Annotated in this window: 116 protein-coding genes and 3 tRNA genes (2 of these 119 only partly in view); 58 read left to right on the forward strand and 61 right to left on the reverse strand. The window is 67.9% G+C overall.

Annotated features, from left to right (window positions below):
* Nucleotides 1-1,148: the 5' portion of a carbamoyltransferase family protein gene (locus FB475_RS25400; RefSeq protein WP_141859063.1), read on the reverse strand. The gene continues 490 nt to the left of window position 1, outside the view; only the first 1,148 of its 1,638 coding nucleotides appear in the window; it begins with the start codon at nucleotides 1,146-1,148; the stop codon falls past the left edge of the window.
* 164 nt (nucleotides 1,149-1,312) lie between these two features.
* On the opposite strand from FB475_RS25400, the gene FB475_RS25405 reads away from it, so the two are divergent.
* Nucleotides 1,313-1,594 (forward strand): hypothetical protein, encoded by a 282-nt coding sequence (locus FB475_RS25405; RefSeq protein WP_141859064.1) that lies wholly within the window; start codon nucleotides 1,313-1,315, stop codon nucleotides 1,592-1,594.
* A gap of 133 nt (nucleotides 1,595-1,727) precedes the next feature.
* On the opposite strand, the gene FB475_RS25410 is transcribed toward FB475_RS25405, so the two are convergent.
* From FB475_RS25410 to FB475_RS25435, 6 genes are all read right to left on the reverse strand, one after another.
* Nucleotides 1,728-2,720 carry an ATP-dependent DNA ligase gene (locus tag FB475_RS25410; protein ID WP_141859065.1) on the reverse strand — a complete coding sequence of 331 codons (993 nt, stop codon included), beginning with the start codon at nucleotides 2,718-2,720 and terminating at the stop codon, nucleotides 1,728-1,730.
* A 16-nt stretch (nucleotides 2,721-2,736) separates the two neighbouring features.
* Nucleotides 2,737-3,276 carry a vitamin K epoxide reductase family protein gene (locus FB475_RS25415; RefSeq protein WP_141859066.1) on the reverse strand — a complete coding sequence of 180 codons (540 nt, stop codon included), beginning with the start codon at nucleotides 3,274-3,276 and terminating at the stop codon, nucleotides 2,737-2,739.
* A complete protein-coding gene (locus tag FB475_RS25420) occupies nucleotides 3,273-5,084 on the reverse strand; it encodes a glycoside hydrolase family 15 protein (RefSeq protein WP_141859067.1) in 1,812 nt (603 codons plus the stop codon). The genes FB475_RS25415 and FB475_RS25420 overlap by 4 nt, the downstream gene beginning before the upstream one ends.
* Nucleotide 5,085: 1 nt before the next feature.
* The gene (locus tag FB475_RS25425; RefSeq protein ID WP_141859068.1) at nucleotides 5,086-6,096 is read right to left on the reverse strand and encodes an SDR family oxidoreductase; all 1,011 of its coding nucleotides are present in this window, start codon (nucleotides 6,094-6,096) and stop codon (nucleotides 5,086-5,088) included.
* Nucleotides 6,097-6,345: 249 nt separating this feature from the next.
* Nucleotides 6,346-7,842, reverse strand: coding sequence for an FAD-dependent oxidoreductase (locus FB475_RS25430; protein ID WP_141859069.1), 1,497 nt, complete (start codon nucleotides 7,840-7,842; stop codon nucleotides 6,346-6,348).
* Nucleotides 7,843-7,950: 108 nt separating this feature from the next.
* Nucleotides 7,951-10,590: a right-handed parallel beta-helix repeat-containing protein gene (locus tag FB475_RS25435; RefSeq protein ID WP_141859070.1), complete on the reverse strand. Its 2,640-nt coding sequence runs from the start codon at nucleotides 10,588-10,590 to the stop codon at nucleotides 7,951-7,953.
* A 188-nt stretch (nucleotides 10,591-10,778) separates the two neighbouring features.
* Between FB475_RS25435 and FB475_RS25440 the strand changes: the two genes are divergently transcribed.
* Genes FB475_RS25440 through FB475_RS25465 form a run of 6 tightly spaced genes read left to right on the forward strand, consistent with a single transcriptional unit; the run spans nucleotide 10,779 to nucleotide 16,348 of the window.
* Nucleotides 10,779-12,149: an ABC transporter substrate-binding protein gene (locus FB475_RS25440; protein ID WP_141859071.1), complete on the forward strand. Its 1,371-nt coding sequence runs from the start codon at nucleotides 10,779-10,781 to the stop codon at nucleotides 12,147-12,149.
* Between the two features lies 1 nt (nucleotide 12,150).
* Nucleotides 12,151-13,092: a carbohydrate ABC transporter permease gene (locus FB475_RS25445; protein ID WP_141859072.1), complete on the forward strand. Its 942-nt coding sequence runs from the start codon at nucleotides 12,151-12,153 to the stop codon at nucleotides 13,090-13,092.
* Between the two features lie 2 nt (nucleotides 13,093-13,094).
* The gene (locus tag FB475_RS25450; protein WP_202878497.1) at nucleotides 13,095-13,967 is read left to right on the forward strand and encodes a carbohydrate ABC transporter permease; all 873 of its coding nucleotides are present in this window, start codon (nucleotides 13,095-13,097) and stop codon (nucleotides 13,965-13,967) included.
* Between the two features lie 31 nt (nucleotides 13,968-13,998).
* Nucleotides 13,999-15,180 (forward strand): mandelate racemase/muconate lactonizing enzyme family protein, encoded by a 1,182-nt coding sequence (locus FB475_RS25455; protein WP_141859074.1) that lies wholly within the window; start codon nucleotides 13,999-14,001, stop codon nucleotides 15,178-15,180.
* Nucleotides 15,177-15,515, forward strand: coding sequence for an L-rhamnose mutarotase (locus tag FB475_RS25460; RefSeq protein ID WP_141859075.1), 339 nt, complete (start codon nucleotides 15,177-15,179; stop codon nucleotides 15,513-15,515). The genes FB475_RS25455 and FB475_RS25460 overlap by 4 nt, the downstream gene beginning before the upstream one ends.
* Nucleotides 15,512-16,348, forward strand: a complete 837-nt coding sequence (locus FB475_RS25465) for an amidohydrolase family protein (protein ID WP_185759427.1) — start codon at nucleotides 15,512-15,514, stop codon at nucleotides 16,346-16,348. Before FB475_RS25460 ends, FB475_RS25465 begins: the two co-directional genes overlap by 4 nt.
* On the opposite strand, the gene FB475_RS25470 is transcribed toward FB475_RS25465, so the two are convergent.
* Complete coding sequence (locus tag FB475_RS25470; RefSeq protein ID WP_141859077.1) at nucleotides 16,333-17,115, reverse strand: FadR/GntR family transcriptional regulator; 783 nt, start codon at nucleotides 17,113-17,115, stop codon at nucleotides 16,333-16,335. The two genes, FB475_RS25465 and FB475_RS25470, sit on opposite strands and share 16 nt — an antisense overlap.
* A gap of 10 nt (nucleotides 17,116-17,125) precedes the next feature.
* Nucleotides 17,126-18,160, reverse strand: coding sequence for a LacI family DNA-binding transcriptional regulator (locus FB475_RS25475; protein ID WP_185759428.1), 1,035 nt, complete (start codon nucleotides 18,158-18,160; stop codon nucleotides 17,126-17,128).
* A gap of 165 nt (nucleotides 18,161-18,325) precedes the next feature.
* Between FB475_RS25475 and FB475_RS25480 the strand changes: the two genes are divergently transcribed.
* Genes FB475_RS25480 through FB475_RS25490 form a run of 3 tightly spaced genes read left to right on the forward strand, consistent with a single transcriptional unit; the run spans nucleotide 18,326 to nucleotide 21,397 of the window.
* The gene (locus FB475_RS25480) at nucleotides 18,326-19,585 is read left to right on the forward strand and encodes an ABC transporter substrate-binding protein (protein WP_202878498.1); all 1,260 of its coding nucleotides are present in this window, start codon (nucleotides 18,326-18,328) and stop codon (nucleotides 19,583-19,585) included.
* A 1-nt stretch (nucleotide 19,586) separates the two neighbouring features.
* Nucleotides 19,587-20,546, forward strand: coding sequence for a carbohydrate ABC transporter permease (locus tag FB475_RS25485; RefSeq protein WP_141859079.1), 960 nt, complete (start codon nucleotides 19,587-19,589; stop codon nucleotides 20,544-20,546).
* Nucleotides 20,543-21,397: a carbohydrate ABC transporter permease gene (locus FB475_RS25490; RefSeq protein WP_141859080.1), complete on the forward strand. Its 855-nt coding sequence runs from the start codon at nucleotides 20,543-20,545 to the stop codon at nucleotides 21,395-21,397. Before FB475_RS25485 ends, FB475_RS25490 begins: the two co-directional genes overlap by 4 nt.
* A gap of 16 nt (nucleotides 21,398-21,413) precedes the next feature.
* Here FB475_RS25490 and FB475_RS25495 read toward each other — a convergent pair whose 3' ends face one another.
* Genes FB475_RS25495 through FB475_RS25515 form a run of 5 tightly spaced genes read right to left on the reverse strand, consistent with a single transcriptional unit; the run spans nucleotide 21,414 to nucleotide 26,779 of the window.
* A complete protein-coding gene (locus tag FB475_RS25495; protein ID WP_141859081.1) occupies nucleotides 21,414-22,487 on the reverse strand; it encodes a LacI family DNA-binding transcriptional regulator in 1,074 nt (357 codons plus the stop codon).
* A 45-nt stretch (nucleotides 22,488-22,532) separates the two neighbouring features.
* The gene (locus tag FB475_RS25500; protein WP_141859082.1) at nucleotides 22,533-23,540 is read right to left on the reverse strand and encodes a hydroxyacid dehydrogenase; all 1,008 of its coding nucleotides are present in this window, start codon (nucleotides 23,538-23,540) and stop codon (nucleotides 22,533-22,535) included.
* Between the two features lie 26 nt (nucleotides 23,541-23,566).
* Nucleotides 23,567-24,463, reverse strand: a complete 897-nt coding sequence (locus FB475_RS25505) for a carbohydrate ABC transporter permease (protein WP_141859083.1) — start codon at nucleotides 24,461-24,463, stop codon at nucleotides 23,567-23,569.
* Nucleotides 24,460-25,425, reverse strand: coding sequence for a carbohydrate ABC transporter permease (locus tag FB475_RS25510; protein ID WP_141859084.1), 966 nt, complete (start codon nucleotides 25,423-25,425; stop codon nucleotides 24,460-24,462). The genes FB475_RS25505 and FB475_RS25510 overlap by 4 nt, the downstream gene beginning before the upstream one ends.
* 28 nt (nucleotides 25,426-25,453) lie before the next feature.
* A complete protein-coding gene (locus FB475_RS25515) occupies nucleotides 25,454-26,779 on the reverse strand; it encodes an ABC transporter substrate-binding protein (protein ID WP_141859085.1) in 1,326 nt (441 codons plus the stop codon).
* A gap of 263 nt (nucleotides 26,780-27,042) precedes the next feature.
* Here FB475_RS25515 and FB475_RS25520 point away from each other — a divergent pair, with 263 nt between their 5' ends.
* Nucleotides 27,043-30,423 carry a putative Ig domain-containing protein gene (locus FB475_RS25520; protein WP_185759429.1) on the forward strand — a complete coding sequence of 1,127 codons (3,381 nt, stop codon included), beginning with the start codon at nucleotides 27,043-27,045 and terminating at the stop codon, nucleotides 30,421-30,423.
* A gap of 101 nt (nucleotides 30,424-30,524) precedes the next feature.
* Complete coding sequence (locus tag FB475_RS25525; RefSeq protein WP_141859087.1) at nucleotides 30,525-31,631, forward strand: epoxide hydrolase family protein; 1,107 nt, start codon at nucleotides 30,525-30,527, stop codon at nucleotides 31,629-31,631.
* On the opposite strand, the gene FB475_RS25530 is transcribed toward FB475_RS25525, so the two are convergent.
* On the reverse strand, nucleotides 31,628-32,404 hold the full coding sequence (locus FB475_RS25530) for a helix-turn-helix domain-containing protein (protein ID WP_141859088.1): 777 nt from the start codon (nucleotides 32,402-32,404) through the stop codon (nucleotides 31,628-31,630). The genes FB475_RS25525 and FB475_RS25530 overlap by 4 nt on opposite strands.
* Nucleotides 32,405-32,474: 70 nt before the next feature.
* Between FB475_RS25530 and FB475_RS25535 the strand changes: the two genes are divergently transcribed.
* Nucleotides 32,475-33,275, forward strand: coding sequence for an SDR family oxidoreductase (locus FB475_RS25535; protein WP_141859089.1), 801 nt, complete (start codon nucleotides 32,475-32,477; stop codon nucleotides 33,273-33,275).
* 5 nt (nucleotides 33,276-33,280) lie between these two features.
* Here FB475_RS25535 and FB475_RS25540 read toward each other — a convergent pair whose 3' ends face one another.
* From FB475_RS25540 to FB475_RS25555, 4 genes are all read right to left on the reverse strand, one after another.
* Nucleotides 33,281-34,078, reverse strand: coding sequence for an endonuclease/exonuclease/phosphatase family protein (locus tag FB475_RS25540; protein ID WP_141859090.1), 798 nt, complete (start codon nucleotides 34,076-34,078; stop codon nucleotides 33,281-33,283).
* Nucleotides 34,075-34,878 (reverse strand): endonuclease/exonuclease/phosphatase family protein, encoded by an 804-nt coding sequence (locus FB475_RS25545; RefSeq protein WP_238332468.1) that lies wholly within the window; start codon nucleotides 34,876-34,878, stop codon nucleotides 34,075-34,077. The genes FB475_RS25540 and FB475_RS25545 overlap by 4 nt, the downstream gene beginning before the upstream one ends.
* 76 nt (nucleotides 34,879-34,954) lie before the next feature.
* On the reverse strand, nucleotides 34,955-35,278 hold the full coding sequence (locus FB475_RS25550; protein ID WP_141859092.1) for an antibiotic biosynthesis monooxygenase family protein: 324 nt from the start codon (nucleotides 35,276-35,278) through the stop codon (nucleotides 34,955-34,957).
* The gene (locus FB475_RS25555; RefSeq protein WP_141859093.1) at nucleotides 35,275-35,646 is read right to left on the reverse strand and encodes a nuclear transport factor 2 family protein; all 372 of its coding nucleotides are present in this window, start codon (nucleotides 35,644-35,646) and stop codon (nucleotides 35,275-35,277) included. Before FB475_RS25555 ends, FB475_RS25550 begins: the two co-directional genes overlap by 4 nt.
* A 78-nt stretch (nucleotides 35,647-35,724) precedes the next feature.
* Here FB475_RS25555 and merB point away from each other — a divergent pair, with 78 nt between their 5' ends.
* From merB to msrA, 3 genes are all read left to right on the forward strand, one after another.
* On the forward strand, nucleotides 35,725-36,387 hold the full coding sequence (gene merB / locus FB475_RS25560; RefSeq protein WP_141859094.1) for an organomercurial lyase: 663 nt from the start codon (nucleotides 35,725-35,727) through the stop codon (nucleotides 36,385-36,387).
* A 103-nt stretch (nucleotides 36,388-36,490) separates the two neighbouring features.
* The gene (gene msrB / locus FB475_RS25565; protein WP_141859095.1) at nucleotides 36,491-36,961 is read left to right on the forward strand and encodes a peptide-methionine (R)-S-oxide reductase MsrB; all 471 of its coding nucleotides are present in this window, start codon (nucleotides 36,491-36,493) and stop codon (nucleotides 36,959-36,961) included.
* Complete coding sequence (gene msrA / locus FB475_RS25570; protein ID WP_141859096.1) at nucleotides 36,958-37,509, forward strand: peptide-methionine (S)-S-oxide reductase MsrA; 552 nt, start codon at nucleotides 36,958-36,960, stop codon at nucleotides 37,507-37,509. Before msrB ends, msrA begins: the two co-directional genes overlap by 4 nt.
* 44 nt (nucleotides 37,510-37,553) lie before the next feature.
* Here msrA and FB475_RS25575 read toward each other — a convergent pair whose 3' ends face one another.
* The gene (locus tag FB475_RS25575; protein WP_141859097.1) at nucleotides 37,554-38,840 is read right to left on the reverse strand and encodes an MFS transporter; all 1,287 of its coding nucleotides are present in this window, start codon (nucleotides 38,838-38,840) and stop codon (nucleotides 37,554-37,556) included.
* 171 nt (nucleotides 38,841-39,011) lie between these two features.
* Between FB475_RS25575 and FB475_RS25580 the strand changes: the two genes are divergently transcribed.
* Entirely contained in the window at nucleotides 39,012-40,019 is a 1,008-nt protein-coding gene (locus FB475_RS25580; protein WP_141859098.1) for an RNA polymerase subunit sigma-70, read from the forward strand.
* Nucleotides 40,020-40,030: 11 nt separating this feature from the next.
* On the opposite strand, the gene FB475_RS25585 is transcribed toward FB475_RS25580, so the two are convergent.
* Nucleotides 40,031-40,708, reverse strand: coding sequence for an alpha/beta fold hydrolase (locus FB475_RS25585; protein ID WP_185759431.1), 678 nt, complete (start codon nucleotides 40,706-40,708; stop codon nucleotides 40,031-40,033).
* A gap of 177 nt (nucleotides 40,709-40,885) precedes the next feature.
* Here FB475_RS25585 and FB475_RS25590 point away from each other — a divergent pair, with 177 nt between their 5' ends.
* The 6 genes from FB475_RS25590 (at nucleotide 40,886) to FB475_RS25615 (ending at nucleotide 43,965) form a co-directional block, all read left to right on the forward strand.
* Nucleotides 40,886-41,272, forward strand: coding sequence for an ANTAR domain-containing protein (locus FB475_RS25590; protein WP_141859100.1), 387 nt, complete (start codon nucleotides 40,886-40,888; stop codon nucleotides 41,270-41,272).
* 102 nt (nucleotides 41,273-41,374) lie between these two features.
* Entirely contained in the window at nucleotides 41,375-41,776 is a 402-nt protein-coding gene (locus tag FB475_RS25595) for a hypothetical protein (RefSeq protein WP_141859101.1), read from the forward strand.
* Nucleotides 41,764-42,417, forward strand: a complete 654-nt coding sequence (locus FB475_RS25600) for a hypothetical protein (RefSeq protein ID WP_238332405.1) — start codon at nucleotides 41,764-41,766, stop codon at nucleotides 42,415-42,417. Before FB475_RS25595 ends, FB475_RS25600 begins: the two co-directional genes overlap by 13 nt.
* Entirely contained in the window at nucleotides 42,407-43,483 is a 1,077-nt protein-coding gene (locus FB475_RS25605; protein ID WP_141859103.1) for a M48 family metalloprotease, read from the forward strand. The genes FB475_RS25600 and FB475_RS25605 overlap by 11 nt, the downstream gene beginning before the upstream one ends.
* A gap of 117 nt (nucleotides 43,484-43,600) precedes the next feature.
* Complete coding sequence (locus FB475_RS38195) at nucleotides 43,601-43,723, forward strand: hypothetical protein (protein WP_272952097.1); 123 nt, start codon at nucleotides 43,601-43,603, stop codon at nucleotides 43,721-43,723.
* Between the two features lie 11 nt (nucleotides 43,724-43,734).
* Entirely contained in the window at nucleotides 43,735-43,965 is a 231-nt protein-coding gene (locus FB475_RS25615; protein WP_202878499.1) for an alpha/beta fold hydrolase, read from the forward strand.
* Nucleotides 43,966-44,146: 181 nt separating this feature from the next.
* Here FB475_RS25615 and FB475_RS25620 read toward each other — a convergent pair whose 3' ends face one another.
* On the reverse strand, nucleotides 44,147-45,121 hold the full coding sequence (locus FB475_RS25620) for an NYN domain-containing protein (RefSeq protein WP_141859104.1): 975 nt from the start codon (nucleotides 45,119-45,121) through the stop codon (nucleotides 44,147-44,149).
* Nucleotides 45,122-45,309: 188 nt separating this feature from the next.
* Nucleotides 45,310-45,627: an antibiotic biosynthesis monooxygenase gene (locus FB475_RS25625; RefSeq protein ID WP_141859105.1), complete on the reverse strand. Its 318-nt coding sequence runs from the start codon at nucleotides 45,625-45,627 to the stop codon at nucleotides 45,310-45,312.
* Between the two features lie 126 nt (nucleotides 45,628-45,753).
* Between FB475_RS25625 and FB475_RS25630 the strand changes: the two genes are divergently transcribed.
* On the forward strand, nucleotides 45,754-46,050 hold the full coding sequence (locus FB475_RS25630) for a helix-turn-helix transcriptional regulator (protein WP_141859106.1): 297 nt from the start codon (nucleotides 45,754-45,756) through the stop codon (nucleotides 46,048-46,050).
* 286 nt (nucleotides 46,051-46,336) lie between these two features.
* Here FB475_RS25630 and FB475_RS25635 read toward each other — a convergent pair whose 3' ends face one another.
* Nucleotides 46,337-46,918 (reverse strand): NAD(P)H-dependent oxidoreductase, encoded by a 582-nt coding sequence (locus tag FB475_RS25635; RefSeq protein WP_202878500.1) that lies wholly within the window; start codon nucleotides 46,916-46,918, stop codon nucleotides 46,337-46,339.
* Nucleotides 46,915-47,109, reverse strand: a complete 195-nt coding sequence (locus tag FB475_RS25640; protein ID WP_141859107.1) for an imine reductase family protein — start codon at nucleotides 47,107-47,109, stop codon at nucleotides 46,915-46,917. The genes FB475_RS25635 and FB475_RS25640 overlap by 4 nt, the downstream gene beginning before the upstream one ends.
* Nucleotides 47,110-47,162: 53 nt before the next feature.
* Here FB475_RS25640 and FB475_RS25645 point away from each other — a divergent pair, with 53 nt between their 5' ends.
* Nucleotides 47,163-47,480: a putative quinol monooxygenase gene (locus FB475_RS25645; RefSeq protein WP_141859108.1), complete on the forward strand. Its 318-nt coding sequence runs from the start codon at nucleotides 47,163-47,165 to the stop codon at nucleotides 47,478-47,480.
* Between the two features lie 70 nt (nucleotides 47,481-47,550).
* Nucleotides 47,551-47,838 (forward strand): hypothetical protein, encoded by a 288-nt coding sequence (locus tag FB475_RS25650; protein ID WP_141859109.1) that lies wholly within the window; start codon nucleotides 47,551-47,553, stop codon nucleotides 47,836-47,838.
* On the opposite strand, the gene FB475_RS38430 is transcribed toward FB475_RS25650, so the two are convergent.
* The 5 genes from FB475_RS38430 to FB475_RS25670 all read right to left on the reverse strand — a co-directional run bounded on the left by FB475_RS38430 (nucleotide 47,823) and on the right by FB475_RS25670 (nucleotide 50,277).
* The gene (locus FB475_RS38430; RefSeq protein WP_202878550.1) at nucleotides 47,823-47,969 is read right to left on the reverse strand and encodes a winged helix-turn-helix domain-containing protein; all 147 of its coding nucleotides are present in this window, start codon (nucleotides 47,967-47,969) and stop codon (nucleotides 47,823-47,825) included. The genes FB475_RS25650 and FB475_RS38430 overlap by 16 nt on opposite strands.
* Before the next feature lie 253 nt (nucleotides 47,970-48,222).
* Nucleotides 48,223-48,474 (reverse strand): response regulator, encoded by a 252-nt coding sequence (locus FB475_RS38435; protein ID WP_202878501.1) that lies wholly within the window; start codon nucleotides 48,472-48,474, stop codon nucleotides 48,223-48,225.
* Between the two features lie 224 nt (nucleotides 48,475-48,698).
* On the reverse strand, nucleotides 48,699-49,100 hold the full coding sequence (locus FB475_RS25660) for an Asp23/Gls24 family envelope stress response protein (protein WP_141859110.1): 402 nt from the start codon (nucleotides 49,098-49,100) through the stop codon (nucleotides 48,699-48,701).
* Complete coding sequence (locus FB475_RS25665) at nucleotides 49,097-49,729, reverse strand: Asp23/Gls24 family envelope stress response protein (RefSeq protein WP_141859111.1); 633 nt, start codon at nucleotides 49,727-49,729, stop codon at nucleotides 49,097-49,099. Before FB475_RS25665 ends, FB475_RS25660 begins: the two co-directional genes overlap by 4 nt.
* Entirely contained in the window at nucleotides 49,720-50,277 is a 558-nt protein-coding gene (locus FB475_RS25670) for an RNA polymerase sigma factor (protein WP_141859112.1), read from the reverse strand. The genes FB475_RS25665 and FB475_RS25670 overlap by 10 nt, the downstream gene beginning before the upstream one ends.
* A 238-nt stretch (nucleotides 50,278-50,515) precedes the next feature.
* Here FB475_RS25670 and FB475_RS25675 point away from each other — a divergent pair, with 238 nt between their 5' ends.
* The 7 genes from FB475_RS25675 (at nucleotide 50,516) to FB475_RS38440 (ending at nucleotide 53,905) form a co-directional block, all read left to right on the forward strand.
* Nucleotides 50,516-51,004, forward strand: coding sequence for an Asp23/Gls24 family envelope stress response protein (locus FB475_RS25675; RefSeq protein WP_141859113.1), 489 nt, complete (start codon nucleotides 50,516-50,518; stop codon nucleotides 51,002-51,004).
* Nucleotides 51,001-51,183, forward strand: coding sequence for a hypothetical protein (locus FB475_RS25680; RefSeq protein ID WP_141859114.1), 183 nt, complete (start codon nucleotides 51,001-51,003; stop codon nucleotides 51,181-51,183). The genes FB475_RS25675 and FB475_RS25680 overlap by 4 nt, the downstream gene beginning before the upstream one ends.
* Entirely contained in the window at nucleotides 51,176-52,135 is a 960-nt protein-coding gene (locus FB475_RS25685; RefSeq protein ID WP_141859115.1) for a DUF6286 domain-containing Asp23/Gls24 family envelope stress response protein, read from the forward strand. The genes FB475_RS25680 and FB475_RS25685 overlap by 8 nt, the downstream gene beginning before the upstream one ends.
* A gap of 1 nt (nucleotide 52,136) precedes the next feature.
* Nucleotides 52,137-52,709 (forward strand): hypothetical protein, encoded by a 573-nt coding sequence (locus FB475_RS25690; protein WP_141859116.1) that lies wholly within the window; start codon nucleotides 52,137-52,139, stop codon nucleotides 52,707-52,709.
* Nucleotides 52,710-52,743: 34 nt separating this feature from the next.
* Nucleotides 52,744-52,983, forward strand: a complete 240-nt coding sequence (locus FB475_RS36925) for a hypothetical protein (RefSeq protein WP_185759432.1) — start codon at nucleotides 52,744-52,746, stop codon at nucleotides 52,981-52,983.
* 83 nt (nucleotides 52,984-53,066) lie between these two features.
* Nucleotides 53,067-53,315, forward strand: coding sequence for a hypothetical protein (locus FB475_RS36930; protein ID WP_185759433.1), 249 nt, complete (start codon nucleotides 53,067-53,069; stop codon nucleotides 53,313-53,315).
* A 278-nt stretch (nucleotides 53,316-53,593) separates the two neighbouring features.
* Nucleotides 53,594-53,905 carry an S-4TM family putative pore-forming effector gene (locus FB475_RS38440; protein ID WP_202878502.1) on the forward strand — a complete coding sequence of 104 codons (312 nt, stop codon included), beginning with the start codon at nucleotides 53,594-53,596 and terminating at the stop codon, nucleotides 53,903-53,905.
* A gap of 345 nt (nucleotides 53,906-54,250) precedes the next feature.
* Here the strand turns inward: FB475_RS38440 and FB475_RS25705 are convergent, their stop codons facing one another.
* On the reverse strand, nucleotides 54,251-54,805 hold the full coding sequence (locus tag FB475_RS25705) for a helix-turn-helix transcriptional regulator (RefSeq protein ID WP_202878503.1): 555 nt from the start codon (nucleotides 54,803-54,805) through the stop codon (nucleotides 54,251-54,253).
* Between FB475_RS25705 and FB475_RS25710 the strand changes: the two genes are divergently transcribed.
* Nucleotides 54,798-55,475 carry a CocE/NonD family hydrolase gene (locus tag FB475_RS25710; RefSeq protein WP_141859117.1) on the forward strand — a complete coding sequence of 226 codons (678 nt, stop codon included), beginning with the start codon at nucleotides 54,798-54,800 and terminating at the stop codon, nucleotides 55,473-55,475. The two genes, FB475_RS25705 and FB475_RS25710, sit on opposite strands and share 8 nt — an antisense overlap.
* A gap of 129 nt (nucleotides 55,476-55,604) precedes the next feature.
* Here FB475_RS25710 and FB475_RS25715 read toward each other — a convergent pair.
* From FB475_RS25715 to tenA, 3 genes are all read right to left on the reverse strand, one after another.
* A tRNA-Lys gene (locus FB475_RS25715) sits at nucleotides 55,605-55,677 on the reverse strand.
* A gap of 48 nt (nucleotides 55,678-55,725) precedes the next feature.
* Nucleotides 55,726-57,273 carry a phytoene desaturase family protein gene (locus FB475_RS25720; protein ID WP_141859118.1) on the reverse strand — a complete coding sequence of 516 codons (1,548 nt, stop codon included), beginning with the start codon at nucleotides 57,271-57,273 and terminating at the stop codon, nucleotides 55,726-55,728.
* The gene (tenA, locus tag FB475_RS25725; RefSeq protein ID WP_141859119.1) at nucleotides 57,270-57,932 is read right to left on the reverse strand and encodes a thiaminase II; all 663 of its coding nucleotides are present in this window, start codon (nucleotides 57,930-57,932) and stop codon (nucleotides 57,270-57,272) included. The genes FB475_RS25720 and tenA overlap by 4 nt, the downstream gene beginning before the upstream one ends.
* 92 nt (nucleotides 57,933-58,024) lie before the next feature.
* Here tenA and FB475_RS25730 point away from each other — a divergent pair, with 92 nt between their 5' ends.
* The 3 genes from FB475_RS25730 (at nucleotide 58,025) to FB475_RS25740 (ending at nucleotide 61,469) form a co-directional block, all read left to right on the forward strand.
* A complete protein-coding gene (locus FB475_RS25730) occupies nucleotides 58,025-59,737 on the forward strand; it encodes an aminotransferase class V-fold PLP-dependent enzyme (RefSeq protein ID WP_141859120.1) in 1,713 nt (570 codons plus the stop codon).
* 48 nt (nucleotides 59,738-59,785) lie between these two features.
* Nucleotides 59,786-60,778 (forward strand): cation diffusion facilitator family transporter, encoded by a 993-nt coding sequence (locus tag FB475_RS25735; RefSeq protein ID WP_202878504.1) that lies wholly within the window; start codon nucleotides 59,786-59,788, stop codon nucleotides 60,776-60,778.
* Between the two features lie 76 nt (nucleotides 60,779-60,854).
* Nucleotides 60,855-61,469: a MarC family protein gene (locus tag FB475_RS25740; protein WP_141859121.1), complete on the forward strand. Its 615-nt coding sequence runs from the start codon at nucleotides 60,855-60,857 to the stop codon at nucleotides 61,467-61,469.
* Between the two features lie 55 nt (nucleotides 61,470-61,524).
* Here FB475_RS25740 and FB475_RS25745 read toward each other — a convergent pair whose 3' ends face one another.
* From FB475_RS25745 to FB475_RS25765, 5 genes are all read right to left on the reverse strand, one after another.
* Nucleotides 61,525-62,307: a hypothetical protein gene (locus FB475_RS25745; protein WP_141859122.1), complete on the reverse strand. Its 783-nt coding sequence runs from the start codon at nucleotides 62,305-62,307 to the stop codon at nucleotides 61,525-61,527.
* A 14-nt stretch (nucleotides 62,308-62,321) separates the two neighbouring features.
* A complete protein-coding gene (locus tag FB475_RS25750) occupies nucleotides 62,322-62,810 on the reverse strand; it encodes a SigE family RNA polymerase sigma factor (RefSeq protein WP_141859123.1) in 489 nt (162 codons plus the stop codon).
* Nucleotides 62,811-63,174: 364 nt separating this feature from the next.
* Nucleotides 63,175-63,247 (reverse strand) — tRNA-His (locus FB475_RS25755).
* 68 nt (nucleotides 63,248-63,315) lie between these two features.
* Nucleotides 63,316-63,936: an oligoribonuclease gene (gene orn / locus FB475_RS25760; protein WP_141859124.1), complete on the reverse strand. Its 621-nt coding sequence runs from the start codon at nucleotides 63,934-63,936 to the stop codon at nucleotides 63,316-63,318.
* A gap of 51 nt (nucleotides 63,937-63,987) precedes the next feature.
* Nucleotides 63,988-64,869 (reverse strand): class I SAM-dependent methyltransferase, encoded by an 882-nt coding sequence (locus FB475_RS25765; protein ID WP_141859125.1) that lies wholly within the window; start codon nucleotides 64,867-64,869, stop codon nucleotides 63,988-63,990.
* 48 nt (nucleotides 64,870-64,917) lie between these two features.
* Between FB475_RS25765 and FB475_RS25770 the strand changes: the two genes are divergently transcribed.
* The gene (locus FB475_RS25770) at nucleotides 64,918-65,397 is read left to right on the forward strand and encodes a GNAT family N-acetyltransferase (protein ID WP_238332407.1); all 480 of its coding nucleotides are present in this window, start codon (nucleotides 64,918-64,920) and stop codon (nucleotides 65,395-65,397) included.
* A gap of 45 nt (nucleotides 65,398-65,442) precedes the next feature.
* On the opposite strand, the gene FB475_RS25775 is transcribed toward FB475_RS25770, so the two are convergent.
* Nucleotides 65,443-65,646 (reverse strand): cold-shock protein, encoded by a 204-nt coding sequence (locus FB475_RS25775; RefSeq protein ID WP_130381366.1) that lies wholly within the window; start codon nucleotides 65,644-65,646, stop codon nucleotides 65,443-65,445.
* 216 nt (nucleotides 65,647-65,862) lie between these two features.
* Complete coding sequence (locus FB475_RS25780) at nucleotides 65,863-66,417, reverse strand: dihydrofolate reductase family protein (RefSeq protein ID WP_141859126.1); 555 nt, start codon at nucleotides 66,415-66,417, stop codon at nucleotides 65,863-65,865.
* Between the two features lie 151 nt (nucleotides 66,418-66,568).
* Between FB475_RS25780 and FB475_RS25785 the strand changes: the two genes are divergently transcribed.
* Both FB475_RS25785 and FB475_RS25790 read left to right on the forward strand, forming a co-directional pair.
* Nucleotides 66,569-67,540: a 2-dehydropantoate 2-reductase gene (locus FB475_RS25785; protein ID WP_141859127.1), complete on the forward strand. Its 972-nt coding sequence runs from the start codon at nucleotides 66,569-66,571 to the stop codon at nucleotides 67,538-67,540.
* 118 nt (nucleotides 67,541-67,658) lie between these two features.
* Nucleotides 67,659-68,633: a LacI family DNA-binding transcriptional regulator gene (locus FB475_RS25790; RefSeq protein ID WP_141859128.1), complete on the forward strand. Its 975-nt coding sequence runs from the start codon at nucleotides 67,659-67,661 to the stop codon at nucleotides 68,631-68,633.
* On the opposite strand, the gene sucD is transcribed toward FB475_RS25790, so the two are convergent.
* Both sucD and sucC read right to left on the reverse strand, forming a co-directional pair.
* The gene (gene sucD / locus FB475_RS25795) at nucleotides 68,630-69,508 is read right to left on the reverse strand and encodes a succinate--CoA ligase subunit alpha (protein ID WP_141859129.1); all 879 of its coding nucleotides are present in this window, start codon (nucleotides 69,506-69,508) and stop codon (nucleotides 68,630-68,632) included. The two genes, FB475_RS25790 and sucD, sit on opposite strands and share 4 nt — an antisense overlap.
* Before the next feature lies 1 nt (nucleotide 69,509).
* Nucleotides 69,510-70,658: an ADP-forming succinate--CoA ligase subunit beta gene (sucC, locus tag FB475_RS25800; RefSeq protein WP_141859130.1), complete on the reverse strand. Its 1,149-nt coding sequence runs from the start codon at nucleotides 70,656-70,658 to the stop codon at nucleotides 69,510-69,512.
* A 135-nt stretch (nucleotides 70,659-70,793) separates the two neighbouring features.
* Here sucC and FB475_RS25805 point away from each other — a divergent pair, with 135 nt between their 5' ends.
* Nucleotides 70,794-72,134, forward strand: coding sequence for an OFA family MFS transporter (locus FB475_RS25805; RefSeq protein WP_141859131.1), 1,341 nt, complete (start codon nucleotides 70,794-70,796; stop codon nucleotides 72,132-72,134).
* Between the two features lie 520 nt (nucleotides 72,135-72,654).
* On the opposite strand, the gene FB475_RS25810 is transcribed toward FB475_RS25805, so the two are convergent.
* Nucleotides 72,655-72,924: a hypothetical protein gene (locus tag FB475_RS25810; protein WP_141859132.1), complete on the reverse strand. Its 270-nt coding sequence runs from the start codon at nucleotides 72,922-72,924 to the stop codon at nucleotides 72,655-72,657.
* Nucleotides 72,925-73,046: 122 nt separating this feature from the next.
* Between FB475_RS25810 and FB475_RS25815 the strand changes: the two genes are divergently transcribed.
* The 5 genes from FB475_RS25815 (at nucleotide 73,047) to FB475_RS25835 (ending at nucleotide 80,187) form a co-directional block, all read left to right on the forward strand.
* Complete coding sequence (locus FB475_RS25815; RefSeq protein ID WP_202878506.1) at nucleotides 73,047-74,765, forward strand: thiamine pyrophosphate-binding protein; 1,719 nt, start codon at nucleotides 73,047-73,049, stop codon at nucleotides 74,763-74,765.
* A 13-nt stretch (nucleotides 74,766-74,778) separates the two neighbouring features.
* Nucleotides 74,779-76,005 (forward strand): formyl-CoA transferase, encoded by a 1,227-nt coding sequence (frc, locus tag FB475_RS25820; RefSeq protein ID WP_141859133.1) that lies wholly within the window; start codon nucleotides 74,779-74,781, stop codon nucleotides 76,003-76,005.
* Nucleotides 76,006-76,018: 13 nt separating this feature from the next.
* Nucleotides 76,019-78,166, forward strand: a complete 2,148-nt coding sequence (locus tag FB475_RS25825; RefSeq protein WP_141859134.1) for an acetate--CoA ligase family protein — start codon at nucleotides 76,019-76,021, stop codon at nucleotides 78,164-78,166.
* 73 nt (nucleotides 78,167-78,239) lie between these two features.
* The gene (locus tag FB475_RS25830) at nucleotides 78,240-79,742 is read left to right on the forward strand and encodes an Nramp family divalent metal transporter (protein ID WP_141859135.1); all 1,503 of its coding nucleotides are present in this window, start codon (nucleotides 78,240-78,242) and stop codon (nucleotides 79,740-79,742) included.
* 1 nt (nucleotide 79,743) lies between these two features.
* On the forward strand, nucleotides 79,744-80,187 hold the full coding sequence (locus FB475_RS25835; protein WP_185759434.1) for a hypothetical protein: 444 nt from the start codon (nucleotides 79,744-79,746) through the stop codon (nucleotides 80,185-80,187).
* A 1,099-nt stretch (nucleotides 80,188-81,286) separates the two neighbouring features.
* Here FB475_RS25835 and FB475_RS25840 read toward each other — a convergent pair.
* The 3 genes from FB475_RS25840 to FB475_RS25845 form a co-directional block, all read right to left on the reverse strand.
* Entirely contained in the window at nucleotides 81,287-82,036 is a 750-nt protein-coding gene (locus FB475_RS25840) for a GntR family transcriptional regulator (protein WP_141859136.1), read from the reverse strand.
* Between the two features lie 73 nt (nucleotides 82,037-82,109).
* A complete protein-coding gene (locus tag FB475_RS36935) occupies nucleotides 82,110-82,259 on the reverse strand; it encodes a hypothetical protein (RefSeq protein WP_185759435.1) in 150 nt (49 codons plus the stop codon).
* 133 nt (nucleotides 82,260-82,392) lie between these two features.
* Nucleotides 82,393-83,364 carry a LysR family transcriptional regulator gene (locus tag FB475_RS25845; RefSeq protein ID WP_141859137.1) on the reverse strand — a complete coding sequence of 324 codons (972 nt, stop codon included), beginning with the start codon at nucleotides 83,362-83,364 and terminating at the stop codon, nucleotides 82,393-82,395.
* A 154-nt stretch (nucleotides 83,365-83,518) separates the two neighbouring features.
* On the opposite strand from FB475_RS25845, the gene FB475_RS25850 reads away from it, so the two are divergent.
* Complete coding sequence (locus FB475_RS25850; protein ID WP_141859138.1) at nucleotides 83,519-84,286, forward strand: alpha/beta fold hydrolase; 768 nt, start codon at nucleotides 83,519-83,521, stop codon at nucleotides 84,284-84,286.
* Here the strand turns inward: FB475_RS25850 and FB475_RS25855 are convergent.
* The 7 genes from FB475_RS25855 to FB475_RS25885 all read right to left on the reverse strand — a co-directional run bounded on the left by FB475_RS25855 (nucleotide 84,268) and on the right by FB475_RS25885 (nucleotide 91,361).
* A complete protein-coding gene (locus FB475_RS25855) occupies nucleotides 84,268-85,323 on the reverse strand; it encodes an acyltransferase family protein (protein ID WP_141859139.1) in 1,056 nt (351 codons plus the stop codon). The genes FB475_RS25850 and FB475_RS25855 overlap by 19 nt on opposite strands.
* Nucleotides 85,324-85,404: 81 nt before the next feature.
* The gene (locus FB475_RS25860; RefSeq protein ID WP_238332408.1) at nucleotides 85,405-86,085 is read right to left on the reverse strand and encodes a YdcF family protein; all 681 of its coding nucleotides are present in this window, start codon (nucleotides 86,083-86,085) and stop codon (nucleotides 85,405-85,407) included.
* A gap of 4 nt (nucleotides 86,086-86,089) precedes the next feature.
* On the reverse strand, nucleotides 86,090-86,863 hold the full coding sequence (locus tag FB475_RS25865) for a maleylpyruvate isomerase family mycothiol-dependent enzyme (protein WP_141859140.1): 774 nt from the start codon (nucleotides 86,861-86,863) through the stop codon (nucleotides 86,090-86,092).
* A 52-nt stretch (nucleotides 86,864-86,915) separates the two neighbouring features.
* Nucleotides 86,916-88,049, reverse strand: coding sequence for a DNA polymerase III subunit beta (gene dnaN, locus FB475_RS25870; protein ID WP_141859141.1), 1,134 nt, complete (start codon nucleotides 88,047-88,049; stop codon nucleotides 86,916-86,918).
* Nucleotides 88,050-88,116: 67 nt separating this feature from the next.
* On the reverse strand, nucleotides 88,117-88,959 hold the full coding sequence (locus FB475_RS25875) for a S1 family peptidase (RefSeq protein WP_238332409.1): 843 nt from the start codon (nucleotides 88,957-88,959) through the stop codon (nucleotides 88,117-88,119).
* 130 nt (nucleotides 88,960-89,089) lie between these two features.
* Nucleotides 89,090-89,668: an AAA family ATPase gene (locus FB475_RS25880; protein ID WP_141859142.1), complete on the reverse strand. Its 579-nt coding sequence runs from the start codon at nucleotides 89,666-89,668 to the stop codon at nucleotides 89,090-89,092.
* A 76-nt stretch (nucleotides 89,669-89,744) separates the two neighbouring features.
* Nucleotides 89,745-91,361: an ABC-F family ATP-binding cassette domain-containing protein gene (locus FB475_RS25885; protein ID WP_141859143.1), complete on the reverse strand. Its 1,617-nt coding sequence runs from the start codon at nucleotides 91,359-91,361 to the stop codon at nucleotides 89,745-89,747.
* Nucleotides 91,362-91,670: 309 nt separating this feature from the next.
* Between FB475_RS25885 and FB475_RS25890 the strand changes: the two genes are divergently transcribed.
* From FB475_RS25890 to FB475_RS25900, 3 genes are all read left to right on the forward strand, one after another.
* Complete coding sequence (locus FB475_RS25890) at nucleotides 91,671-94,007, forward strand: molybdopterin-containing oxidoreductase family protein (RefSeq protein WP_202878507.1); 2,337 nt, start codon at nucleotides 91,671-91,673, stop codon at nucleotides 94,005-94,007.
* Nucleotides 94,008-94,068: 61 nt separating this feature from the next.
* A complete protein-coding gene (locus tag FB475_RS25895) occupies nucleotides 94,069-95,307 on the forward strand; it encodes a VOC family protein (protein WP_141859145.1) in 1,239 nt (412 codons plus the stop codon).
* Nucleotides 95,308-95,502: 195 nt separating this feature from the next.
* Nucleotides 95,503-96,714: an IS481 family transposase gene (locus FB475_RS25900; RefSeq protein WP_141854184.1), complete on the forward strand. Its 1,212-nt coding sequence runs from the start codon at nucleotides 95,503-95,505 to the stop codon at nucleotides 96,712-96,714.
* A 49-nt stretch (nucleotides 96,715-96,763) separates the two neighbouring features.
* Here the strand turns inward: FB475_RS25900 and FB475_RS25905 are convergent.
* Nucleotides 96,764-96,840 (reverse strand) — tRNA-Arg (locus FB475_RS25905).
* 160 nt (nucleotides 96,841-97,000) lie between these two features.
* Here FB475_RS25905 and FB475_RS38200 point away from each other — a divergent pair.
* Nucleotides 97,001-99,223: a PrsW family intramembrane metalloprotease gene (locus tag FB475_RS38200; RefSeq protein ID WP_141859146.1), complete on the forward strand. Its 2,223-nt coding sequence runs from the start codon at nucleotides 97,001-97,003 to the stop codon at nucleotides 99,221-99,223.
* A gap of 188 nt (nucleotides 99,224-99,411) precedes the next feature.
* Here the strand turns inward: FB475_RS38200 and FB475_RS25915 are convergent, their stop codons facing one another.
* Nucleotides 99,412-99,924: a hypothetical protein gene (locus tag FB475_RS25915; RefSeq protein WP_141859147.1), complete on the reverse strand. Its 513-nt coding sequence runs from the start codon at nucleotides 99,922-99,924 to the stop codon at nucleotides 99,412-99,414.
* A 298-nt stretch (nucleotides 99,925-100,222) separates the two neighbouring features.
* The gene (locus tag FB475_RS36940) at nucleotides 100,223-101,119 is read right to left on the reverse strand and encodes a hypothetical protein (RefSeq protein WP_185759473.1); all 897 of its coding nucleotides are present in this window, start codon (nucleotides 101,117-101,119) and stop codon (nucleotides 100,223-100,225) included.
* A 223-nt stretch (nucleotides 101,120-101,342) separates the two neighbouring features.
* Between FB475_RS36940 and FB475_RS36945 the strand changes: the two genes are divergently transcribed.
* The 3 genes from FB475_RS36945 to FB475_RS25925 all read left to right on the forward strand — a co-directional run bounded on the left by FB475_RS36945 (nucleotide 101,343) and on the right by FB475_RS25925 (nucleotide 105,147).
* Nucleotides 101,343-101,678: a hypothetical protein gene (locus FB475_RS36945; protein WP_185759474.1), complete on the forward strand. Its 336-nt coding sequence runs from the start codon at nucleotides 101,343-101,345 to the stop codon at nucleotides 101,676-101,678.
* Between the two features lie 380 nt (nucleotides 101,679-102,058).
* Entirely contained in the window at nucleotides 102,059-103,471 is a 1,413-nt protein-coding gene (locus tag FB475_RS25920; RefSeq protein ID WP_238332410.1) for a P-loop NTPase family protein, read from the forward strand.
* Nucleotides 103,468-105,147 (forward strand): GTPase, encoded by a 1,680-nt coding sequence (locus FB475_RS25925; protein WP_141859148.1) that lies wholly within the window; start codon nucleotides 103,468-103,470, stop codon nucleotides 105,145-105,147. Before FB475_RS25920 ends, FB475_RS25925 begins: the two co-directional genes overlap by 4 nt.
* Nucleotides 105,148-105,778: 631 nt before the next feature.
* On the opposite strand, the gene FB475_RS25930 is transcribed toward FB475_RS25925, so the two are convergent.
* Entirely contained in the window at nucleotides 105,779-106,396 is a 618-nt protein-coding gene (locus FB475_RS25930; RefSeq protein WP_238332411.1) for an SRPBCC family protein, read from the reverse strand.
* Between the two features lie 81 nt (nucleotides 106,397-106,477).
* The gene (locus FB475_RS25935; RefSeq protein ID WP_185759436.1) at nucleotides 106,478-106,969 is read right to left on the reverse strand and encodes a single-stranded DNA-binding protein; all 492 of its coding nucleotides are present in this window, start codon (nucleotides 106,967-106,969) and stop codon (nucleotides 106,478-106,480) included.
* A 139-nt stretch (nucleotides 106,970-107,108) separates the two neighbouring features.
* Here FB475_RS25935 and ettA point away from each other — a divergent pair, with 139 nt between their 5' ends.
* The 4 genes from ettA (at nucleotide 107,109) to FB475_RS25955 (ending at nucleotide 110,324) form a co-directional block, all read left to right on the forward strand.
* Nucleotides 107,109-108,791, forward strand: a complete 1,683-nt coding sequence (ettA, locus tag FB475_RS25940; RefSeq protein ID WP_141859150.1) for an energy-dependent translational throttle protein EttA — start codon at nucleotides 107,109-107,111, stop codon at nucleotides 108,789-108,791.
* Between the two features lie 104 nt (nucleotides 108,792-108,895).
* Nucleotides 108,896-109,225, forward strand: a complete 330-nt coding sequence (locus FB475_RS25945; RefSeq protein WP_141859151.1) for an ArsR/SmtB family transcription factor — start codon at nucleotides 108,896-108,898, stop codon at nucleotides 109,223-109,225.
* A complete protein-coding gene (locus FB475_RS25950) occupies nucleotides 109,222-109,707 on the forward strand; it encodes an SRPBCC domain-containing protein (RefSeq protein ID WP_141859152.1) in 486 nt (161 codons plus the stop codon). The genes FB475_RS25945 and FB475_RS25950 overlap by 4 nt, the downstream gene beginning before the upstream one ends.
* Nucleotides 109,704-110,324, forward strand: a complete 621-nt coding sequence (locus FB475_RS25955) for a dihydrofolate reductase family protein (RefSeq protein WP_141859153.1) — start codon at nucleotides 109,704-109,706, stop codon at nucleotides 110,322-110,324. The genes FB475_RS25950 and FB475_RS25955 overlap by 4 nt, the downstream gene beginning before the upstream one ends.
* On the opposite strand, the gene FB475_RS25960 is transcribed toward FB475_RS25955, so the two are convergent.
* Together FB475_RS25960 and FB475_RS25965 are read right to left on the reverse strand one after the other, a co-directional pair.
* Nucleotides 110,308-111,177, reverse strand: a complete 870-nt coding sequence (locus tag FB475_RS25960; protein ID WP_141859154.1) for an aminoglycoside phosphotransferase family protein — start codon at nucleotides 111,175-111,177, stop codon at nucleotides 110,308-110,310. The genes FB475_RS25955 and FB475_RS25960 overlap by 17 nt on opposite strands.
* A 40-nt stretch (nucleotides 111,178-111,217) precedes the next feature.
* Nucleotides 111,218-111,534, reverse strand: partial view of a MarR family winged helix-turn-helix transcriptional regulator gene (locus FB475_RS25965; RefSeq protein ID WP_238332412.1) — the 3' portion only. It continues 130 nt past the right edge of the window; 317 of the gene's 447 nt are visible here — the last part of the coding sequence; its start codon lies off the right edge, out of view; the stop codon is at nucleotides 111,218-111,220.

A 111,534-nucleotide genomic window follows, 5' to 3' on the forward strand; every position in this document is an offset into this window, starting at 1 on the left:
CAGGCGACCACGGCGTTCGAGGCCAGCGCCTCGGCGACGACCGCCGCCAGATCGGAAGGTGTCTCGAACGGCAGCGCGGCGCGCTCGAGCCGGGCACGCAGTTCGTCGCCGGTCCACCCGCGGCCGAGCGCGGCGGTGGTCATCGGTTCCGGACGGAGTCCGCTCGCCGCGGTCAGCTGCAGCGCCGCGCCCAAGGACGTGCCGGCGTCACCCGCGGCCGGCTGGACCCAGACGTTGTCGTACGGGCCGCGGCGCGCGAGGACCGAGTTCGCGACGCAGTTCAGCGCCGTACCGCCGGCCATCGTCAGGTTGCGGGAGCCGCACTGTTCGTACAGCCAGGTGGCGAGTTCGAGGAGCACTTCCTCCAGGCGGCGTTGCACACTGCAGGCGAGGTCGGCGTGCGCCTCGGTCAGTTCCTCGCCCTTCGCCAGCCGCGGCGCGTACGCCGACCAGTCGACCGGCTGGGTGCGGAAACCACCCTCGGACGTGGTTCGGACCAGTTCGCGGAAGTCGTCGAGATGCCTGGGCTTTCCGTACGACGCCAGCGCCATCACCTTGTACTCGTCGCTGGACCGCAAGAAGCCGAGGTGATCGGTGAGGTCCTCGTAGAGCAATCCCAGCGAGTGCGGGAGTTGCTGCGCCCCGAACACCTCGAGGTCACCGTCCCGGTAGTGCCCGGCCAGGTGGGACGCCCGCTCGCCCCGGCCGTCCAGGACCAGGCAGGCGTTGTCGGTGTACGGCGCTGCGAGTCCGGCCGACGCGGCATGGGCGACATGGTGTGGGACGAAGACGACCTTCTGCGGATCGAGCCCGGGAAGCGTTGTGCTCAGGAACCTGGGCGCGCGCCGGGCGTAGTCGGTGCGCATCGCGTCACCCGGATCGCTGACACCGAGCTCGGCCAGGTCCACGCAAAGAGACGGATCGAAGGAGTAGCCGACCCGGTCGAGATCCTCCGGACCGATCCCGGCCTCGTCCAGGCACCAGCGGATCGCCTGCTCCGGAAGTTCCCAGGCCGACCAGGGAACCGGGCGCTTGCCGTGCTTGCGCCGGCAGAACCGTTCCTCCTCGGCCGCGGCCACTGTCCGGCCGTCGATGACCAGCGCCGCCGACGGGTCGTGGAAGATCGCGTTGACTCCGAGCACCTTCATACCTGCCTGCCCTCCCGTGGAAGCCGCGGCGGTACCCGGCGCGAACCGCTCCTACACGCAGTAGCGCTGCTCGTCCGGAATGCGGCTGATTTGCCCGGATGCGCTACCGGCGGTGCGGATCTGGGTACCGCCGGGCGCCGACGAAGAGAGGCAGGTGGCAGCCGATGTGCAGCTCGGGATTGGCGGCACCAACGACCGGTGACCGTTTCCGGCAGGCCGTGCTGGATCTGGACTCGGTACGGCACTTTCTCGAGGCGCCGTACGAGCTGACCGCCAGGGACTGGCAGGAGGCGTACGACGGACTCGCGCACGTCGTCGTGGCCGCGGATCGGTTGGCGGAGACGCTGGCGACACGCTGCTCGAGCATCGAGCACACCGCCGACATCGCGGCCGCCCACGACCTGCTGGCCCAGACCAACCGCCGCCTCTCCGGCCTCGGCGAGTGACCAGAAGGTCCGTGTCAGCAGGCGGCGGGTGAGGTCCTGGACCTCCACCCGCGGACCGGCAGCAGCTCAGCCGACCCAGGTGGAGGCACACCGCCGGTGCCGTCCCGACGGGCGCGCGAAACCGACACGCGACTCAGTCGGACCGCAGGGTTTCGACGTCGTACGGATCCAGGTCGGTACGGTGGCGGAGGAGCCGCAGCGGGTGCCGGTAGTGCCCTGCTTGGAGGGCCTGGTCGGCGGCGACCTCGACGACGATCTTCGGCTGCACCTTGATCAGCGGCGTCTTGCTGCCGCGTGCCCAATGCGTGCTGAGCTGGTCCGGCCAGGGATGGCGCGTGCCGGCGGGCTTGAGGAGTTCGCCGATCGTTGCGGCCTGGTCGTCGGTCAGGGTGGTGGTGCGTCCGACCACCTCGAGATCGTCACCGCGATAGCGGCCGACCACGAGCAGGTCGGGGTGCCGCAATGATCCGGTCACGGCGCCGATGATCGCCTCGACGCTGTCCCTGGTCTTCCACTTGGTCCAGTCACGTCGGCCGGGTTGGTAACGGGTCGTAGCGCCTTTCACGACGAGGCCTTCCACACCGGTGGGTTTGAAGGCGTTCAGCCACTCGCGGGCTTCGCTCAGGTCGGCGGTGACAGGGGAGAGCTGCACGGGCGGCTGCCACCGCTTGGCTAGGTCTTCCAGGCGCTTGCGGCGGGCGGTCCAGCGCATCGGCCTGATGTCCACGCCGCCGATGGCGAGCAGGTCGAACACCACCAGAGAGGCCGGCTGCTGCGGCGCGAGGTGCTTGCGTACGGTCGCGACGGTGTTGACCATCCGTTGCTGCAGCGCATCGAAGTCGAGCCGGTCCCCGGTCCACACCACGAGCTCGCCGTCGAGTACACAATCGACGTCGAGCTGGGCCTGCAGCGCGGCCTGTACGTCGGGGAACTTGGCGGTGAAGTCCTTGCCGTTGCGCGACCACAACAGCACCTCGCCGTTCGTACAGACCACACCGGCGCGGAAGCCGTCCCATTTCAGCTCGTACCGCGATCCGCCCGGCATAGCGCGTTCGCCCGGCACCTGATCGACCGCCCGGGCCAACTCCAGCCCGACGGGTCCCCGTAAGTCCGCGGCAAGCACCATTTGCGCTACCGAACGGTCAGCCGGGTGGTGGTTTGTGGGATCGGTGTCCGAGGCCCGGCGAGCCGTCGGCTCGAAGGGTGGCATGGCGGCGTTGGCTGAGGACCTTGGTGGCGGCGATGGCCTCGGGTGCGGCCAGGGCGGCGACGGTGAGGGAGATGGCGGCCGAGCACAGGCACAGGGTGCAGAAGGCGCCGACGATCAGGGCTTGGGTGGCGATCAGGCCGAGGGCGGCCAGGCCGAGGCCGGCGGCGACCGCTCCGGCGGCGGCCACGATCCAGGGGTGGTCTCGCCAGCGGCTGGTGCCGCCAAGGGATTCGAGGATCGCCTCGAGCAGGTAGGCGGCGGCGCCGAGTGAGGCGTCGGGGATCGGTAGGGCCTGTGAGACCGAGGAGGTGAGCACTTTCCGGCTGCCGTCGCCGAAGAACGGGTCCCAGATCGAGTCCAGTACGCCGACCTGGAACAGCGTCAGGGTCAGCGCGACAGCGAAACCTGCCAGCGACAGCACGATCACCGGCGCCCGCCGACGCCACGAGGAGAGCGACGCGTCGGTGCTCATCTGGTCCGTCCGGTGTGGGATCGGCGCTGGGTCGGACCCCGGCTGGAGTGCAGGTCGAGCGCGGTGTTGATGATGCCGAGGTGGGTGAGGGCCTGCGGGAAGTTCCCGACGAGGCGGTGCTGTTCGGTGTCGTACTCCTCGGACAGCAACCCGAGATCGTTGCTCAGACCAAGGACTCGTTCGAATACCTCGCGCCCTTGGTCCTTGCGCCCGGTCAGCAGGTAACTGTCGGCCAGCCAGAGCGTGCACGGCAGGAACGACGCCTCGCCCGGTGGCAGCCCGTCGACCTGCTCGGACTTCTTGGTCGTGCTGTAGCGGGAGACGAACCCGTCGTGGGTGAGCTCGCCGGCGATCGCGTCGATCGTGCCGCGGTACCGCTTGTCGGAGCCGGGCAGGAACCCGACCGATCCCATCAGCAGCACGGATGCGTCCAGCGCCCGCGAACCGAAGTACTGCGTGAAGGTGTTCCGATCGGCGTCGTACCCCTTCTCGCAGACCTCGGTGTGGATCTCTTCCCGCAGCCGTTTCCAGTCGTCGACCGGACCGGGCAGGCCGAACTCCTCGATGCCGCGGACGGCGCGATCGACGGCGGCCCAGGCCATGATCTTGGAGTGCACGAAGTGCCGGCGTTCGCCGCGCATCTCCCAGATGCCGTCGTCCGGGTCGTTCCAGTGCCCTTCGAGGAAGTCCAGCAGCTTCTGCTGCACGGCCCAGGCGGTCTCGTCGGGCGGGATGCCGTGGGTGCGGGACTGGTGCAGCGCGTCCATCAGTTCGCCGAACACGTCGAGCTGGAACTGCTCCGACGCGGCGTTGCCGACGCGGACCGGCCGGGAGTTCGCGTATCCGGGCAGCCAGTCGAGCTCGTACTCGGTGAGCCGCCGTTCGCCCTCGACGCCGTACATCAGCTGCATCTGCTCCGGCTTGCCGGCCAGGGCGCGGAGCAGCCACTCGCGCCAGGCCTCGGCCTCGGACTCGTAGCCGGCACCGAGCAGCGCGAGCAGCGTGAAGGTGGCGTCCCGGATCCAGCAGAACCGGTAGTCCCAGTTCCGTACGCCGCCGAGCTGCTCGGGCAGCGAGGTGGTGGGCGCGGCGACGATTCCGCCGCTGGGTTGATACGTCATCGCCTTCAAGGTGATCAGCGACCGTACGACGGGATCGCGGTAGCGTCCGTCGTACTGGCACCGCGACGCCCAGCCCTGCCACCAGCGCTCGGTGCGCTGGATCGCCTTGCCGACGTCGACGTGCTTCGGCGGCTGGGCGCGCGGTTCGGACCAGGTCAGGCGGAAGTCCGCATGGTCGCCGGCGGCGAGCTCGAACTCGCCGATCAGGTCGCTGTCGCGCCGGTGGTGCTCGACATCGGAGTCGAGCGTCAGCGTGTCGGGGCCTGCAAGGGCAGTACTGCGGCGGCCGGTGTCGCGGATCCACGGCGTCACGTGGCCGTAGTCGAGCCGGGGTGAAAGCTCGCTGCGCATCGCGACCCGGCCGGACAGGCACTCCACCCGCCGGTACACCTCGAGCCGGTCGTCGCGGATCGGCATGCAGTCGATGACCCGTACGGTGCCGTCGGCGGTGGTGAAGTCGGTCTCGAGGACGAGCGAGTCGCGGCGGTACCGGCGATCGGTGGCCCGGTGACCGCCGGCCGGCGCGAGCAACCATCGCCCGTGCCGCTCGTCTCCCAGCAGCGCGGCGAAACATGCCCCGGAGTCGAACCGCGGCACGCACAGCCAGTCGATCGAGCCGTCGTAGCCGACCAGCGCCGCGGTCTGGGTGTCGCCGATCAGCCCGTAGTCCTCGAGTTGCAGGGGCATCTCAGTTGTTCCGGGAACGAGCAGCCACGACTCCCGCGGCAACAGCGGCGCCGGCGCCCAGCAGGCCCAGTACGCGGTGCTGCGACGCCCACAGCTGGTAGCTGCGCGTGGTGGCGCGGTCGTCGAAGACGCCGTGCGCGCCGTAGTCGTACCCGTCCTCGGCGTCGGCCGGCTTCCACAGATTCGCGGCCTTGTGCGGATCGAACTGGTCGACCTGCTGCGACTTGTAGCCGGTCCGCGCCAGGTAGCGGTCCAGGAGTCCCGGGATGAACTTGTTCGCCAGGATCGTCGCGGCGGTAGGGCCGCCGACCCAGTACTCACGGCGCTTGGGGTGATCCGCGGCGTACACGACCGCGTCGGCGGCGACCTCGGGCTGGAAGATCGGCGGCACCGGCTGGGGGTGCTTGGGCAGCTTGGACAGCACCCAGGAGAACTGCGGGGTGTTCACGGCGGGCATCTGCACCATCGTGACGTGCACGTTGGACTTGTCGTGCAGCAGTTCGCAGCGCAGCGAGTCGTGGAAGCCCTGGATGGCGTGCTTGGCGCCGCAGTACGCCGACTGCAACGGGATTCCGCGGTACGCCAGCGCGGACCCGACCTGCACGATCGAGCCGTGGTCGCGGGGCTTCATCCGGTCCAGTGCCGCGCGGGTGCCGTACACGTACCCGAGGTACGTCACCTCGGTGGCCCGCTTGTACTCCTTCGGGTCGATCTCGGTGAACGGCGCGAAGACGCTGGTGAAGGCAACGTTCGCCCAGACGTCGATCGGACCCAGTTCGTCCTCGACCCGCTGGGCGGCGCGTTCGACCTGGTCGTAGTCGGCCAGGTCCAGCGGGACCGTGAGCGCCGTACCGCCGGCCGCCTCGACCTCCTCGGCCGCGCCGGCCAGGCCCTTCTCGCCACGGGCCAGCAGCGCGACCTTGGCGCCGCGCTTGGCGAACGCGATCGCGCTCGCCCGTCCGATCCCGCCGCTCGCACCGGTCACCACAACTGTCTGCCGCTGTCCCGCCACTGTTTCACCCCTCCTGGGTTCGTCGATTGGTTGCCTTCAGCCCGATATCCGCGGCCCTGGTATGACGTTCCCCGGCCGGCCGCGGGGGCACCTCCCCGGTGCCCTCGTAGCTGCCGAATATGCCCGAAGTTGGGTCGGCCGCCCGTGCTGGCTGCTCAACACGCACGGCCTGGGCGGGTTCCCCGTCTCGAGCCGGGACTGCGCCTGCGCGTGTAGTGCCCGGCAACGAAACTCTGCACACCTCCCGTCTCACGGTGTGTCGAGCTGCTCCAGCGGTTCGCCGGCCGGGCCGTCGAGGATCGCGCCGTCGACGGCGAAGCGGGAGCCGTGGCAGTTGCAGTCCCAACTGGTCTCCGCGGAGTTCCAGTGCAGGGGGCAACCGAGGTGGGTGCAGGTCGGTTCGACGGCGTACAGGGTGCCGTCCTGGTCGCGGTAGGCGCCGACCCGATGACCGTCGTACTCGACGATGCCGCCGGTCCCGGGTGCCAGCTGCTCGACAGGGTGGTCGAACCGCCCGCCGACGAACTCCTTGCCGACCTTCAGGTTGTCCTTGATCAGCTTCGCGACGGCCTGGGCATCGCCGATCCGGGTGGCGTCGAACACCGGCAGCCAGGCGTTGTCGCGGTCGGCGAGCAGGTCGGTGAGGACCATGGCCGCCGCGGTGCCGTTGCTCAGTCCCCACTTCTGGAATCCGGTCGCGACCCACACCATGTGGTGCAGCGGCGCGCGTCCGACGTACGGAATGCGGTCCGGGGTCGTGTAGTCCTGGCTCGACCAGCGGTGGTCGACCGACTCGACGTCGAAGGTCACGCGGGTCCAGTCCTCCAGCTCGCGGTACTGCTGCTGGGTGTCGACGTCGGCGGCGCCGGTCTCGTGGTCGTTGCCGACGACGATCAGGCCGCCCGGGCCGGGGGTGAGCCAGGGGCGGGTCGAGCGGGTCGGGGTGTCGATCGAGATCGCCATGCTTCGGGGTGCGTCGCCGCGCAGCCGGCAGGCCAGTCCGTACGAGCGGGTCGGTCTGGTCTTCGCGAAGTACCCGCCGAGCGTGCCCGGCGGCAGCAGTGTCGCGACCACGATTTGGTTGGCCTGCACGGTCGCGGTACCAGCCGTGAGCTGTACGGTCCGGTCGCGCTGCTCCTCGATGTCGAGGACCCTGGTCTGCTCGTAGATGGAACCGCCGGCGGCCGTGAACGCGGCGGCCAGGCCGGCGAGGTAGCGGGCGGGGTGAAAGTGCAGCTGCCGCTCGAACCGGACGGCGGCCTCGACAGCGAACGGCAGATCGAGCTCGGTCGTCAGTTCCGCGGGCAGCCCCAGTTTCACGGCAGCTGCCGCCTCTTCCTCGAGCTTGTCGCGTTGACCGGCGTCGAGGGTGTAGACGTAGGCCGGGGCACGCGTGAGATCGCAGTCGATACCAACCTGCTCGGCCAACTCGGCGACTCGCTCGACCGCGGCCTGATTGGCCTCGGCGTACAACCGGGCCTTCTCCTCGCCCTGCCGAGCGACCAGCTCCGCGTAGCTGAGACTGTGCTGAGAGGTCACCTTCCCGGTCGTGTAGCCGGTGGTCCCCGAGCCCACCCGGTCCGCCTCCAGCACCACAACCCGAGCCCCGTCACGCTGCGCGAGGAGCGCGGTCGTCAGCCCAACCACCCCACCACCGACGACCACCACATCGGCCACAAGATCCTGCCCGAGCGCCGGGTATTGCTGCTGCTCACTCGTCGCCAACCACACGCTGCCAGTACTCATGCACCCTCCAAGCTCGCCTGGCCCGTCCGGTGCCCCCGCAGCTCACGTCCAACCTGCCCTGACGTGATCAGCGGAGCCGGGACGTGGGGTCCCGGCTCCGCGAGTGGGTCAGTTGGTGAAGGCGACGTTGTCGAACTGGTTGATGGCGGACTGGGTGGTGTCGTGTGAGGTGGAGAAGATGCCTGCGTCCTGTTGTGCCGCGGCCGAGGGCAGGGTCACGGGGGCGCCGATCGGCACATAGTTCTGGCCGTCGTAGGAGTACGAGGCGCTGAACGACGTACCGGATCTGGTGAGTTTGACCCAGACGGGGCGGTAGCTGTCCACCGTCGCGCGGGCGTCGGTGTCCAGGTAGCCGTCGCCGTTGGAGTCCCACTCGAAGGTCACGCCGTTACGTGCGGTGGCCGCGACGACGGCGTACCCGGCCGATGATCCCGGCTTGGTCAGGTCGTTGCGGACCATGACTCCGGACTTGGCCCACACGTTCGCGTCGTTGATGGAGACGACCCGGGTGGAAACGCTCGACTGCGACGTGAACGAGCCGGCCTTGTAGATCGCGCCGAACTGGTCGTCGTGCTGACCGCCGGCGCCCCAGACGTCCGCACCCGCGGCGGCGATCCCGAAGGCGTCCCCGGCCTGACCGAAGTACGAGCTGACGTTGGACGTCGTGGCGAACCCGGTGACCGGAGCGTCGGCCGAACAGCCGGTGAAGCCGAACTGGTTCGCGTTGAGCGACGTGCGGTACTGCGGTGCGACACCCGCGGAGCAGATCACGTCCCGGGCCCCGGCCGGCCAGTTGGCGCCGCTGACCTTCACGTTGTTGATCAGCTTGTTGTTGTGGGCGGCGGCATTCGGTGCCGAGATCCCGCCGGAGTTGTACCAGTTGTTCTGGATGACGTTGTCGCTGGTGTTGTTGCGCAGGCTGCCCGCGTTGGTGAACACGAACGAACCGCCCTGGACCACGTTGTTCTCGTACGTCATCGAGCGCGAGCCCTCGTCGAGGTACAGCCCGACGCCCGAGATGTTGAACAGGTAGTTGCTGCTGACCACCGCGCCCGGGTTCGCCGAGAGGTTGTACACCGAACCGCCGTCGGCGAAGCGCGCCTTGGTGTTGTGCACGAGGTTGCCCTCGACCTGGGTGTCCTTGAGCGTGGTCGGCGTCGTGTACTTGGTGTTCCAGTTGTAGTACCCGCGGTCGACGTAGTCGTTCGAGCCGCCGGCGTCGTTGATGCCCCAGCCGTAGCCGGTGTCGATGCCGTCGTACGGGACGTTGGAGACCTCGTTGTGCAGGATCCTGGCGCCGGTGACGTAGGTGCTGAGGATCCCGCTGTTGTCCTTGTAGTCGACCCCGACCCGGTTGATCGTGTTGTTCTCGATCAGGATGTCCTGGTTCGTCATCCGCGGGTCGCTGGGGTGGTGGGCATCCGGCAGTACGCCGCCGACCGCGACGCCGTGGCCGCTGTTCTCGACGAACCGGTTGCCGACCACATCGATGTCGCTCGCGCCCAGCCCGATGCCCGTCACCGTGGCGTTCGCGTCGTTACCGATGCCCAGCGCGGACTGGCCGAGATCGGTGAAGGTGTTGCCGGTGAACGAGATCCGGCTCGCTGCCGACACCTGCACGGCGGCCGGCTCCTGGTACCAGCTGGTCCGGGCCCGTTCGAACATCTCGCAGCCGCGGGAGCAACTCGTGAACGCGTCGGCGGGACGGTAGTCGTACGCACCCTTGATGAACAGCCCGTTCTGCTGGTCGGCGTACCCGTCGGTCGAGGGGCCGAGCCAGGACGTCCCGGAGAACTGGATGCCTTCGAATGCGAGGCCGGTGACCGGCTGATCGTAGGTGCCGCCAATGCTGATCAGCGACTGCAGCCGGGGGAGTTCGACGTCCAGCTGGTTCGGGTCGACACCGTCGGCCGGCTTGTAGTAGAGCTTCCCGGCCGATGGATCGATATACCACTGACCGGCTTGGGTGAGGAAGCTCAACGAGTTGTCGAGGTACCAGGACGGTCCGGCCAGGAACGACCGCTGGACCGTGTCCCAGCCCCAGGTGTTGTTGTCCCAGGCAGGCTGGGCCATCGTGATCGCGGTCGGGCTGATGCTCTGGACCGGTGAGTACCGGTTGGTGAAGTCGCCCAGCGACTCGAACTCGATCCGGCCCTGGTCCGGAAGCGTCGCGAGGTAGCTCAGCGCGGAGTTGTTGATGGTGAGGCCGGTCGCCGTCGGTGTCACGTCGGCGTTGGCCAGCCGGATGGACGCCCGCGGGGCGATCAATCCGTTCACGTACAGCTGACGGGTGTCGAGGCCGCTCGGGGTGTCGGCTTCCCAGATGCCGCGGCCCACGTCGGACCTGGACCAGCCACCCACCTTCGACGCGCCGGTGATGACGGGGTGAGCGCCGGGCGCGGCGGCCCAGCGGACGGTGTGGTCGCCGCCGTCGTCGTCCGCGCCGAACCGGAGCGGTGCGCTCAGCCGATAGGTGCCATCGGCAAGTTGTACGGTCACGTCGCCGTACTTCGCGGCCGGGCGGACGATCTTCTGCGCACGCTCCGGCGTGCACGGCATCGCCTGGCTGCAGTGCCCGGTGTCCTTGCCGTCGGGCGCCACGTAGTAGACCGTCGCGGGGGCGGCCTGCGCACTCGCCGCGGTGAGCACCGAGGCAATGACCGCGCCGGCGCCGAGCAACGCGAGGACGGCCGGTCCGCGGCGTGCGGACCTGTTCCTCGAGCGTCGCGATTCAGACGTCAATGTCATGTTCGATCGCTTCCTGTGTGTGGGCGTCGCACTCGCCCGGAAACACAGAGTTAACATACGTATGATGTTTCCGACAAGACCTCGGGATCCAGCAGATCGAAGCGTTGTCAAACATCATACGTATCTCCTATAGTCGGCGCCAAGCTCCGCTCCGGGTCGTGCCCGGAGGCGACAGACAAGGAACTCTCATGGTCGGAATCCACACAGCGGTTCGGGCACGCCGCAGGCCGGCGTCGGTCCTCGCCGGGCTCTGCGCCGCAACCGCGCTGCTGGCCCTCGCCGGCTGCGGCGGCGGTACCAGCACGGCGAACGGGTCGTACGGCTTTCCCCAGGTCAAACAGGAAAGTTCGGCGATCACGGTCTGGGTCGACGCGGACCGGCAGGCCGCCGCGAAGGCCTTCCAGAAGGCGAATCCGGACACCAAGATCAACGTCGTCGCCTACGACGGGTCGGCGAACGGGTCGAACTCGTTCCGTACCAAGATGCAGCTCTTCGACCGGGCCGGCAGCGGGTGGCCGGACGTCGTGTTCTCCACCCAGAACAACGACGCCGCCTGGGCCAGCCAGAAGAGCAACGGCAAGCAGGCGTTCGCGGCCGTGCTGGACAAAGGTCTGGTTCCTGGTGACACGCTCGCGAAGTTCACTCCGGGTTCGCTCAACCCGTGCAAGGTCGACGGCCAGTTGTACTGCCTGCGGAACGACCTCGCGCAGACCGTGCTCTGGTACAACAAGAAGCTGATGGACCAGTTCGGCTACGCACTGCCGACGACCTGGGAGGACTACCAGGCCCTCGGCGAGAAGGTGGCCAAGCAGCATCCCGGGTACATCATCGGGGCGGCCGGCGACGGGTTCGCGCCGGAGATCTACATGTGGGCCGGCAAGTGCCAGGCCAACGGCGTCACCGGTCCCAAGTCGGTCACGGTGAAGGTCGACACGCCCGAGTGCAAGCGGGTGGCATCGATGCTGGACACGCTCCGTGGCAACGGGACCGTGCCGGTCGTCAGCGTCTTCACTCCGGAGTTCGTGAAGAAGTACACGGGCAAGGTGCTGATGATGCCCGGGCCGGCCTGGTACGCCGGGGCGATCTTCAACAACCCGCAGTCGCTGAACGTTCCGGCCGGACAGCTCGGCGTTGCAGCGCCGCTGCCGTGGAAGGGCGACGACAAGGCGGTCACCGGCAACGTGGGTGGCGGCACGTGGTTCGTCTCGAGCCACTCGAAGAATCTTGCGGCGGCCGAGAAGTTCGTCCAGTTCGTCACCACTGCCGACGACTACCAGGTGAACGTCGCGCCGGGTTACCCCGCTTACGCACCGGCCGCGGACAAGTGGATCGCGAAGCAGGAGTCCAGCAAGTACTTCGCGACCTCGCTGCAGCCGGTGGTCACCGCCGCCTCGGACGTCTGGGACGGCTGGGGGTACGGCGTGTTCAGCCAGGAAGCGATCTGGGCGAAGACGATGACCACGGGAGTCACGGGCGGCAAGTCGCTCGTCGCCCTGTTGCCGGACTGGCAGCAGGCGATCGAGAACCAGGCCAAGGTCAACGGATATTCGGTGAACTGAGATGACGATCGCTCCCCCGAGCGACCAGTTGGCCGCCGGCGCCTTCGAGCGCCGGCGACCGGCCCGGCCGAACGGCCGGGCACCTGGTCGCACGCCGATCGGCTACGTGTTCGTCTCGCTCTACGCGCTGCTCGCACTGGCCTTCGGCGTCTTTCCTTCGCTGTACGCGGTCGTGCTGGCGTTCACGAATGCCGACGGCGGATTCGCCGGTGCCGGCAACTTCACGAAGGTGGTCGGCGACTTCCGGTTCTGGCCGGCCGTGCTGCACGTGACGCTCTACCTGGTCATCTGGCTCGTGGCTCTGGTCGTCTTCGTCGTGGGACTGGCGCTGCTCGTGCACGCCGTACGGGTCCGCTGGGCGGGTACCGCCCTGCGCTTCGTCTACTACCTGCCGGGCGCGCTGGCCGGAGCGTCCAGCGTTCTGCTCTGGCTGTTCGTTCTCGATCCCACCGCCAGCCCGGTCAGTGGCCTGCTGCATGCGTTCGGGTTCGACAGCTTCGTGGCGGTCATCCAGCCCGGGCACCTGCCGGCGATCTTCGCGATCATCGCGTTCTGGACCGGAGCCGGCGGGTGGATCGTGATCATGTACGGCGCGTTGAACAACATCAGCACCGAGATGCTCGAAGCGGCCCAGGTCGACGGCGCGAACGCCGTACAGATCGCACTGCGGATCCAGCTACCGCTGCTCCGTAAGTGGATCGCGTACATGGGCGTGATGTCCCTTGCCGCGGGCACCCAATTGTTCGTCGAACCGCAACTGCTCAGTCAGGCCAGCAACGCCGTGGTCCCGAACGACTACTCGCTGAACCAGCTCGCCTACCAGTACGCGTTCCAGCAGAACGACTTCAACGGTGCCGCCGCGATCTCGCTGATCCTGCTCGTCGTCGCGCTCCTGCTGTCCTGGGTGTTCGTGACCCGCGGCGGCCTGTTCGAGAAGGAATGACTATGAACCTCCGAGGCTGGAGTGGCCGGTCGCTCGCGGGCGTCGTGATGATTCTCTTCGTGTTCTTCTTCGCGGTCCCGATCGTCTGGCTGTTGTTGTCGGTGACCAAGTCCGCGAAGGCACTGACCGTCGCGAACCCGTTCTCCGTCGGGTCCTGGCACGACTTCGTGGCCAACTGGAACCAGTTGTTCGGCTTCCAGGACGGCGCGGTGACAACCTGGATCGGGAACTCGGCGGTGTACGCCGGTGGCGCGTTGGTGCTCACGCTCCTGGTGAGCATCCCGGCCGGTTACGCCCTCGCGCTGACCGAGTTCAAGCTTCGCCGAGCACTGCTGGTACTGACCCTGGTCGTGATGCTGATCCCGAGCACCGCCCTGGTGCTGCCGATCTTCCTGGAGCTGAACAGCGCCGGCCTGATCGGGAGCCCGCTGTCGGTGATCCTGCCGATGTCGTTCTTCCCGTTCGGCGTGTACCTGACCTACATCTACTTCTCGACGAGCATCCCGAGGGACCTGCTGGCCGCGGCCCGGATCGACGGCTGTACCGAGGTCCAGGTCTTCACCCGGATCGCCCTTCCGTTGGGCGCGCCAATCGTCGCGCTGGTCGCGTTCTTCAGCTTCGTGCAGAACTGGAACAACTTCTTCCTGCCGTTCGTGATGCTGCCCTCCAGCGACGGTTACCCCATCCAGGTCGGCCTGACCTCACTGCTCGCTTCGACTCCCGCGTTCAACCCGTCCTCGGCCGGATCGGACTCCGTCCAGTTGCCGACCTTGGCTTTGGCTACGGTGGTGTCGGTTCTGCCCGTCCTGATCGTCTTCCTGTTCTCCCAACGATTCCTGGTCAGCGGCATGACCGCGGGAGGAACGAAGGAATGACCGACCTGGCTCCCAAGGAGAACGAGAAGATATGAAGATCACCGGATACCGCAGTCTCAGTACCGTGCACGACTGGGGGAGACTGACGGGCGACGTCAACGGTGTGCAGAGCGTGGAGACCACACCTGTCCCCGTCCTGATCCTGGAGACCGACGTCGGTCTCGAAGGCGTCGGCCTGGGTGCTCACGGCGACGTCGCGCGGGTGTTTCCCGCCGTCGACGGCGAGGATCCCCGATCGGTCGTCGCGCTCTACGACCGGATGCTCGCCTGGGTGTTCAAGACCGGCCACTCCGGCTCCGTGTTCGGGACGATCGGCGCCATCGACATGGCCTTGTGGGACCTCAAGGCGAAGGCCGCGGGGGAGCCGCTGTGGCGGATGCTCGGGGCCCGCGAACGTTTCGTTCCGGGGTACGCGTCCGGTCTGGAGTACGGCCTGACCGATCAGGAGCTCGCCGACCTGTACGGGCGCTTCGCCGACCGCGGGTTCAAGGCCGGCAAGCTGAAGGGCGGCCGCGACCTGGATCGGGACCTGCCCCGGCTGGAGATCGTCCGGGACGTGCTCAGCCGCAACTCGCGCCGTCCGGCGATCATGTTCGACGCCAACGAGTCGTGGAACCACGCGCAGGCGGCGCGCTACGTGGCCGCCATCGAGGCGCGCCTGGATCTCACCTGGGTGGAAGAGCCGCTGCGCAGATGGGACGCGGCCGGACTGGCCGCGTTGCGCGGGAAGGTCCGCGCGGCGATCGCCAGCGGTGAGAACCTGACCGGGCTCGAGCAGTACCGCCCGCTGCTCGATGCCGGAGCCCTCGACATCGTCCAGGTCGGCAACGTCTGGGGTATCACCCACTTCCTCAGGGTGGCGACGCTGGCGCACGGCCACGACCTCCCGGTGAGTCCGGTCGCGTTCAACGCGAATCCGATCGCGCACGCGGCCGCCGCGGTACCGAACCTGCTGACCCACGAGGTGCAGGACCTGCACTTCCCCGTCGGGCTGGACGTCGACCAGGAGTTCGACGACGGCGGGATCATCCTCGGCGACCGGCCGGGGATCGGCATCCTGGTCGACGAGTCGCGGATGTCGGCGGGCGGCACCGATGCGGTCGTTGCCGCCGCGAACGGACCACACGTGCGGCCCGGTCGAGCCGCGTTGCGGCTGGTGGCCGAGCCGGACGTGATCGACGTTCCCGCCGTACCGTTGCGGCCGGTCTCGTGACGCGCGCACCGGAGCGCCGGGCCTTCGTGGTCGGCGTACGGCCCGAGAAGCGCGAGGAATACCTGCGGCTGCACAGCGCGGTCTGGCCGGGCGTCGAGCAGAAGCTCGTCGAGTGCAACGTCCGCAACTACAGCATCTTCGTCTTCGGGGACATCCTGTTCGCGTACTACGAGTACGTCGGCACCGACCACGACGCGGACATGCAACGGATCGCGGACGACCCGGTCTCGCAGGAGTGGTGGACATACACCGATCCGTGCCAGGTCAGGATCGCCGAGGAACGCAATCCGGGCGCGTTGTGGCAACCCATCGACGAAGTGTGGCACCTCGAATGACCGTCGGCATCGACGCGCACGTACACCTGTGGAACCGGGCACTGGACCCGCAGGACTGGATCGATCCGGCGACGATGACGCCGATCGCCCGCGACTTCGGCGCCGCCGAGCTCGGTGCGATGCTCGCCTCGACGGGGCTCGAGCGCGGGATCGTCGTACAGTCGAGCAACAGCCTGGCGGAAAGCGTCCGGCTTGCTCGACTGGATCCTTCCGTGGTGGCCGGTCTGGTCTGCTGGGTCGACCTCACCGCGGAGGTCGGTCCGCAACTCGATCGGATCCGCCGGGACGCGACCGTACCCGTGGTCGGCGTACGGCATCTGGTCCACATCGATCCCGATCCCGAGTGGATGCTGCGCGACGACGTCGGCCGGGGCCTCGCCGCGCTCGAGAGTGAAGGTCTCTGCTTCGACCTCGTGGTACGCGAGTGGCAACTCCCGCAGGCGGCCGCGGTGAGTGCTCGTCACGAGGGGCTGCGCTTCGTCCTCGACCACCTCGGCGGTCCGCCGGCCCCTGGTGGGGACGGCCGGGAATGGGCGGCCGGCCTGCGTGAACTGGCCCGTCGGCCGAACGTCGCCGCGAAGGTCTCGGGCCTGGTGTCCGGCCTGGCGCCGGGATCGTGGCGTGCCGAGGATCTGGCCGACCGGGTGACGATCGCGCTCGACGCGTTCGGGCCGGATCGCCTGCTGTACGGCTCCGATTGGCCGCTGGCCGAGCTCGGCGGTGGAGCCGTGGCCTGGAGGTCGGCGGTGGACACCCTACTGGCAGGATTGTCCGAGGCGGAACACCGGCGGGTGTTCGGTGGCAGTGCGGCCGAGGTCTACTGCCTCTTCTGACCGCGTTTCCGGTCGCGCGGACGGGGGGCGTGACTGGGCAGCCGGCGGCGCTCCCACGACCCGTGGATGTGGGAGTGCATGGCTTCCTCCGCGGCGGCCGCGTCGTTGCGCGCGATGGCCTTCACGATGGCCGCGTGCTCCTTGAGGGTCACAGCCACCGCGTCGGGCGGGTTGATGCCCTGGTACCGGCTGGATTCGACGGCGCGTTTGTAGATGTGCTTGGCGATGTTCTCCGCCAGCCGGTTGCCGGAGATCTCCATGACCGCGTAGTGGAAGATCACATCGGCCTGCCGGAACGAGTCGGTCTCGGACTCGCTCTCGCGCATGGCGGTCAGTGCGTTCTCCAACCGCCGGAGCTCGTCCGCGCTGTGCGATCTCGCCACCGCTCCGGCCATGGCCGCCTCGAGGCTGGCGCGCACGACGGTCAGTTCGTCGAGGACGCCCAGGCTCTCGTCGTTGTCGATCAGGGCCGACAGTACGACGGGATCGAGCATGTTCCAGTAGCCCGGCGCGCGGACCTGCGTGCCCCGGCCCTGCGAGACCGTCACCAGGCCCTTCTCCTCGAGCCGCTTCACCGACTCGCGCAACACCGTCCGGCTGACCCCGAAGTGCTCACTCAACGGTCCCTCGGGCGGCAGCAGGTCGCCTTCTTTCAGCCGCCCGGTCACGATCAGATCCACGAGCTCGGCGACAACCGAAACCCCGAGCCGCCCGACCGGCAGCCGCCGCGGAATCAACTGCGCCGTGTGCAAGGAATCTTTCGCCATACGTATGATCTTATCGACCCGGAGGCGCCGTGCTGCCGCGGACGATCAGTTCGGTGGCGAGCTCGATGCGGTGGTGCGGGAGCGGCTCGCCGCGGTCGAGGGCGAGTACCATGTTCGCGGCCGAGGCCGCCATTTCGGTGAGTGGTTGCCGGATCGTGGTCAGCGGTGGCGTGACCCAGCTGGTGATCGGCAGGTCGTCGAACCCCACGACGCTGAGGTCGTCCGGGATCCGCACACCGTGCTCGGCGGCCGCGCGGTAGAGGCCGAAGGCCTGCAGGTCGTTGTGCGTGACAACCGCGGTCGGTGGTTCGGCCAGGCTCAGCAAGGCACGACCGTGGATCAGGCCGTCCTCGGGCTGGAAAGTGCCTTCGCGGATCAGTTCGGCGGCGATCGGCGTACCGGCGTCGTCGAGGGCGGCCCGGTACCCGTCGAGGCGGGCCCTGCTGGACAGCATCCGGGTCGGACCGGTGATCGTCGCGATCCGGCGGTGGCCGAGCTCGAGCAGGTGGCGGGTGGCCGAGAAGCCTCCGCTCCAGTTGCTCGCGACAACGGACGGGAACGCGTGCCCCGGATCGCCGGTGGGATCGACCAGCACGAACGGGATGTCCCGGCTGCGGATCTGGTCGCTCTGCGTGCTGGTGAGACCGGAGAACACCGCGATCACGCCGGTCGGCCGCCGCGCGAGTACGCCTTCGATCCAGCCGCGGCCCGGCGTGTGCCCGTGCATCTCGGACAGTACGACGCCCAGCCCGTTCTCGTCGGCGATCCGCTCGACGCCCTTGATCACCTCCATCGCGTACGCGCCGGCCAGTTCGTGGAAGACGAGTTCGAGCAGCGGGGCCTTCGTTCCGGGCTTCTTCAACCGGCGGAAGCCGTGGGTACGAATGATGCCCTCGACCTTGGCCCGGGTCGCCGCGGACACGTCGGACTGGCCGTTGATCACCCGGGACACCGTCGGGATCGAGACGCCGGCGAGTTCGGCGATCTGCGCGACGGTCATCGGCCGGCCGGTCGGGGCCGCTGCGGAATCGCTGCTCGCGGTCATGGCGGCGAGTGTAGCTCCGGGCCACCACCGCGCCGTCGAAACAATTCCTGAATGTTTCGGTCGAAATCTCGAAATGACCTGTTGACCGTCTGGAGTCACAGACTTACAGTTCCCCGCAATGATCGGCGGTCGTTCCGAAATTTTCGGGAATGTGAGGGAGTTGCCGTGAGAGTGCGTCTTGGGTTCGCCGTCGCTGCGGTCGCAGCACTGGTCGTCGCGGGTTGTTCGAGCAACGGTTCCGGGTCGGCCGACCAGAAATCGTTCGACTTCTGGTCGTTCTCGGGGATCAACCAGAAGGCCGCCGTCGAGGAGTACCAGAAGAAACATCCCGACATCCACGTCAAGCTGACCGAGGTCGGTTCGTCGGTGGAGACCGCTCAGGCGCTCACCACGGCGCTTGCCGGAGGCAAGGTTCCGGACCTGGTGCTGATCCAGGGCGACGACATGCCGAAGTTCGTCGAGCAGCCGCAGAACTTCGTCGACCTGCGGACGCTCGGCGCGGACGACGTGAAGAAGGACTACCTGGACTGGGTGTGGTCGCAGAGCGTCGCCAAGGACGGATCGGTGCTCGGGATCCCGACGGACGTGGGTGGCCTGGCGATCGCGTACCGCAAGGACCTGTTCGCCGCGGCCAAGTTGCCGACGGACCGGGACGCGGTGAGCAAGCTCTGGCCGACCTGGGACAAGTTCATCGAGGTCGGAAAGCAGTACAAAGCCACGACCGGCAAGGCCTTCCTGGACAACGCCGGAACGAGCGTCTTCTACCAGGCCGTGCAGCAGGGCGACATGAAGTACTACGACGCCGACCGCAATCTCGCCTACGACCACAGCCCGCAGGTGAAGCGGGCCTTCGACTACGGACTGACCGCGGCTCAGGCCGGCATCACGGCCAAGCTGAGCTCCTTCACCGAGGCCTGGTCGGCGGGCATGACCAAGGGGGACTTCGCGGCGGTCGCGGCACCGTCCTGGATGCTCGGCAGCATTCGGACGAACGCACCGACCACCAAGGGCAAGTGGGACATCGCCACCATTCCAGGCGGTGCCGGGAACTGGGGTGGCAGTTACCTGGCGATCCCGAAGAACGCCAAGAACCCGAAGGCGGCCTGGGACTACATCAAGGAGATGCAGTCGCCGCAGTCCCAGCTCGCGCACTACGTCAGCTCGGGTTCGCTGCCCTCGACGCCGTCGGTCTACAAGGACCCCAAGCTCACCTCGTTCAAGGATCCGTTCTTCTCGAACGCGCCGACCGGCACGATCTACACCAACTCGCTGCTCGGCCTGAAGCCGTTCTACATCGGTCCGGACAGCTCGGCGATCGGGCAGGAGTTCCTGAACGCGATCACCAACGTCGAGCAGGGCAAGGGCGATCCGGCGAAGGCCTGGGACACCGCGCTGCAGAACATCAAGACCGCGATCGGGAAATAGCGTGACGACCAGCCTCACCGCGCCGCGCGCCTCGGCCCGGCCACCGGTCGAGTCGAGGCGGAAGGTGCGCGAAAGCCTGGGCGAGCGGGTCGCGCCGTACGCGTACGTCGCGCCGTTCTTCCTGATCTTCGGCATCTTCGGCCTGTTCCCGCTGCTGTTCACGTTCTACGTCGCGCTGTTCGACTGGAACCCGGTGGCCGCGCACACGTTCGTCGGGTTCGACAACTTCTCCCGGCTGTTCGACGACCCGCGGTTCTGGAACGCGCTGTGGAACACGATCAGCATCTGGATCCTGTCGACGGTGCCGCAGTTGCTGATCGCGCTCGGCCTCGCGCACCTGCTCAACCACGCGAGGCTGCGACTGGCGACCCTGTTCCGGATGTCGATGCTGGTCCCGTACATCACGTCGGTCGCGGCGACCACGGTGGTGTTCGCGCAACTCTTCGACCGTGACTACGGCCTGCTGAACTGGCTGCTGCACCTGGTGGGTGCGGGACCGGTCGACTTCGTCCAGTCCACCTGGGGAAGTCAGATCATGATCGCGACGATGGTGATCTGGCGGTGGACCGGCTACACGACACTGCTGTACCTGGCGTCGCTACAGGCCATCTCGCGGGACATCTACGAGGCGGCATCGGTCGACGGAGCCGGCAGCTGGAAGCAGTTCCGGCATATCACGATCCCGTCGCTCCGGCCGGTGATCGTGTTCACGATCGTCACCTCGACCATCGGCGGGCTGCAGATCTTCACCGAGCCGCTGCTGGTGTCCCGCAGCGCGCCGATGACCTGCGGCCCGGTGCGGCAGTGCCAGACCCTCACGCTGTTCCTGTTCGAGCAGGGCTTCGGCCAGTTCAAGTTCGGGTACGGCGCGGCGATCGGCGTCACGCTCTTCGTACTCGTGGTCGCCTTCGCCCTCCTCAACTTCTTGCTGTCCACCCGAATCCGCCGGGAGAAGCCATGACGACCGTGGGCCAATCGGTGCGCCACCGCAAGCTCGACCGTGTGCCCTGGTGGGTCTACGTGCTGCTGGCCGTCGCCGTGCTGGTCGCCGTGTTCCCGCTGTACTGGATGTTCGTGGTGGCGTCCAACGATTCCGCGACCGCCTACAAGATGCCGCCGCGGCTCACCCCGGGCGGGAACCTGTTCCACCTCGCGGGGCTGGTGTTCAGCACGGTGCCGTTCATCCGGTCGCTGATCAACAGTGCGATCGTCGCCGTCGCGATCGGCGTCGGTCAGGGCGTGCTGTGTGCGCTCGCGGGGTTCGCGTTCGCCAAGCTGCGGTTTCCCGGCCGGAACACGTTGTTCCTGATCGTCGTACTCACGATGACGGTACCCACGCAGCTCGCTGTCATCCCGCAGTACATGATCATGTCCAAGCTCGGCTGGGTGGACACGCTGCAGGCGCTGATCGTGCCGGGCCTGGCCAGCGCGTTCGGCATCTTCTGGATGCGCCAGCACATCGCGTCGACGGTCTCGGACGAGTTGTTGCAGGCGGCCCGGATCGACGGCGCCGGCAGCTGGCAGATCTTCTGGCAGATCGCGTTCCCGTTGGTCCGGCCGGCTGCGTTCGTGCTCGGCCTGCTCGGCTTCGTCACCTCGTGGAACGACTTCCTCTGGCCGTTCATCATCCTCAAGTCACCGGAGAAGTACACCGCCCAGATCGCGATCAAGGCACTGCAGAACAGCTACGTCGTCGACCTCGGTCTGGCCATGGCCGGCTCGTTCCTTGCCACCGTCCCGCTGCTGGTCCTGTTCGCCTTCGTCGGCCGCCGCCTGGTCACCGGCATCATGGACGGCGCCTTCAAGGGCTGACCCGGCGCCGCCACGCTCACGAACGCGTACGGGGCCCGGGCGGCGGGCCGGCGGAGTTCCGGATGACGATGTGGGTGCCGATCATGGTGTGCTGGCTCAGGGCGTGCCGCTCGCGGTTGAGGGCGTAACGTACGGCGGTCCGGCCGAGCTCCTCGTAGTCCACGTGGACCGTGGTCAGTTCGGGGGTGAGGTCTCTGGCCAACGGAATGTCGTCGTACCCGACGACCGACATATCCTGCGGCACGCGGAGGCCCGCTTCGCGCAACGCGACCAGCGCCCCGCTGGCCACGACGTCGGTCGCGGCGAAGATCGCGGTGAACGTCCGGTCGCCGGCCAGCAGTTCGCGCGTGGCCTGGTAGCCGGACTCGCGGTCGAAGGTGACCGCGCGGGTTCGCTGCGGCGGCGCGGTCAGCTGGTGTGCCTTATGCGCACGCTCGAACCCGCGGAGCCGTCCGTCGACCGTGCTGTGGCCCGCCTCCCCGGCGCCCAGGAAGGCGATGTCGCGATGACCGAGGGAGATCAGGTAACTGGTCACGGCGTAGGCGCCGCCTTCGTTGTCGTACTCGACCACTGTCGCGGGCACGTCGGGACCGAGCGGGGGACGGCCGCAGAGCACGAGCCGGGACCCGGACTTGTCCAGCGCACGGGCCGCTTGGGTCATCCGCTCGGCGTAGCTCCGGCTGTCACTGCCGCCACCGACCAGCACCACTGCCTCGGCCTGCTGCTCGCGCATGAGCTCGATGATTTCCAGTTCGCGCTCGGGATCGCCGTGACTCGTACAGACCAGGCAAAGGCGTCCCTCAGCGGTGGCCTGCTGCTCGACACCTTGCCCGACATAGGCGAACGCAGGTCCGACCAGGTCGTGGACGATGAACGCCACGGTCTTGGTGCCGCCACCGCCCAGGGCCCGCGCCTGGGCGTTGATGACGTAGTCGAGCTCGCGGACGGCCTTCATCACCCGCGCGCGAGTAGCCGCCGAGACAGGGTAGTTGCCGGCGAGCACCCGGGACACCGTGGTGGCGGAAACGCCCGACGAGGCGGCGACGTCCTTGACGGTCGGACGCTCGCCGGAAGTCGGCTGTCGTGCCACCGCGGCCCCTTTCACCGAGAACTGGAACGGGGTCAACGATAGGGCCTACGCCACCCGGTCCAGGTCGGAGGCCGTGATCGCGTGCGCGAACGGGCGGCCGCCGAGGAAGCGTTCGAGTTCGTCGATCACGCAGTCGCCCATCCGTGCGAGTTCGTTGCCGTGGGAGCCGGCGATGTGCGGGGTCAGGAAGGTGTTGGGCAGTTCCCAGAGTGCGGAGCCGGCCGGCAGCGGTTCGGGTTCGGTCACGTCGAGTACGGCGTACAGCCGACCGGCGCGGAGGTGGCCGATCAGCGCTTCGGTGTCGACGAGGCTGCCGCGGGCGGTGTTGATCAGCGTTGCTCCGTCCCGCATCAGCGCGAGTTGCTGTGCGCCGACGAGACGGTCGGTCTGTGGATTCGCGGGAGCATGCACACTGACGACGTCGCTGGTGCGCAGCAAGGTGTTCAGGTCGACCAGCCGGACGCCGAGCTCGGCAGCTTCGGCGGCGTCGACGTACGGATCGAACAAGCACACCTCCAGGTCGAACGGACGGAGCAGTTCGATGACGCGCCGGCCGATCCGCGAGGCACCGATCACTCCGACCGTCCGGCCGTAGTTGCCCACACCTGTCTGCACCTCGGCCAGGGTGAAGTGTCTGGCCGCGTGGTACTGGTCGCGGAACCGGAACACGTTCTTGCCGGCGAACAGGATCGCGGCGAGCGTGTACTCGGCCACCGGTACGGCGTTCGCGGCGGCGGCCGAGGTGATCGCCAGACCACGCTCCCAGCAAGCCGGGGACAGGAGTGCCTTGACCGAGCCGGCCGTGTGCAGGATCGCCCGCAGCCCAGGGGCCGCGTCGAGGACGTCCGCGGTGATCGGCGGGCAGCCCCAGCCGGTGATCAAGAACTCGGTCGAAGCCAGCGCGGCCCGGACCTCGTCGGTGTCGAACCGCTCGGCGACGACGGACCGGTCGACCCGCACGAGTCGCTGCAGCCGGTGCATGGACCGTGGTGGGTACAGGTCCGGCAGATGGTGTGCACCGAGGGCGAAAAGTGCCGTAGGGCGGTCGGCCACGGGCTCCTCCGTTCGTGGGTGGAAGGCTATTTCAGGCTGCCCAGCGTGATGCCGGAACGCCAGAACCGCTGCATGGACAGCATCAGCGCGACAATCGGGATCAGCGAGACGATCGCACCGACGATCACCAGCCCGGTCAGGTCGACGGACTGGTCGACCTTGATGTTCAGCCAGGAGTACAGGCCGAGCATGATCGTCCACTTCTGTTCGCCGCGGAGGAACACCAGCGGCCCGAAGAACGAGTTCCAGGAGCCGACGAAGCCGAGCAGGAAGATGGTGGCCGACCCGGTCGTCATCAGCCGCGCCCCGATCGTGAAGAAGGCGCGGTACTCGCCGGCTCCGTCGACCCGGGCCGCCTCGAGGAGCTCCGGCGGGACCGCGCCTTCGGCGTACACCTTGGCCAGGTAGACCGAGAACGCGCTGAAGAAGTGCGGGACGATGATCGCCCAGGGCGTGTCGACGATGTGCAGCCGGCTGTAGAGCAGGAACGACGGGATGGTCAGCAGCGCGCCCGGAATCAGGAACGAGCCGATGATGCAGCCCATCAGGATGCCGCGGCCGCGGAAGCGGTACATGGCCAGCGCGTACCCGCACGCGACACAGATGACGGTCATGCCGACCGTGCCGGCGACGCCGTACAGCAGGGTGTTCGCCATCCAGCGCAGGAAGATGCCGTCGTGGTAGGTGAACAGGTCGCGGGTGTTGTCGAGGAGATGGAAGTCGGCGAACCACAGTCCGTTGGTCGTGTAGAGGTCGCGCTGGTCCTTGGTCGCGGAGACGATCAGGAACCAGACCGGCGCGATCGAGTAGATGAGGAAGAGGACGAGCCCGGTCCAGACCAGGGTCCTCGACAGCTTCGACGGATGGTGGCCGGCGGGCAGGTCGTCGTCGTGCCGGTGTCTGCGGGCGGTGATGGTTGTCATGCGGGAGCCTTGTTCGTGAGTTTGTAGAAGACCGCCGAGATCAGGCCGACCACCAGCGCGAGCACGATCGACAACGCCGCGGCGTAGTTGAAGTCGCCGACCGCGAAGGCTTGGTTGTAGATGGTCATGATCGGCGTGAAGTCCTTCGTGACGGTCTCCGGAGTCATCGAGCGGAACAGCAACGGTTCGCTGAAGATCTGCAGGGTTCCGATGATGCCGAGCACGCTGACCAGGACCAGCGAACGCCGTACGTACGGCACCTTGATCGACCAGGCGATCCGCCATTCGGAGGCGCCGTCCACCCGCGCGCTGTCGAAGATGTCGCGCGGCACGGCCTGCAGGGCGCCGTACACGATCAGCATGTTGAAGCCGATGCTGCCCCAGGCCATCAGGTTGCCGACCGACACCCAGATCAGCCGGCTGCTGTAGAAGTTGGCGTCGATCCCGAACAGTTCGAAGAACGGTGTGAGCGGGCCGACGGCGGGGCTGTAGAGATAGATCCAGATCAGGGTGGCGACGATGCCCGGGCTCATGTAGGGCACGAGCATCGCGATCCGGAGCTTCCCGGCGACCCGCCGGCGGACCGAGTCGAGCAACAGGGCCAGGGTCAGGCTGGTGGCCTGGATCAGCGGGATGACCACGATCGCGAACAGCGCGACGCGCCACAGGCTGCCCCAGAACTTCACGTCATGCAGGGCGCGGTCGAAGTTCTCGAATCCGCTGAAGCTGACGGTCTTGGCGCCGAAGCCGAGGCCCGAGCTCTTCGCGGTGTAGAGACTCTTGCTGAGCGCCATGATCACCGGGACCACGGTGAAGAGCACGAATCCGGCGAAGAACGGCACCGTGAACGAGGCGCCCTTGAGAGCTACGGTACGGCGCCAGCGCGCACCGGAGGAACGGACGTCCCGGCCGCGGTCGGCAGGTGGGGTGGTCAACGGCTTCGGCTTCAGGTCCAGGGACATCCGTCCTCCTCGAATTCGGTCGTCGGTCTCAGCTCGAGACGTTGATGCCCTTGGCCTTCAGGTCGTCGACGGTGAACTTCTGCATGTTCTCGAGGAGTTGGCGGAAGGTGATCTTCTTGGTGACGGCCTGGGCCCACTGGTCCTGCAGTTCCTTGAAGACCCCGGTGTAGTTGGGGCCGACCAGCCAGTTGTCCACGCCGGACGCCGACGCCTTGTTGATCACGGTCTGCGCCTCCGACCGGTGGCTGCCGAACAGCTTCCGCGGCACCGAGGCATCGACCCAGGGCGACGGGTCAGGCATCGCACCCGGCCAGGCGTAGGCGCCGGTCGTCTTGTCGTAGGTGGCGTCGATGCCGTCCTTGGTCGTGTTCATCCAGATGCCGACCTCAGTTGCTTCCTTGGGGTGCTGGCATCCCTTCGGCACGAGCAGCGCGTTGCCGTGGGCGGGAGTCGCGAACTTCGTGGCGTCGGCGAACTGCGGCAGGTCGACCGGCTCCCAGTCGCCGATGGTCTTCTTGAAGTGCAGCTCGTAGTTGGCCAGCTGCCAGGTCGAGGTCGGCAGCGAGACCATCTTGCCCTGGTCGAAGTACGCGATCAGCGCGGGCCGGTCCTGGTAGGTCTGGTTGGCGACCAGGCCGTTGTCCACCAACTGCTGGAGAATGTTGGCGGCGGCAACGGACTCGGGGGACAGGAAGTCGACCTTCCAGGAGTCGTTCTGGACCGAGTACCAGGTTCCGCCGGCCTGGACGATCAGGTTGACGAGCGTACTGGGATCTTCGCCGGCCAGGTTCATCACCTGGACGCCGTGCGGTTTGAGCGCCTTGCCGGCGGCGATCACGTCGTCCCAGGTCTTCGGCACGCGTACGCCGTACTTGTCGTAGACCGCCCGGTTGATCATCATGAACGTCGGTCCGGTGCCGAGCGGAATGCCGTAGTACTTGTCCTGCACCTTGGCGGCGCTCAGCGACGATGGCTTGAACTTGCTCTCGGCGGGCTTCAGATAGTCGGTCACATCGGTGAGCAGGCCCTCGGACAGCAGGGCCGGTACGTCACCGAAGTTCTGCGACAGGCACGGGATCGCGCTGCCCGCCGCGACGGCGTTGCGCAGCGTCGTCGCGGTGCTGGGAAGGTCGGCCTGCTTGACGAACTTGACCTTGATGTCGGTGTGGTTCGCGTTGAACTTGTCCACCACCGGCTGGATGTCCGTCCAGCCCCAGTACTCGAGCTGGACCGGTCCGGCGGACGTGCCCTTGGCGGCGTTCGTGGCGGTGTCGTTGCTGCAGGCGGCTGTGGTGGCAACGGCCAGGCACAGGGCGAGGCCGGCCAGCGCGGCGCGGCGGCTGTTTCTGGGCATGCGTGTATCTCCGGGGTGGGCTAGGGATCTGCGGGTCGGCGGCGTACCGCCATAGTTAACGATTTCTATGAAAGCTAGGAGAAGAACTCGTTGTCGTCAAGGCCTTGCGCTCTTGCTGCGAGGTCTCCAAGATGCCTAGCGTAGAAATCGTTAACTATGCGTTCCGCCGTTCTCCTGCCTCCGCCTCAGGAAAGAAGGTGCTGTCTGTGTATCCGACTCCAGCCGTTGCCCGCGGTCGATTCCGGCGACTCGGAGCGTTGGGCGTGGCCCTCGTGCTCGTCACCGGACTGCTCGCCGCCGTGGCCCGACCGGCCGACGCCCGGGGCCTCAGTGGATGCGACGTGGCACTCCATTCGACGGTCAGCCCGCAAGGTTTCGTGCATCCCGGTGTCGCGCTGACCGAACCGATTCTCGACAACGCTCGCCGGCAGCTCGCCGCGGGCGCCGAACCGTGGACCTCGTCGTTCCGCGCGATGCAGCAGTCGTCCGCGGCCGGGACCGCTGTCACGTCGTCCAATCGGAGCAGCACGGATCCGACCAAGCCCGCTTCCGATGCCTTCAACAGCCAAGGTTTCAACGGCCGATTCATCGCCGACGGTCTGAAGTCCTACACCCAGGCCGTGCTCTACGTGCTGACCGGCGACGAGGTCTACCGCAAGAACGCGCTGGACATCATCCGCATCTGGGAGCAGCTGGACCCGGCGAAGTACGAGTACTTCACCGACGCGCACATCCACACCGGGATTCCGCTCAACCGGATGGTGTCGGCCGCCGAGCTGTTGCGCTACACGTCGTGCGCCGACGAGGCGTACCCGTGGACCGACGCGGACACGCAGGCGTTCACCCACAACCTTGTCGTCCCGGTCATCGAGACCTTCCAGAACGACAACAACCACTTCATGAACCAGCACAACTACCCGCTGATGGGTGCGATGGCGGGTGCGATCTTCATGGACGACACCGCCCTGTACAAGCGGTCGGTCGAATGGTTCACCGTCAACGCCACGGCGCAGGACCAGGGCTTCAACGGCTCGGTCGCGCGGCTGTTCCGGTGGGTCGACCACGACGACAAGACCGGCAAGCCGATCAAGGACCCGCACGTCCAGCACGCCGAGATGGGCCGTGACCAGGCCCACGGTGGCGGCGACCTCACCAACGCGGTGATCATTTCCCGGATGCTGCTGGCGCAGGGCACGAAGGTCGACCCGGTTGCGGGGACCGTGTCCAGTGCCGCGAACGCCGTCGGCCCGTACGAGTTCCTCGGCAACCGGATCCTCGCCGCCGCCGACTACTTCTGGCGCTTCATGCTCGGCTACGACACCGCCTGGACCCCGATGGCGTACGCGATCTCGCCGGACGGCACGATTCGCGACACCTACAACCACATCGCCGACGGCTACCGCGGCCGGTACGTCACTGCGAGCTTCTGGGAGATCTATTACTACTACCAATTCACGCTCGGCAAGGACGTCAAGGCGATCGCGCCGTACTACGCCGAGGCCTATGCCAAGCGCCCCGGTCCGCTGTACTCCCGCGGCGGCGTGATCGGCAACTCGTGGGACGGTGTCGACGGCGGCGGCGACTCGTGGTTGTTCGCGCCCGCCGCGGCGGCGGGAGAGTCGACCCGGCCGCTGGGCAACAACCCGAACATCTACGAGGTCGAGGACCGCTACACGCACCTGGCCGGCGACGTCACGACCGGCGACGGCTACGTGCGGATGGCCCCCGGTTCGAAGATCGCGTACCTCAACGGCGCGACGGATCGCCCGAAGTTGGGCTTCCTGGTCCGCACCAACGGTGCTGCCGTCATGCACCTGCACACTGCCCGGAACGGTCGCACCCTGAAACGCGACTATCCCGTGCTCGTGCCGAACACCGGCGGCAAATGGCGCTACGTCATGACCGATGGTCCGATGGACGACATTCTCTTCATCGGTGTCGAGGGCGCTACCGTCGACCTCGACCACATCAACATCGATGCCGCCCAACCCACCGGGCCGGTCTTTTCCGGCGGGACTGACCGGGTGATCGGCTGGCTGGGCGCCGAGGCCAAGGTCCACCTCGCGGCGACAGCCGCCACCGGTACGACGTACAGTGCGACCGGGCTCCCCGACGGCGCCACGCTCGACCCGGCCACCGGTGTCCTCACGTGGAAGCCGGCCCGGGCCGGCTCGTGGACCGTCACTGTCTCCGCCGACGACGGCTCCGCGATGGCGGCCCGTCGCATCACGCTCACCCCGGCCGGTGACCGCACGAGCGCCTTGCAGCTTGCCAAGCGCGGGTACAACCCGCAGACCGTGTACGAGTCCGGGACCAAGGACGCGTTCAGCGCCGCGGTCGCCGCCGCGGACAAGCTGCGCCAGACGGGTTCCGGGACGGAGTACCTGGCCGCACTCACCGCCGTCGTCGGGGCCGTCGACGGACTGCGCCCGCTCTCGCCGAAGCTTGCTCTGGACGGCAGCCTCGACTACCCGGGGCTCGTCGCGTCGTCCACCACCGGCGACCGGATCGTCAACATGGTCGACGGAGACGAACAAACCGGCACCGTCTATCCGCAGGCCGTGAACCTGTCGCACACGTTCGACTTCGGTCCGGACTACCGAGTGTCCGCGACCAAGTTCGGTTTTCAGAGCAACATCTTCGCCGACCGATTGGCGAACTCGGCCGTGTTCGGTTCCAACGACGGCGTCACGTGGACCCGTCTTACTCCCGGGGTCACCGCGTTCACCCAGGACTACAACACCCTGGACGTCGCCAAGGACCTGCAGGACGACCAGTTCCGGTACCTGAAGATCCAGATGCTCAAGCAGTTGCCGGACGTTCTGTACGGCATCGTGCGGGGCGTCTTCGAGATGACCGAGTTCCACATCTACGGAGAGCGGCACGAGATCGGCAACCTGGTGAAGTCGACCTCGATCACGTCCGCCCAGGCCATCGCGGGCAAGATCATGACCGGCGACACCGTCGACGTCTCGATCACCGCCAAGCAGCCGCTGCGGCAGGTGACGGTCACCGTCCAGGGACTGCCGGTGCCGGCCTCCTCGACCGACGGAATCAATTGGAGGGCCGCGGCCAAACTGGACAACGTTGCGGCTGGCAACATTCAGGTCGCGGTGGACTACGTCGACGCCACGGGCAAGGCCGGACCGACGGCGTACGGAACGACCGATGGTTCGAAGCTCTACATCGCGGGCGACCCGGCACACTTCATCGACGTTGCCAAGGTCGCTACCGTCACCGCCTCCGACAAGCAATGGCCGGGCACCGGACTGGGCGCTGACAAGGTCGGTTATCTACTCTTCGACCGCAATCCCGATACGTACGGCGACCTGAACACCGGACCGGGTGCGTACTACCTCCTGGACTTCGGTGCGCACGCGACCGTACGCCCCTCGGAGGTGCTGTTCCTGCCGCGGGCCAGCCACCCGCAGCGGGCCAACGGAACCGTCGTGCAGGGCTCGAACGACGGCCAGACCTGGACCGACCTGACCAGTTCCCTGGCCGGAGCAGTCGCGAACACCTGGAGCGACCAGCAGATGTCGGGCAGCACCCACTACCGCTACCTGCGCATCTACAACCCCACGAGCTGGTTCGGCGACCTGTCCGAGGTCGAACTCTACGGAGACCTCACCACCGGCGCCTGACAAGCTGATCCCGACGCCGGCGCGGGTGATTGCGGAGTCACCGCAATCACCCGCGCCGGCCGACGGGTCGAGCACACTGTGGGGAACGAAGGGGAGTCGCCATGTCGGAGGCGTTGATCGCCGTACCGGATGCGGACCTGGATGAGCTGCGACGCAGGATCCGTGCCACTCGGTGGCCGCGGCCGTGGCCGGTTGCGGGGTGGGGAGCGGGGACCGACCCGGGGGCGTTGCGGCGGTTGGCGGAGTGGTGGGCCGATGGCTTCGACTGGCGTGCGCAGGAGCGCGCGATCAACGCGTTACCGTCGTACTGGGCCACAGTCGACGCCCTGCCCGTGCATTACCTGCGCTTCGACGGGGAGACGGCCGACTCGGTGCCGATCGTGCTCACGCACGGATGGCCGAGCACGTTCCTCGAGGAGGTGGAGCTCGCGAAGCGGCTGGCGCGGCCGAGCTCGTACGGCGAAGCGGGGGCAACGTCCTTCACTGTCGTCGTACCATCGCTGGCTGGCTTTCCGTTCACACCGGAGCAGCCGACACTGCCTGGTGTTCCGACCCATGAGCTCTGGCACGGGTTGATGACCGGGCTCGGCTTCGACCGGTATCTCGCGCACGGCGGTGATCTCGGCGCCGGGATCAGCGCGCGGCTGGCTCAGGCGCATCCGGAGGCGGTAGCGGGCATCCACGTGCTGGCGGTTGCCGATCCCATCGACCAGTCGCAGCCGACCGGTGAGGAGTCGGCGTACGTCGCCCAGGGCGAGCAGTGGTACGCCGAGGAGGGTGGATACGAGCACCTGCAACGCACCCGGCCGCTGACGCCGGCGTACGGGCTCAACGACTCGCCGGTGGGGCTGCTCGCGTGGTTGCTGGAGAAGTACCGCGCCTGGACCGACCACGGCGACGGGCTCTCGGGCCGCAGCGACGAACTGATTCTGACCCAGGCCAGCTTGTACTGGTTCACCGGAGCGATCGCGGCGAGCTTCCGACCGTACTGGGAGCACAACAACTATCCGCCCGGGCCCGTGCGGGTGTCGGTACCGACCGGGCTGGCGGTGTTCCCCGCCGACCTCGTCCAACCGCCGCGGGCATGGGCCGAACGCAACTACAACGTCGTCCACTACACGCAAATGCCACGCGGCGGCCACTTCGCCGCGACCGAGGAGCCTGACCTCCTGGCGGCCGACATCCGGGCTTTCGCGGCGCTCGTCTAAAGCAGCCGGGCGAGGGCGTCGGCGTCGGGGGAGGACGGCTCGGCGTGATAGGTGATGACAACCAAGCCGTCAGCGCCCGCGACGGACAGCGACTGCCGGCGCAGGGACAACGAGCCGACGACCGGGTGGTCGAAGCGCTTCAGCTCGTTGCGCGTCGGGCGTACGTCGTGCCGGCCCCAGAGGTCGCGGAAGTAGTCGTCGGTCATCAGGTCGTCGACGAGCTGCGCGGTCCGGGGTTCGGACAGGTCGGCCTCGGCCCGCAAGGCGGCAGCGGTCTGCGCGGCGACGTCCGGCCAGTCGGGGAACAGCTCGCGCGCTGCGGGGTCGAGGAAGATGCCGCGGACGAGGTTCTGACCCGGGGTGTAGAGCGGGGACAGCGCGAGCGCGAGCTTGTTCGCGACGACCACGTCGAAGTACTGGTCGCGGACGTAGGCAGGACTGCTCGGCCAGGAATCCACGAGCTGCTGGATCTCGGCGAGATCCACCGTCTGTACGCCGGGCACCGCGGGCGTGGATGCGAGGGCGAACAGGTGTGCGGTCTCGTCGGGGGAGAGTCGGAGCGCAGTGGCCAGCGCCTGCAGTACTTGCGGCGACGGGTTGTCGTCGGTGCCCTGTTCGAGCCTGGTCAGGTAGCGCTCGCTGACGCCCGCGAGCCGGGCGAGCTCGTCGCGGCGCAGCCCGGGTACGCGCCGCCGGCCGGACGAGGTCAGTCCTGCCTCGTCCGGGCTGACGCGTCCGCGCCGTCCCTTGATGAATGCGCCCAGGAGGGTCATCAGGTCCGAGCTTAACCACCCCCTTGGCAGGGGCCTGGTTGCCGGCCGCGCGGCGAGGCACGGTCGAAGTATGAAAACTTGGTTCATCACCGGTGCGTCCCGCGGCTTCGGCCGCGTCTGGGCGCAGGCCGCGCTGGAGCGCGGAGATCAGGTCGCGGCAACGGCCCGCAACCTTGACGATCTGAAGGATCTGCCGGGCGGCGATCGGCTGCTGCCGCTCGAGCTCGACGTGACCGATCGGGCAGCCGTCTTCGCCGCCGTCGGGCAGGCCGCGAATACCTTCGGCCGGCTGGATGTCGTGGTCAACAACGCCGGGTACGGCCTGTTCGGCATGATCGAAGAGACGACCGAGCAGCAGGCTCGCGCGCAGCTGGAGACCAACTTCTTCGGCGCACTCTGGGTGACCCAGGCCGTGCTGCCGGTACTCCGCGCGCAGCGCAGCGGTCACATCCTGCAGGTCTCCAGCATCGGCGGCATCGCCGCGTTTCCGACGCTCGGCCTGTACAACGCGTCCAAGTGGGCGCTCGAAGGGCTCAGCGAGGCGCTCGCCGCAGAGGTCGCCCCACTGGGCGTCAACGTCACGATCGTCGAGCCCGGACCGTACGGGACCGACTGGTCCGGCGCCTCCGCCGTACACACCGACCCGATCGACGCCTACAAGCCGATCCGCGAGGCACGTCGCTCCGGAGCCGCCGCCCGTACGCCGGCAGACCCGGCCGTCACGGCGGACGTCGTACTCGAGCTGGTCGACACCGACGAGCCTCCACTGCGCATGTTTCTGGGGTCGTACCCGTACCCCGTCGCGGAGAAGACGTACGCCGAACGCCTCGCCACCTGGAACGCCTGGCGCCCACTCGCCGAGCAGGCGTGAATTCGTCAGCCGGGGGTTGTCAGCACGGCGACCAGCCCGTAGTGGTCGCTGGCCGTCGTGTTTGGTCCGTCCAGGATGCGGCGGCAGTCTTCGATGCGCAGGGTCGGGCCGCCGTGTGCGCCGCAGCGCACCAGGATGTAGTCGATGCGGCGGAACGGCCAGTCCCAGTCCTCGCTGTGGGGGTTGTCGGGGACGAAGGTGTGGCCCGGGTCGGTGGGATGAGCACTGGCCCAGGCGTCGCGGTAGCAGACGCTGAAGTCGTCGACGACGTGTTTCCCGGTCCAGAACCGGATGCTGTCGGCATCGGGTTCGGCGTCGAAGTCGCCGGCGACCAGCAGATGCCCCGGTTTCTCGGTGGCAAGATCGTCGAGGATCCGCGCGGTCGCCGCGGCTTGGGTACGGCGCTCGGCTTCGTGGTCGAGCTGCCAGTCGGGGAAATGGTTGGCGAGCCAGATCCGGCCGATCGGTGGCGGAGCGAGGATCTCCGTGATCAGCGTGGTGCAAGGGAAATCGTCGCTGCGGGGCGTCAGGTGCAGGTCGACTTCTTCGATCTGTCCGATCGGCCAGCGGCTGGCGATGCTGACTCCCTGCCCGTTCGGGTGCCGCGCGCTCTGATGGACGACGTGGTACTCCGGCGGCAGGATCTCTCGTACCTGGTCGTCGTCGGCGGTGACGACGGTTTCCTGCAGCGTCATCAGGTCAGGGTTGAGATCGGAGAGTTCGCGCTGGAGGATCGCGCGGCGGGCCGGCCAGTCGCCGCTGGTGTTCCAGACGTTGAGGGTGGCGATCGTGACGGTGTTCACGGCACCGGCCTTCCGGTGGGCGTCACCGGCGACAGGACTGCGCCGACGCCGAAGTGGTCACTGGGCCAGGTGTGGCCCGACGGCTTGTCGAACAGTCGCCGGCAGTCTTCGACGTACAGGCTGGGACCGTGGTCGGAGCAGCGGACGAGGATGTAGTCGATGCGCCGGCCGAGCTCGAGTTCCCAGTCACCGACCTCTGCTGTCGTGGTGAGGTGGTTCTCGGGGGTGAATGTATGGCCGGGTGAAGGTGGTCTCGCGGCGGTCCAGCAGTCGCGGTAACAGACGCTGATTCCGTCGAGGGACTGCTTCCCGGTCCAGAAGCGGATGCTGGCCGCGTCCGGGGTGGCGTCCATGTCTCCCGCCACGACGACGGGGACCCGGGCGTCGCCGGCCAGATCTTCGATGAATCTGGCAACTGCCACGGTTTGCCGTTCCCTTTCGGCTTCGTGCGTGAGTTGCCAATCCGGCAGGTGATTCACGAAGACCATGCGGCCGGTGGGTGCGGCGATCTCGGTCACGAGCGCCGAACACGCGAAACCGGCGGGACGCGGACCGAGCTGGAGATCGATCTCGTGGACGCCGGTGATCGGCCAGCGTGAGGCGATCGATATCCCCTGCCCGTCGCGCTCCCGCTCGGCATGATGGACGATCTGGTACCCATCTCCCAGAACGTCCACGACCTGATCCACAGAGTCGCTCGTCACCACCTCCTGCAGGGCCACCAACTGCGGACCGAACTCAGCGAACCCCGCAGCAATCAACTCCCTCCGCCGCAACCAGTCCTCCCGCAACCCGAACACGTTCAACGTGGCAACCCTGAACCTCTCGGCACCGTCCATACCACCCGATACCCCGTCTGCCGTTGAGCCGAACAGGTCAGAATGCGTCGATGGTTATTCCCGGTTCCACGAAGCCACCGGTCGAGTTGAAGACCTGCACTGATTGTTCGCCCTCGAGGATGCCGGTGGCCGACAGCGCGTCCACCGTCTCGCGGTACTCCGTCGACTCGGCCAGCCGGTCGACACTCTCGGGTCCGTCCCACAGCGTGATCACGATGCGCTCGCCGGCATCGGCAGCGAACAGCACGCCGAGGCAACCTTCTCGCCGCCGGAACATCGGCAGCGATCGCGTCCGCGCGAACTGCTCGTAATCGCTCACGCGGTCTGCCCGCACCCCGGTCCGCCAGATTCGCACGATCATCGGGGCGACTCTCGGATCTCCATCTGCGCTACGAGGCCGTTGGCGAAGCGGTAGATGTGGAGGACCTGATGATCCGAGAGAACGTTGCCCGTCTTGTCTCGTACGACTTGGTGGACTGTGACAGCGGTGCGACCGTCGGCTTCGGTGGTGAACGCGGTGGGCACGACCGTCGGTTCGATCTCGGCCCATTGCCGCTGCCAGTAGTCGCTCAACTCGTCATGGCCGTGGACGACACCGCCTTCCCACCCGTTCGGCCACGCCACGTCCGGCGTCATGGCCGCCAGCAAATTGGACAGATCACGGTCGTTGAACGCTCTGTAGAGGTTGGCGAGCTGGTCCTGCACATCGGCAGGCTCCAAGGGGTTCATGACGCAAGTCTGCGGACTGACCCGGCATCAGGGAAGTTATGTCTGCGCTAGGCGAAACGCGGGACCTACTCTTGGAACGTGGACACAGAGGACCTGCGGATCGCCGTCTACGAACGATTCCGCCGTGGCGAGATTCCCCGGCGCTCTGATCTGGCGACCGACCTCGCGGTGACGCCGGAGGAGGTGACGGCCGGCTTGGCCGTTCTCGCCGCACAACGGCATCTCGCGCTCGGGCAGGACGGCGAGATCACCATGGCGCACCCGTTCGCAGCCACCCCATTGGGCTTCTCGGTGATGGGCCGAGACACCCTGTGGTGGGGTGGCTGCTCGTGGGACTCCTTCGCGCTTGCGCACCTACTGCCGGACCAAGGCCCGATGCTGGTGGCGACGACGTGTCCCGAGTGCGGCCAGGCTCACGCCTGGCGGATCGACAACCAGCAACCGCCGAGTGGTGAGCAGATCGCGCACTTCCTGGTTCCGGCCGCGCGCATGTGGGACGACGTCGTCTTCACCTGCGGCAACCAGCGGATCTTCTGCTCCGAGCTCTGCTTGAACACGTGGCTCGATCGGACCGGAAGCGGCCGCGGGTACGTCATGGACCTGCCCACACTGTGGCGGCTCGCCTCGGGCTGGTACGCCGGTCGGCTGGAGCGCGGCTACGTACGTCGTGAGCCCAGCGCCGCCGTGGACTACCTGCACGGCGTCGGCCTGTCCGGCTCGTTCTGGGGTCTACCCGACTGAGACCGCGGTCACAGTGGGTTCAGCGGACTGCGGGACCAAAACGGCGGCTCACGGTGTTGTGCATGGTGACGGCGCAGCCAGCGACGTCAGAGAAGGAGAAATCGTGTCTCACGACTACCGGAAGACCCCGGAGGCGCTCAGCCGCCTCACCCGCCACCAGTTCCGCGTCACTCAGGAGGGCGGCACCGAGCCCGCGTTCCGCAACGAGTACTGGGACAACCACGAGGCCGGGATCTACGTGGATGTTGTCTCCGGACAGCCCCTGTTCTCGTCCACCGACAAGTACGACAGCGGCACGGGGTGGCCGAGCTTCACCAAGCCGATCGCGGCGGACGCCGTCCGGACCGAGACCGACAGGTCGTACGGGATGATCCGCGTCGAGGCGCTGTCCACCGGCGCCGGCAGCCACCTCGGTCACGTGTTCGACGACGGTCCGGTGAACGCCGGAGGCCAGCGGTACTGCATGAATTCCGCCGCGCTGCGCTTCATCCCGGTCGCCGACCTGGAGGCAGAGGGCTACGGCGAGTACCGGTCATTGTTCGAGGCCACGACTACGGAGGAGCACGCATCGTGACGAGTGGAATTCATGACACCGGGGAGATCACCCGCAAGCCGGGCACCGAGACCGCCGTCCTGGCCGGCGGGTGCTTCTGGGGGATGGAGGATCTGATCCGCCGCCAGCCCGGCGTGCTCGACACGCGCGTCGGCTACACCGGCGGGCAGAACGACCACGCGACGTACCGCAACCACCCCGGGCACGCGGAGGCGGTGGAGATCGTCTTCGACCCGGCGCGGACGACGTACCGGGACATCCTGGCGTTCTTCTTCCAGATCCACGACCCGTCGACACTGAACCGCCAGGGCAACGACATCGGTACGAGTTACCGCTCGGCGATCTTCCCGCTCACCCCCGAGCAGGAGGAGATCGCCCGCGAGACGATCGCGGATGTCGACGCGTCCGGGCTGTGGCCGGGCAAGGCGGTGACCACGATCGAGCCGGCGGGTCCGTTCTGGGAGGCTGAGCCGGAGCACCAGGACTATCTGCTCAACTACCCGGCGGGCTACACCTGCCACTTCCCCCGCCCGAACTGGGTCCTCCCGCGCCGCACTCAGACTGCCTGAGCACAGAGGGCGTGCCCGTCACCGAGGTGATGGGCACGCCCTCATTACAGCGAAGCGGATTCTGCCTGCACGAGCGGGTCGGGTATCCGGTTGCCGAGTCGCAGGAAGCCGGCTCCGGTCAGTGCTGCCGCCAAGGCGCCGCCCCACCAGACCGCGTCCGGTGACGCTGCGAGCAGCGGGCCGCCGACCGCGGGGCCGAGGGCTACGCCTGCCATGAACGTGAGGCCGTAGAGCGACAAGTACCGGCCGAGCAGCTGCGGTGGCGCGAGGTCGGCGACGATCGGGCCGAGTACGACGAACTGCGCGCACTCACCGATCGCAATCACGATCGCGACCCCGGCCAACACCGCCGTACCGATGAGCGATGAGCGCGTCAGCGTGGCGGGCAGGACAGCGAGCAGCCCGATCGCGAACAGCCCGCTGGTCGCGGCAAGAGCGTGGGTACGGCGCATGCGCTCGAGGACTCGTGTGGCTGGAATCTGCGCCACGACGATGACGATGGTGTTGATGAAGATGACGATGCCGATCTCGCTCGGCCCGACCGGCGTATGCGTCTTCGCGAACGGCGGCAGGATGTTGGAGAAGAGCGCGCCGCCGGTCATGATCAGCACGACGTTGGCGGCGAGCAGGATCAGGAAGAGCCGATCGTGGGCAACTGCGCGGAAGCCTGTTCCGCTGTCGATCGCAGGCGCGGCATTCGTACTGGGGAGATTGGGGATCCCCACGAGTACAACGAGCGCGAAGACACCGAAGGTGGCGCCGTCGAAAAGGTAGAGCGCCTGGAACGCGCGGAGATGATTGGCGTAAGCAATGATGAAGCCGGCAACGGTCGCGCCGCTGCCGAGACCGAAGTTGCCGGCGACTCGGCGGAGCGCGATCGAGGCGGCGCGCTGCTCCACCGAAACGAGGGTCAGGCTCAGCACCTGGTTCGCCGTACTCGCGACTCCGAACCCGGCGCCGCCGACGGCCGCGCAGACGAAGGCCTGCCAGGGACGGTCGACGAACGCGAAGCCCGCATAGCCCAGTGCGCTCGCGAGATTTCCGATGATCAGGATCGGCTTGGCACGGAAACGATCGAGAAGCGCACCCGAAGGGGGAGTCACGACCGCCGCCGTGGCCATCACCGCCGCCAGCACCAGCCCCGCGGTCGCCGTCGAGAAGCCGCGGGCCTGGTGCATGTAGATGATCTCGAAGGGGAGGATCAGTCCAGTGCCGAAGTAGTTGACCGCGGTACCGGCCTGAAGAACGATGACTGGCCCCGACAGACCCGTCCGCCAGCCGCTGAACACCCGAGCGAGCGCCACGCGCCCCGCCGATGCGGACGGTTCCATCGTCAACCTCCAGGGTCGTCTCCAGTTGCCGCGCCACGATCCGGTGAGCGGTCGCTAGTGGATACACCGCGGCATCGGGAAACTGGGCGCCCGCGAGCCGCCCAGTTCGCGCCGGCGGCGGTGTATATACCGGGTGAAGGCACGACAAGCCGTGAACGGAAGGAGTGCAGGATGGTGCCGGCCGATCTGCTCTCCCGGGCGCGGGCGGGGGATGGCGAGGCGTTCCGGGAGCTGGCCGAGTCCCACCGGCGGGAGCTGCAGGTGCACTGCTACCGGATGCTCGGATCTCTCGCGGACGCCGAGGACGCCGTCCAGGAGACGATGCTGGCCGCCTGGCAGGGCATCGGCGGGTTCACCGAGGAACGCGCGTCGCTGCGCACCTGGCTGTACAAGATCGCCACCAACCGGTGCCTCAACGCGCGCCGCGCGGCAAGCCGGCGCCCGGCCAGGGAGTGGGACATGTCGCAGTTCCAACCGCCCGTACCGACCCCGCGCGACGAGGCCGCCTGGCTGCAGCCGTTTCCTGACGCGTTCCTCGAGGGCGCCGTCGACCAGCCTGGCCCGGAGGCCCGCTACGAGCAGAGCGAAGCCATCTCGCTGGCGTTCGTGGCTGCCCTGCAGCTGCTTCCGCCCCGCCAGGTTGCCGTCGTCATCTTGCGCGATGTCCTCGGATTCCACGCCGCCGAAGTGGCGGGCATGCTGGACGTGACCGTCTCGTCGGTCAACAGCGCCCTCAAGCGAGCCCGTGCGAGCCTGCAGCGCCGGCAGCAAGCCGCCGGCCACCAGCCGCCGCCCACCGCAGGTTCGCCTGCCGAGGAGGCGATCGTGGCGTTGTTCGCCCGCGCGTGGGAGTCGGCCGATCTCGACGCACTGGTAGCCCTGCTGACCGATGACGTCTTCTTCGCCATGCCTCCGGAGCCGTTCGGATACGAGGGCCGCGAGGCCGTGGCCGGCTACTGGGCCCGCCAATTCGCCGCGGGCCGGCGGTTCGATCTCGTACCGACCCGAGCCAATGGTCAGCCCGCTTTCGGGGCGTACCTGCGCGCCCCGGCCGGAACCCGCCACGCCGCCGGCTTCTACGTACTCACCCTGGTCGGCGACCAGATCCGCGCCATGACCCGCTTCGAGGCCACCGTGCTGCCGTGGTTCGGCCTACCGCAATCGCTACCGCCCCGGTGACCGATCCCTTCTCACTGCTTGATCTCCTTCATCGTCCGAATCGCCGCCGCAAGCGCCTGTGGATGGGTGAGCGGCACCATATGACCTGCACCGGGGACCGATGTGACCGAAGCCGGGCCGCCTGCCGCGTCGGCGAGTCGGCGGCACCAGTCGTACCGCGCAATCCGATCGCGTGCGCCGCGGACGATGGCGACCGGCACGCTCGTGTGCGCGAGGGCGAGGTCGGTGCGGAAGCGACGTACCGCGTTCATGCCTCGGGCCATCGAACCGAGCCCCGTCCGGGTGTACTGGGGCAACAGGATCGGTGCCTCCCACGAACGCTCGTGCACGGCGGTCCGGACCCACTGGCTGATCATCCGCGGCCAGGTGGCGGCCCGCGGATCCGTCACCGGCCCGACGAGAACCAGACCGACAACCGACGCACACCGAACCGCGGCCTCGACGACCACCGGACAGCCGGCCGAGTGGCCGACGAGAAGGACTTCCCGGCCAACTGCCCGAATCCTGTTGGTGAGGCGCTCGGCCAGTGCCTCGACCGCGAGTTCCGTGCCCCGAGGAGCACGCTGTCCGAGCGCGGGCAAGACAACCACCGACTCCCGGTGCTCACCGCCCGCAGCGCCGTCGCGAAGACACCTGTGTACGCCGTTCCACTCGCGACAGTCCAGCCCGAGCCCCGGCACGAACACCACATCCGCACCCTCGCCCGCGACGCCCCCGCTCGAACAACACCCACAGTTTGCTCCGCACCCCACCCGCAAAACCGCCCAGTCTGACGGAAGGACAGCCCGGTGCCCCACCGGCGCTGATCGAAACCTCGAGTCAGGCCGGCCTCGGCCTCGTCGACGGGGACGACGTCGAGACGACTCTTGCCCGGTTCGTACGGCGCCTGGCCTCCACCGTTCCGGCTGCTGCCGGTCAGGCCGGACGCCTTCGCGGACACCACTCATGACCTGGCGCTGTTGTTCGCGCTGCACGCGGGCGTCGCCTTCGACAACGTCCGGCTGTTCCACGTCAGCCGCTCGCTGATCGCTCAGCTCACCGCGGCCCTGCAAGGTCGCACTGTCATCGGCCAAGCGCAGGGAATCGTCATGCATCGGTACGGTCTGAGCGGCGAGGTCGCGTTCGAGGTGGATCGACCCGCTGCCCTCGGCAACGAGAACGTGTTCGATGCCGAGATCGTTGTGGGAGAAAACGAGCGGCCGTGCTGGGCAGGCAGTGGTGATCGGAGAAAGCCTTCGATGCCGCGAAGCTGACCGGACCCGAGCGATGGGGCACATCGGCCCTGGGGTGACTCGTGACCTGGTTGATACCGGTTCGGGTGCTTCAACTTCCGTGCGTCCGGGTGTACTTGTCGGGTGAGCAAGGGGACGGAACGCGAAGGGGGAGCGGTGGCGATCGAATACTCCGAGGTCGTGCGGCCGGATGACACCGAGAAGGCGCAGTCGACGATCACTGTCGGATTCTTTCCGGACGACCGCCGGCCGTGGGCGGTCGATCTCGGTGGCCGTTGCCCGCGGTGCGGCCATGACCAGCCCGAGAGCCGGCATTGGTTGGTTGCGGTGGCAGGCGCCAGCAAGTTCAGCCAGACCCAGCGGGAGCAGGCCGAGGCCGAGTTCGCCGAGCTCGACATCGATCTGTCCAGCGGTGACGAGTCTTTCGACCTAAGGTGCGGATGCAGCGAGAAGCACGCGCACCGGCCGCACGGGAAATCAGGGTGCGGTGCTGCCTACCGTGTCCGGGTGGTGTGGGCGCCGTGACGCCGGGCGGACTGCAGCCGCCGGGCGGTCTGCCGGACCCCGACGATCTGGCGATCGACCAGCAGTGGGCCACGTTGTTCTCGGACCAGCTTGCGTCCGTGCGCAAGAGTGCGGAGAACTGGCGGACCGGGTTGGCCGCACTGCTCGGTCTGGTGTCGATCTTCTCGGTCGTCGGGGCGCCCAAGGCAACGAAGGACCTCGATCCACTCGCCGCGCAGCTGACCGGGCTGGGACTGTTGTGCGCAGCGCTGTTCGCGGTCCTGGGCGCGGTCGCGGCACTGCGGGCGGCGTACGGCGTGCCGCAGCAGATGACGCGGGCCGCGTTCCGCCAATTAGGGGGCAGGGCCGGCCTCGACCTGCAGCAGGCGGACAAGGCCCGTCGTGACCTGCGGCGCGCCAAGGTGCTGACCTACCTGACCTTGGCGTTCCTCGGTGCCAGCTTCGCGCTCGCCTGGTACGGTCCGTCGAAGGCGACGAACCAGGTCCGGGTGACCAAGACGTCGAAAGTGGTCGTTTGCGGGACGCTGGCCCGATCCGACGACGGAGAGATCCAGATCGACTCGACCACGGCCGGTACGACGGTGCTCAAGCTGTCCGACGTGGCGAAGCTGGAAACCGTGGAGTCGTGCGATGCCGGCTGACGACTTCCTGATGGAGGAGCACCTCGACGCCGCGGTCGGCAACATCCTGCAGGCCGTGATCTCGCGGCCTGAGTTGTACGAACGCCTGCGTCCGCCGCAGACCCGGATCGTGAAATCGAAGGGCACGGACTACAAGGCCTTCACCGTCCGGACCGGCGGCAAGGCGGTGATCCGGATGGGTGGCGCGACGTACCGGGTCCTGAACGCGCTCACCTCGACTGCAGCCACCTATTTCGTCGCGGACGAGCGCGGCAAACGGCCATCGGCGTACTGGCCGGCCGCCCGGAATCGGCTGGCGTCGGCCATCGACTGCTACGCCTCGCCGCTGCGCTCGGCGTCGGTTCGCCCGATCGAGATCTCGCCGCGGCAGGCCACGGCAGCGACGTCGTTCGCGCAGTATGCGTACCGGTTCGTCATCTGCCACGAGTTGGCTCACGTCGCGCTCGACCACACCTTCGGTGCGGGCGCGGATCCGGACAATGTCGACTCGCTGCGAGCCTCGCAGGACGAGGAACTGAGCGCCGACGCGTTCGCTCTGCGGCTCCAGCTCGGCTCGCTACCGCACCCGGACCTGATCGTGACGGCGCTGTCGGCGCCGGTCTACTTCATCTTCCTGCTCCGGGCGTTCGACGACTTCCGCCTGGCGCTCATGGGCGAGTTGGTCGATCACGAACAATGGTCGATCGAGTACTCACACCCGCCGTACCTGCATCGCATCTTCAACCTGATGCGTGAAGCCACCGCTTTGGTCGGCGATGACGCCGGTGAGGGGCTCGGTGCGGTCCAGGGCGCGCTGGAGGAGTTGGTCCAGAAGGTCTGGTCGGCTGCCCTCGAGTCCCGGGACAAGGTCGCTGCCAAGGCCACCGAACTCCTCGCCGACCCGAAGCTCACCGATGCCGCCGAGCTCACCGAACTCCTGACGAAGAGTCCGATCGGCGTCCTCCAGGCCCTGGACGCCAACCCGCAGTGGCACCTGCCCGCCTGGCCGTTCCACGCCACCGTCCCCACCGAGCTGACAACCTTCCTGGAACTCTCTCCGGCCGGCCGCGCCCGCTCCATCGCCTGACGTGGGCGCAATCTCGACGATGCCGGCCTGATCCAGCGCACCCGCGACGCCGTCGGCACCCGGACGGTCCGTCTCCAGCTCACCGATCGCGGCCGTGAGGTCGTCCAGCCCGCCATCGTGGAAGTCGCCGTTCTGCTGGATCGGTTGCCGGCGCCGCTCGGCGGACGCCGCGGTGAGCGTACGGCGGACCTCGTCGGCGAACTCACCGTCCTGCTCGAAACTCCGCTCGGCAACAACTGAGGGACTCTGACATGCCCGAGATTGCCATCCTGGACTCCCCCATTCACCACGAAGAGATGTTCAGCGGTACGCCGATCGTCTTCCGGCACGGCAACCCCGCCTCGTCGCACATCTGGCGCAAGGTGCTGCCAGAGGGCGGACCTGGCAGGCTGCTCGCACCGGACCTGATCGGCATGGGCCGATCCGGCAAGCCCGACATCGCATACACGTTCGCCGGCCACGTCCGCTACCTCGACGCCTGATCGAGGCGATGCATGAGGCCGGAATCGACACCACCGGAAGCTGGAGGCCTCATCGCTCATGAAGGTCCGCCGTCAGGGGACCAGCGATGCTCTGGTGCTTCGTGCCGCGTGGCACGACCGGACGTCGGCTTCTACGCACGACGTCCCCCAATCCGGGACCACGCCTCGTCCCGGTGAACCGCTACCGTGCAGCCAGCGTTGGGTTGAGCCGTACGAGCCGCGCGGGGGTTGTCTCGTCGAGGTCGGCTACGTCTTCGCGAGACCGCACGAAGTCGGAGAAGGATCGGTAGCCGAGTGCCCTCTCACTGAATGAGGGATCCATGCGCTTCATCTGACTCTTCACCGCGGAGCTGTGCAGCCACTCGGCGTCATCCTTCTCGTGTCCCAGGCGCAGCGCTCGTTCGAGGAGGCGCGTCGCCACCTTCTGGGGGTCTTCGGAGTCGGGATCGGTCTCGTCGGCTATCGCGGCGCCCGCGGCGCTGGTACGGCGCGAGCCGGGCTGCGACGAGGTGTCGGGTTCCTCTTCGGATTCGGCCTTGGGGTTTGTGCGTTGTTCGGTCGCCGCTCGGGAGATGTCAATGGGGGCGACGCCGGGTAGCGCGTCGTAGATCACGAGTTCGTCGCAGGCCGCGGCGAGTGATCTGCTGGTCGATCCTGCTACTCCGACGCCCACGACGTAGCGGCCAAGACGTCGGCAGCGCTGCGCCAGCGCGATGTAGTCGGAGTCTCCGGCGACGATCACCACATGGGTCAGGTCCGGAAGCCGGAACATGTCTTCGACCGCGTCCACGGCCAGTCTGATGTCGGCGCCGTTCTTGGCGTAGGCCGCAGCGGGAAACAGTTGCACCAGGTCGACTGCGCGGCTGACCAGTTGACCGCGGTAGTCGGCGTTGACCGGGTCCGACCAGTCTGCGTAGGCGCGCGTAAGGACGAGAGTGCCGAACGACGAGGCGAAGTCGATGACTGCGCCGATGTCGACCGTGGCGCGCCGGAGCTTGTCCGCGATATCGGGTTCGGCCGATCTCTGCGCCCGGTCCGACGCCCGCACCTTGTCACGCTGGAACTGGCTACGGCCATGAACCTGGTCGTAGCGCGAGATCACGATGTTGTCGAAGTCGATGTAGACGGCGACGCGGGTGATGCCGGGGTCGGCCATGGTTTCCCTTCTCATCGAGATGGTCTCCCGGCGCCATTCTGCCCAAGAACGCGAAGTAGGCCCAATGGCGCTGCCCGACGACCCTACGCGGCGCCGGGCCATCAAGGACCGTCAGCTGTGGCGGCCGACAGCTGCAACAGAAGCGAGCCCCGCCGCGTCATGCGCGGCGGGGCTGCTGTTCAATCGATCTAGTGGGCGATCGGCGCCGGCTCGCGGTGTCCGGTGTCGATGGCGAGGTCGCCGACGTAGTTGTTGCGGAGGGTGAAACGATCGCGGCTGTTGGCCTTCACCCAGTCAGCGGCCTTGACCGCGGCGTCGTCAGCCTGTGCCCGGGTCTCCCAAGTGCTGATGGACACGAAGGCCTTCTCGTCGACCTGGGCAATCCCGTAGGAGACGAAGCCCTTGCTTGCCTTGAACAAGGGAACCATGCCGGACTTGGCCTGGCCTACTACCTCGTCGTACGTGCCGGGCTTGATGTCGTACAGAGCAACGCGCGTGCTGCGCATAATGTGCCTTCCTTTGGTGGAGCGGCCTGCGTGACTCGAAGCCGGTTCCACAACTTTCAAGCTACACCAGTATCTCAATACTAGCAATATAATTCCTAGATCTGGGGGTCCGGTATACTCTGGGTCATGGCCTGGGGCTTCCTGACGAACCATGCGCAGGCTCTGCTGTGCATCGCCGATGACCCGGGCATCCGGCTGCGGGAGATCGCGACGACGCTCGGTATCACCGAGCGCGCCGCGTTCGGCATCGTCACCGATCTGGTGGAGGCCGGATACGTGGTCAAGGACAAGAACGGCCGCCGCAACCGCTACAACGTTCAGTCCGACAAGCCCCTGCCAGAGGCTCTGCTCCGGCAGCGAACAGTCGGCGAATTGGTGCACCTGCTCGCTCACACCGATCTTGAAACACACGACCAGGCCTGAGCTGACGGCCGGGACGGCATCCACGGTGCGCCCAACTGCCGGGGGCAGACGGTGTGGAATTCGGCGAAAGGCGCGACTGTTCGCAACAGCGGCGCGATCACTACCTGATAGGCGCCCATGCCTTGCGTTGCCGTGGAGCCGGGCGGGAGAGCTTCCCCCGGGGCGGCTCAATCCGTCCCAACCACCGACTGCGCCTGACCGAGGAGCACCACAAATGTCTGAAGGAATCGCGGAACTCGACCTTGCCTTGATCGGCAAGCGGCGTTGCTGTAGATACAACGGCGGGCTACTTACCGAGACACCAGGTCGCTGCCTGAGGCAAGTAGCCGGTTGGCCAGGTCTTCGGCCCGGGCGAGCCAGCGGGTGCGCTCCGCGGCGTCGGCATCGGCGACCACGCGCAGGACGACCCGATCGACTCGAGGACCGCCCAAATAGGGCGGCAGGCATCGAGCCAGATCGACTCCAATGGATCCCCGAACAGTTCGGCTTCGCGGTCCTGGGTGGTGTCGGAGGTGTTGAACACCAGCACTTCCCGCAGCGACAGCAGGGATTCGGGCTCACCGCCGGCCTCATCCAGGCGGTAGGCCACGCCTGGTACCAGGACTCGATCCATCCACCCCGCCAGGATCGCCGGGGGTTTGCCCCACCAGTTGGGGTGAACCACCACCAGCGCCGATGCGGCACTCAACTCACGTCGATGCAAGTCCAGCAGGGGGTCGCTGCCGGCCGCGAGTACCTGCTCCGCGCTCTGGCCGCTGGTGTAGGCCTCGTCGGCTCGCAGTACCGGATCGAAGTTCTCGGCGTACAGGTCGTGAACATTGACGCCCAGGCCCCGTCGCTCCAACGTGGCGACCACCCGTTCTGTCAAGGCATGGTTGAAACTGCCCGGGTCCAGGTGTCGCCGCCGTGGCCGTGCTCGATCGCTTGACGGTAGCCCGCACCGCCCCGCGGCAGCTCGAGGTCGACGCCGGCCACCGCACCGGCGCTGACGATGTGGTCCGCGGTCGCGCCCGTCATGGTGATCGTGCTCAGGCTGCCTGGGCGCCGTTTCTCGGCCACCGTCGCCGAGGCACGGTCGGCCGCGCTGACCTCCGTAGCCCTAGGCTCGGCCTATGGATTCACAAGTAGTCGTGATCGCCGATGTGTCCTCCAGTCCGGAAAACGCCGATGAACTGGGTGCGGTCCTCCAGGAACTCGGTGCAGCCTGCCGGAAGGAGCCCGGCTGTAAGTCCTACGAGGTGTTCCGTTCTCTCGACCAGCCTGAGCGCTATGTGAGCATTGAGAAGTACATCGATGCTGACGCGTTCGCGGCGCACCGGGAATCCGAGTACTTCCGCGAGATCGGCCTGGGACGTGTCATGCCGTTGACAGTGACGCGGGACGTGCAAATGCACACCAGCTCGATTCCTGTTCCGCCAAAGGTGACCTGAGGCAGCTCGCCTGCGGACTCCCGTTCGCCGGTCCGACCCAGCCTGCGCCTGCGCCAGACGCCGGCACGCGGTGCTGCTCACGGCCTTCAGCAGTACGTCGTTCGGCGCGGGAGCGCAGTCGACATGGCTCTGGTTCGGCATCGCGTTCGTTGCGGGCCTGTTGATCGCCGGGCTGACGGTCCTGCTCCCTCGCGGCGACCGCCTCGGCCTGGGTTCGCGCCAGCGTTCGCGTGTCGGCGTCGGTCGCGCGCGTCAGCAGCACATGGCTGAGCACCACGAGGACGGCGACCACGAGCGTCGCCGTCAGGACGGCGAGCGACACGACGCGCGCCCGGAAACCGGTCAGTCCCATCGATAGCAGACTCCACGCACGGTCGCGACCCGGCCAGCGATGCCGAGCCGCTCGAGCTTCACCCGCAGCCGCCGCAGGTACGAGTCCAGCGTGTTCTCGCTGACCTGAGCCCCGTGTGGCCAGCCGGCAGCGACCAGCGCATGCCGCCGGACGACCTGGCACGGAGATCAGGCGGCCGAGCAGCCGGAACTCGGTCGGCGTCAACGCTTCGCCGTCAGTACCTCGCCGTACCTCGTGGCTGGGCGGGTCGAGCATGACCTCGTCAACGGTCAGCGCAACCGTGGCCCGACGCAGCAGCACCTGCGTCCGGACGAGCAGTTCGCGGATGTCGAACGGCTTGGTCAGGTAGTCGTCGGCGCCGACCTCGAACCCACTCACCTTGTGAGCGGCTCACCCCGGGCGGTCAGCATCAGGACCGGGGCGTCCACCCCTTGCGCGCGCAGCGCCAGGCAGAACGTCCCTCCCGCCGGCGTCGGGAAGACCGATGTCGAGAATCACGACGTTCGGCGCCGGATCCAGTTGAGCGAGCAGCTCGACGCCGGTCGCGCTGGCGGCAACCGAGTGCCCGTCGCTTTCCAGCGCCCGGCGCAGAACTCCGCGCAACGCTCGGTCATCTTCACAAACAGCAACCTTGGCCACCACCCCAGTACCGTACCGACCAGCCGAAACCCCGTGTGGCAACAGGCCACCGGTCCGCCTGCGCGCCGCTACCCGTGATTGGGTGCTTGCCCTGCTTATTCGTCGACCCCACCGTTTCAGGGCCGCCCGTTCGACCCCGGGATCAGCCGCGATGCCCTTCAACGTCGCGCCCGCGCTCGTCGTACGCCCTACGGTTTCTCAACCCCGGACAAGCGATCGCCCCGATATCACGTTGGGGGACGGGCCGGGATGGGTTCGAGGTCGATGTCGACGATGTGGACGCGGGCTGTGACGGGGCGGTCGGTGATGGCTTGGGTTGCGGCGTGGTGGACGGCGGCGCCGACTTCGGCGGCCTGGTGGTTGATGTCGACGACTATGCGTACGTCGACGCGTGCGTGACCGTCGGCAGTGAGGTGGACGTCTACTCCGGCGGTGTCCGGGGCCTGTGTGCCGGTGGTGCGTTCCCAGGCCTGAGCCGCGAACTGCCGAAGGAGGCCGACCACACCGGGCTGCAGCCGTACGACGCCCGGTACGGACCGGGCCGCGCGGGCGACGCTGTCGGCGTACCGGATGTCGTGCAGGACGCTGGTGGGTACGGGCCGCTCGGGAGCGTGCTTGCTGTCGGTCATGACCGGCCTCCGGGGTAGCGCTCGTCGATCCAGACGTCGGCGACCTCGAAGTCGAGGGAGTCGAGCTGGAGGCCGATGCGTTGCGGTAGCGCGCTCGCGACGCGCCGGCGAGCCTCGGCCAGCGCGGCGACGCGGCCGGAACCGAAGCGCAGCGAGACCGACATCCAGACTCGGATGGTGCCAGGGGCGCCTGATTGGTCCGCGGCTGGATCGATGCGGCACTCATGCGCCCGGATGCCGTCTACACCGTCGACGACGTAGCGCAGAACGGCGGCGAGGGCGTGGAAGGAGATGTCGACGTACCCTGTGGCGGTCGGCAGTTCGGGGGGTAGCTGGATGGTGCGGGCGAGCCTGAGGTCGGCGCGGACCGCGGTCATGATCGAGTCGACCAGGTTCGCCGGTAGTTCGGTCTGGTCCTCGACGAGGAGCTTGGTTGCCTCGGCCAACTGACTGAGGCCGGCTCGGGTGGTGGTGCAGTGCGGACAGTCGAGGCCGTGGGCGGTGACGCGGTCTGCTCGGAGGTCGTCCCAGACGGCGTCGACGGTCTGCCCGCACGGCAGTTCATAGTCGGCAGTCCGGTAGTCGCCTCCCCGGTTGTCGGTGGGCAGCTGGGCCGGGTTCATCTCCACGGTTTCATCACCTCCGCAAGCTCTGCTCGTGCTCTGGCTATCCGTCCTCTGACTGCTGCGGGTGAGGTTTCGAGGAGTTCGGCGATCTCGTTGTACGAACGTCCGTGGACCTCGCGCAGCAGCCAGCAGGCCCGTTGTGGTGGCGGCAGTTGCTGTAGCGCCAGCGCCAGCGCCTTCATCGCCTCGGTGCCGGCCGCTGCTCGTCCGGGGTCGCCCTCGATGCTGGTTTCTGCCAGTTCGCGGCCGTCGTCGAGCACGGCGGTCGGCTTGCGCCGCTGCAGGATGGTGAGGCACTTGTTGGTCGCGGCCTTGTACAGCCAAGAGCTGAAGGCCTCGTTGCAGCGGATCTCGGGCAGCCGCCGCCACGCGGTGACGAACACGTCCTGGGTGACGTCCTCGGCCTCCCCGCTGGCGCCGTTCAGCATTCTCAGACAAAGGGTGTAGATGCGGCGCTGGTAGCGGCGCACCAGAAGTTCGAACGACGCGGGGTCGCGGTTCTTGGCGCGGGCTACCAAAGTCGCCTCGTCGATCTCCGCGAAGTCGCCCATGGATGTAGAGACGACACCGACTCCGCGAATGTCACGGTCCCGAGTCCGATCAGTCCCGCTGACGGTGCTCACACCACCAGCATCACTCTCGGCCGCGGATATCGCCACAGGCGCGACGAGGGCGGCGCGAACAGCAAGGAACTTGAACTTGGACCGTGACATCGCGGCCCGCGGTGTTGTCCAACCATCAGAAGATCACGAACGCACACCCAGAACCCGACCAGTAAAGGATCGTCCGATGAGCGACACCACCACGACCGCGAAGATCGCGGCGAAGCCCGGCCCGGGCAGCGACGTCACCAGCACCACAGATCTGGGTGCCGGCCCGGGCGGCAAGACCACCATCGCCGATGTCGTCGTCTCGAAGATTTCGGGTATAGCGACCCGGGAAATCATCGGCGTCCACGCCCTCGGTGGCGGCGCCGCGCGGGCGGTCGGCATGCTGCGTGACCGGATGCCCGGATCGCGGACCAACATGTCCCAAGGCGTCTCGGTCGAGGTCGGCGAGACGCAGGCGGCGGTCGACATCGAGCTTGTCGCGGAGTACGGCGTGAGCATCGCCGACCTCGCCCAGGAGATTCGCCGCAATGTCATCTCGGCGGTCGAGCGGATGACCGGCCTCGAGGTCACCGAGGTCAATATCGCCGTCAGCGACGTCCACCTGGAAGGTGAGGACGAGTCGGAGGACCAGGCCGGGGTTGAGCCGATGGAGCGTCGAGTCCAGTGAGCGCATCGACTGTCGGCCTGTTCGCCGGGCTGTTGATCGCGATCGCCGCCGTGACGGGTGGGTTCCTCGGATTCCTGCTGGCATTGGTGCTCGGGGCAGCCGGTTTCCTTGCCGGTCGTCTGCTGACCCATGGCACCAAGGGCCTTGACGACCTGATGGCGCGCCGCAGCCGTGGCTGACATCCTCATCCCCGTTGCTCCGGCCGCCCAGCCGTTGCGGTCCGACAGGAGCGACGCGGGGGAGCGGGGACGCCTGGAGATCGGTCAGCGCGTGGTCGAGAAGATTGCCGAAGCCACAGCTGGTCGGCATCCCGCCGTACTGCGCCAGTCCGCCACGTTCGGTCGCGGGCTGCCGAAAGCGAAGGCTCAACTCGCGGGACGCAGAGCGCGTGTCCAGTTGGAGATCCCGGTCGGTTGGGGACACCTGCTCGGTGAGCTGGCGGCCGACGTGCGCGACCAGGTCCGCGAAGAGGTGGAAGCCTTGACCGGCTTGGGGATCGACGGTGTGGACGTCGACATCTCTGCCGTCGAGGTCTCGCCGGTCGGGAGTGACGCCACGGAGTGTGCCCTCGATGCCGGCGGTCAGACCGCTCCTGGTGCCGCTGCTCCCGCCAAGCGACCGGTCGCGGCACCGGCGGCTGCGGCTGTGGGGATCATCGCGGCGCTGGCGGCGATCCTGATCGGTGCCGTCGGTGTCCGCGAGACGCTCGTTTCGACCGGGACTGTCGGCGGTTCGTCGTGGCTGGAGTGGTTGTTCGGCAAGGCCGAAGTACTGAAGCCGGTCGACTGGATGATTCCCGCCGGGATCGCCGCCGTCCTGCTCGGGGTATGGGTCCTCCTCGCCACGCTGAAGCCCCGCAAGGCGACGCACCTGGCGGTCGGCGATCGCGCCGCCGGTGTCTGGATCCGCGCTCGCGATGCCGCCCGCTTGGCGGCCGAGTCCGCGCGTGCGATCGACTCCGTCACCGGCGCCAAGGGGGCCGCCAAGCGTCGGAAGGTACGGGTCTCGGTCACGACGATCGGCGACGCGGAACGTGTCCGCGAGGAACTCGCGGCGACAGTGCAGGCACGGTTGCACGAGATCACTCCCACACCTCGGGTGCGCGCCCGGGTCACCGTCGAGGAGCCGTGAGATGCGCCGCGGAATCATCGCCTTCGACCGGATCGCCGGTCTCCTGGTCGCCATCGTCCTGATCGGCGCTGGAGCCGCAGCGCTCGGGTGGCGCTACGACCTGATCCCCAACGCCCCCGACCGGATCCGCATCGTCGGGCTCACCGACCTCCCCAGCGAGCCATGGTGGCCCTGGGCAACGGCCGCCGGCAGCGTCCTGCTCATCGTCCTCGGCCTTACCTGGCTGACAAGGCACCTGCCCCATCGCCGGGTCGGGCAGCTTCGCCTGCCGGGCTGCGACGCCACCGGACGGCTGAGTGCCGATGCCAATGCCGCTGTCAACGCAGCCGCACAGATCATCGCGATGGCGCCCGGCGTCCGGGACGGCTCGGGCCACGTCGTCCTCGACCGTGGACAGCTTGTCGCAGAACTCCATTGCACACTGGAGCCGGCAGCCGACCTCACCGTCGTACACGTCGCCGCTCAGCAGGCAGCCGCCGACCTGCACCGGGTCCTCGGCCGCGAAGACCTGTACCACCGCATCGAACTCCGCGTCGCACGAACCGACAGGACCCCTACCCCCCGGGTCGGCTGAAGGGCACGGGCGATGAGTTGGCGGTTGGTACCCGATGACGGCAGCGCCGGATATCTGTTCTGGTGGTGCCGATTCGGCGGGCTCAGGCTTTCGGGATCGGCATTCCGAAGTTCGCCGGAGTGATGTATTCGGGTCCTGGTCCGCCGCGGTTGCCGGTCTCGAGTTCGTCGATGGCGGCGAGCTCGTCGGCTGTGAGTTCGAAGTCGAGGACGTCGAGGTTCTCGGCGATCCTTTCGGGCTTGGTCGACTGGGGATGACGGAGCGGCCGTGCTGAAGGCCCAGCGGAGCATGACCTGGGCCGGCGACTTGCCGTGTGCTCGGGGATGTCGCAGATGACCGCGTCTGGAGGGCGCTGGTGTGACCGATGTCGCGGTAGAAGGTGATGCCGCCGATCGGTGGCCAGGCTTGATTCAAGAGGCCGTGCGCATTGTCGAAATCCTGCACCTCGCGCTGCTGAAAGTACGGGTGGATCTCCAGTTGGTTGACCGCCGGGACCACGGTCGTGGCGTCGAGGAGAGCACGGAGATGGTCGACCATGAAGTTGCTGACGCCGTTGGCTGTTGCTGCGGCGGGCTTAGTGTGGCCGTTCTCGAACTGGCTGACTGATGCAGCCGTGACCGAGCCGAGTTCTCACGCCAACTGCACCTGAGTCAAGCCGCGCAGTTCCCTGGCCAAGCGCAGCCCCGGCCCGATCGAACAGGGCCGCGACATCACCCGGGTCCAGTTGGGCTGATTCACGAAAGTCGTTTCCACGCCGGTTGCTGTCCGCGGTCGGCGGACGGTCCTAGATCTTCCTAGTGCGCTCGCATCTTGGGCACACCTTGGTTACTGACAGGTCGGATGACTCACCGATGACACGGTGTGCTTGCTGTTGGTGAGTCGATTTGCACCCAACGGCGGCCTGCCAGATCTCGTATGAGATCTGGCCCAGTCAACGCAGACTGGCCGACGAGCGTGAGCGACTCGCCAAGATGGTCAACACCCAATTGTCTTCCGGACGTCCCGGTTCGATACCGGAGCGCGAATGGAAGCGACTGAGGCATGTCGCTCGCGATATCCAGGACGGTGTTCTCCGCACTCGGTTCGACTCGGCCCGCGTTCCTGAATGGTTCTACAAGCGCCTCCGGGACGATGATGAACGCGACTTCGGAAACACCGCTGAAGGACACCGCTCGCGCCTCGCGGGCAGTCCGTAGTGCGACCCGCAGTCCGCGTACAAACGCCTGGCGAGGGTTGTGCCTAGCGAGCGTTGTGGAGATGGATGCCTACGACAACTTGCGCGGGCGGGCACAGGACAGCGGTGCGCCGTCTGCTGGTGGCCGCCCTGCTGGGTTCGCTCCAGGTCGGCCCGAACCACCCCCACGGCACCGTCCTCGAGTTCACCACCCCACTCCGACGGGCGGGTTCTTGAGGTCGCGCACAGCGTCTGTATATCCGTGTGGTGATCACGCGTAACATGCGCTCAAGACTGACCGGCCAAGAAGGTACGGGCGATCCTGGAGTGATTGATTGGTGCCTGCAGCAACGGCAGCCGATGCTACCTATTCGCAGACGATGACGGCTGACTGGAGGCGGATCGCATCCCGGCCTGGTGCGGCACCGAACATGCGCCGGTATTCGCGGCTGAATTGGGAGGGGCTGTCGTAACCGACTGCGTAGCCGATCGCGGCCACGTCGTGGGGTGCTGCGATGAGTTCCATCCTGGCCTTCTGCAGGCGGATCTGTTGGCGCAGTCGGTGATCAACGTGCTGAAGTCGCAGTTTCTGGTACTGCAGCGGGCTCATCGCGGTGACCGCGCGGAAGTGGCGGTTGCGGGAGGAGACACTGATGCCGATGTCCCAGGCGAGGTCGTCGATGCGGATCACGCGGTCGTAGCGCGAACGGACCCATTCGACGGCGCGAGCGACGAGCGCGAGACGGCTGTCGGCCATGCCTGCCTGTCTCATCAGAGCGGCGTGCGGTCCGTTCAACAGGCGCCAGTGAATCTCGCGCCGTACGCCGGCTCCCAGGACCTGGAGTTCGCGTGGGTCGTCGAACAGCCGGAGGAGGCGGACCAAGGAGTCGAGCAGGTCGTCGTCCGCGTCGCTGATGGCCATCCCTGAGCACGCTTACCAGCAGGGTCCGCTCGACCTCTTCAACATGCTCAGCTGGAGCGACCTTCTCTCGCACCAGGAAGACGTCGGATCTGTCGCCGGTCTCGTCAGGATGATGCGGGCCGAGCGCAGGCTGCGCGGCGCGCTGGAACGGTTGCCGCTGCGCGGCACGATGGACGGCCTGGGCGGACGAGGAGCTCCTTGGTACGACGAGTGGATCGACCACCCCGACGTTCACGATCCCTACTGGGATGGGTTCCGTGCCACCGAAGCGCTGGCGCGGTCCACGGTGCCTACCTTGCTGATCGGTGGCTGGTACGACTACCAGATTGACCTTGTGGGCTGCGGTGAGGTCGCCGGAGTGATTGGTCTTTGCGCGGTTCTGGAGCTTGAGGCACAGGGCGGTCCGGGCGGCGGTCTTGGTGGTGCCGGTGGCGGTGACGGCGCGGACCTTCCCGTCGTGGTCGCGGAACCTGGCGTGGGCCAGGTGCTTGGCGGGTTTGTGGTTCTTGGTGGTCTTCAGGGGCCTGGTGGAGATCTCTCCCCAGGTTCCGATGGGCAGTGGTGTCCTCGGCATGTCTTGCCTCCAACCGGTGTGAGCGTTACTTGTTCAACGCTCGGGCGGTTGCGGAGGGTTGGAGAGTCGGACATGTCGCGCACGCCTGTGAGCTGACGCACAGTCACGCCGAGACGAAGTCAGCACATTCGGTCGGCGAGACAGACGTGCGGCTTGAAAGCGTTCAATAAGAGGTGTCCTGCGGACATGAAGAAACCCAGGACACTCGCGTGACCTGGGCTTTTGTGCGCCGCCAGGGACTCGAACCCCGAACCCGCTGATTAAGAGTCAGCTGCTCTGCCAATTGAGCTAGCGGCGCTTGCAACGAGAGGACTCTAGCAGGGGGATCCCGGAGTTGCGAAATCGGTTAGGTGGTGAGGATGGTCATGGCGGCGTTGTGGCCGCCGAGGCCGGAGACGGCGCCGCCTCGGCGGGCGCCGGAGCCGCAGATCAGGAGGTTGGGGGCGTCGGTTTCGGTGCCCCAGCGGCCGGCGTCTTCGGGGCTGGTGGCCCAGGGCCATTGGAGGTCGCCGTGGAAGATGTGGCCACCGGGCATGCCGACGGATTGCTCGATGTCGTACGGCGTCTTGGCCTCGATGCACAGGTTGCCGTCGGCGTCCCGGGCGATGCAGTCCTCGAGCGGTTCGGCGAGGTACGACTCGAGCCCGGCCAGCACGCGCCGGGTGGCGAGAGCGCGGGCCGAATCGTTGTCGGAGGCAAACAACCGGGCGGGGAAGTGGACGCCGAAGACGGTCAGCGTGTGGTAGCCCGCGGCAACCAGCTCGGGGGAGAGGATCGACGGATCGGTCAGTGAATGGCAGTACACCTCGGACGGCGGTACGGCGGGCAACGAGCCGTCCGCCGCAGTGCGGTACGCCGACTCGAGCTGGCTGTAGTCCTCGTCGATGTGGAACGTACCGGCGAAGGCCCGCGCCGGGTCGTCACCGGACTTCAGAGCCGGTAGATGACGCAGCAGGAGGTTGATCTTCAGCTGCGACCCCTCCGGCTTCTCGACACCGCCCTTGCCGCGCAGCGAAGCCAAGGTCGCCGGCGCGACGTTGGAGAGCACCCAAGAGCAGTCGACAGAACGCTCACCGTCACCACCGAGCCAGGTGACCGAGCCGCGCTTCCCGTCGACCTCTACCGAGGTGACTTCCGCGTTGGTGACCAGTGCGGCCCCAGCACGTCGGGCCGCCGCGGCCAGCGCGTCGGTGACCGAGCCCATGCCTCCCACCGGCACGCGCCACTCACCGGTGCCGTTGCCGATCAGGTGGTACAGGAAGCACCTGTTCTGGATCAGTGACTCGTCGTGCAGCCCGGCGAAGGTGCCGATCACGGAGTCCGTCGCGACTACGCCTCGCACGGTGTCGTCGGTGAACCGGCGTTCGATGGCCTCACCCAGCGGCCTCTCCACCAACTCGTCCCACAGAGCCCTGTCGACACGGGAGCGGATGTCCGCCGCCGACTGCAGCGGCTCCAGCAGGGTGGGCGCTACGGCGGCCGCTAGTGAGCCCACAGCTCCGTAGAAGCCCGTCCAGGCCTCGTACTCCGTGTCGCTGCCCGTCAGCGTCCGGAACGAGTCCCTGGTGCCGGGGCCTTCCGGCCGCTCGACCAGCAGGCCGACGTCGCGTCCACCTCGACGTACGGGTGTGTACGAGGCCACCGCGCGTGAGCGGAGGTCCAGATCGAGGCCTAGGTCGGCGACGATCTTGTCGGGTAGCAGACTGACAAGGTACGAGTACCGCGACAGCCGCGCGTCCACGCCCGGGAAGACGCGTTCACTGACCGCTGCGCCGCCGGTATGCGCCTGCTGCTCCAGGACGAGCGTGGAGAGCCCGGACTGGGCCAGGTAGGTCGCGGCGACGAGACCGTTGTGCCCGCCACCGACAATGACGACGTCGTAGAAGTCCTTCATCCCACCGGCCAATCGAGCTTGTGGTAAGCGGCGTCCCAGAACATCCATTCGTAGCGGCACGTCGTGGCGAAGTGCTGGTGACAGCGTTCCCGCTCGGTGGTGCCGACGTCCAGTGTGTCTGTCACTGCAAGCACCTCCTCGACTACCGCATCGAACTCCTCGGAGCCGTACGTCGCGATCCACCGCGCGTACACCGGGTCCGGTGAGGACCGCTTGAGCAGCTCACGTCCCACGTCCCGGTAGATCCAGTAGCAAGGCAGTACGGAGGCCACGGCCTCGGCGTACGTTCCGGTGGCGCAGGCAGCGGTCAGATAGGACATGTACGCCGTGGTGGTCGGACCGGAACTAGCCGCTTCCACGTCCGCCGCCGTCAGCCCGAGGGACTCCAGCAGCGAAGTGTGCAGGTCCCGCTCGACCGCGATGGCGTTCGCCGCGTGCAGTGCGAACATGCTGACGGCGTCCTCGTCCGTGGCCCGGCCGGCGACCAGGCTGAGGGCCCGTGAGTACGCCCGCAGGTAGTGACTGTCCTGGATGATGAAGTACCGGAACGCGTCGTGGTCGAGCGTCCCGTCGGTCAGCCCGGTGATGAACGGGTGCCGGACGATCTCGTCGTACACCGACGCCGCACCGCGGTCCCACAGCTCATCGGAAAACGCCATCCCCACTCCTCGCGGTCGACTGGCACCGACCTTATCCACAGGGCACGCAGCAATCACGAGACGCAGGTCACTTCCTCGCCATACTCTGAGGCATGGGTGCAGAAGCGGGGATGCCGCCGGAGACGCCGTTGCTGCGGCAGATCCGTGCGTCGGTGATCGGTGACGACCAGGTGATGCCCGGGCCGTACGGTCCGCGCCGGGTGACGTACGCGGACTACACCGCGTCCGGGCGGGCGCTGACGTTCCTGGAGGACTTCATCCGCGAGGAGGTCCTGCCGCGGTACGCGAACACGCACACCGAGTCGAGCGGGACCGGTCTGCAGACCACCCGGCTGCGGGAGGATGCCCGCCGGATCATCCACAACAGCGTGGGCGGCGACGACGAGACCGCGGTGATCTTCTGCGGCTCGGGCGCGACCGGGGCGATCGACAAGCTGATCGGGATCATGGGTCTGCGGATCCCGGCCGAGCTCGACGACAGGTACCACCTGACCGACCAGATCCCGCCGGAGCGGCGCCCGGTCGTTTTCATCGGCCCGTACGAGCACCATTCCAACGAACTGCCCTGGCGTGAGTCGATCGCCGACGTGGTGGTGATCAGTCAGGACGGCGACGGCCACATCGACATCGACCAGCTCGAGGCGCGACTCCAGCAGTACGTCGACCGCCCGCTGAAGATCGGCTCGTTCTCCGCGGCGAGCAACGTCACCGGCATCGTCAGCAACACGCAGCGGGTGTCGGCGCTGCTCCACCAGTACGGCGCCTTGTCGTTCTGGGACTGCGCCGCCGCCGCGCCGTACGTCGAGATCGACATGTACGGCGGCCGCGACCAGAACCCGCTCTCGTACAAGGACGCGATCTTCCTCAGCCCGCACAAGCTGATCGGCGGACCGGGCACGCCGGGGGTGCTCGTCGCGCGGCGCGAACTGCTCCGCAACCGAGTCCCGGACGTACCGGGTGGCGGCACGGTCGCGTACGTGAACCCGTTGGAGCACCGCTACCTCGACGACCCGGTGCACCGCGAGGAAGGTGGGACGCCGGCGATCATCGGGTCGATCCGGGCCGGGCTGGCGTTCCAGCTGAAGCAGGCCGTCGGGATCGACGTGATCCGCGCGCACGAGGACGCCTACCTGCGGCGTGCGGTCGAGGCGTGGAAGAACGAGCCGAACCTGCAGATCCTCGGCAACCTCGACGCGGAACGGCTGTCGATCGTGTCGTTCGTGGTGAAGGCGCCGTCCGGGCGCTACCTGCACCACAACTTCGTCGTCGCGCTGCTGAACGACCTGTTCGGCATCCAGTCCCGCGGCGGCTGTTCCTGTGCGGGTCCGTACGGTCACACGCTGCTCGGGATCGACCTCGACCGGTCGCACGAGTTCGAGGAGGAGATCCTGCACGGCTGCGAGGGGATCAAACCGGGCTGGGTGCGCGTCAACTTCAACTATTTCATCTCCGAGGCAGTGTTCTCGTACGTCGTCGAGGCGGTCAAGCTGGTCGCCCGGGACGGGTGGCGGCTGCTCGCCGACTACCGTTTCGATCCGTCGAACGGCCTGTGGCGGCACCACCGCGGCCCGGTCGAGCCGCCGATGCGCCTCTCGCAGGTCGGGTACGACGCCGACGGCAAGCTCAGGTATCCGCGCCACGACCACACCGCCCCCGAGTCCGCCCTCGACGACTACCTGGCCGAGGCCCGCGATCTGTTGTCCAGGTGTCAGGAACGACGCCTCCAGGCAGAGGGACGGGTCAACGAGGAGTTCGATCAGCTGCGCTGGTTCGACCTGCCGTCCACGTGTCTGATGCCCGACTGACGGCGGTTGGGTAGCACGACGTACGGCGGTCCCCTCTAAAGTCTGGGTGTGAGCAGCTCGGAGGAGGACGACGCAGGCGGCGAGAGCCTGCTGACAGTGCTGGTCGCGCTGACCGCGAACCTGCTGATCGCGGTCGCCAAGACTGTTGTCGCGGTGATCACCGGATCGGCCTCGATGGCGGCCGAGGCGGCACACTCGTGGGCCGACACCGGCAACGAGGTCTTCCTCCTGGTGGGGGAGCGGCGGGCGCGTAAGCCGGCCGACCAGACGCATCCGCTCGGCTACGGGCGGGTCGGGTACATCTGGTCGATGTTCGCCGCCTTCGGCCTGTTCACGGTCGGTGCCGCGGTGTCGGTGTGGCACGGTATCCAGTCCCTGCAGCACGGCGAAGCGGAAGCCACGTCGTACGGCTGGGCGTACACCGTGCTCGGGGTCTCGTTCGTGCTCGAGGGGATCTCGTTCGCGCAGGCACTGCGGCAGACCAAGGCCGGTGCGCTGGAGCGGATGCTGCGCCCTTGGCGGTACGTCCGGATCACGTCCAACCCGGTGCTGCGGGCGGTGTTCGTCGAGGACCTGTCCGCGCTGATCGGCATCGTGATCGCGACGCTGGCGATCGCAATGCATCAGCTCACCGGCAACGCGGTCTGGGACGCGGTCGGCTCGATCGTGGTCGGTGTGCTGCTCGGTGCGGTCGCGCTGTTCCTGATCAGCCGGAACATGGACTTCCTGACCGGCGAGGCGGCCAGCCCACTGGCCCGCAACCGGGTGCTGCGCGCGTTGCTCGAACACGAGGACATCGAGCGGATCACGTTCCTGCACATGGAGTGGGTCGGCGCGGACCGGATCTTCCTGGTCGCGGCGGTCGATGTCACCGGCAACGACGTCGAGTCCGAGGTCGCCGCGCGGTTGTACGCGATCGAGGACGCGCTGAACGCCCGCCCGGAGATCCAGCAGGCGATCCTGACGTTGTCGCGGCCCGGCGACGCGACCAGCCTGCAGCCGGGCGAGCTACCCCGCTGGTACGTCGAGCCGTCCCCTTAGTGCAGCCTCGCCTGGAAAACGGTCCGTTGAGGTCGTGCGGCGGCTGTTCGTCGGACGAGGTGTACGCTTCCCGACCGTGGAGCCCGTACACGTGGCGGTTTCGGCTTTGGCTGCATTGTTGCCGATCACGAACCCGGTCGGAGCGTTGGCTGCCTTCGCAGGCCTGACGGTCGGCGTGGACCCCGCCGCGATGAAACGCCAGGCGGTGCGGACGGGCGTGTACGTGCTCGGCATCCTGGCGGTGTTCGCGCTGCTCGGCACGTTGGTGCTCGAAGGGCTCGGGATCGGCCTGCCCGCGCTGCAGATCGCCGGCGGGCTGGTCGTCGGTCACTCCGGCTTCGGGATGATCGTCGCCCGGCAGACTCTGACCGAGGACGAGAAGACCCACGGTGTGGTGAAGACCGACGTGTCGTTCTCGCCGATGGCACTGCCGCTGGTCGCAGGACCGGGCGCGATCGGCGTCGTGATCGCGCTGACTGCGCGGCACCCCGGCATCACCAATCGGCTCGCGGTGATCGTCGGAGCGGCCGTGATCGCGGCGCTGGTCGCCGTACTGCTCCGGTTCGGTACGCCGCTCGTCGACAAGCTGGGGCCGACCGGACTCGGGGCGTTGAGCCGGATCATCGGCTTCCTCACCCTGGCCATCGGCGTCGAGCTGGTGACCCACGGCGTACTCGCGGCAGCGAAGTAGGACTGGCGGCGAAGTAAGGCCCGGCGCCCACCTGAGCGCCGGGCCTGCCCCCGGACTACTTTCCGTACGTGGCGTTGGAGACCGGCGGGAGTTTCCACGCCTTGCTCTTGGCGATCGCGGTGAGCTCCTTGACGGACAGCAGCGGCGTGGGTCGCGTGTGCGGCGTCCCCTTCTCGGCCGGGGCGTTGTAGCTGGTGAGATTGACGCTGCGGCCGTCGCGACGCACCAGCACTACGTAGTTGCTGACGACGCCGTACTCCGCCTGGCGGCTGTCGGAGTACTCCGGCGACTCCTTCACGGTGTACAGGACCGATCCGTCGGGAAGGGTGGTGCAGCCTTGGCGGGCCGGGACGCACGGGTTCTGGTTGCCGCCGCCGGACAGCAGGACGTCGACGCGGGCGGCGCCGCGGCCGTCGTCGACGACGTACGCTGCCGCGGTGAAGTCGCCCTCGCCCCAGGTCTCCGGCTGCGAGAACGTCCGTCCCGGGGCCGCGACGAGCGACTTCAAGGTGGTGAGTGTCTGCTGCGAGTTGACGGCGTGTGTGCTGGACGGCGTCGGCTTGACCGACGGTGCGACCGACGGTTTCGCGGACGGCTTGGTGATCGCGATCGGCGTACCGGCGGCGGCCCGGTCGGCGGGGGAGCCGAGCACGTGGATGCCACCCGCGATCAAGCCCGCGGTGGCCAGTACGGCTCCGGTGCCGCCGGCGGTGAGCAGCGTCGTACGCCGCCGACGCAGGCGAGTGCCCTGCGCGACCGTGCGTTCCAGCAGGTCCGGTGTGACGGGTTCGAGGTTCTCGGTGGCCCGCTGCATCAGGTCGGTGAGTTGGTTGTTCATGGGTTCTCCTGAGCTCAGAGCGCGATCAACTGGTCGGCACCGTCACCCAGAACCGCCCGCAGGCGCTCCAGGGCTCGGGCGGTGCGAGTCGTGATCGCACTGGTCTTCTTGCCAAGATCGAGCGCCACCTGCTCGACGCTGCGATCTTCGAAGAACCGCAGCACCAGCACAGCCCGATCCAACGGCGCGAGTTCCCCCAACGCACTCTGCAGAGCGACCCGCAACTCCACATCCCCAGCCCGCTCGACCACCTCCGGAAGCACCCCCGTAGGCCGCTCCCCCCAACTCTTCCGCCGCCGCTGCGAGATATACGTCCGCACCAACGCAGTCCGCGCGTAGGCGTTCGGGTTCTCGATCCGGTGCCACACCTTCAGAAGGTTGGCCAGCGTGTCCTGCACCAGATCCTCGGCGTGATGCCGATCACCGGTCAGCAGCCACGCGGTCCGGTACAGCTGAGATAGTCGCGCCCGCGCGAACTCCTCGAATTCCTCGGTAGCACTCATCCGCTGCCTCTCGTAGATGCCTCTGCCCCAAGAGACGCATCCACAGCCGCGTCAGATCACACCAAGCTCAGAACACCTTGGAAAGAACCCAAACCGCGAACGCCAAGACCCCCACCACAAACGTCACCACAACCACCAACCCGTACCCGAACCAGGCACTCCCACTCAACTTCACAACAGCATCCTTACACGCGAACGAGCCCCCGGCGGTGAGTGACAAACAAACCCAGCCACAGGAGCCGAGCGAAGCGAAGGCAAAGGGGGTGCGGGTGGCGGAGCCCCCGCTTGCGGCAAGCGAAGCGCAGCCGCACAAAATGACGAAGCCGACCAAACCTGCGCTCTCCGCAGGCATGGCCGGCCGTCGGGTGAGTGACGGGACTTGAACCCGCGACCACCTGGACCACAACCAGGTGCTCTACCAGCTGAGCTACACCCACCATTGCCGTCCGAACTGCAACGGCTGAGCAATCATAGCGATGAAGTCGCGGGACAAGAAATCCGCAGGTCAGGAGGCGGTTGGGGTGTCTTCGGTGGGTGTTGTGAAGAGGCTGGCGGCGGCCCGTGCGGTGCTGGAGTCGGGCCCGGGCTGCGGTACGAAGACGGTCTGGCGGTAGTACCGCAGTTCGTCGATGCTCTCGGTGATGTCGGCGAGCGCGCGGTGGTTGCCGTTCTTCGCGGGGGTCGCGTAGTAGACCCGCGGGTACCAGCGGCGGACGAGTTCCTTGATCGAGCTGACGTCGACGTTGCGGTAGTGCAGGTGTGACTCGACCCGCGGCATGTCCCGGACCAGGAACGTACGGTCGGTGCCGACCGAGTTGCCGGCCAGGGCGGCCTTGCGGGGCTCCTTGACGTACGACGTGATGAAGTCGAGCACCTGCTGCTCGGCGTCGGCCAGCGGGATGCCGTTGGCGAGCTCTTCGAGCAGGCCGGACGCGGTGTGCATGTCGCGGACGAAGTCGCCCATCTGCTCGAGCGCGCCGGGTGGTGGGGCGATCACCAGGTCGATCCCGTCACCGAGCACGTTCAGTTCGTAGTCGGTGACGAGCACCGCGACCTCGATCAGAGCGTCGTTCGCCAGATCGAGGCCGGTCATCTCGCAGTCGATCCACACCAGCCGGTCGTTCATGGGCACCCACCTTACGGCGAGCCGCCGACACTGCCGTCATGGCGTGCCCTGTCAGCGCGGCGCGTGGCCGATGTGGACGCTCCGGACGGCGAGTACGGCGAGGTCGGTACGGTGTCCGAGGAAATACGGCCCCTCCGGGTCCAGTAACTGCTGCCAGACCTCCAGGTCCGCGGGATCGAGCCACTCCTCATCAGCCATCGCGTGCCCATGCCCGTGCCCGTGACCCTCTCCGGTCAGCCAGCCGAGCCGTTTCCGTAGCCCCTCGATGACTTCCTCCCGTCGCTCCGGCGACAGTGGCGGCGGTGTCTCGCTCAGCACGCTCCGCGTGGTCACCTCCACGAGCCCGGCCCGCGTCAGAGCGTCGGTCCATCCGTACGGCATCGGCACCGACCCGGGCAGCGAGTCCCGCATCACCTTGAACCACCGGTCCTGCGCCAGATCCAGCCGCAACTCCAGCCCCGGCTCGCCGATGCCGAGATCCCACGGCAGGTACCGCGCCGGCAGGCCGCCCTCGGCCAGCGCCAACCGCCCGCCCGGCGCAAGCAGCGAGGCCAACGCGTCGACGGCTGCCTGCTGGTCGGCAGCGTGGTGTACCGATGCCGACGCCCAGATCAGGTCCGCCGGCGCATCGATTGCCTGGCGCAACGGTTCCGCACCGTCGTCCATCGACGCGAGTTCGCACCGGACCAGTCCGCCGGTGTGCTCGCGCGCCTGCTCGAGTACGTCGGGATCCGCGTCGATCGCCACCACGGTCGCGCTGGGCAGCGCCTCGGCGAGTGCCTTCGCCATCCCGCCACCGCCGCAACCGACGTCCACGACGACCCGGTCGGTGTCCCGTACCAGCGTCGCGGCCACCGCTGCGTTCCAGCCGGCCTCGCCCTCGGCGGACGACCGCAGCCGCCCGGCCTCTCCCGCCCAGTCGATCTCGATCATGCCCACAGTCTCGTACCAGCCGGCCACCTGCCGCACTACTGTTACGCGGTGATCGCCACTGAACGCCTCAGGCTGCTACCGCTACAGGTCGAGTACGCCGTACCGATGGCTGAAGTCCTGTCCGACCCGAGCCTCTACACGTTCACGGGTGGCGAGCCGCCCACAGTGCAGGCACTCGAGGCACGCTACCGCCGCCAGCTGGCCGGCCCGGACAGCGCCGACGAGCAGTGGCTGAACTGGGTCACCGAGTACGACGACAAGTTGATCGGCTACGTTCAGGCGACGCTCACCGGAAGGACCGCGGAAATCGCCTGGGTCATCGGCACCGCGTGGCAGGGCCGGGGGTTCGCGAAAGAAGCAGCACAGGGACTGGTCACCTGGCTGAGGGCGCATGGCGCCCGGGAGATCGTGGCCCACATCCATCCGGACCACACCGCGTCGGCCGCTGTCGCAGCCGCAATCGGACTCGCGCGCACCGACCTGGTCGAGGACGGCGAGTACCTGTGGAGCACGGCAGGCCCGGCGTGAGCCGGGCCTGCCGCCCAAAAACAACCGTCGGAAGGACGGCCGAGATCAGACCGGGCGAACGTTCTCCGCCTGCAGGCCCTTCGGGCCCTGGGCGATCTCGAACTCGACGCGCTGGTTCTCGTCCAGGGAGCGGAAGCCCTGCGTCTGGATCGCCGAGTAGTGCACGAATACGTCGGCGCCGCCGTCCTCCTGGGAGATGAAGCCGAAGCCCTTCTCGCCGTTGAACCACTTAACTGTTCCCAAAGCCATGATTTTCTCCTGATACGACAAAACGCCCGGCGGATTACAAATCCGCGGGCGCTTCGACACGAACGTGGAACTGCAAAACTGCAACGATCAGAAACCCTAGCACGCTCGATGAGCCGTCAGCCACCCTTCGCCACGCCGGCTGTCGTACTCGTCGGGTGTTCCTGACCACGTCCGCCCGCAACAGGCCATCGCCGGCCAGGTCTCAGCGGCAGCGTGCTACGGGCGTACGTACGTCGCCAGTGAGGCGGCGCCGGCCTGGAGGACTGAGGCGAGCTTGAAGTGGACGGGCTGGTCGGCCGGGCCGAAGATCTTCTCGCCGGCACCGACGACGGACGGCAGCGTCATCAGTCGGTACTCGTCGACCAGGTCGTCGGCCTGCAGGGCGCGGATCACGCTCAGGCTGCCGGTGACGGCGATCGTCCGCGGCTCGGACCGGACGTACTCGGCCAGGGTGCCCTCCATCAACGTCGAATTCGGGAACACCGACAGATCCGTCAGCGAGTGCGTGGCGACCACCTTGGGCATCTTGTTCATCTTGGTCGAGAAGTCGTCGGTCCGGTTCGGCCAGAGCCCGCTGAACAGCTCCCAGGTGTTCCGGCCGAGCAGCAGTACGCCGGTGTCCATCAGGTCTCCGAGGCGGAACTTGTCGCCGCTGTAGGTCTCGGGTCCGTGCCGCCACGCCCAGCCGCCGAACGGCGTACCGCCCGAACCGTCCGGATCCGTGATGACCCCGTCGAGGCTGACGAATGCGGTGACGATGACGTGTCCCATGGCTCCTGCTCCTTCTGTCGAGTGGTTGACGCCGGTACATACCGCCGGAAGGCCCGCGAATCATCGGTCCCCCGGGAATGTGACCTTGACCTCATTCGTCCAGATGGCCTACCGTATTCTGTATGCAATCTCACGGAAGGCAGGGACCCTCATGAGAGTTGCCGTTCTCGGCGCCGGTGCGATCGGTGCGTACGTCGGCGCGGCCCTGCACCGGGGTGGCACCGAGGTCCACCTGGTCGCCCGCGGCGCGCACCTGGAAGCGATCCGGTCGCACGGCGTCACGGTGCTCAGTCCGCGCGGCGACTTCACGGCGCGAACCCCGGCCACGGACGACCCGGTCGAGATCGGCCCGGTCGACTACGTGTTCCTCGGGCTCAAGGCGAACTCGTACGCGACCGCCGGCCCGTTGCTGCAGCCGCTGCTGCACGACAGCACGGTCGTCGTCGCGGCACAGAACGGCATCCCGTGGTGGTACTTTCACGGTCTGAAGGGCCCGTACGAAGGCCGCCGGATCGAATCGGTCGACCCCGGCGGCGCCGTCAGCCAGGTGCTCGACCTCGACCGCGCGATCGGCTGCGTCGTCTACTGCTCCACAGAACTCGAAGGACCGGGCGTCGTACGGCACCTGGAAGGCACCCGCTTCTCGATCGGTGAACCCGCCGGCGGCCCGTCGGAACGCTGCGAACGGTTCAGTACGGCGATGGTCGCGGGCGGCCTGAAGTGCCCGGTCGAGGCCGACATCCGCAACGAGATCTGGATCAAGCTGCTCGGCAACGCGGCGTTCAACCCGATCAGCGCGCTGGCCCGGGCGACGATGGTGGAGATCGCCACCCATCAGGGCACCCGGCAGATGGTCCGCCTGATGATGCAGGAGTCGCTCGAGGTCGCCGCCGCGCTCGGCTGCCACCCGGACATCTCGGTGGACAAGCGGATCGACGGCGCCGAACGGGTCGGCGAGCACAAGACGTCGATGCTGCAGGACCTGGAGAAGGACAAACCGCTCGAACTCGACGTGATCCTCGCCGCGGTTGTCGAACTCGCGGACCTGACCGGCGTCCGCGCGCCGACGCTGCGCGCCGTACACGCCGTCACGGATCTGCTGGCGAGCAAGGTCGGCGTCTAGGGGGAGTCGTGTGGCTCGCCGGGAGATCGGCGATGTTGACGCAAACATGTCTAGACTCCTGGCACATGGGAGGTGCCGGGTGGAGGGTACGTCAGTGCGGCGGCCACGAGGTCCGTCGATGGCCGACGTCGCGCGGCTGGCCGGCGTGTCCGGGCAGACCGTCTCGCGGGTCGCCAACGGCAAGCAGAACGTCGACTCGGTCACCCGCGCTCGCGTGCAGGACGCGATGCGCCAGCTCGGCTACCGCCCGAATGGCGCCGCCCGCGCGCTGCGCAACGGTGAGTTCCGCAGCATCGGCGTGATCGTCTTCGAACTTTCCACATTCGGTACGACGAGAACGCTGGATGCGATCGCGACCGCCGCCACCGCGCGCGGGTACTCGGTCAACCTGATGCCTGTGCTCTCGGTCAACCGCCAGGCAGTCACGGACGCTCTGACCCGGCTGGGGGAGCAGGCTGTCGACGGCGTGATCATGATGATCGAGGCGCGGATCCTCGACGAGGTCCAGCTGCCCGTGGGACTGCCCGTGGTCGTCGTGCATGCCGGTGCGCACTATGACCACCCGGTGGTCGACACCGACCAGACGCAGGGTGCCCGGCTCGCCACCGAGCACTTGCTCGACCTGGGGCACAGAACGGTGTGGCACGTCGGCGGGCCGCCGTCGTCGTTCGCGGCGGACCAGCGGCGCCGGTCCTGGGAGCAGACGCTCCGCGACCACGGCCGCGACGTACCACCCGTGCTGATCGGAGACTGGTCTTCCACCTCCGGGTACGACGCGGGCTGCGAGCTCGCCGTGGATCCAGCTGTGACCGCGGTCTTCGTAGCCAATGACCAGATGGCGCTCGGCGTACTGCGGGCGCTGCACGCGCATGGCCGGACCGTGCCTGCCGATGTGAGTGTGGTGGGGTTCGACGACATGGAAGAGGCGGCCCAGTTCTGGCCGCCTCTCACCACGGTCCGTCAGACCTTCACCGAGGTGGGCCGCTGCGCTGTAGACACCCTGCTTGCGGAGCTCCACTCCTCCGGCGGCCACACCCAGGTAGCTGTCGCGACGACTCTCGTTGTCCGCAACAGCACCGCTGCACCTTCTTAGACCGCGGCGACAGCGCGCAGCAGTTGCGCAGTCTCTGTCGGCGTCTTGCCGACACGTACTCCGGCCGCCTCCAGCGCTTCCTTCTTGGCGGCTGCGGTCCCCGACGAGCCGGAGACGATCGCGCCGGCGTGACCCATGGTCTTGCCCTCCGGCGCGGTGAAGCCCGCGACGTACCCGACGACGGGCTTGGTCACGTTCTCCTTGATGAACGCGGCCGCCCGCTCCTCGGCGTCACCACCGATCTCACCGATCATCACGATCGCGTCGGTGTCCGGGTCGTCCTGGAACGCCTGCAGCGCGTCGATGTGGGTGGTCCCGATGATCGGGTCGCCACCGATACCGATCGCGGTCGAGAACCCGAAGTCGCGCAGCTCGTACATCATCTGGTACGTCAGCGTGCCCGACTTGCTCACGAGCCCGATCCGGCCGGGACCCGCGATGTCCGCGGGGATGATGCCGGCGTTCGACCGGCCTGGGCTGATGATCCCGGGACAGTTCGGGCCAATGATCCGCGTCCCTTGAGCCTGTGCGTGTGCGAAGAAGGTGGCGGTGTCGTGCACCGGCACGCCCTCGGTGATCACCACGACCAACGGAATCCCGGCGTCGATCGCTTCCGTGACGGCTCCGAGTGTGAAGCGGGGCGGTACGAACACCACCGACACGTCCGCATCCGCCGCCCGCACCGCGTCCGCGCACGACCCGTACACCGGGATCGACCGCTTCGCGAAGTCCACCGACCGGCCGCCCTTGCCCGGTGTCACACCGCCGACCACAGTGGTGCCGGCGGCAAGCATTCGGCTGGTGTGCTTCTGCCCTTCGGACCCGGTCATGCCCTGCACGACGACCCGGCTCTTCTCGGTCAGGAAGACGGCCATCTCACGCTCCCTTCTGTGCAGCCAGCGCTGCCGCGTCGTCCATCGTGTCCGCCACCGTCACGAGCGGATGGTTGGCCTTGGCAAGGATCTTGCGGCCCTCGTCGACGTTGTTGCCGTCCAGCCGGACGACCAGCGGTTTGTCCGCCTGGTCGCCGAGCAACGCGAGCGCCTGCACGATGCCGTTCGAAACAGCGTCGCAGGCGGTGATCCCACCGAAGACGTTGACGAAAACACTGCGCACTTGCGGATCGGACAGGATGATGCCGAGCCCGTTCGCCATCACCTCGGCGCTCGCGCCACCGCCGATGTCGAGGAAGTTCGCCGGCTTCACGCCGCCGTACTGCTCACCCGCGTACGCGACCACGTCGAGGGTCGACATGACCAGGCCGGCGCCGTTGCCGATGATGCCGACCGAGCCGTCGAGCTTGACGTAGTTGAGGCCCTTCGCGTGCGCCTCGGCCTCGAGCGGATCCGCTGCCGTCTGGTCGCCGTACGACGCATGCTCCGGGTGCCGGTACGACGCGTTGTCGTCGAGCGTGACCTTGCCGTCGAGGGCCTCGAGCGATCCGTCGGCGAGTTTCACCAGCGGGTTCACCTCGACGAGGGAGGCGTCCTCGGCGAGGAAGACGTCCCACAACCGGCGGACGACCGTCGACGATCCGGCGGGGAAGCCGGCCGCGGCGACGATCTCGGCGGCCTTGCCCTCGTCGACACCGGCCGCCGGGTCGATCGGTATCTTCGCGATCGCGTCCGGGTTGCTGCGCGCGATCTCCTCGATCTCGACGCCGCCCTCGGTGCTGGCGATGCAGAGGTACTCGCGGTTCGCGCGGTCGACCAGGAGCGAGAAGTAGTACTCCTCGGCGATGTCCGCCGCCGGAGCGATCAGCACCCGTCGCACGGTGTGCCCCTTGATGTCCATCCCGAGGATCTCGCCGGCCCGGGCGACCGCTTCGTCCGGCGTGGCGGCCAGTTTCACGCCACCCGCCTTGCCGCGGCCGCCGGTCAGCACCTGCGCCTTCACCACCACGCGACCGCCGAGCTCGCGGGCCGCGTCCGCGGCGTCGGCCGGATCCTCGATCACCCGGCCGAGCGTCACCGGGACGTCGTGCCGGGCGAACAGCTCCTTGGCTTGGTACTCCATCAGGTCCACATGCGCCTCCTTGCGACGGTGTTCTGACGACTGTATGCGGTATGCAATCTCGTCACAAGAGCCACGAGGTCTGGACAGCGTGAGGCCGGCGCGGTACCACAGATCTCATACGGTATGCAGTAGTCAGGAGGCGACATGATTTCCACGCCCCGGGATGTGCGTGACGTCTACGGCCGGAAGTACCGGATCGGCGAGGATCCCCGTGAGCTCACCGGCCATCCGCGGCGCTGGCAGTTGTGGGCCGCTTGGGCCTGCATGGTCGCGATCAGTCCGCTGCAGTACTCGTTCGGTACGGCGGCACTCGGACTGGAGTCCGACCGCGGTTGGGGTACGGCGCGGACGCTCTGGCTGCTCGCCATCTTCGTCGCGTGTCAGGCGCTGGTCGCGGTACCGGCCGCCTGGGCGCATCGGGTACGCCGGGCAACGCCGACGCAGCTCGTCATCGTGGGCGGGGTGCTCGCCGCGATCGGGCTCGTCACGCTGGCTCAGGTGCACAACTACGCTGCGGTCCTCGCCGGCTACTCGCTCGCCGGTGGCGCCGGCGCCGGGATCGTGTACGCCGCCTGCATCACGACCTCGGCGCGCTGGTTCCCGGAGCGCCGGACGGCGACGATCGGCTTCGTCACGGGCGGGTTCGCGGTTGGTGCCGTCCCGAGCATCGTGCTGCTGGCGACTGTCGACCAGAGCCTCGCCTACGATCTGACAGCCGGGGTTGCGCTGCTCGTGGTGTTGATCGCGGGTGGGTTGCTGAAGGATCCGCCGCGGCACTGGTGGCCGGCCTCGATCGACGCGCAGGCCTGGGCGATCGACCGGAAACTGAACCGGAGCATCCCGCACAACGCGCCCGCCGTTCGCCACTACCGCCCTGGTGAGGCCTGGAGGACCGGCGCGCTGCCGCTCATGTGGTTGCTGCTGGCAATCAGTACGGCGCTCTCGCTCTTCGGCATCGCCTTCGTGGTGCCGTACGCCGTCGACTCCGGTCACAGTCTGGCGCTGGCGGCTGCGGCTGCTGGAATGCTCGCTGCCGTCAACGGTCTCGGACGATCGTCGGCAGGCAGTCTGTCGGACCGATTCGGTCGCCGACGGGTCTTGGCCGCCGTGCTGATGGTTGAGGGCTTCGCGCACATGGGACTGGTGGTCGCGAGACCAGGCTGGGTTTTCGTCGTGTGTGCGATGTTCGCCGGACTGGGCGGTGGAGCGTTCTACGCGATCATGGCCAACCTCGTCCTGGAGTTCTTCGGCGAGAACAGCCTGCTGCAGAACCAGGCGATCCTGTACTCCGCCAAGGCTGCCGGCGGACTGCTCGGTATCGGCGTGGCCGCCTCCGTGGTCAGCGCAGTCGGCTACCGCCCGCTCTTCCTCGGCGCCGGCCTTCTCGGCATACTGACCGCATTCAGCGTCCGCCTGCTCAAACAACCCGGTAGGCCGGCCCTCCCGGTCCGGTCCCAACTAGGCACCCCGGTATCAGGCGAGTGAGCCCCTACGGCAAGATCGCCCGCCCCGAACCCTGCCTGATGGAACTCGTCTCCCGCCTGGCTCGCGAACCCTGGACAGACCGCCCGACCTGCGTTCACCCGGTCCTGAGCGCGATAGCCCGAGCAGTCCACGACCACACCACCCCAGCCGGCCGCCGCGCCCTCCTCCCACTGGCCCCGAGCTTCCTCAACACCAGCACCCCCGGAGTCGAGGCCGCCGCCCGCCTGGTAGCCCTATGCACGTCAACGGCGCTGTCAGCCGCCGGAGAATCCGAGCCAACCCGCGACGAACGCCGGCGCCTGACCGCAGCTCACCAAACAGCGCTGCACCTGCTTGGTTCCGAGAGCAGTCCTGGGGGAGCGGCGCGCTGGTGGTTACCAGTACTCTCGCCGTTCAACTGGAGCGAGCCGTTCTACCGCACGTTCATAGCCACCGAACAAGCAGCAGAAGCGGTAGCGGTCATCGCGAGGACAGCAAGCGACGTACGACTGCGCAGCCTGCTCAAGCTGTGCCTGGCGACTCAAAGCGCCGTTCGGCCCAATCCTTCCTGCTCGGCTTCTGCCCAGAAATCGTGGTCGTAGTCGCCGTCCGGGATGACCACCAGCTCGTGCCGCCGGGGTGCGCGCACCTGCTGGGAAAGCCGCTCCAGATCGGCCGTGCACCGGGACAGATCGTCCAGCAACCGCAGTACGTCGAGCTGCGGACCGAGGCGATTCCTCAACGCAGCAAGGGATTTCTCCAACGCGACCAGTGCCGCACGGGTCCGGTCGAGTTCCTCGGGAATCGTCATCGCAGCCTCCTGGTGCCGAGCTCTGGACAACCGCCACGCACTGGGTTAAGACTACGACTACACCATACGGTATGCAATCTACATCAAGCCCGATCAGGGCCGTTCCGAGGAGTTGACTGCAGATGGCGCAGACAGTGTCGGAGACCCAGCCAGTCGCGGAAGTCCCGCACGGCGCAGAGCCGGAGACGATCTCCGGTGGTCACCTCGTCGCGAAGGCCTTGAAGGCCGAGGGAATCGACGTGATCTTCACGCTCTGCGGCGGCCACATCATCGACATCTACGACGGCTGCGTGGACGAGGGCATCGCGGTGGTGGACGTCCGGCACGAGCAGGTCGCCGCGCACGCGGCCGACGGGTACGCGCGGATCACCGGCAAACCCGGCTGCGCGGTCGTCACGGCCGGCCCGGGGACGACGGACGCGGTCACCGGTGTAGCGAATGCGTTCCGCGCCGAGAGCCCGATGTTGCTGATCGGCGGCCAGGGCGCGCTGAACCAGCACAAGATGGGGTCCCTGCAGGACCTGCCGCACGTCGACATGATGACGCCGATCACGAAGTTCGCGGCGACCGTGCCGCACACCGCGCGGGTCGCGGACATGGTGTCGATGGCGTTCCGCGAGTGCTACAACGGCGCGCCCGGCCCGTCGTTCCTGGAGATCCCGCGCGACATCCTCGACAACTCGGTGCCGGTCGAGTCCGCGACCGTTCCCGAGGCCGGGCACTACCGCGCGTCGACGAAGAGCATCGGCGACCCCGCGAGCGTCGAGGCGCTGGCGGATCTGCTCGTCCGGGCGGAGAAGCCCGTCGTGCTGCTCGGCTCCCAGGTGTGGACGTCCCGCGGCAGCGAGGCGGCGACCGAGTTCGTCCGGACGCTCGACGTCCCCGCGTTCATGAACGGCGCTGCCCGCGGCACGCTGCCACCGGGCGACCCGCACCACTTCCACCTGTCCAGGCGGTACGGGTTCAACAACGCGGACCTGATCCTGATCGTCGGTACGCCGTTCGACTTCCGGATGGGGTACGGGCGGCGGCTGCCGAAGAGCGCGACCGTCGTACAGATCGACCTTGACTACCGCACGGTCGGGAAGAATCGGGACATCGACCTCGGCCTGGTCGGCGACCCGGGCGCGATCCTCGCGGCGGTCACCCAGGCGGCGTCGGGCCGGCTGCAGAAGACCGACCGCAAGGCGTGGTTCGCGGAGCTCCGCGCCGAGGAGGACGCGGCGTACCAGAAGCGGCTGCCGCGCCAGCTGTCCGACGCGAACCCGATCCACCCGCTGCGGCTCGCGCACGAGATCAACGAGTTCCTCACCGAGGACTCGATCTACATCGGCGACGGTGGTGACATCGTCACGTTCTCCGGCGGCGTCGTCCAGCCGAAGTCGCCCGGCCACTGGATGGACCCGGGTCCGCTCGGCACGCTCGGCGTCGGCATCCCGTTCGTGCTCGCGGCGAAGTACGCGCGGCCCGACCAGGAGGTGGTCGCGCTGTTCGGCGACGGCGCGTTCTCGCTGACCGGGTGGGACTTCGAGACGCTGGTCCGCTACAACCTTCCGTTCGTCGGTGTCATCGGCAACAACTCGTCGATGAACCAGATCCGCTACGGCCAGGAAGCGAAGTACGGCAAGGACCGCGGCCGGATCGGCAACACCCTCGGCGACGTCAGGTACGACGAGTTCGCCCGGATGCTCGGCGGGTACGGCGAGGAGGTCCGCGACCCGGCCGACATCGGGCCGGCGCTGCTGCGGGCCCGCGAATCCGGCCTGCCGTCACTGATCAACGTCTGGGTCGACCCGGACGCCTACGCCCCCGGAACCATGAACCAGACCATGTACAAGTAAAGGGGACCCCGTCATGACCAAGGCCCTCGAGGGTGTCCGTGTACTCGACATGACCCACGTGCAGTCCGGCCCGTCCTGCACCCAGATCCTCGCCTGGCTCGGTGCCGACGTGATCAAGCTGGAGGCACCGACCGGCGACATCACCCGCCAGCAGCTGCGCGACCTGCCGGACGTCGACAGCCTCTACTTCACGATGCTCAACTGCAACAAGCGCAGCATCACGCTGAACATGAAGTCCGATCGCGGCAAGGAGATCTTCGCCGACCTGGTTCGCGACGTCGACGTGCTGGTGGAGAACTTCGCGCCCGGCGCGATCGACCGGATGGGCTTCACCTGGGAACGCCTGCAGGAGCTCAACCCGGGCCTGATCTTCGCGTCGATCAAGGGCTTCGGCCCGGGACGGTACGAGAACTTCAAGGCGTACGAGGTGGTCGCCCAGGCGATGGGCGGCGCGATGAGTACGACGGGGTTCGAGGACGGACCGCCGACCGCGACCGGTGCGCAGATCGGCGACTCCGGGACCGGGATCCACCTGGTGGCCGGCATCCTCGCCGCCCTGTTCCAGCGGACGCACACCGGCAAGGGACAACGAGTGACCGTCGCCATGCAGGAGGCCGTACTGAATCTGACTCGCGTGAAACTCCGCGACCAGCAGCGGCTGGCGCACGGGCCGCTGCGCGAGTACCCGAACGAGCACTTCAACGGCGAGGTCCCGCGGTCCGGGAACGCGTCCGGCGGCGGGCAGCCGGGCTGGGCCCTGCGCTGCGCGCCCGGAGGCCCGAACGACTACATCTACGTGATCGTCCAGCCGCCGGGCTGGGCGCCGATCGCGGAGCTGATCGGCAAGCCCGAACTGGCCGAGGACCCGGACTGGGCGACGCCGGCCGCGCGGCTGGACAAGCTCGACAAGATGTTCGCGCTGATCGAGCAGTGGACCGAGCAGCACACCAAGTTCGAGGTGATGGACAAGCTCAACGCGCTGAACGTGCCGTGCGGACCGATCATGTCCACGGCCGAGCTGATCGCGGACGAGACCCTCGCCGAACTCGGAGCGGTGGTCGAGGTCGAGCACCCGCAGCGCGGCACGTTCAAGACCGTCGGGTGTCCGATCAAGCTGTCCGACTCGCCGGTCGAGGTCCAGACCTCACCTGGGCTCGGCGAGCACAACTCCGCCATCTACGGCTCGCTCGGGATCTCCGGCGCCGAGCTCGACGACCTGAAGACCGCCGGCGTGATCTGACGTAGGAGAGCAGATGAGCTACGACAAGGCAGCAGTCCGGACCGTCCTCGACCAGGCGCTGGCGGACGGCCGTACTTCGCTGAGCGCGCCCGAGGCCAAGCTCGTCGCCGACGCGTACGGCATCCCGACGCCGGGTGAAGGGCTGGCAACGACTGCCGACGGCGCCGCCGGTCTCGCGGCCGAGATCGGGTTCCCGGTGGTGCTCAAGATCGTCTCGCCGGACATCCTGCACAAGACCGACGCCGGCGGCGTGGTGGTCGGCGTCGACTCCGAGGACGCGGCGCGGCAGGCCTATCAGCAGATCGTCGACAATGCGATGGCCTACGAACCGGGGGCCGAGATTGTCGGCGTCCAGGTACAGAAGATGCTGGTCACCGGTGGCGACGTGCAGGAAGTGATCGTCGGCGCCGTCACCGACCCGACCTTCGGCAAGGTGGTCGCGTTCGGGCTCGGCGGCGTACTCGTCGAGGTGCTGAAGGACGTCACCTTCCGGCTCGCGCCGCTGACCGCGGACGAGGCGCGGGCGATGGTCGACGGGATCGAGGCACGCGAGATGCTCGAGGGCGTCCGCGGTGCCCGGCCTGTCGATAAGCAGTTCGTCGGCGAGCTGATCAAGCGGGTGTCCGACCTGGTCACGGACTTCCCGGAGTTCGCCGAGGTGGACCTGAACCCGGTACTGGCCGGGCCGGACGGCGCCACCGCGGTCGACTTCCGGATCATCGTCGACGCCGAGGCGGCCAAGCCGGTCGAGCGGTACAGCCAGGAGCAGATCCTGACCGCGATGACCCGGATCATGAAGCCGCGCGCGGTCGCGGTGATCGGGGCGTCCAACGAGGACGGCAAGATCGGCAACTCGGTGATGAAGAACCTGGTGAACGGCGGGTACGCCGGGGACATCTACCCGGTCAATCCTCGCGGCGGGGAGGTCCTCGGGCTGAAAGCGTTCCCCTCGGTGCTGGATGTGCCGGGAGACGTCGACGTCGCGGTGTTCGCCGTACCGGCCAAGTTCGTCGGCGCGGCGCTCGAGCAGTGCGGGCAGAAGGGGGTCGCCGGCGCGATCCTGATCCCGTCCGGGTTCGCCGAGACCGGCGAACAGGAGCTTCAGGACGAGGTCGTCGCGATCGCCCGCAAACACAACGTGCGGATCCTCGGGCCGAACATCTACGGCTACTACTACCTGCCGGAGAGCCTGTGCGCGACGTTCTGCACGCCGTACGACGTCCGCGGGTCGGTGGCGCTGTCGTCGCAGTCGGGCGGCATCGGGATGGCGATCCTCGGCTTCAGCCGGTCCAGCCGGATGGGAGTTTCCGCGATCGTTGGAGTAGGCAACAAGGCCGACATCGACGAGGATGACCTCCTGACGTTCTTCGAGAGCGACGACAACACCAACCTGATCGCCATGCACCTTGAGGACCTGAAGGACGGCCGGGCCTTCGCCGAGACGGCGGCCCGGGTGTCCAAGCGCAAGCCGGTCGTCGTACTGAAGGCCGGCCGTACCTCCCTGGGTGCCCGCGCCGCCAGCTCGCACACCGGCGCGCTGGCCGGCAACGACAAGGTGTACGACGACATCCTCAAGCAGAGCGGCGTGGTCCGCGCGCCGGGGCTGAACGAGATGCTCCAGTACGCCCGCGGGATCCCGCTGCTGCCGACGCCGAAGGGCGAGAACGTCGTGATCATCACCGGCGCTGGCGGTTCCGGCGTACTGCTGTCGGACGCCTGTGCGGACGCCGGTCTGACGCTGATGGACATCCCCGACGACCTGGACGCGGCGTTTCGGGAGTTCATCCCGCCGTTCGGCGCGGCCGGCAACCCGGTCGACATCACCGGCGGCGAACCACCCTCGACGTACCGGAACACGATCGCGCTCGGGCTGTCCGACGAGCGGATCCACGCGCTCATCCTGGGCTACTGGCACACGATCGTGACGCCGCCGATGGTGTTCGCGGAGCTGGTCGCCGACGTCGTCGAGGAGTTCCGGGCCAAGGGCATCGACAAGCCCGTGGTCGCCTCGCTGTCCGGCGACGTCGAGGTCGAGGCGGCGTCGCAGTACCTGTTCGACCACGGTGTGGTCGCGTACCCGTACACCACCGAGACCCCGGTCCAGGTTCTCGGTGCGAAGTACCGCTGGGCCCGCAACGCCGGCCCGCTGGGCCACCGTTGATCTTCGGCTGATTGGAGGAGTACGGCGCGGGGGAGTAACCATCGCTAGTTGGCGTCGAACTAAGGAGTCCGCCTTGGACGTCACGAGCAAGACCTCAGAAGTACCCGAAGAACCGGCGGCCGCGGTCACCGAGAAGGTCTGGAAGGCCGGCCGGCTCGAACCGATGCCGATCCGGAAACTTCCGGACGCACCACCCTCCCTGCACATCCTCGGCCCGACCGTGTTCCTGGTCGCGCTCGGTGTGGGCATGGGGGAGTCGTACATGTGGCCCCGGCTCGTCCTGGTGTTCGGGCCGGACATCCGCTGGTTGTTCATGGTCGGTGTCACGCTGCAGGCCTTCGTGCTGCTGGAGATGGCGCGGTACGCGATGGCCACCGGGGAGAGCATCTTCTTCGGCGCGGCCCGGATCTTCAAACCGCTGATGTGGTTCTTCTACGCGGCCGCGATCCTGATCTACATGTGGCCGGGCCATCTGTCCGCGGGCGCGGCCGCCTTCGAGGAGATCACCGGCATACCCTGGCAGGTCACCGCGTGCGTGGCTCTGGTGTTCGTCGGTGTGCTGTTCAGTCTGTTGTCGGTGATCTACAACTTCCTCGAGAAACTGCTGGGCCTGCTGATCGGGCTGCTGGTCGTCGGTACGTCGGTGATCGCGGCGATCGTCGGCAGCTGGGACGACCTCGGCCGGACGCTGGCCGGGATGTTCGCGTTCGGGTACTTCCCCCACGAGGCGATGACGTCGGCCTGGTTCCCGGTGGTGGTCGGCTCGATCGCGTTCGCCGGGCCCTCCGGGATGCAGCAGATGTGGTATACGCTGCAGCTGCGCGACAGCGGCGCCGGCATGGGCGCGCACATCCCGAAGATCCGCGGGCTGCGTGCCTCGGCTTCGGGTGAGGCCGAGTCGATGCCGTCGCGCGGGTTCATGTTCGACACCGAGGACCCCGCCGAGATGGCCAAATGGAAGGGCTGGCGCAAGTGGGTCACGTTCGACGCGATCCTGCTCTTCTGGGGCATCACGATGCTGGTCACGATCTCGTTCACCGTGCTCGCGATGTCGGCGGCGCGGGAGAACCCGAACGTCGCGTCGCTGATCGAGGGCGGTGACCGGGAAGCTGCATTGAAGGCGATGTCGGACGCGTTCGCGTCGGCCGGGTCGCCGATCCTCGGGACGCTGTTCTTCGCGTTCATCGCGCTGATCGGGCTGAACGCGACGCTGGGTCTGTTCGACTCGTTCTCGCGCGGCCAGGCGGACATGACGTACTACTTCGTGCCGGGTGCGAAGCGGTTCTCGATGTCGCGGCTGTACGCCGGGTTCCTGTGGGGCGTGATCCTGTTCGGCATCCTGATCCTGCTGTTCGGGCCGGCCGACGGTCCCGCGGGGATCCTCGACACGCTGGCGTTCCTGTCGACGTTCGCGATGGGCGCGTACTGCATCGTGCTGCTGCTCACGAACAACCGGCTGCTGCCCAAGAAGATCCGTCCCGGCCCGGTGCGGAACGTGATCATCGGGTTCGGCGCGGTGTTCTACCTCGGCATGCTGTTCTACTGCCTCTTCCGCTTCGGCGTGGCAGTGGGCTGACATGAAACAACTAGCGCAGTACTGCGTCCCGGCCGCCACGGTCGGCGCCGCCGCAGGACTCGTCGCCGGTGGACTGGCCGCATTCGTCGGCCAGCCCGCCGGGTGGGCGATCCTCACCGGTCTCGGTCTCGGCGTACCGCTGATCGTCTTCGGATCCGGGTACTCCGTACTCGTTGCCCTCCGCAAGGTCCCCGCCGGGGTGTTCGCTCCGGCGGCGGTCTACTGGTTGATCGCGTTTCCTCTCGCGCTTCTCATCCACGCGATCGTGACGGAATGGGTGGTCACCGGTACGCCCGGTTTGCCCGCGGAGCCGTGGAAGTTCCTTGCTTTTCGGGCGCTCTTGAGCATGGGTTTCGCCATCGGCTTCCTCTGGATGCACGACCAGGTAGCCCGCTTCTACTGGCCCCACCTCCTCAAAACCAACCCCTACCTCACCAAACCCTGACCAAGGCCCGCACCCACCTGGGTGCGGGCCAAAGGTCACCGCATCGCAGACGAAAGGACACCGCTTCGCGGCGGCTGTCTTGTCACCGCCTTCGGCGGGTGCGCGTCGCGTGCTGTGGGTGGTTGTGTTCGGCGTCGGGTGCTGCGCCGCACGGGTGAAAGGTCACCGCTTCGCGGTGGCTGTCTGTTGCCGCCTTCGGCGGGTGCGCATCCGGTGGTGAGGGTGGTCGTGTTCGGCGTCGGGTGCTGTGCCGCCGGTGAAATGTCACCGCTTCGCGGAGGCTGTCTTGTTGCCGCCTTCGGCGGGTGCGCGTCCTGGGGTGGAGATGGTTGCGCCGGCGCCGCGTCCCGCTCCGCGCCGGTGAAAGGTCACCGCTTCGCAGTGGCTGTCTTGTTGCCGCCTTCGGCGAGTGCGCATCCCGTGGTGAAGGTCGTTGCGCCCGGCGCCGGGTGCTGCGCCGCGCGGGTGACGCGCCACAGCTTCGCGGTGGCAGTCTGCTGCCGGCTTCGCCGGGACTGGTCATGGGATGCAGGTGGTTGCGCAGCTGAAAGATCACCACGGCGACCGGGCATACCCAATGGGGTCTGGAGACAAGCTATAGCTTGTTCCCAGACCCCACTACATGTCCCTACGCGGTGGCTGCCCAGTGCCGCCATCGGCCGTGGGTGCGCATACGCGGTGGAGATGATTGCGCCGGCGCGGGGTCTCGCTCCGCACAGCTGAAAGGTCACCGCTTCGCGGCGGCTGGCTTTTGCCGCCTCCGGCGGGTGCGCATCCCGTGGTGAGGACGGTTGTGTTCGGCGTCGGATGCTGCGCCGCACGGGTGAAAGGTCACCGCTTCGCGGCGGTTGTCTTATGCCGCCTTCGGCGGGTGCGCGTCCAGTGGTGAGGACGGTTGTTTTCGGCGTCGTCTGCTGCGCCGCACGTGGAAGGTCACCGCTTCGCGGTGGCTGGCTATTGCCGCCTTCGGCGGGTGCGCGTCCGTGGTGGAGGTGGGTGTGGTCGGCGCCAGGTGCTGGCCTACGGCGCCGGTGGTGTTGGCCGGCGTCGACGAGGAGTCGGTCGAACGCTCCGCCTGCCCGGGGCGTGGGTATCGGACCTAGCTAGTACGACGACGGCGTCTGGGGGTGGGGTCAGGGGTTTCGGGAGCGGGATCGGCGGACTGGAGGTCGTGGTAGGCCTTGCGGGTGTGTTCGGTGTGTTCTCGCATGATTTGGGCGGCCTTGTCTTCGTCGCCTTCGCTGATGGCCTTGACGAGGCGGCTGTGTTCGCGCCACGACGCCGCGCCGCGGACGGGTGCCACCGGGGTGTAGTACCAGCGGACGCGGCGGTCGACCTGGGCGGCGAAGTCGACGAGGAAACGGTTGCCGGACATCTGGGTGATCAGGCTGTGGAGTTCGCCGTTGGTGCGGACCGTGCCGTCGATGTCGCCGGCCTCCTGGTACGCGGTGCCGACCTTGAGGAGGTCGCGCAGCTTCGCGAGGTCCTCCTTCGACGCGTGCCGGGCGGCCAGGCGGGCGGACTCGGACTCCAGGGCGGCGCGGGCCGCGAGCAGTTGATCGACCTCGTCCTCGGCGGGGACGTGCACCATCGCGCCGAACCCGGGGCGCAGGTCCACCCAGCCCTCGTTGTTCAGCCGCTGCAGGGCCTCGCGGACCGGCTGGCGGGAGACGCCGAGCAGTTCGGCGAGCTCGACCTCGACCAGGTGCCGGCCGCGCTCGAGGGTACCGTCGATGATCATCTCGGTGAGGGCCTCGTACACCGACTCGCGCAGCGGCTGCGGCCGCTTGACGTGCCGCGTGCCCGCCGGTTCCGCGCCCGCCCCTGGCCCCGCACTGATCGTCGTCATGAGGTCCCTTCCGGTCCTACAGTCATGGCACTTGGTAGACAGTCTACCAAGTGCCATGGGTTGTCCTAGCTATTCAGGCCGCCGACTCCTCGACATCGTCCCGGACATCGTGGCCGGTCAGCTCGGCGAGCTCCAGGTCGAGCGCGTCCAGCTCCTGCAACTCCGGAGCATCCGGGAACTGCGGCCGGGCCGCCAACGCACCGAACCTACGCGTGAAGATCATGTCCACCTCTCATTGAATTCTGGCTTCTGTATACATTCAATCAGCCGAATTGACCAGTTATGCCCCGGTCTCACGTGATCCCGCTTACACCCGCCCAGGCAGCGAAGCTGAAGGGACTTCCACCATCGCCGGATCAGGCGCCGGCGGTCAAAGACTTGCTTGCTATGTCGAGATAGCCGGAATCCATCAGATGTACGTCGAGCAGATCGTCGAGCGCTTTCTGTACTCCGGCCTGCCGCGCCACGTCGAGCAGTGCACGCGCCTGCACCGGCTCGGGGCTGCGTGCCGCGATCACGAGACCGACCCGCGGCCCGTTCGCCGGCCGCTTCAGTGGTACGACACGCATCCCGTCCGGTACGCCGAACATGTGCAGCCACGCGTGCGAGATCACCGTCGACCAATGGTTGCCGTGCAGGTGGCTGTACAGGCCCGAGACCGTGTCGCTCTCGATCGACGGTCTGGCGGTGGCCCCGTCGTCGGTGAAGTACCCGTTCATGATCCGGCGGTTGCGCATGTCCGGAGACAGCAGGCAGAGCGGCAGTTCCGCGACCTGCGCCCACGTCGCCATCGGCAGATCGGCGAGCGCGCTGTGTTTCGGCGTCAGCAGCAGGTACCGCTCCTCGTACAGCGGCGTCTTGCGTACCTGGCCGAGCGTGTCGTCGTCGAGGTATGTCATCGCGACGTCGAGATCGAACTCGGCCAACTTGTGGGTGATGTCGCGCGACGAGAGCGACTCGAGTGTGACGCGCGCGTTCGGGTGCCGCGCGCAGAACGGTGTGGTGAGCAGCGAGATGACCGGCATCGCGGTCGGGATCGCCCCGAGCCGGAGCGTGCCCGTCAAACCACCGCGCATCATCGACAGTTCGTGCCGGAGCGCGTCCTGCTCGGCGAGGATCCGCTGCGCCCACAGCAGCACCCGCTCGCCCTCAGGCGTCAGGCCCTCGAACCGGCGGCCGCGGCGCACGATCGGTACGTCGAGTTCCTGCTCGAGCTTGCGGATCGCGGCGGACAGCGACGGCTGCGAGACGTAACAGGCGTCCGCCGCCCGGGCGAAGTGCTTCTCCCGGGCGAGGGCGACGAGGTACTCCAGCTGACGGAGCAGCATCAAGGCGCCGAATGCCGTGTGCAGTCGCCCGTATACATAATCCAACTGTAGTGAGCCCGCGCCGGCTCCGGAAGATCTCGAATGTGAGCTGGATCACATCATGTCTGCCTGACGGCAGCTCGTTCGACGGTCTGTCAGAGAGAGGAGTTAGCTGATGGAGAAGGTCGTTTCGAAGGACGGCACCGAGCTCGCGTACGACGTGACCGGTAGCGGGCCGGGGCTGGTACTGATCGCCGGGGCATTCACCGGCCGCGCGTACTTCACGGAGTACGCCGAGGCGCTGTCGTCGGCGTACACGGTGGTCAACTACGACCGGCGCGGGCGCGGCGACTCCGGTGACACTGCGCCGTACGCCGTGGAGCGTGAGTGGGAGGATCTGGACGCAGTGCGGTCGGCCACTGACGCTCGGTATGCGTGTGCATTCTCGTCAGGGGTCATGGTGCTGCTCCAGGCAGGCCTGCCGTTCGAGAAGCAGGTGGTCGTCGAGCCGCCGTTCCGCGTCGAGGGCGCACCGCCGGTGCCGGAGAGGTACGTCGAGCGGCTACAGGAGTACGTGGCCGCTGGGAACCCTGGTGGTGCGGCCGAGCTGTTCATGGTGGAGGCAGTCGGTCAGCCGCGGGAGGTGGTCGACCAGATCCGCCAAACGCCCATGTGGTCCGGTATGGAGGCCATGGCGCCCACACTGCTGTACGACGCACTTCAGATGCGGGACAGCGCCGTACCGACAGAGCTTCTCGCGTCTGTCGACGTACCGACGCTCGGGCTCTACAGCAACGCCAGCCCGGAGTGGCTGCAGCGGTCGGTGCGCGAGACGGTGGCTGCCCTGCCGCACGGCACTGTGGACGGTCATGACGGCACTTTCCACACGTTGCCCCCGGAGACGCTGGCGAAGGCCCTGACGAGCTACCTGACCACTAGCTGAGCCGGTCTGCTCAAAAGGCGTTTCAGACGCGGTGCCAGCGGTCGCTCGACGCCGTAGTGCAGAGCGGCCGCGACACCGACCATCAAGAGCATCGTCGCGGCGACCAGGAGTACGTGGTTCACCTGGTCGCCGAGGCGTTCGAAGATGATGAACCCGACGTGCGCGTGTACCAGGTACAGCGGGTAGGTGAGCGCGCCGAGTACGGCGAACCACGGCCGGCCGAGGCGGTGGGTGAGCTTCAGCGCGATCGCGAGCATGACCGCGAAGATCGCCACGATGATCGCGACGACGACCGGGCGGTGGATGGCGGTGTGGTACCGGATGCCGACCCGGTCCGCGAACCCGATACCGCGATAGATCGCGTTGCCGAGCGAGATCGCGACGATTGCCAGCCTCTGCCGTGTCACGCCGTACCGGTGGATCAGGCAGAGCGCCATCCCGGCGATGAAGTAGTGCGCGAACTGGGTGTTCAGCACCAGATCGGTTGCGTGCGGCAACAGTCCCGCCTGGTGGATCACCGTCGCCGTCAGCCAGGCCCAGCAGAAGATCGTGACCCGGCGCGCGGTGATCCCGATCCAGGTCAGCACCAGGATCATCGCGTAGAACCGGAGCTCGGCCCACAACGTCCAGTAGACGACATCGACGTTCTGGATGTTCGGCAGCGAGTTGAACATGGTCAGATTCGCCAGGTACTGCGGGAGCGTGACCGGGAACCGTCCTTGGCTGAACGCCACCGACACGAGCGCGGTCAGCGTGACGGCGACCCAGTACGCCGGATACAGCCGGACCGCCCGCGAGACGAGGAACGATCGCGGACCGCGGTCCCACGCGCTGAGCAGGACGACGAACCCGCTGATCGTGAAGAACAGGTCGACACCGAGGTACCCGTACCGCGCGACCACGTCGACGTGCGGGAACCGCAGCCCGCTCAGCCCACCGGCGTACGCCGAGAACAGGTAGTGGTACCCCATCACCGCGACCGCTGCGAAGATCCGCAACAGATCGACCTCGTGCAGCCTGCCGCGCGTAGGTTCCACAACCGTCCTCTCCTCGAGCCGCGCACCAGTCTGCCTATGCGACCCGAGCCGATCGTCAGCCCGGAGCACGATCCCGTCGTGCTACCTGCGGATGACGGACGGGTCCTCGGTGACGAGTCGGTTGTAGGCGGCAAGTACTTCGGCGGGGATCGCGACGTGGTCGATGAAGTCGCGTCCGTTGGGGCCGTAGACGTCGGGGGACAGGCGGTGGATCTCGCCGAGCAGGAGCGAGCGGAAGCGTTCGCGGGACCAGATCTCGGGTCGGCCAGGGCCGGCGCTGACGTGGTCGGGGCCGATCCACGGAATGAGCGGGGCGTGGCTGAGCAGCGTCGTACCGGGCAGGTCGGCGAACGCGCGCTCGAAGCAGGCGTGCGTCCGTCGCTGCATCGTCGGGTCCTGAATCAGCAGCAGGGTCTTCGGGGTGTCGATCAGCCGCCGGGTGAAGTGTGCGTTCTCGCCGCAGTTGGTCGACTGGTCCTCGACCACGATCTGATCCGCGCCGACTCCGAGACCGAGCAGCAGGTCCCGGAAGACGTGCGCCTCCGGTCGGCCGGTGGCGAGATCGAGCCCGCGTCGCCGGACCGCATCGTCCAAGTACTGCGTGGAGTGGCCGATCCCGCCGCTGATCAGGACCGGCACGCCGTGCGTGCGGTGTGCCTCCGCCGCAACCTCGACCGATTCGAGAACGGCAGAGCCCATCAACACGACGACGTCCACCGGCTGTTCGACCGGATCCCGGCGCGCGAGGTATCGCGCGATCACCTCCTCAACCAAAGCTCACGCGCTCCCGGTAGTAGTCGAGCAGTTGCTTGTCGCCCTCGACCGTGGTGCCGGCGTCGCTGCGCTTGTACAGGTGTAGCAGCAGGTTGGTGACCGGACCGTGGACCGTGACCGCGGTCGGCTCGTCGCTGTGCCGCCAGCGGATCACGTTACCGGTCAGGTCGACCACCCACGACTGCTCGGGGGCGGTGTACTTCAGTGTCCGTCCCGCGCCGAGCAGCTCGCGCATCCACGGGTGCACCTCGAAGTGGAACGGCAGCGCGCCGAGCTCCATCCACTCGTCGATCCCGTCCGTCGCCACCGCTGGCTCCAACTTGTACTCGATGCCGAGTGCGAGTGCCGCATCCGCCCGATGCATTGCGGTCTCATGCGTCATCCGCCGTGCGGTGAATCGAGTCGTCGGGTTGTCGATCGGCATCGTGATCGGTACGTCGGGTCCGGCCGCGCGGAGCGCCTCCGCCAGGTCGTGCGCACCGTCGACGATCCAGCCGGCCAGCTCGCGGACGGCGTCGTCGGTGCACTCGTCGGGATCTGCGTACCAGTGGGTCGGGTCACGGAACTCGTCGTCGGGCGGAGCCTCGCCGGTCCGCGCGACGACCGCGGCCTCGCGGTGCGCACCGCCGACGTGGCGAACCAGCTGGCCGACGTTCCACCCGGGGCAGGACGGGACCGCCGTACCGAGGTCCTTGCCGTTGGCAAGGTGTCCGGCCAGTAGCTCGGTCTGCTCGACGATCAGTGCGCAGTGCCGCTCGAAGTCCATCTACTCCTCCTTGGTTTCACCTCTGGTCGGAGCTGTCGGCGGCATCTTGACATCAGTTGGGCAGGCGCATCGGCATCAGGATGTAGGCGGCGTCGGTTGTGGGTGTGTCCTCCTGGGAACGTAGGCCGGTCAGATTGGCCGGTTTGGTCGGTTGGGTGAAGGCGAAGTGCGCAATCGGAGTGCCGAGCGACGTCAGGCCGTCGAGCAGGTAGCCCGCGTTGAAGCCCGTCACCACCGGCTCGCCGGTGAGCGTGATCCCGACCGCTTCAGAGGCCTGTGCCTCCTCGCCGTTGCCCGCGTCGAGCGTCGCTGTCCCATCGGCGAACGTGATCCGGACCGGCGCTGACCGCTCCGCGACCAACGCGACCCGCTTGACCGCCTCGACCAGCGCGGCGGTCTCCACCGTGACCGTCGTCGTGATCGCACTCTCCGTCGGGATCAGGCCGCGGACCTTCGGGAACTCGCCGTCGATCAGCCGGCTGGTCGCATGCCGGCCGCCGCCCTCGAACCCGATCAGCCCGTCCCCGGTGCGGGTCGAACCGAGTGCGAGCGTGACCTCGTGCGCGGCCATCGCCTTCGCCACGTCGAGCAACAGCTTCGCCGGGACCAGCGCGTTCGTCTCGACACCGGCGTCGACCGGCTGCCACGGGAACGTCCGGACCGCGAGCCGGTACCGGTCGGTGGCGAGCAGCGAGATCGCCGAGCCGCGGATCTCCAGCCGGATGCCGGTGAAGACCGGCAGCGTGTCGTCGCGCCCGGCGGCGCTCACGACCTGGGCAACCGCGCGCGCGAACTCCGCGCCGTCGACCACGCCGCTCGCCGCCGGGGTCTCCGGCAAGGGCGGGTATTCGTCGAGCGGCAACGTATGAAGCATGAACCGCGCGGCTCCGCTGCTCACCTGAACCCGAGCCGTCTCAGCGCTCAGATCCACCGAATCACGCGGCATGCTCTTGCAGATGTCCGACAGCAACCGCCCGGACACCAGCACCCGGCCTTCGTCGGCGACCTCTGCCGGCACACTGACCTGCGCCGAACTCTCGTAGTCGAAGCCGGACAGCGTCACCTGACCGTCCGCGGCGTCGACCACCATCCCGGCGAGAATCGGCACACTCGGCCGGCTGGGCAGCCCACGAGCCACCCAGCCGACTGCCTCGGCCAGCACCTCACGCCCGACTCGAACCTTCATCCTTGACTCCTCCCCATCGAGAGGAATCACTCAATCAGGCGCCGCCGACAGTTTCCGAATCAGTGCCTCAGTAGACGGTGACCCCGTACGCCGAAGCCGCTTCGGTCACCGGCTGGAAGAACGTCGTACCGCCGGACGTGCAGTCGCCACTGCCGCCGGAGGTGATTCCGAGCGCCTTCGTGCCGTCGTACAACGGGCCGCCGGAGTCGCCCGGCTCGGCGCAGACCGTGGTCTGGATCAGTCCGCCGACCCTGCCACCGCTGGAGTACCGGACGGTGACATTGAGTGCCGTGACCTTGCCGCTGTGGACGCCTGTCGTGGAGCCCTTGCGCGTCACACTTTCGCCGACGAAGGCGTTGGCGGCAGTGAAACCACCCGGGTGGCTGAGCGACGTGTTGGTGTACTGCACGAGCGCGTAGTCGTTCCCCGGGAAGCTGTAGCCGACGGTCGGGCCGATCACAGTGCTGTGGTTGGCGTTGGTGTACCAGGTCTTCGCGACCTTTCCACAGTGGCCGGCAGTCAGGAAGTAGTAGCTGCCGCCCTTCTGCACGTTGAAGCCGAGCGAGCAGCGGTACTGACCGCCGTAGATCGCATCGCCCGCTGCCAGCAACGGCTTGAAGACGCCCTTGCTCCTGTTGACCTGCACACCGTCGCGCTGCAGCGATGCAAGATCCTTCGCGGAGACCGTGCTGTCAGCTGTGACCACGACCTTGCCCGCGGACGCGTCCGTGTACCAGGCGACTCCTCGTACTCCGGACTGCTCCACGGCTGCCTGTGCCGCAGACAGTCGTGCGGCGGGCGACGGGGCCTTGGCCTCGGCCGGCAGGGCGCACAGGGACGCGGCGACTGCGCCCACGACAACCAGCAGTTGAGCTGTACGACGCATGCGTGACGTACGTTCGATCCTCACTTGTCCTCCAGAGGCTTCACGGGACCGAGTGGGCGGGGTCCCTCGAACGTCGGCCGGTGAGGACGGGTAGCCGCGCTGTCATCGGCTGACAGACGACATGTTCCCGCGTACGCGCCGCGTCAACCAGACCTCAGCCGAACGAGACCCGCTGCACCCGGTCAGCCTCGCCTCGGGTCAGGACGAGCGCCGACAACGCCCCTGGTACGACGCTGCCCGGATCGTGCTCCGCCCGAGCCACCACGTCCGGCCAGCGCCGGCAATGCGTCTCCATACTTCCCGCCCGGACGACGCGACCGCGCGCCCACTGCCCCGAACGCGCCACATCACCCGGTACGTCGAGCAGGATCAGATGCAGCGGTACGCCGGCCCACCGGGCGCGCCAGCCGATCAGCCGCCGCGCCCAGGGTCGGGTAGCGCAGTCGTGGATCACCATGGGACCTTGGCCCCGCCGCATGGAGCTCAGGAGCGTCACGTAGTACACAAGGTGCACCAGCGGACGCCACAGCGCGTACGGGAGTACTCCCAGGACAGGCATCCAGCGTTCGCGGATGTGGGCGGAGTCGTACACGCGTACAGGGCTGTCCGCGAACACGCGCCGCAAGAACGTGCTCTTCCCGGCGCCGGGTATCCCGGCGAGTACGACCACCGCGTCGACCGCGTACCGCAGCTCCCGTCCCCGCAGTACTCCTTCGATGACTGTTGTGTGCACGACATCCGCCCTTCCAACCGGTACGGGTTAGACGAACGACGGTCATGGATCGCCCCGTGAAGCGACTGAGAAGTCGCTAGGAACTCGCTGAGAGCAGGTCCCGGCGTTGGTGCATGCGACCGTGGCTGTCGAGCTCGACGACGGTGTCCACACCGATCCGTTCCAAAAACGCGAAGTCGTGACTGACCACGAGGAGCGCACCGCGGTACGCGTCCAGAGCCTCGGCGAGCTGCTCGACGCTGGCGATGTCCAGGTTGTTGGTGGGCTCGTCCAGGACCAGCAGCTGAGCCGGCGGCTCCGCCAGCAGAAGCCGAGCCAGCGAGACACGGAAACGCTCGCCACCGGACAGCGTGCGCACCGGGCGATCCGGGCTGTCTCCTCGCAACAGCAGTCTGGCGAGCTGGTTGCGAATGGTGCCGACCGGCAGCCCGGGAGCAACTTCCTGCACGTTCGCTATTGCACTCGCGTCATTGTCGAGCCCGTCGAGCCGCTGCGGAAGGTAGCCGACCAGCTCCGTCAGGAGGCGCCCGTGCGGCCTACCGGGCGTCGCCGGCACATCCCGGACCAGGTGGTCGATCAGGGTCGACTTGCCGCTGCCGTTCGCTCCCACGAGCGCTACCCGCTCAGGGCCTTGCACCACGACGGTCCGGTTCTCGTCGTACAGCTCAGCGATACGCCGCCCTCTTGGCACATCAGGGTCTGGAAGTACGAGATGGATGCTTTCGTCCTGCCGCACCCGGGCGTCCGCCGCGTCGAGAGCCGCCTGTGCCGCCTGCACCTTGTCGTCGAATGTGGAGCGCATCGCACCCGCCGACGCCTGTGCCTTGCTGGCGCGGTTGCCTGCGAGGATCTTCGGGATACCGCCTTGCTGCTGTGTCTTCTTGGCGGTGCGCTCACGGCGTGCGAGTTTGGTCTCCGCCTCCACCCGCTGGCGTTTCTCGACCTTGAGCGCTTGCTGCGCGGAGCGTGCGGCTTGCACGGCTGCGGCCTGCTCCTGTTCCTGGTGCTCCTTCCAGGCGCTGTACGGACCGCCGTACGTCGCGAGAGTCCCGGCGTACAGCTCGGTCGTGTTGTCCAGATGTTCCAGCAACTCGAGGTCGTGGCTGACCACGACGAGCGTCCCGGGCCATTGGTCGACGAACTCCGCCAGCTTCGCGCGGGTCGGCCGGTCGAGGTTGTTGGTCGGCTCGTCGAGCAAGGTGATCGGAGTACGGCGTACCCGCAGCCCGGTGATCGCGATGAGCATGGCTTCACCGCCGGACACCTCCGCCACCCGGCGGTCGAGGTCCCCGGCCGAGAACCCGAGCTGGTCCAGCGCCTCAGCGGCGCGGGCCTCGATATCCCAGTCGTCGCCGACCGTGTCGAAGTGCCGCTCGTCGGCGTCACCGGACTCGATCGCGCGGATCGCGGCCACGATCGCGTCGATGCCGAGCAGTTCGGCGACCGTGGCTTCGTGGCGGAGCGTGAGCGTCTGCGGCAGGTAACCGACCTCGCCGGCGGTGTCGATCTGGCCGGATGTCGGGCGCAACAGGCCTGCGATCAGCCGGAGCAGCGTCGACTTGCCGGCTCCGTTGCGGCCGATCAGCCCGGTCCGGCCGGTGTTGATGGTGCCGTTCACCCGGTCCAGCGCGACGGCGCCGTCCGGCCATTCGAAAGTGAGGTCGCGCAGCGTGATTGCGGACTTGGAAGCCATGGGTCTGCTTTCTTCCCGGGCGAACGCCACGGGGATCGAGGCCGGGCGCGCCGAAGCGCACGCCGACCAGGGAGAAGGATCAGCGCGGTCGAACGTGCCGGGCAGACCATGTCGACGCCTCGAAAGGCGGACAAGCAGAGCGGTCGGGGGCCACCGGCAGTTCGGTGGCTAGATTCTGTCGACCTCGATCTCCACGAGCCCAACCGTACCAGGCGGCAGTTAGCTGTCCGTAAGCGTGCGGACTGCCCACATCCGCGGTCAGGTGTCACCATCGGGTTATCCGCTCGCGCGGGGGGAGGGGGAGGTGCCGTGGGTTCCAGTACCGGCGTACGGCGAATTCCGACGTACTGCCCGCTGTGTGTCTCGAAATGCGGCGCGATCGCGACCGTCGACGACGGTCGGTTCGTCTCGCTGGCGCCCGATCCGTCGCACCCGACGGGGCAGGCGCTGTGCATCAAGGGCAAGGCCGCGCCGGAGCTGGTGAACCATCCGGACCGGCTGCTGTACCCGCTGCGGCGAACCGCGCCGAAGGGCGCCGCGGATCCAGGCTGGCAGCGGATCGGCTGGGACGAGGCTCTCGACACCATCGCGGCCCGGCTGACCGGCGTTGCCCGCGACCACGGCCCGCAATCGGTGGTGTTCGCGACCGCGTCGCCGTCGACGTCGGCGATGTCGGACTCGATCGACTGGCTGAACCGGCTTCGGCAGGCTTTCGGCAGCCCCAACCTCGCGGTGTACATGGAGCTGTGCGCTTGGGGCCGAATCGGAGCGCCGGTGTTCACGTTCGGCGCCGCCGTGCCCGGTACCTACATGCCAGACCTGGCCAACGCGGGCTGCATCTTGTACTGGGGATACAACCCGTCTGTGGCCAGGCTCGCCCATGCCACCGCGACCACCGCCGCACTGCGCCGCGGCGCCAAGCTGGTCGTGGTCGATCCCCGCCGGGCCGGCCTTGCGAGCAAGGCGGACCACTGGCTGCGGGTGCTTCCCGGGACGGACGCGGCGCTGGCGCTCGCGATGATCCACGTCATGCTCGAGCGCGGCTGGTACGACGACGACTTCGTACGCCGCTGGACCAACGCCCCGCTCCTCGTCCGCACCGACACCGGCCAGCTGCTCCGTGCCGCCGAGGACCCGAACCTGTACATCGCCTGGGACGAAGGCCTTGGCCGACCAGTCACCTACGAGCCGTCCACCGGCCGGTACGACGCGGACGCGTCGCACCTGGCACTGACCGGCTCGTACGAGTTGCCCACGCCGAACGGGCCTGTTCCATGCCGTCCTGTCTTCGCACTGCTGGCTGAGGAGTGCGCACGGACAACACCCCAGGTCGCCGAGCAACTGACAAGCGTGCCCGCGGCATCGATCGAGGCGGCCGCACGAACCCTGTGGGAGTCGCGGCCCGTCGCGTTCTACACCTGGAGCGGTCTGGAGCAGCACAGCAATGTCACCCAGACCGTCCGTGCGATACACATCCTCTACGCGCTCACCGGCTGCCTGGACGTACGGGGCGGCAACGTCGCGTTCACACCGGTACCAGCCAATCAGCCGGCGCCGATGGCAGCTCTAGGTTCTGCACGCGCTCTCGGGTTCACCGAGCGTCCACTCGGACCTGCAGGGTTCGGCTACGTCACCGGCTCGGACCTGTACGCCGCGGCGTTGGACGGCCAGGTGCGAGCACTCGTGACGTTCGGTGCGAATCTCGTGATGGCTCACGGCGACAGCGCCCGCGGCCGGGCGGCGCTGTCCGCGATCGACTTCGTCGTACACGCTGACCTCTTCCTCAACCCGACCGCCGACCTCGCCGACATCGTGCTGCCGGTCGCCAGCGGGTTCGAGAGCGAGGCGCTGCGGATCGGATTCGAAACCGATCAGGCGGCACAATCGCTCGTCCAGCTGCGTACTCCGGTCGCGCCTGCCCGCGGAGAGGCGCGGTCGGATCTGCAGATCATGTTCGCGCTGGCCGCTCGTCTCGGGCTCGGTGAGCAGTTCTTCGACGGCGACGTCGAGGAGGCGTTCCGGTACCAACTCGAGCCGAGCGGGATCAAGTTGGAGCAGTTGCGCGAGGACCCGGCCGGAGTCCGCGTTCCGCTCAGCACCCGGTACCGCAAGTACCGCTCCGGCGGCTTCCGGACGCCGACCGGCAAGGTCGAGCTGTACTCCGAGACGCTTCTCGCCGCGGGGCACCCGCCGCTGCCGGCCTACCTCGCGCCGAGCGCCGGCGCCGGGGCGTTCCCGCTCACCCTGACCTCCGCGAAGTCGCTGTGGTTCTGCGAGTCGCAGCACCGCGGCATCCCGGGCCTGCGTCGATCCGCGCCCGACCCGCAGGTCGAGATCCACCCCGACACCGCCGGCCGCCGAGGGATCGCCGCCGGCGACTGGGTCAGGATCTCGACACCGTCCGGCAGCGTCCGCGCCCGCGCCAAGTTCAACGCGAACCTGGACCCGTCGGTCGTCTGCGGCCAGCACGGCTGGTGGCAGCCCTGCCCCGACCTCGACCTCCCCGGCTACCCGGCTGCCGGACCCGACAGCGCCAACCTCAACCTGATCCTCCCGCAGCAACCCGCCGACCCAATAAGCGGCAGCTCCCCACTCCGCGCATCCCCGTGCGAGATAACACCACTGAGTTCGGCTGTTACTCACTAGGGCAAGAATCACTGCGTGATGTCCACGACCCCGCGCCGGCCGGCTGAGGACTGGAGATTCGATGAACCTCGACGATCTGGGTTGGCGGATTCTCGACGGGGGTGCCTGTGCGTGGTTCGATGTGCCTCCGCATTCGGCCGGCGCAGCGCTGGCGCTGGTCGATCGGATCGCCGGGTTGACGGACGAGCACGGCCTCCCGGACGTGAACTGGCGCACCGATGGGATGCGGGTCCGGGTGCCCGGTTCCGTGATTCGTACTCCCTACGAGCAGGCGGTGCAGATCGCGGCGGCCGCCAAGGACCTGGGGCTGACTCCGGATCCGGCAGCACTGCAGACTGTGGGGCTTGCGATCGATGCCGTCGACCCGGTCGCTGCCAGCACGTTCTGGCAGGCCGTGCTCGACTACGAACCGGTCTGGCCGAACGACCTCACCGATCCGCTGCACCGGGATCCGGCGATCTCGTTCGAGCATCTCGACGAGCCGCGTCCACTGCGCAACCGGATCCACGTCGACGTCAGCCGCGAACCCAACGCCGTCGAGGCGGTCAAGGCTGCCCTCGGCCGCGATGCCTACGGCCCCTACGGGCTCACCATGGCCGACGGCGAGGGCAACGAGCTCGACCTGGTCCCGGGCGATGAACTCTCACCGGAGCCGGCGACGGCCGACTGGCGCATCCAGTTCGGCGCGATGACGTTCTATCCGACCACGTCGCCGGAACAGGCGAGTCGCCTCACCGCCGTCGTTGCCGGCCTCTCCCAGAACGCGGGCGTACCGCTCCTGGTGGATCTGCGAGCGGACGGTGTCACAATCGACAGCGGTAAGGACCAGTGGGAAACCGATCGGGGTGGCGCCGATCCCCGGTTCGTCGCTCTGGCCGCCCGGATCCAGACCGCGGCCCGCGAGCTCGATCTCACGCCGGACCCGTCCCGGCTGCGCTTCGTACAGCTCGGTTTCGACGCAGTCGATGTCCCTGCGGTACGGGCGTTCTGGACGACACTGCTCGGTTACCGGCACGACCCGCGCCCGTTCGTGACCGATATCTACGACCCGCGACGGATCAACCCGGTCCTGTTCTTCCAGCAGATGGACGCGTCCGACGTGGAACGCAGGCAGCAGCCGAACCGCATCCGCCTCGTGCTCGGCGTACCCTCCGACCAGATCCAGTCACGTATCGACGCGGCACTCTCGGCCGGGGGACAGATCCTTGGTGAGCAGCGGCTGGAGCACTACACCCTGGCCGACCCGGAAGGCAACGAGGTCGACCTGATCCTCCCGCCTTGGCAGCCCCAACAAGCGTGAAGACCCGCCCTTTCACTGCAGGGCCCTTCACGATCGAGGCTGTAGTCGCTTCGGGACCTGCGAGGACGCACGTCACGAACGGGTGGCGCGCCCGGCAGTGTTGTGGTTCAGGACATAGGCGACAGATGTCTCAAGTCATAGGCGACATGTGTCTCGGGTGATCGGCGACAGGGCTGGTGGGCTGGATGCTCGGGCATGTCGAAGGCTCGGTTGGTCATCACGGCGTTGTTCGTGGAAGGACAGACGGCGTCTGAGGTCGCCGCCCGGTATGGCGTGCACCGGGCATGGGTCTACAAGCTGAAGGCCAGATATCTGGCCGAGGGCGAGGCGGCGTTCGAGTCACGGTCGCGGCGGCCGAAGACCTCGCCACGGGCGACGCCGGCCGCGACGGTCGAGCTGGTGCTCGCGTTGCGCAAGCAGCTGGCCGAGACCGGCCTGGACGCCGGCGCGGACACGATCGGCTGGCACCTGCAACACCACCACCAGACCACGTTGTCGCGGGCGACGATCCACCGGATCCTCACCCGGCACGGCGCCGTCGTCCCGGATCCGGGGAAGCGGCCGCGGTCGTCGTACCTGCGATTCTGTGCGGAGCTGCCGAACGAGTGCTGGCAGTCCGACTTCACCCACTACCGACTCACCCGCCCCGACGGCTCACCCGGCATGGATGTCGAGATCATCACCTGGCTGGACGACCACTCCCGCTACGCCCTGCACGTCTCGGCCCACGCCCGGATCACCGGCCCGATCGTGGTCACGTCGTTCCGCGAAACCGTTGCACAACACGGCATCCCGGCCTCCACCTTGACTGACAACGGCATGGTCTACACGACCCGGCTGTCGGGCGGGAAAGGCGGCCGCAACGGCCTCGAGACCGAACTCCGCAAGCTCAACATCGTGCAGAAGAACTCCCGGCCCAACCACCCGACCACCTGCGGGAAAGTGGAGCGGTTCCAGCAGACCCTGAAGAAATGGCTCCGCGCCCAGCCCGTCCAGCCCGCCACGATCGCCGAGCTCCAGGCGCTGCTCGAGGTCTTCGTCGACGAGTACAACCACCGCCGCCCGCACCGCTCACTGCCCCACCGAGCCACCCCCGCGGCCGCCTACCACGCCCGCCCCAAAGCCGGCCCGACCACCGACCGGACCGGCGAGGTCCACCACCGCGTCCGCACCGACCGCATCGACGACACCGGCGTCGTCACGCTGCGCGTCAACGGCCGCCTGCACCACATCGGGATCGGGCGAACCCACGCCCGAACCCACGTCCTGCTCCTCGTCCACGACCTCCAGATCAGGGTCGTCGACGCCGCCACCGGCGAACTCCTCCGCGAGCTCGTCCTCGACCCCACCAAGGACTACCAGCCCACCGGCAGACCACCCGGACCCGTCCCCAAACGAAACAGGTGAACCCACAAATCGTGGGTTCACCTGTCGCCGATGTCTTGAGACATCACAGTGGCGCGCCCGGCAGGATTCGAACCTGCGACCAACGGATTAGAAGTCCGACGCTCTATCCAGCTGAGCTACGGGCGCGTGGCAGGGAAGAGTCTCTCAGATACCTGGGTGCTCGCGCCTCCGGGTTCCCGAACATCGGGGTCCGGGCGGTGGCGAAGTACAAGGTTGTCGTTCCATCCCGGTAACGCTGAGTGGGTGGTTCTGCCGCTGGATCTGGACCCCAACTAGGCTGCGGTGCATGAGTTACCACTCACCAGGCCCGTCCGGCACGCCGCAACCCGCGGCGGGGTCGGCGTACTCGCCCGGCGGCCCCTACCCGCACCCGAACGTGCACGGCAGCCATCCGGTGCCCGGGCAGCGGCGCAACCAGGGGGTGCTGATCGGCATCGTGATCGCGGTGGTGTTCGCGATCGCGGGTCTGGTGATCTTCGGCATCGTGGCCAAGTCGACCGGCGCCGGCGGCTTCACCTGGGGCCTGGTGTTCGCGTTCGTCCCGGTCATCCCGGTGATCGCGCTGTACCTCTGGCTGGACCGCTACGAGCCCGAGCCGACCCGGTACATCGTCTTCGCGCTCTGTTGGGGCGCGTTCATCGCGACTCTGGTCGCGATCTTCATCAACACCGAGGTGTCGCACCGACTGGCCGAGACCGGCGTCGGCGGCGACCGGTCCGCGGTCTTCGTCGCGCCGCCGGTGGAGGAGTTCGCCAAGGGCTCCGTGATCCTGCTGCTGGCGCTGCTGCGCCGCAAGGAGTTCGACGGCATCATCGACGGTCTGGTGTACGCCGGGATGGTCGGCGTCGGCTTCGCCTTCACCGAGAACATCCTGTACTACGGCCGCGTCTTCAACACGCTCTCCGAACAGTCCGGCAGCGACGCGGGTCTGCGTGGTGCGTTCGCGCTGTTCATCATCCGCGGTGTGATCTCGCCGTTCGCGCATCCGTTGTTCACGTCGTTCACCGCGATCGGAATCGGAGTCGCGATCAGGCACCGAAGTACGGTCGTACGCTTCCTCGCTCCGGTCGTCGGGTACCTGGCCGCCGTACTCGCGCACGCCTCGTGGAACGCGTCCGCGAGCTGGGCGGGCGGCGGGGGCTTCATCCTCGCGTACCTGTGCCTGATGGTGCCGCTGTTCATCTGCCTGGTGGTCTTCGCGCTGGTGATGCGATCACGGGAGGGCCAGATGATCGCGTCCCGGTTGTACGACTATGTGCGGTTCGGGTGGTTGGTACCGCAGGACGTACCGCTGATAGCCACGCTCCGCGGCCGGAAGGCGCTGCGGCAGAACGCCAGACGGTACGGTCCGCAGGCGGAGGCGGCCGCGAAGGCGTTCCAGCACAACGCGACGGAACTGGCGTACCTCCGCGACAAGATCGTCCGCCAAACCATCGGCCCCGAGGCCCTCGAAACCGAAAAAGCCCTCCTCGACGAACTCCGCGACCGCCGCCCCAGCGTCCCCTTCCCCCCAATGCCCGCCTTCGCCCAAGCCGCCCCGCCCTACGCCCCCACCCCCCACCGCCCCATGGGCCCAGGCGCACCGATGGGCATGGGCGGCCCGGCCGCACCGATGGGCATGGGCGGCCCAGGCGCCCCGATGGGCCCGGGCGCCCCGATGGGCCCGAGCGGACCGATGGGGCCGGGCGGCCCGGCTGACCCGGGTGTACCAATGGGCCCGAGCGGGCCGATGGGTCCGGGCGGCCCGGGTGGTCCGGGCGTTCCGATGGGTCCAGGCGGTCCTGTGGCCGCAATGGGTCCGGGCGGACCTGTCGCTCCGATGGGCCCAGGTGGTCCGGGTGCGCCGCTAGGCCCAGGTGGTCCCGGCGTTCCGATGGGTCCGGGTGGGCCTGGCGCTCCAATGGGCTCGGCCGAAGCCTGGGCGCCCATGGGGCCAGAGTCTTCGATAAGCGCCAGTGGTCCCGGGCCGGGTGTTGCGATGGGGTCTGGCGACCCTGGTCTCCCGCCGGCTCCGGGCTGGGCTGGACCCCCGATGGGGTCTGGTCGACCGGCCGACCCGCTGGGTCCGAGCGGACGCGGTGCGCCATTGGACTCCGGGCGACCGGCGCCGGGTGCCCCGATGGAATCTGGAGGATCCGTGTTGGGTGCTCCTGGAGCCGAGGACCCGGTCGCAGACGGACAGTTATCCGCAGACTCAGCGTCCAGGGGATCGACGTCCGATGGGTCGCGGCTCGACGGATCGGCCTCCGGTGGCTCGCTGTCCGACGGATCGGTGTCCGGTGGGTCGCTGTCGGCGGGCCCGGTGCCGGGTGGGCTTGTGCCGCCGGCGCCGCCCGGGCCGATGGGGTCCGACCGGGAGATTGCGGGTACTGGGGCCGAGGACGGGCAGGCGCCGTACGAGCGGGCGCACGACGCCGTACCGCCCGAACACTCCGGGTATCCGTCCGGGCAGTCCGGTCCCTCGGCCGGTCAGCCTGGTTACCCGCCGGGACCCCCTGGTCAGCAGTGACCGGCGGGAGGATACGGTCCGTATCCACCACCGCAGTGACTGCCACCCGTCCACGCCGCCAAACGGGGATGACGATGACTTTGCTTCTGCGCTGTCCGACCGGGCACTCTGTGCTCGTGGGCGGACGCCGTGGCTGACACCAGGTCAGCAGCTGGTGAAGGTTCGGAACCGCGGGTTCCGAACCAGGATCAGCCTGCCCAGGAGCTGGCGAACCTCATCGCCCAGTCCACCCCCAAACCCCGAGGCTTCTGGCGCCGCCGCCGCAAAAAAACCCCCGACGACGTCACCCCTCCGTCACCCCCCACCCCACCCGACAGCTCCACCAACGGCACGCCTGTCGCGCCCACCAGCGACGACCCGTCCGGATCCACCGCCGACGACACCTCGAGCTCGGCCGCCACCGACGCCTTCTCGGGCGCGGACGCCACCGACGGCTCCTCCGACACCACCGTCGACGGAACTTCCGGTACGCCCGCCGCGAAGGACTCCGGTACGCCCGGCGCCGACGGTTCCTCGGGGTCCGGCGCGGAGGACTCATCTGGAACACCCGCCGACGGCACCCCCGCGTCTACCGGCGACCGCTCTCTTGGTACGCCGACTGACGGCGCCGAGGCCACCAGCACCGCCGCGGGTTCCCCTGACACCACGAACGCGAACGCCGCCGACGCGGATCGGTCCGACGCGAATGAGGTACCTGCCACCTCGGCCGCAGCAGCTTCTGCGACAGGCGAGTCCGCGGTCGCCGACGCGCAGGCGGATGCTTCGGAGGCGCCGGGTGCTGACTCCGCGGCGGCCGGCCCCGACGTGCACGGCTCGGAAACACAGACTGAACGCGGCGCAGAAGGGTCTGCTGGAGATGAGTCCGATGGGCCCGACTCCGATGCGGCCGCGTCAGGTGCGGCTGTTTCCGCCGAGGCTCAGGCGACCACTCAGTCGCCACAGACGGCCGAGCCCTCTGAGACCGCTGGCAGCGCTGAATCAGCCTCCTCCAGTGAGGCGTCAACCACTCCAGCAGCCGGCGACGGCTCCTCCGCCGAAGTGGCCCGCGGCTCGGCAGACCCGGAGTCCATGGACGCCGACGTGGCGGAGAACGCGGTTGGTGAGGGCTCGAGCGGTACGTCGGCGGGTGACGCTCCCGCCGTACCGCCGGACACACGCGAGGAGCGCCCCCGTCCAACTGTCGGCGTCGTGTACGAGCCTGACGAGTCTGCGGATGGCTTCCCGCTTGAGTACGGCGACATCATCATTGGCCTGCCCAAGTCGGACCAGTCGACGGCTGCGGGGGTCTCCGGTGGTGGAGGCGCGGCGGATGAGGCTGAGGGTGGGTCGGCTGATGGGTCCGCTGTGCCTGGCGAGGAGTCGGTGGCTGCTGGCGGTGGCGCAGTAGCCGACGCGGCTGGTCAGTCGGCAGACGGTGGGGCGGCAGAGGACTCGTCGGATGAGGCTTCGGGAGACGCCGCGGCTGATGGCGAGATGGCTGCAGGCGACCAGGTTGAGGTCGGGGCAACTACAGGCGACCAGGCCGGCGATGAGGCGACTGATGGTGGCGCGGTTGACCGTGAGGCGACCGCGGGTGAGCTGGGTGACGGTCCGGCGGCCGAGGCTGACAGTGGAACGCTTGCGGACGACCAGGCTGTTAGCCGGGCCGCGGAAGGCGACCAGGCAGGCGGTGAAGCGGTTGATGGTGGCGCGGTTGACCGTGAGGCGACCGCGGGTGAGCTGGGTGACGGCCGGGCGGCCGAGGCCGGCGCTGAGGCAGCTGACGGTCAGGCGACCGAGGCTGAGGCTGAGATAGCTGATCGGCCGGCGGCTGAGGGCGGTCCCGGTGATGGCGAGCTGGCTGCGGGAGCCGGGGTTGAGGGGGAAGCGGCTGCGGGCGAGGGGGCTGAGGGGCACCCGTCTGGTGGTGAGGCGGTTGCCGGCGAGCCGGCTGAGGGCGAGGCCGCTGGCGGTGAGGCGGCGCCTGAGGGCGAAGCGGCTGATGGTCGGGGGGCTGGCGGAGAGCCTGTTGAGGGTGACCGGGCTGGCGGTGAGAGGCCTGAGGGCGAGGCTGCTCAAGGCGAGGTGGCTGAGGGTGAGCCGGTGGGCGGGCACCTGGCTGGGCGTGAGGTGACTTCGGATGAGGTCGCTGATGGCGGTGGGCTGGTTGCGGGTCAGGCCGCTGACGGCGACCAAGCCGGCGGTGAGCTGGCTGTGGGTGAGGCGGCTGAGGGTCAGCTGGCTGGTGAGGCGGTTGCGGGCGAGCCGGCTGAGGGCGCGGGCGCTGACCGTGAAGCGGCGGCAGGTGACTTGGCTGAGGGACGGGCGGCTGACGGCGAGGCTGCTGAGGCTGACGGTGAGCCCGCTGACGGCGAAGTTTCTCAGGCTGACGGTGAGCCCAGTGACGGGGAGCGCGGTGACGGTGAGGTTGGTGAGGTTGAGGGTGGGGCGGCTGAGGGGGAGTCGGAGGAACTGACTGCTGAGGAGTTGGCTCGGCGGTTGGCGGCTGAGCAGGCTGCTATGGCTTTGATTACTGCTTTGATGAAGTTGCGGGGGGTGTTGGCGGGGAGTCAGTTGCCGCTCGAGGTGGTGGGGGCTGATGAGGCTCGGCAGCAGCAGAAGGCGATGTTGGATCAGCTGGATGACTACTTGTTGCCTCGGCTGGTGCAGTTGGAGGCTCCGATTCTGGCCGTCGTTGGCGGGTCTACGGGGGCTGGTAAGTCGACGCTGGTGAATACGGTGATCGGGAAGGTTGTTTCGGAGCCTGGGGTTCTGCGGCCTACTACTCGGTCGCCGGTATTGATTCACCATCCGGCTGATGCGGACTGGTTTGTGGGCGACCGGGTGCTGCCGGGGATGGCTCGGACGACGGCCGAGGAGCCGGGTGGCATGGAGGATGCGGGGCAGTTGCGGCTGGTTGCGGCCGACAGCGTGCCGCGGGGGCTGGCGGTCCTCGACGCGCCGGACATCGACTCCGTTGTCGAGGCGAACCGGGATCTCGCGACGCAGCTCTTGTCGGCGGCGGATCTGTGGCTGTTCGTCACGACCGCGGCCCGGTACTCCGATGCTGTCCCGTGGGAGTTCCTGCAGAGCGCTTCCGACCGCAGTACGGCGGTTGCGGTCGTGCTCGACCGGGCTCCGAGCGAGACGATCGACGACATCACCGGCCACCTCGCGCAGATGCTGCTCGAACGTGGCCTGGGTGACTCGCCGCTGTTCTCCATCCAGGAGACGGTTGTCGACGGCAACGGGATGTTGCCGCAGGCGGCTGTTGCCGGGATCAAGGACTGGCTGATCGACCTGGCCGCGGACGCTGAGGCCCGGGCTGCCGTCGTCCGCCGGACGCTGCAAGGCGCGGTCAGCGCGATGGTCAAGAAGACCGTGCCGTTCGCGGCTGCGGTCAAGGCGCAGGCCGACACGGCGGTCGAGCTCCGGGCCGCGGCAGAGTCTGCGTACGAGCAGGGCGTGCAGGACATCGCGAAGGCGTGCCAGGACGGGACCGTCATGCGCGGTGAGGTGCTGGCGCGGTGGCAGGAGTTCGTCGGGACCGGCGAACTGCTGAAGGGTCTGCAGTCCAACGGCGGCCGGTTGCGCGATCGGCTGAAGAGCTCGCTCGGCAACAAGCCCGCCGAAACCCGCGACGTCAGTGACGCCATCCAGTCCGGTCTGGAATCCCTGCTGGCTGAGCACGCGACAGCCTCCGCGGAGCGCGCCGAGAAAGCGTGGCAGGAGACCGCGGCGGGGCGCCAGCTCCTGGCGAGCGCCCAGGTCCGCGCCGATGGCGCCGGCAGTGGAGCAGGTGCCGAGGGCAACGATGCCGCGCCGTCGCTCGGTGCGCTGTCGGAGCAGTTCCCGGCCGCGGCGAGCCGGACCGTGCGGGAGTGGCAGGCATTCGTACTCGACCTGGTCCGCCGAGAGGGCGCAGACAAGAAGTCGACGGCGAAGATCCTGGAGTACGGCGTCAACGGGCTCGGTCTTTCGTTGATGGTGGTCATGTTCGCGAGCGCGGCAGGGATCCCGAAGGACGCCGCAGCAAGTGCGGGCGCGGGTAGCGCGGTCGTCGGGCAGCGTCTGCTGGAAGCGGTTTTCGGCGACAAGGCAGTGCAGGGCATGGTTGACAAGGCTCGCGAGGACCTTGACGGTAAGGTTCATGCCCTGATGGATGCCGAATTCGCCCGATATCTGGCCGTTCTTGACCAGCATCCGGTCGACGCCGAGACGGCCAGGCAACTGACCGAGGCCGCGCGCGCGGTGGAGGACTGCACGTGACGGAAACAGTGGATACGGTCGAGACGCCTACCCGGGCGGAGACCGATGTCCTGAAGAAGATCGACGCGATCGAGGTGGCCGCGAAGGCCGGCGACGGCCGCCTGGACCCGGTGGTGCTCACCGAGGCCGCGCAGATCGTCGACCGGGCCGGGCAACGGCTGCGGATGTCCGGCGATCTGACGGTTGTCGCCCTCGCCGGAGCGACCGGGTCCGGGAAGTCGTCGCTGTTCAACGCGCTGACCGGGCTCGACCTGGCCGCGATCGGAACCCGTCGGCCGACGAGCTCGATGCCGCTGGCCTGTGTCTGGGGCGATGAGCCGGCCGGTGAGGTGCTGAGCTGGCTGGGCATCCCACGCCGGCACCAGGTGCAGCACCGCAGTTCGCTCGAGGACGCGCACTCCGAGGACCTCGACGGTCTGGTCCTGCTCGACCTCCCCGACCACGACTCGACCGAGGTCGAGCACCGCCTGATCGTGGACCGGCTCGTCGACCTGGTCGACCTGCTGATCTGGGTGGTGGACCCGCAGAAGTACGCCGACGCGGCGCTGCACAATCGGTACATCAAGCCCTACGCCTCGCATTCCGGGGTGATGGTCTTCGCGCTGAACCACATCGACAAGCTGACGCCGGAGCAGCGCAAGAGCTGCCTCGAGGACCTCGACCGACTGCTCAAGTCGGACGGCCTGAAGTCCCCGACGGTCGTGGCGACGTCGGCGGTCAGCGGTGACGGTCTGGAAGAGATCCGTTCGTTGCTGGTCAAGCGGGTGAGCAACAAGCGCTCCGCGCGCGAGCGGCTCGCGGCCGACGTGGACCGGGTCTCGGACCGGATGGCGAGCCAGTGCGGGAACGCCAAGACGCCGGAGATTGCGGAGGCCGACGTCACGGAGCTCGTCGACGCGTTGTCGGACGCGAGCGGGCTGTCGGTGGTCTCGGACGCCGTACGGCGCTCGTACCTGCAGCGGGCTCGGGCCGCGACCGGGTGGCCGCTGACCAAGTGGGTGGGGCGGTTCCGTCCGGATCCGCTGCGGCGGCTGAGCGGCGACCAGGGCTCGCGTGAGCAGGGCAAGGCGTTGCGCAAGTCCGCCTCGAGCGAGGTCGCGATCGCCCGTGCTTCGTTGCCTGCGGCAACTCCGGTGCAACGGGCCCGGATGGACGCTGCGGTTCGGACGATCACGAACAAGGCTGCCGAGGGTTTGTCGCGGCCGTGGGCGGACTCGGTGCGTACGGCGATCCGCCGGCGCGAGGAGTCGCTCGCGGATGAGCTGGACCAGGCCGTCGCCCGGACGGACCTCGGTGTGTCGAGCAACCCGGGGTGGTGGAGTTTCGCCAAGGTCGTGCAGTGGTTGCTGTTCCTGGTGACGCTCGGCGGTGCCGGATGGCTGATCGCCTTGCTGGTAACGCGAATCGCCAAGCTGAACGATCCGCCGTTGCCGGAGTGGAACGGCATCCCGTATGCGTGGATCATGCTGGTCGGTGGTGCTGTCCTTGGGCTGGTGCTCTCCTTCGTTTGTCGGGTCTTCGCCAGCAACGGGGCCGTACGGCGGTCCCGGCAGGTGGCGAAGGCGCTGCGGGAGGAACTGGTGAAGGTTGCCGAGAGCCACGTTGTCGCACCGGCCCGCGATGAGCTCGCGGCGTACACCAAGTGCCGCGACAGCTTGGCGATCGCGCGCGGATGAGCTGGTGCCGCGCTCCCGGACCGGCGAGGTCCGAGACGCGGCGGCGAAGCTGTCCACGTCTGCTGGGGTGGGGTTGGTCGGCGCGTGTCTGGGTGCGGTGGGGCTGTCCGGGTGCGTTGCGGTGCGGCTGGGGCTGGCGCGTGTCTGGGTGCGGCGGGTCGGTCTGAGGTCTGGTGGGTGGGGTTGGTCGTCGGGCGCCTGGGTGTGGCGGGGGTGTCTGAGGTGCGCTGGGGTGGGGTGGGTTCGTCAGGGCGTGTCTGGGTGTGGGGGGGTGTCTGAGGTGCGCTGGGGTAGGGCGGGGTGGGTCGGGGCGTGCCTGGGTGCGGCGAGGCTGGCCGAGGTCTGCCGGGGTGGAGTGGAGTTGGTCAGCGGGCGTCTGGGTGCGGCGAAGTAGTCCGAGGTCTGCCGGGGGGTCAGCGGGCGCCGGGGTGCGGCGAGGCTGTCTGACGTCCGCCGGGACCCAGCGGGGTTGGTCAGCGCGTGCCTGGGTGCGGGTGAGCCTGTCCGGGGTCCGGTGGGGCGGGGTTGGTCAGCGTGTGTCTGGGCGCGGCGGGGCTGGCTGAGGTGCGCCAGGGGCCGGCCCGTTGGGCGAGCGCGCGCTGGTTGGACGGTCGGCGCGCGGTGGGGTGGGTTAGAGCTCGGCGTCGGGGGCGTATTGGGAGAGGGAGATTTTGGCGGCGCTGAGTAGGTCTTCCTCGGAGGTTGTGCCGGAGGCGCGGATTGCTTTGATCCAGGCGCGGACGCATTGCTCGTTGTAGGCGATTACCTCGGCGGAGTTGGCCATCTCCATCGGGTTGGCGTCGGGCGGCAGTTCGCCGTGGATGTACAGGGCGAGGCCGAGGAGGCCGCCGTCCCAGCCGGGGCCGACCCAGAGTGCGCCGGAACCGCCGGGGGCCGGGGCCTCGCTCATCGAGTGCTCCAGCTCGAGATCGGTTGAGTCGTTCGCTCCGGGGAGCAGGCGCAGTTCGAGGAGGCTGGTCGGGCCGCCGAACGTCACCTTGAACCGCTTCGGTGGCTCGCACTCCAGGATCTCGCCGCCGGCGTTGCCCTCCAGTTGGAACGAACCGCCGACCTTGAGCTCCCCGCTGACCGGCATGAACCAGCGGCGCATCCGGTCCGGATCCGTGAGCGCGTCCCATACCTCCACCGGCTCCGCCCGGTACGAGCGGCGCATCAGCACCGTCACTGTCTCGCCGGTCCGGCTGACCTCGCGCTGGACCGCGTTGATGTGCTCGAGGATGTCGATCACCTGTGGTTCCCTCTTCTGCTCGGCTGCTGGAACGGGTCTCAGAATGCCGGTGGAGGCTTATATAAGTCAACAGTGAGATAGTCACGCTGCCTCCGCTGCCGGATGCTCCGCGGCAAGCGGGAGCGGGGTGGTGGAGAACTCGTCGGGCGGGTACGGCGCGGCGGTCACCTCAGCCACGCGTGGGGTGGAGTCGAACGATTCGGCACGCGGCGGGTTCTTGACGAAGGTCGTCGTGCCTCGGCTGAGGTCGTGGCCGAGCGAGAACGCTTCGAGGATCACGCGGCTGTGCAGTTCGCCGGAGTCGTCGGTCCATTCGTGGGTCCGGAGGCGGCCGGTGACGATGACCGGCTGGCCGACCTTGACGGATTCGAAGGCGTTGCGGGCGAGTGCTCGCCAGCACTGCACCGTGTACCAAGTGGTGGGCTTGTCGACGTAGTTGTTCAGGGTCCTGTCGAACTGGCGTGGGGTGGAGCCGAGGCGGAAGGTGGTTTGCGGGGTTTGGCGGATCTCCTTGAAATCGGGGTCGCTGCCGATCCAACCGACAACTGTGAGGTACGTGTCACCAAGGCTCATGAGAGTGCCTTCCGTCGAGGAGTGGGGTGTGTTGTCGACGGAGAAGGTGCACCGATCCCGGCCACGCCGGACGGACGATGTTGGCGGCTGTGGACAACCGGTTGGGTTGTGGGGTGGGGGAGCACATAGGCTCTGGGGCATGGCGGAATTCATCTACACGCTTCGCAACGTCCGGAAGGCGTACGGCGACAAGGTCGTTCTCGACAACGTCACGCTCAACTTCCTGACCGGGGCGAAGATCGGCGTCGTCGGGCCGAACGGCACCGGCAAGTCGTCGCTGTTCAAGATCATGGCCGGGCTCGAGCAGCCGAACAACGGCGAGGCGCGGCTGGCCGAGGACGCGACGGTCGGGATCCTGCTGCAGGAGCCGCCGCTGACCGAGGGCAAGACGGTCCTGGAGAACGTCCAGGAAGGGGTCGGCGACACCAAGCAGAAGCTCGACCGCTTCAACGAGATCTCCGCCGAGCTGGCCGACCCGGACGCCGACTACGACACGCTGCTGGCCGAGATGGGTGACCTGCAGACCGAGCTCGACCACCGCAACGCCTGGGACATCGACGCCCAGCTGGAGCAGGCGATGGACGCGCTCCGTTGCCCGCCGCCGGACGCGGTCGTCGACAACCTGTCGGGTGGTGAGCGCCGCCGGGTCGCGCTGTGCAAGCTGCTGCTGCAGCAGCCGGACCTGCTGCTGCTCGACGAGCCCACCAACCACCTGGACGCGGAGTCCGTGCTGTGGCTGGAGCAGCACCTGCAGAAGTACCCAGGCGCTGTGATGGCGATCACCCACGACCGGTACTTCCTGGACAACGTCGCCGAGTGGATCCTCGAGCTCGACCGCGGCCGGACGTACGGCTACGAGGGCAACTACTCGAAGTACCTGGAGACCAAGCAGCAGCGGCTCGTGGTCGAGGGGCAGAAGGACGCCAAGCGACAGAAGATCCTGGAGCGCGAGCTCGAGTGGGTCCGGTCGAACGCGAAGGCACGGCAGACCAAGAGCAAGGCCCGCCTGCAGCGCTACGAGGAGCTTGCGGCCGAGGCGGAGCGCAACCGCAAGCTCGACATCGACGAGATCAACATCCCGGCCGGTCCGCGGCTCGGCAGCACCGTGCTCGAGGTCTCGAAGCTGGTCAAGGGCTTCGGCGACCGCAAGCTGATCGACGGCCTGAGCTTCAGCCTGCCGCGAGCCGGCATCGTCGGTGTCGTCGGCCCGAACGGTGTCGGCAAGTCGACCCTGTTCCGGATGATCGTCGGCGAGGAGCAGCCCGACGCGGGCTCGCTGAAGCTCGGCGAGACGGTCAAGATCTCGTACGTGGACCAGTCGCGCGGCGGCCTGGACCCGAAGAAGACGGTCTGGCAGCAGGTGTCCGACGAGCTCGACTACATCAAGGTGGCGAACTTCGAGATGCCGAGCCGGGCGTACGTCGCCTCGTTCGGCTTCAAGGGCCCGGACCAGCAGAAGCCGACCGGTGTCCTGTCCGGCGGTGAGCGGAACCGGCTGAACCTGGCGCTGACGCTGAAGATGGGCGGCAACCTGCTGCTCCTCGACGAGCCGACCAACGACCTGGACGTCGAGACCCTGCAGTCGCTGGAGGATGCGCTGCTGGAGTTCCCAGGCTGTGCGGTGGTCGTGTCCCACGACCGGTGGTTCCTGGACCGGGTGGCGACCCACATCCTGGCCTGGGAGGGTACGGACGAGAAGCCGGCGAACTGGTTCTGGTTCGAGGGCAACTTCGCGTCGTACGAGGCGAACAAGATCGAGCGGCTCGGGCCGGAGGCGGCGCGCCCGCACCGGGTCACGCACCGCAAGCTCACGCGCGACTGACCTACGCACAAGGGGCCCCATAGCCGAAGCGGCTTGGGGCCCCTTCGTCATTCTCAATAGTTAGCCCTTGCGCTAAGTATTGAACAGAGACAATACTTAGCCTTATGGCAAACCATCAGGAGGTCGACGGGGTGTTCGTCGCCCTGGCCGATCCCACCCGGCGCCGGGTGATCCGGCGGCTCGGTCACGGCCCGACGAGCGTCGGCGACCTGGCGGCCGAATTTCCGATCACGCTGCCGTCGTTCATGAAGCACGTCCGGACGCTGGAGTCGAACGGGCTGATCCGCACGGTCAAGGTCGGCCGGGTGCGGACCTGTGTGCTGAACCGCGAGCGGCTGGCGGTCGTGGATGACTGGCTGGCCGAGCAGCGGCGGATCTGGGAGCAGCGCACCGACCGGTTGGAGCGATTGGTGACCGACGAGGAGGACGTGTGAAGGCAGAGTTCGATCCGGAGCTGGATCTGGTCGTGGAGCGCATCATCCGGGCGCCGCGGGCGAAGGTCTGGAAGGCGTGGAGTGATCCGGGGCAGTTCGCGCAGTGGTGGGTGCCGGCGCCGGCTGTCTGCCGGGTGGTGCGGTTGGAGTTGCGGCCCGGTGGCGCGATGGTGACCGAACTGAGCGAGGACGGTACGACGTTCGCGCCGCAGCTCGATGCCAGCTTCCTGGTGGTCGAGGAGCTCGACAGGTTGGTGTTCACGAACGCGGTCGACAGCCGATGGCGGCCGGCCGATCCGGAGCCGCTGCTGATGACGGCGGAGGTGCGGTTGGCGGACCATCCCGAGGGTACGGATTATCGGGTGGTTGTGCGGCATGCGTCGCGGTCCGCTCGGGCGCTGCACGAGGAGATGGGGTTTGCTGACGGCTGGGGCACGGTTGCCAAGCAGCTTGCCGCACTGGTTGAAGGGGTGCAGTCGTGAAGCTGGTACTCACGGAGTTCGTCACGCTGGACGGCGTGAGCCAGGGGCCGGGGTCCCCGACCGAGGACACCAGTGACGGGTTCACGCGTGGCGGGTGGCTGGTGCCCTACATCGACGAGGTGTTCGTGCAACGGACGGCCGAGTGGCTGCACCGGGCCGACGGGTTGCTGCTGGGGCGGCGGACGTATGACGCGTTTGCGCGCGACTGGCCGCAGATCACCGACCCCAGCGATCCGTACACGAAGCTGATGAACTCACTGCCGAAGTATGTCGTCAGTACGACGCTGCGCGAAGGTGATTGGCAGCCCACGACCGTTCTGGCAGCCCTGGACGGTGTCGACGAGCTGAAGAAGCGGTCGGGTGGTGAGTTGCAGGTGCATGGGAGTGCCCGGTTGGGATGCAGTCTGTTGATGGCTGGGCTGGTCGATGTGGTGCGGTTGGTGGTTGCTCCAACGGTGCTTGGGGCCGGGCGGCGATTGTTCGAGCATCGGATGGACGCGGTCGGACTTAAACCGATGCGGCACGAGTTGACGCCGCGCGGACTCGCACTGTTCGAGTACGAGACCGTCGGCGCGGCGTCGGTGGGGGAGTACGAAGGGTTCAGCGCGTTTGTCTGAAGTCGTTCAGGACGGCTTCGACGACGGGGAGGTCCTCGGTGATGAGGGCCTTCCAGAGGGCCGAGCCGCGGGCGCGGGCCCAGGTCGCGTCGTCCTGGGTGACTGCTTCGCGGAAGGTGGCTCGGGAGGAGCCGGAGAAGAACGTGTAGGCGATCACCAGATCGCAGGCGGGGTCGCCGATGCCTGAGGTGCCGAAGTCGATGACGGCGGACAGGTGGCCGTCGCGGACCAGGAGGTTGCCGGAGGCGATGTCGCCGTGGAACCACACTGGCGGGCGGTCCCAGGAGGTGGCCAGCGCTGCCTCCCAGACCTCGGCCGCGAGGTCCGCGTCGATCCGGTCCTTCAAACCAGCCAGCGCCTCGATCGTCTCGTCGTGGTAGTGCTGCAGTGCTGCGCCTCGGTAGAAGCTGTGGGCGCCTGCCAGCGGGCCGCCGGTTGTGTCCGCGCCCTGCAAAGCGAGGATGAAGTCTGCGATCGCCCGCGCAAACGCGTCGAGGTCGGCAACAGAGTCAACCGATGCGGTTTCGCCTGAGATCCAGCGCCTGATTGCCCAGGGATGTGGATAGCCGAGGCCGGGTTTGCCGATGGCCACGGCCGAGGGGATCTCGACCGGTAGTACCGGGGCCAGGCGGGGGAGCCAGGTGTGTTCCTTCTCGACGGCGGCGACATAAGACTCGGCCGTGGGGAGGCGGGCGGTCAGCTCGGTGCCCAGTCGGTACGTCCGGTTGTCCCAGCCGTCGACCTTCACCGGGGTCACCGGCAGGTCGGCCCACTGCGGGAACTGTTGCGCGATCAGTCGCCGTACCAGCTCTGCATCGATGCCGGCGCGACCGTCCTGGTGAAATTCCGTCACGGCGCAAGCGTCCCGGACCGGGACTCCGGGCTCAAAGCGTTTAGTCCGGGGCTACAGCGTTGTCGACCGAGTCCTTGAGGAACTCCGAGATGACTCGCAGTTCCTCGACGCTCCGGCTGGCCAGAAGTTGATGCATCCGCTCGCCCTGTTCGGCGTACAGCGGGACCAGCTTCTCCTGGATCTTCTCCAGTGACGGCGTCACGACGACCTTGCGCCGGTCCCTCGGATCCGGCTGGCGGGTGACGAAGCCGTGCGCTTCCAGCCGGTCGATCACGCCGGTGATCGTCCCTGACGTCAGACCGGTGTGCTCGGCCAGTTGCCGGGGCGTGAGCGGTCCGTACGTCTGCAGCAGCGTCA

The organism is Kribbella jejuensis (assembly GCF_006715085.1).
Taxonomy (GTDB): Bacteria; Actinomycetota; Actinomycetes; order Propionibacteriales; family Kribbellaceae; genus Kribbella; species Kribbella jejuensis.

Coding starts and splice junctions, on each gene's coding strand:
- FB475_RS25405 (WP_141859064.1), top strand. CDS start 1,313: ATGTGCAGCTCGGGATTGGCGGCACCAACGACCGGTGACCGTTTCCGG.
- FB475_RS25410 (WP_141859065.1), bottom strand. CDS start 2,720: ATGGTGCTTGCCGCGGACTTACGGGGACCCGTCGGGCTGGAGTTGGCC.
- FB475_RS25415 (WP_141859066.1), bottom strand. CDS start 3,276: ATGAGCACCGACGCGTCGCTCTCCTCGTGGCGTCGGCGGGCGCCGGTG.
- FB475_RS25420 (WP_141859067.1), bottom strand. CDS start 5,084: ATGCCCCTGCAACTCGAGGACTACGGGCTGATCGGCGACACCCAGACC.
- FB475_RS25430 (WP_141859069.1), bottom strand. CDS start 7,842: ATGAGTACTGGCAGCGTGTGGTTGGCGACGAGTGAGCAGCAGCAATAC.
- FB475_RS25435 (WP_141859070.1), bottom strand. CDS start 10,590: ATGACATTGACGTCTGAATCGCGACGCTCGAGGAACAGGTCCGCACGC.
- FB475_RS25440 (WP_141859071.1), top strand. CDS start 10,779: ATGGTCGGAATCCACACAGCGGTTCGGGCACGCCGCAGGCCGGCGTCG.
- FB475_RS25445 (WP_141859072.1), top strand. CDS start 12,151: ATGACGATCGCTCCCCCGAGCGACCAGTTGGCCGCCGGCGCCTTCGAG.
- FB475_RS25450 (WP_202878497.1), top strand. CDS start 13,095: ATGAACCTCCGAGGCTGGAGTGGCCGGTCGCTCGCGGGCGTCGTGATG.
- FB475_RS25455 (WP_141859074.1), top strand. CDS start 13,999: ATGAAGATCACCGGATACCGCAGTCTCAGTACCGTGCACGACTGGGGG.
- FB475_RS25465 (WP_185759427.1), top strand. CDS start 15,512: ATGACCGTCGGCATCGACGCGCACGTACACCTGTGGAACCGGGCACTG.
- FB475_RS25470 (WP_141859077.1), bottom strand. CDS start 17,115: ATGGCGAAAGATTCCTTGCACACGGCGCAGTTGATTCCGCGGCGGCTG.
- FB475_RS25475 (WP_185759428.1), bottom strand. CDS start 18,160: ATGACCGCGAGCAGCGATTCCGCAGCGGCCCCGACCGGCCGGCCGATG.
- FB475_RS25490 (WP_141859080.1), top strand. CDS start 20,543: ATGACGACCGTGGGCCAATCGGTGCGCCACCGCAAGCTCGACCGTGTG.
- FB475_RS25505 (WP_141859083.1), bottom strand. CDS start 24,463: ATGACAACCATCACCGCCCGCAGACACCGGCACGACGACGACCTGCCC.
- FB475_RS25510 (WP_141859084.1), bottom strand. CDS start 25,425: ATGTCCCTGGACCTGAAGCCGAAGCCGTTGACCACCCCACCTGCCGAC.
- FB475_RS25515 (WP_141859085.1), bottom strand. CDS start 26,779: ATGCCCAGAAACAGCCGCCGCGCCGCGCTGGCCGGCCTCGCCCTGTGC.
- FB475_RS25525 (WP_141859087.1), top strand. CDS start 30,525: ATGTCGGAGGCGTTGATCGCCGTACCGGATGCGGACCTGGATGAGCTG.
- FB475_RS25530 (WP_141859088.1), bottom strand. CDS start 32,404: ATGACCCTCCTGGGCGCATTCATCAAGGGACGGCGCGGACGCGTCAGC.
- FB475_RS25535 (WP_141859089.1), top strand. CDS start 32,475: ATGAAAACTTGGTTCATCACCGGTGCGTCCCGCGGCTTCGGCCGCGTC.
- FB475_RS25550 (WP_141859092.1), bottom strand. CDS start 35,278: ATGATCGTGCGAATCTGGCGGACCGGGGTGCGGGCAGACCGCGTGAGC.
- FB475_RS25555 (WP_141859093.1), bottom strand. CDS start 35,646: ATGAACCCCTTGGAGCCTGCCGATGTGCAGGACCAGCTCGCCAACCTC.
- FB475_RS25575 (WP_141859097.1), bottom strand. CDS start 38,840: ATGGAACCGTCCGCATCGGCGGGGCGCGTGGCGCTCGCTCGGGTGTTC.
- FB475_RS25580 (WP_141859098.1), top strand. CDS start 39,012: ATGGTGCCGGCCGATCTGCTCTCCCGGGCGCGGGCGGGGGATGGCGAG.
- FB475_RS25605 (WP_141859103.1), top strand. CDS start 42,407: ATGCCGGCTGACGACTTCCTGATGGAGGAGCACCTCGACGCCGCGGTC.
- FB475_RS25615 (WP_202878499.1), top strand. CDS start 43,735: ATGCCCGAGATTGCCATCCTGGACTCCCCCATTCACCACGAAGAGATG.
- FB475_RS25620 (WP_141859104.1), bottom strand. CDS start 45,121: ATGGCCGACCCCGGCATCACCCGCGTCGCCGTCTACATCGACTTCGAC.
- FB475_RS25625 (WP_141859105.1), bottom strand. CDS start 45,627: ATGCGCAGCACGCGCGTTGCTCTGTACGACATCAAGCCCGGCACGTAC.
- FB475_RS25630 (WP_141859106.1), top strand. CDS start 45,754: ATGGCCTGGGGCTTCCTGACGAACCATGCGCAGGCTCTGCTGTGCATC.
- FB475_RS25645 (WP_141859108.1), top strand. CDS start 47,163: ATGGATTCACAAGTAGTCGTGATCGCCGATGTGTCCTCCAGTCCGGAA.
- FB475_RS25660 (WP_141859110.1), bottom strand. CDS start 49,100: ATGACCGACAGCAAGCACGCTCCCGAGCGGCCCGTACCCACCAGCGTC.
- FB475_RS25670 (WP_141859112.1), bottom strand. CDS start 50,277: ATGGGCGACTTCGCGGAGATCGACGAGGCGACTTTGGTAGCCCGCGCC.
- FB475_RS25675 (WP_141859113.1), top strand. CDS start 50,516: ATGAGCGACACCACCACGACCGCGAAGATCGCGGCGAAGCCCGGCCCG.
- FB475_RS25690 (WP_141859116.1), top strand. CDS start 52,137: ATGCGCCGCGGAATCATCGCCTTCGACCGGATCGCCGGTCTCCTGGTC.
- FB475_RS36925 (WP_185759432.1), top strand. CDS start 52,744: ATGACGGCAGCGCCGGATATCTGTTCTGGTGGTGCCGATTCGGCGGGC.
- FB475_RS25710 (WP_141859117.1), top strand. CDS start 54,798: ATGGCCATCCCTGAGCACGCTTACCAGCAGGGTCCGCTCGACCTCTTC.
- FB475_RS25705 (WP_202878503.1), bottom strand. CDS start 54,805: ATGGCCATCAGCGACGCGGACGACGACCTGCTCGACTCCTTGGTCCGC.
- FB475_RS25720 (WP_141859118.1), bottom strand. CDS start 57,273: ATGAAGGACTTCTACGACGTCGTCATTGTCGGTGGCGGGCACAACGGT.
- tenA (WP_141859119.1), bottom strand. CDS start 57,932: ATGGCGTTTTCCGATGAGCTGTGGGACCGCGGTGCGGCGTCGGTGTAC.
- FB475_RS25730 (WP_141859120.1), top strand. CDS start 58,025: ATGGGTGCAGAAGCGGGGATGCCGCCGGAGACGCCGTTGCTGCGGCAG.
- FB475_RS25745 (WP_141859122.1), bottom strand. CDS start 62,307: ATGAACAACCAACTCACCGACCTGATGCAGCGGGCCACCGAGAACCTC.
- FB475_RS25750 (WP_141859123.1), bottom strand. CDS start 62,810: ATGAGTGCTACCGAGGAATTCGAGGAGTTCGCGCGGGCGCGACTATCT.
- orn (WP_141859124.1), bottom strand. CDS start 63,936: ATGAACGACCGGCTGGTGTGGATCGACTGCGAGATGACCGGCCTCGAT.
- FB475_RS25765 (WP_141859125.1), bottom strand. CDS start 64,869: ATGATCGAGATCGACTGGGCGGGAGAGGCCGGGCGGCTGCGGTCGTCC.
- FB475_RS25775 (WP_130381366.1), bottom strand. CDS start 65,646: ATGGCTTTGGGAACAGTTAAGTGGTTCAACGGCGAGAAGGGCTTCGGC.
- FB475_RS25780 (WP_141859126.1), bottom strand. CDS start 66,417: ATGGGACACGTCATCGTCACCGCATTCGTCAGCCTCGACGGGGTCATC.
- FB475_RS25785 (WP_141859127.1), top strand. CDS start 66,569: ATGAGAGTTGCCGTTCTCGGCGCCGGTGCGATCGGTGCGTACGTCGGC.
- FB475_RS25790 (WP_141859128.1), top strand. CDS start 67,659: ATGGCCGACGTCGCGCGGCTGGCCGGCGTGTCCGGGCAGACCGTCTCG.
- sucD (WP_141859129.1), bottom strand. CDS start 69,508: ATGGCCGTCTTCCTGACCGAGAAGAGCCGGGTCGTCGTGCAGGGCATG.
- FB475_RS25805 (WP_141859131.1), top strand. CDS start 70,794: ATGATTTCCACGCCCCGGGATGTGCGTGACGTCTACGGCCGGAAGTAC.
- FB475_RS25810 (WP_141859132.1), bottom strand. CDS start 72,924: ATGACGATTCCCGAGGAACTCGACCGGACCCGTGCGGCACTGGTCGCG.
- FB475_RS25815 (WP_202878506.1), top strand. CDS start 73,047: ATGGCGCAGACAGTGTCGGAGACCCAGCCAGTCGCGGAAGTCCCGCAC.
- frc (WP_141859133.1), top strand. CDS start 74,779: ATGACCAAGGCCCTCGAGGGTGTCCGTGTACTCGACATGACCCACGTG.
- FB475_RS25825 (WP_141859134.1), top strand. CDS start 76,019: ATGAGCTACGACAAGGCAGCAGTCCGGACCGTCCTCGACCAGGCGCTG.
- FB475_RS25835 (WP_185759434.1), top strand. CDS start 79,744: ATGAAACAACTAGCGCAGTACTGCGTCCCGGCCGCCACGGTCGGCGCC.
- FB475_RS25840 (WP_141859136.1), bottom strand. CDS start 82,036: ATGACGACGATCAGTGCGGGGCCAGGGGCGGGCGCGGAACCGGCGGGC.
- FB475_RS36935 (WP_185759435.1), bottom strand. CDS start 82,259: ATGATCTTCACGCGTAGGTTCGGTGCGTTGGCGGCCCGGCCGCAGTTC.
- FB475_RS25845 (WP_141859137.1), bottom strand. CDS start 83,364: ATGCTGCTCCGTCAGCTGGAGTACCTCGTCGCCCTCGCCCGGGAGAAG.
- FB475_RS25850 (WP_141859138.1), top strand. CDS start 83,519: ATGGAGAAGGTCGTTTCGAAGGACGGCACCGAGCTCGCGTACGACGTG.
- FB475_RS25865 (WP_141859140.1), bottom strand. CDS start 86,863: ATGGACTTCGAGCGGCACTGCGCACTGATCGTCGAGCAGACCGAGCTA.
- dnaN (WP_141859141.1), bottom strand. CDS start 88,049: ATGAAGGTTCGAGTCGGGCGTGAGGTGCTGGCCGAGGCAGTCGGCTGG.
- FB475_RS25885 (WP_141859143.1), bottom strand. CDS start 91,361: ATGGCTTCCAAGTCCGCAATCACGCTGCGCGACCTCACTTTCGAATGG.
- FB475_RS25895 (WP_141859145.1), top strand. CDS start 94,069: ATGAACCTCGACGATCTGGGTTGGCGGATTCTCGACGGGGGTGCCTGT.
- FB475_RS25900 (WP_141854184.1), top strand. CDS start 95,503: ATGTCGAAGGCTCGGTTGGTCATCACGGCGTTGTTCGTGGAAGGACAG.
- FB475_RS38200 (WP_141859146.1), top strand. CDS start 97,001: ATGAGTTACCACTCACCAGGCCCGTCCGGCACGCCGCAACCCGCGGCG.
- FB475_RS36945 (WP_185759474.1), top strand. CDS start 101,343: ATGAGGTCGCTGATGGCGGTGGGCTGGTTGCGGGTCAGGCCGCTGACG.
- FB475_RS25920 (WP_238332410.1), top strand. CDS start 102,059: ATGGCTCGGACGACGGCCGAGGAGCCGGGTGGCATGGAGGATGCGGGG.
- FB475_RS25935 (WP_185759436.1), bottom strand. CDS start 106,969: ATGAGCCTTGGTGACACGTACCTCACAGTTGTCGGTTGGATCGGCAGC.
- ettA (WP_141859150.1), top strand. CDS start 107,109: ATGGCGGAATTCATCTACACGCTTCGCAACGTCCGGAAGGCGTACGGC.
- FB475_RS25945 (WP_141859151.1), top strand. CDS start 108,896: ATGGCAAACCATCAGGAGGTCGACGGGGTGTTCGTCGCCCTGGCCGAT.